Here is an 84,835-nt window from a genome sequence, read left to right as displayed (position 1 = left end):
CAGGTGCGCCGGCACCATATAGTCCGGCAGGCGGGCCTTCAGCGCCCGGCGCAGGGTTTCGCGGCAAGTCGCCTGGGCGGCGCTATCCGCGGCCACTGTCGGGTCCAGGGCAACGATGTAACCCACCAACTGCTTGCCGCTCGGCCCATCCTGGGCCACCACCACGGCTTCGCGTACCGCATCCTGCTCGCGCAGGCGCGCTTCGATCTCGCCCAGTTCGATACGGAAACCGCGGATCTTCACCTGATGGTCGACCCGACCCAGGTAATCCACCACACCGTCCGGACGGCCACGGGTCAGGTCGCCGCTGCGGTACACACGGCTGCCTGGAGCACCGAACGGGTCCGGGACAAAACGCTCGGCAGTCAGCGCCGGACGCTCCAGGTAACCGCGGGCCACGCCTTCACCACCGAGGTACAGCTCACCGGCGACACCGATCGGTTGCAGGTTCAATTGGGCGTCCAGCACATAACCGCTGCGGTTGCCCAGCAGTTCGCCAATCGGTGCATAGGCCGCGCCACATGGGTCGCCTTTGCGGGCTTTCCACAGCAGTGGCGTGACCACGGTTTCGGTCGGACCGTAACCGTTGAACAGGTAGGTCGGACGCAAGGCACGCCAGGCCAGGTCATAGCTGGACTGCGCCACGGCGTCGCCACCGAAACAATACACCCGTACCGCCGGTGGGTTGCCGTCACGTTCGGCATGCTCGGCCAGTTGTTGCAGGTACACCGGTGGGAACACACCGACGGTGACGCCATGGCGATGCATCTGCGCATAGGTGTGCTCCGGCAGCCACAGGCTGTCGTCGCGGATCAGTACCCGGGCACCGTTGATCAGTGGGTGCATCCAGCCTTCGTGGGAACCATCGAAGGCAAACGACATGAAGTGCAGCTCGCAATCCGCCGGAGTCATTTCATAACGTTCGCCGGTGGCGATGATGTGCGCCACCAGCGGACCGTGGGATACCGCCACGCCTTTCGGCATGCCGGTGGAGCCGGAGGTGTAGATCACGTAGGCGAGGTTGTCGCCGTCCAGGGCCACGTTCGGTGCGCTGTCGTCCTCCCCTGCCCAGTCCTGGGTGCGGTCCACCGCCAGACTGTCCAGCCCGTCCGGAATCGGCAGCTGTTGCTGCACCGCGGTATGGGTCAGCAGCAATTTGGCGCGGCTGTCCTGCATCATGTACAGCAGGCGATCGCGCGGGTATTCCACATCCAGCGGCACATAGACGCCGCCGGCCTTGAGTACCGCGAGGAAGGCCACCATGATTTCCGCGCTGCGCGGCATGGCAATCGCCACCCGCACCTCCGGGCCGACGCCACGGGCGATCAGGGCTCGGGCCAGGCGGTTGGCGCTGCGCTCCAGCTCGCCGTAAGTCAGCTGCTGCTCGCCAAAGATCACCGCCACCGCTTCCGGGTTTTCCCGGGCGCGATCAGACACCAGCTCATGCACCAGGCGCTTGGCCGAGAAGCCGGAGTCCGTGCGATCCCACAGGCTCAGGATCTGCTGCTGTTCGCTATCGTCGAGCAGCACCACTTGAGCAACACTCTGCTGTCGGTCGGCGACCATGCCTTGCAACAGGTTCTGCCAATGCCGGGCCATGCGCTCGATGGTCGCGGCCGCGAACAGGTCAGTGGCATAACTCAGGGATGCGCGCAACTCGGCCGGCGACTCCTCGATATCCAGGGCCAGGTCGAACTGGGCCACGCCTTCGTCCCAGGTCACCACCTCGATTTCCAGTTGCGCTATGGACTGCAATTGGCTGTCGGCCGAGGTCACGCGGTGGTTGAACATCACTTGGAACAACGGGCTGAGGCTCAGGCTGCGCTCGGGTTGCAGCGCCTCCACCAGTTGCTCGAACGGCAGGTCCTGGTGGGCCTGGGCTTGCAGCGCACGCTGCTTGACCTGTTGCAACAGCTGGGCAACCGTCATCTGTCCGTCGACATCGGCCTTGAGCACCTGGGTGTTGACGAAGAAGCCGATCAGCTGCTCGGTCTCCACCCGGTTGCGGTTGGCGATCGGCACGCCGACGCGGATGTCTTCCTGGCCGCTGTAGCGATGCAGCAGGGCCTGGAACGAAGCCAGCAACAGCATGAACAGGGTCACGCCCTCGCCCTGGGCCAGGATCTGCAGGTCCGCCAGCAGCTGCGCCTCCAGCCGCAGGTCCAGGCGCGCGCCACGGTGGCTCTGGATCGCCGGACGCGGGTAATCGAACGGCAATTCCAGCACCGGCTGTTCGCCGCCCAGCTGTTTCATCCAGTAGTCCAGCTGGCGCTGTTTCTCGCCGGCTTCCATCCACTGGCGTTGCCATACGGCGTAGTCCGCGTACTGGATCGGCAGCGCCAGCAATTGCAGATCCTGGCCTTGGCTGTAGGCGTCGTACAGGCGCACCAACTCTTCCACCATGACTTGCATCGACCAGCCATCGGAGACGATGTGGTGCTGGACCAGCACCAGCACATGCTCATCCTCGGCCAGGCGTAGCAGCTTGACCCGCAACAGCGGCCCCTGCTGCAAATCGAACGGCCGGGAAATCTCTTCCACCACCAAGGCCTTGAGGCTGGCCTCGTCAGTGGTCGCCAGGGCGATGTTGATAGTCGCCTCGGCGCGAATCACCTGCACCGTGCGCTGGCCATCCTGCTGCAGATGGGTGCGCAGGCTTTCATGGCGCGCCACCAGGGTGTCGAAGCTGCGCTGCAGCGCGGCCTGGTCCAGGCGGCCCTTCAGGCGCAGGGCGCTGGGGATATGGTAGGCCGCGCTCTGCGGCTCCAGCTGCCAGAGGAACCACTGGCGTTCCTGGGCGTAGGACAGCGGCAGCGGTTGCTCGCGACTGACTTCAAGGATCGCCGGAACCTCGCTGGCCACGCTGCCCAGTGCGTTGACGAAATCCCCCAGCAGCGGCTGTTCGAACAGGGTCTTCAGCGCGACCTCGATGCCCAGCGCCTGGCGCACCCGCGACACCACCCGGGTGGCCAGCAGCGAATGGCCGCCCAACTCGAAGAAATGGTCTTCCAGGCCGACCTGCTGTGCGCCCAGGACATCGGCCCAGATCGCCGCCACCTGTTGTTCTTTCTCGCTGACCGCCGGTACATGGCGCTTCTGCAGCAGGCTGGCGTCCGGTTTTGGCAGGGCCTTGCGGTCCAGCTTGCCGTTCGGCGTCAGCGGCATGCGCTCGAGGAACAGCAAATAGGCCGGCACCATGTAGTCCGGCAACGATTCGCGCAGGGCAGCCTTGAACCGCTCGCGCAGCGCCGCCTGGTCCGCTTGCGCGGTCACGCCATGAGTCACCAGATAGGCGATCAGTCGATCGTTCTCGGCCAGCACCGCCGCTTCGCGGATCTCGGCCTGGTCACGCAGGCAGCTTTCGATTTCACCCAGCTCGATACGGAAACCGCGCACCTTCACCTGGTGGTCGACCCGGCCGATGTACTCGACCACGCCGTCGGCGCGATAACGCGCCAGGTCGCCGGTGCGGTATACACGTTCACCCGCCGCGCCGAACGGATCGGGCACAAAGCGCTCGGCGGTCAGCGCTGCCCGGCCGTGGTAACCGCGGGCCAGGCCGACACCGCCGATCAGCAGCTCGCCAGCGGCACCCACCGGGCACGGCGCCAGGTCGGCATTGAGGATAAACAGCGAGGTATTGGCGATCGGCCGGCCGACAAAGGGCTGGGCGTCGAACAGACGATAGGCGGCCGACCAGATGGTGGTCTCGGTCGGGCCATAGAGGTTCCACACCGTGCCTTGCAGGTCGAGCATGCGCTGGGCCAGGTCGCTCGGCAGCGCCTCGCCGCCGCACAGGCACTTGATGCCGCGCAGCAGGGAACGACGCTCGCTGTCGAGCAGCATGCGCCAGGTCGATGGCGTGGCCTGGACCACGCTGGCCGCCTGGGCCTGCAGCAGGTCGAGGATCGCTTCCGGGTCCAGCGCCAGTTCCTTGTCACCCAGCACCAGGGTCGCGCCCACGCTCAGCGGTACATAAAGCTCCAGGGCGAAGATGTCGAAGGAGAAGGTGGTCAGCGACAGCATCCGCTCGTCACGGCCGATACTCAGGGTGTCGGCCATGCCGCTGGTGAAACTGCTCAGCGCCTGATGCCGGATCATCACGCCCTTGGGTTTGCCGGTGGAGCCCGAGGTGTAGATCACATACGCCAGATGCTCCGGCGACAGCACCAGGTTCGGGTTCTCGTCGCTGAACCCGGCGTCGGCAAGCGGCCCGTCCACCAGCAGCACCCGTGGGCCGCTCGGCAGTTGCAGGCGTTCAAGCAAAGGCTGCTGGGTCAGCAGCACCTGGGCGCGGCTGTCTTCGAGCATGAAGGCCAGGCGCTCGGCCGGGTATTGCGGATCGAGCGGCACATAGGCGCCGCCGGCCTTGAGGGTGGCCAGCAGGCCGACCACCATCTCCACCGAGCGCTCCAGCGCCACCGCCACCAGCACGTCCGGACCGACCCCGGCGTCCATCAGGCGATGGGCCAGGCGGTTGGCGCGGCGGTTCAGCTCGGCATAGGTCAGCGCCTCGCCGTTGCAGTGCAGGGCAATGGCCTGCGGCTGCGCCAGCACCTGGGCTTCGAACAGCTGATGCACGCCCTGGTCCTGTGGATAAGCGGTCGCCGTGGCGTTCCAGTGATGCACGATCTGCTGCCACTGCGGTTCGCTGAGCAGCGGTAAATCATCCAGGCGCGCCGAGGCCTGGGTGGTCACGGCCTGCAGCAGGTTCTGCCAGTGCTGCATCAGGCGTTTCGCGGTGGCCGCCTCGAACAGGTCGCTGGCATAGGTCAGCGAGGCCCAGAGCCCTTCGGCGGTCTCCTCGGTGTCCAGGTTGAGGTCGAACTGCGCGGTGTGGCTGTTCCATTGCAGGCCTTCCATCAGCAGGCCAGGCAGTTGCCGGGCGTTACGCGCGTCGCTCTGATGGTTGAACATCACCTGGAACAGCGGGTTGTGGCTCAGGCTGCGCTCGGGTTGCAGCGCCTCTACCAGTTGCTCGAACGGCAGATCCTGGTGGGCCTGGGCCTCCAGCGCGCGTTGCTTGACCTGCCGCAACAGCCCGGCAAAGGTCATCTGCGCGTCGATATCGGCCTTGAGCACCTGGGTGTTGACGAAGAAGCCGAGCAGATGTTCGGTCTCCACCCGGTTGCGGTTGGCGATCGGCACGCCGATACGAATATCCGCCTGGCCGCTGTAGCGGTACAGCAGGGTCTGGAACGCAGCCAGCAACAGCATGAACATCGTCACGCCTTCGCGCTGGGCCAGAGCCTTGAGCTGCTGTACCAGTTCCGGCTCCAGCGCCAGATCCAGGCGCGCGCCACGATGGCTCTGCAGCGCCGGGCGTGGACGGTCCAGGGGCAATTCCAGCACCGGCTGCTCGCCACCCAACAAGGTTTGCCAGTAATCCAGCTGGCGCGCCTTCTCCCCCGCTTCCATCCAGTTGCGCTGCCACAGCGCGTAGTCGGCGTACTGGATCGGCAGCGCCGGCAATTGCAGGTCCCGGCCCTCACTGTAAGCGGCGTACAACTGCACCAGCTCACCGACCATGATCTGCATCGACCAGCCATCGGAGACGATATGGTGCTGGACCAGCACCAGCACGTGCTCCTCCTCGCTCAAGCGCAGCAGGGTGACCCGCAGCAGCGGGCCCTGCTCCAGGTCGAACGGCCGGGCGATTTCCTCGTCCACCAGGCTTTCCAACCGGGCTTCGTCGGCATCGACCCGGCGGATCGCGACGGCCCCTTCGGCGTCGATCACCTGCACCGTGCGCTCGCCGTCCTGCAACAGGCGGGTGCGCAGGCTTTCGTGACGCGCCACCAGGCTGTCGAAACTGCGCTGCAAGGCGTCCTGGTCCAGGCGGCCCTTCAAGCGCAAGGCGCTGGGCACATGGTAGGCCGCGCTCTGCGGGTCCAGCTGCCAGAGGAACCATTGCCGTTCCTGGGCATAGGACAGTGCCAGCGGCTGTTGGCGATCCACCGGCGAAATCGCCGGCGCCGAGGCCCCGACGGAGCCCAGGGCACGGACGAAATCAGCCAGTACCGGCTGCTCGAACAGGGTCTTGAGTGCCACCTCGATGCCCAGCCCATGGCGCACCCGGGAAACCATCTGCGTGGCCAGCAGCGAGTGGCCGCCCATCTCGAAGAACTGATCGTTGAGGCCGACCCGCTCGGCCCCCAGCACCTCGGACCAGATGGCCGCGACCTGCTGCTCCCGCTCGCTAACCGGGGCGACCCAGTCGGCCAGGGACTGGCTGGCATCGGGCTTGGGCAGCGCCGAGCGGTCCAGCTTGCCGTTGGGGCTCAGGGGCAGATGGTCGAGGAACAGGATATGCGCCGGCACCATGTAGTCCGGCAACTCCTCGCGCAGGGTCGCCTTGAGCTGCTCGCGCAGCCCGCCCTGCTCCGCCTCCGGCAGCGGCTGGCTGGCCACCACATAGCTCACCAGCTGGTTGTCGGCGGCGATCACCAGGGCTTCGCGGACGCTGGCCTGGGCCAGCAGGCGCGCTTCGATTTCCCCCAGCTCGATGCGGAAGCCACGGACCTTGACCTGATGGTCGATCCGCCCGATGTACTCGATCACCCCGTCGGCGCGATAACGCGCCAGGTCGCCGGTGCGGTACAGGCGCCCGGCGCCGTCGGCGGCAAAGGGGTCGGGAATGAAACGGTGCGCGGTGAGGTCGGGACGGTTGAAGTACCCCCGGGCCAGCAGCGGCCCGCCGATCACCAGTTCGCCGGCTACGCCCACCGGCACCGGATTGAGGTTGGCATCCAGCAGGTAGATGGCGCGCCCGTCCAATACCCGGCCGATCGGCATCACCGGCGGCAACGGCTCGCTGCCGTCGACGTAACCGGCGCAGTCCAGCGCGGTGGCGGTGACGGTGGTCTCGGTGGGGCCATAGGTATTGAGCAGGCGCACATGGCCCAGGCCGGCGTCGCGCCAGGCGTTGAGGCCTTCCGGCGGCATGGCTTCGCCACCGATGTGCACCTGGCGCAGGCGCCCGTAGTCCCGCGGGCCACGGTCGGCGAAGTCGCGCACCAGCAGGTACCAGTAGGCGGTGGTCAGGTCGAGCACCGAGATCTGGTGCTCGATCAGTTGCTGGTAGAAGGTGTCGCTGTCCCACAGCTCGCCGCCGCGCACCACCACCCCGGCGCCACAGCACAGGGCCGGGTACAGCTGTTCGACAAAACCGTCGAAGTTGAAGGTGCCGAACTGCAACGCCCGGTCATGGGCCTTGAGTTCGAACAGCTCGATCACCACCTCGACATGCCGCGCCAGGGAAGCCTGGTCGATGCCGACGCCCTTTGGACGGCCGGTGGAACCGGAGGTGAACATCACATAGGCCAGGTTGCCCGGCTGTGCGCGGGGCGCCGGGTTCTGCCCGCTGTAGTCGGCCAGCCAGTGCGGATCCTGCTCCAGGCACACCAGGCTCAGGTCCTGGCTGATCGGCAGCTGCTCCAGCAGCGCCTGTTGGGTCAGCAGCAGTCGCAGGCCGCTGTCTTCGATCATGCATTGCAGGCGCTCGCGGGGGTATTGCGGGTCCAGCGGCACATAGGCGCCGCCGGCCTTGAGCACCGCCAGCAGGCCGACGATCATTTCCAGCGAGCGGTCCACCGCCACCCCCACCAGGGTGTCCGGGCCGACGCCCAGCTCGATCAGGCGATGGGCCAGGCGGTTGGCCCGCAGGTTGAGTTCGGCGTAGCTCATGCGCCGCTGATCGAGGATCAGGGCAATGTTCTCCGGCTGGGCCGCGGCCTGCTGCTCGAAGCGCTGCAAGACGCTGGCCTGGGCCGTCTGCGAGGCATGGGCCGGGTTCCAGTCTGCGAGCATGCGCTGCTGTTCGTGTTCCAGCAGCAGCGGCAATGCGCCCAGGGCCTGCTCCGGCGCTTCGACGAAACGCTGCAGCAGCGCCAGCAGATAAGCCGCCAGCCGCTGCACCGCGGCTTCGTCGAAGTCCGCCCGCAGGTATTCCAGGTTCAGGCTCAGGCGCTGCCCGCCGTGCACGGTGAGGGTCAGCGGGTAGTTGGTGCGTTCCTGGCTGCTGACCCCGCTGAAGCGCAGGCCGGCTTCGCTGGCCTGTTCCAGGCTCTTGGCCACCGGGAAGTTCTCGAACACCACCAGGGTGTCGAACAGCGCCTCGCCGGCGGAGCCCGCCCAGCGCTGGATATCGAACAGCGGCGTGTGTTCGTGTTCGCGCATTTCCAGGTTCAGGGCCTGCACCGTCCGCACCCAGGCACTGACGCTCTGGGACGGCGGGGCACTGACGATCAGCGGCAAGGTGTTGATGAACAGGCCGACCTGTTGCTCGACGTCCGCCAGTTCCGCCGGACGCCCGGACACCGTGACCCCGCAGGCCACGCTGGCCTGGCCGGTGTAGCGTTGCAGCAGCAGGAGCCACGCCGATTGCACCAGGCTGTTGAGCGTCACTTGATGGGCACGGGCAAAGGCGTTGAGGCGAGCGGTCTGGGCTTCATCCAGTTCGCAGAGCCACTCGCCGTGCTCACCCAGCGCCGGCTGCGCGGGCCCCTTGGCCACGCTGCGGGCCAGGTGCGACGGCTCGTCCAGCTGCGCCAGGCGCCCGCGCCAGAAGGCCTCGCCCACGGCTGGGTCCTGCCGTTGCAGCCAGGCGATATGCTGGGAAAAGCCCGCCCCCACCGGCGGCAATGCCTGGCCCTTGCAGGCTTGCAGCACCTCGTTGAGCACCAGGGCGTTGCTCCAGCCATCCATCAGGATGTGATGGCTGGTGTACAGCAGGTGCCAGCGGTCCTCGGCGGTGCGCACCAGCACCACCCGCAGCAACGGCGGGCGCGCCAGCTCGAAGCCCTGCCGATGCTGCTCGACCGCCAGGGCATCGAGGGCCGCCTCCAGGTCCTGGCGTTCACGCCAGTCGTACTCGATGAAAGGCAGCGTCACCTGGCGGTGGACCACCTGCAGGGCCTGGCCCTGGTCGTCCTGCCAGACAAAGCCGGTGCGCAGCATGTCATGCCGCGCCAGCACCTGTTCCCAGGCGCGCTGGAACTGCGCTACGTCCAGGCCCTGGACATCGGCGCGCAACTGGCTGACGTAAACGTCGCCCTGATCCTGTTGGTACAGGCTGTGGAACAGCATGCCCTGCTGCATCGGCGACAGCGGGTACAGGTCCTGCACCTCGCGGGACGGCAGCGCCAGATCGTCCAGCTGCTGCTGGGTCAGGCGCGCCAGGCTGACATCGGCCGGGGTCAGGCCGCCATGGCGCGGGTCGAGGCAGTGCTCGATCAGCGCCAGCAGTTCCTGGCGGTAGTCGTCCACCAGGCGCTGGATGGTCGCCGTCTCGAACATCTCGCGGCTGAAGCCCCAGCTCAGGCTCAATTGGCCGCCGTAGACCTGCCCTTCGATCACCAGCCAGTTGGCCAGTGGCGCCAGGGGGTCCTGGGTCTGCCCGGCCTTCTCGGTCGCCGGCACCAGCAAGGCCTCGGCATCGAACTGACGGTCGAACTGCCCCAGGTAGTTGAAGGTGACGCGCGGCTGCGCCAGTTGCGCCATGGCCTCACGACTGGCGTCAGCACCAAGGTAACGCAGCAGGCCGAAGCCCAGGCCCTTGTCCGGCACCGCGCGCAGTTGTTCCTTGATCGCCTTGATCGCCGCGCCGGGTTCTGTAGCCGGGCGCAGGTAAACCGGAAACAGGCTGGTGAACCAGCCGACGCTGCGGCTCAGGTCGAGGTCGCTGCCCAGGGTTTCGCGGCCGTGGCCTTCCAGTTGCACCAGCGTGCCTTCGGCGCCGGTCCAGCGCCCCAGGGTACGGGCCAGCGCGGTGAGCAGCAGGTCGTTGATCTGGGTGCGGTAGGCGGCTGGAGCCTGTTGCAGCAACTGCCCGGTGCGCTCGGCATCCAGGGTCAGGGTGATTTTCTGCTCGTGACGGTTTTCCAGGGCAGCGCCTGGGCGGTCGGCGGGCAGCTCGGCGACCTGGGTCGGGATCTGCGCCTGCCAGTAATCCAGTTCGGCGCCGCGCTCGGCAGCGGCGTCATGCAGGTGCGCGGACCAGGCCTGGTAGGAACTGGTGCGCGGGGCCAGCGCCTGCTCGGGCTGGGTGTACAGCTGCTGCAGGTCTTCCAGCAGCACGCGCCAGGACACGCCATCCACCGCCCAGTGATGGATCACCAGCAACAGGCGCTGGCTGCCGTCGGCCAGGTTGACCAGCAAGCCGCGCAGCAGCGGGCCCTGTTCCAGGTCCAGGCTGCGTTGCGCGGCTTCGCAGAGCTCGCTCAGTTGCTCCGCATTGGCCGCTTCGCGCTGCCACAGCAGATCGTCCACCGCCTCGGCATAAGCCTGTTGCCAGCCGTTCCCTGTCTGCCGCACCCGCAGGCGCAAGGCGTCGTGATGGGTCGCCAGACGCGTCAGCGCCTCGGCCAGGCGTTCGCCATCCAGCGGCTGGCGGGCCTGCAGCAACAGCGACTGGTTCCAGTGATGCCGCTGGGGCACCGGTTGCTCCATGAACCAGTGCTGCACCGGGGTCAACGCCAGCTCGCCGCTGGCCGGGCCCTGGTCGATCACGCTCTGGCTCTCGAACACCGCCGCCAGCGCCAGGCTGCGCACCGTCTGGTACTGGAACAGGTCCCGCGGGCTGAGGCGGATGCCGGCCTGGCGGGCGCGGCTGACCACCTGGATCGAGATGATCGAATCGCCGCCCAGTTCGAAGAAGTTGTCTTCCAGGCCGACCTGCTCCAGGCCCAGGACGTCGCACCAGATCGCCGCCAGGGCTTTCTGCGTCGCATCTTCGGGAGCGATGAAGGCTTGCTGCGATGCAGCTTCGGGCAGCGGCAGCGCCTTGCGATCGAGCTTGCCGTTGGCGGTGACCGGCAGTTTCGCCAAGGGCATCAGGTACGCCGGCACCATGTATTCCGGCAGGCTGCCCAGCAGCCAGGCCTTGAGCTCCTGCTGCCAGGTGGCGGCCGGCGCGGCATCTTCCAGCACCAGATAGCCCACCAACTGCTTGCCGCCCTGCACCAGCACCACGGCTTCGCGCACCAGCGGGTGCTGCATCAGCCGGGTCTCGATTTCGCCCAGTTCGATGCGCAGCCCACGCAACTTGACCTGGTGATCGAGGCGGCCGAGGTATTCGATGACCCCGTCGGCGCGCTGGCGCACCCGGTCGCCGGTGCGATACAGGCGCGTGCCGGCCTCGAACGGGCTGGTGACGAAACGCTCGGCCGTCAGCCCCGGCCGGCGATGGTAACTGCGGGCCAGGCCGGCGCCACCGAGGTACAGCTCGCCGGCGACACCGGCCGGCACCGGCGACAGCTCGGCGTCCAGCACATAGGTGCGCAGGTTGGCGATCGGACGGCCGATGGGCACGCTCTGGGCGCCCTCGTCGACACAGGTCCAGTGGGTCACGTCGATGGCCGCTTCGGTCGGGCCATAGAGGTTGTACAGGCAGGCAGCAGGCAGCTTGGCGAACACCTGCTGCTGGGCGTCCAGGGGCAAGGCTTCGCCGCTGCAGACAATGCGCTTGAGGCTGGCGCAGGCCTGCACGCCCGGCTCGTGGATGAATGCCTGGAGCATCGACGGCACAAAGTGCAGGGTGCTGATGCCGTGCTTGACGATGGTTTCGATCAGCAGCGCCGGCTCGCGATGGGCGCCCGGCGCGGCCACCACCAGGCGCGCGCCGGTCAGCAGCGGCCAGAAGAACTCCCAGACCGACACGTCGAAGCTGAACGGGGTCTTTTGCAGCACCGAGTCGCTGCCGTTAAGCCCATAGGCGTCCTGCATCCAGCACAGGCGGTTGACCAGCGCGGCGTGGCTGTTGCCGGCGCCTTTGGGCTTGCCGGTGGAGCCCGAGGTGTAGATCACGTAGGCCAGGTTCAACGGCCCGGTGATCGGAGCCAGCGGCGCTTCGCTGTAGCCGTCCAGCCAGTCCTGGTCCTGATCGAGGATCATGACCTTGACCGCCTCGGTCGGCAGCACCGGCAGCAACGCGCTTTGCGTGAGCAACAGGGCGATGCCGCTGTCTTCGATCATGTAGGCCAGGCGGTCCAGCGGGTATTCCGGGTCCAGCGGCACATAGGCGCCGCCGGCCTTGAGGATCGCCAGCAGGCCGACCACCATGTCGATCGAACGCTCGACACAGATACCCACCAGCACATCCGGGCCCACGCCCTGCTCGCGCAGCAGGTGCGCCAGTTGGTTGGCGCGGGCGTCGAGCTGGGCGTAGCTCAGTTCGCGCTCGGCGAACACCAGGGCCGGTGCCTGCGGCGTGCGTTGCACCTGCGCTTCGATCAACTGGTGAAGGCAGTGCTCGACCGGGTAACGAACCTCGGTCTGGTTCCATTCCAGCAGCAGTTGCTGTTGTTCGGCGGCGGCCAGCATCGGCAGCTCGCCGACCCGTTGCGCGGTATCGGCGACCATCGCCTGCAACAGGCGGGTCCAGTGCTGCGCCATACGCTCGATGGTGGCGGCGTCGAACAGGTCGTTGGCGTAGGTCAGCGCGGCCTGCAGCTTGCCGGACTTCTCGAAGGTGTCCAGGGTGAGGTCGAACTGGGTGGTGCGGCTCTGCCACTCCACCAGGCCCAGTTCCAGGCCCGAGGCGGTACTGACCGCGCTGATGTCGGCGACTTGCGGCTGGTGGTTGTACATCACCTGGAACAGTGGGGTATGGCTCAGGCTGCGCTCCAGTTTGAGCGCCTCCACCAGTTGCTCGAACGGCAGGTCCTGATGGGCCTGGGCGCCGAGGGCCGCTTCCTTGACCTGTTGCAGCAACTCGCTGACCGGTGTCTGCCCGTCCAGCTGGGTACGCAGCACCTGGGTGTTGACGAAGAAGCCGATCAGCCCTTCGACTTCCGCGCGGTTGCGGTTGGCGATCGGCACGCCGACGCGGATGTCGCCCTGCCCGGTATAGCGGTGCAGCAGCACGTTGAAGGCCCCGAGCAGCAGCATGAACAGGGTCACGTTGTGCTGCCTGGCGGTGGCGCGCAGTTGCTCGGCCAGGGCCGGCTCGATGGCGAAGTCATAGCGGGTGCCGCGATAGCTGGGCAGCGCCGGGCGCGGATGGTCGGTGGGCAATTCCAGCACCGGGTGCTCGTCGCCCAATTGCGCCTGCCAGTACTCCAGCTGCCGCGCCTGCTCCCCGGCTTCCAGCCAGCGGCGCTGCCACAGGGCGTAGTCGCTGTACTGGATTGGCAAGGCCGGCAATTGCGGCGCTTCCTGCCGCTCATGGGCGTCGTAGAAACGGATGAACTCGTCGATCAGCACATTCATCGACCAGCCGTCGGAAACGATGTGGTGCAAGGTCAACAGCAGCACATGTTCCTCGGCCGCCAGCTTCAGCAGCTTGACCCGCAGCAGCGGCCCGCTGCCCAGGTCGAAGGGCAGCAGCGACTGGCGCTGCGCCTCGTCCGCGACCGCCCGCTCGCGCGCGTCGGGCGCCAGGACACTCAGGTCCACCGATTCCACGGGCACCGCGGTCTCGACCGCCACTTGCTCCAGGCGCTCGTCGGCATGGCGTTTGAACACCGTGCGCAGGGTTTCGTGGCGCGCCACCAGGCTGGCGAACGCCTGCTCCAGGGCCGCCAGGCTCAGGGCGCCACGCAGGCGCACCGCGCCCGGCAGGTTATAGGCGCCGCTATGGGGGTCCATCTGCCAGAGGAACCACATGCGGCGCTGGGCATAGGACAGCGCCTGGCGATCCTCGGCGGCGATCCCGGCCGGAATCGGAAACAACGAAAAGTCGATGTTTTCCGCCCGCAGACCATCGAGGAACAACCGCCGCTTTTCCAGCGGCAGCTCGATAAATCGACTGGCGAGTTTCAGGGACTTTTCAGCATTCATCAGGCTTCATCCGTACATGTTGGGTATCGAGCATTGGCTCGGCTATCCCTACGGAACGGATGGGCCGGGGGAAAAATTAACCCCCGCGGCAGCGCGCCAGACCGCGGCCCGCCGTTAAATTCCCCGGATGGCGACTCGTCAAAAGAGGACCATCACTTTCCACACAAGGTCGCGATCATGTCCTCTGCAACCTCACTGGCCAGCTCGCTGGCAAACGGCTTGCGCAAACTGGTCGGCGCGGGCAGCAACCAGCCGCGCGCCTACCGCCTGATCAATGTCCAGCTCAAGCAACGGATCAATCTCAGCCCCTGCATGGCGCGCTTCGTGTTTAGCGGCGAGGACGTCGCCCACACCCGCACCCTGGCGCCGGACCAGCGCATCAAGCTGCTGTTTCCCGCCGCCGACGGCCTGCCGCCCGAATTGCCGCGCATCGGTGACTGGCACGCGGCCCGGCGCAAGCTGCCGGCGGCACAACAGCCGCCGATGCGCACCTACACCATCCGCGCCCTGCGCGCCGAACCCGCCGAGCTGGAAGTGGACTTCGTGCTGCACGGGGTCAGCGGCCCGGCGTCGCGCTGGGCGACTCACGCCAAGGTCGGCGACCGCCTGCAAATGGCCGTGCCCAATAAAGCCTTCAGCGGCGACCCCGGCGGCTATGAATGGCAGCCACCGGCCGACATCCGCAAGGTCCTGCTGATCGGCGACGAAACCGCGCTGCCGGCCATCGCCGGGATTCTCGAAGACTTGATGGAGTACCCGACGCCGCCCGACGTCCAGGCATTCATCGAAGTGCCCCACGAAAGCGATTGCCTGGCGCTGCGCCACAACCACCAGACCCGCCTGAGCTGGCTGCCCCGCGACGTGCTGGGCGCCAGCCATGGCGAGGCACTGCTGCACGCCGCCCGGGAACTGGCCGAGCTGCCCGCGCCGAGCAAACACCAGCGCGCCCTGAAACCCCAGGAAAACAGCGATGACCTGCGCCCCTGGGATTCGGCCACACCGGCGGACAACAGCTTTTATGCCTGGATCGCCGGCGAATCGGGCACGGTCATGAAGATCCGCCGGCACCTGATCAACGAGCGCGGCCTGGAACGCCGCAACCTGGCGCTGATGGGCTACTGGCGCCTGGGCCGTTCGCTGGAATAAGCGCCTCTACACACGCAAAGACCCAACGCCAGGCGTTGGGTCTCGATGGTCGCGATACCGCCCTTTCAACCCGTCAGCGCCACCCGCTGGGCATGCCGACGCCGATGGGGCTCGAGGTGATCCTTGATCATGCGCAGCACCTTGGCTTCGTGCTCATGAATGAAGAAGTGCCCACCGGACAGCATGTCCACGGAGAAGCTGCCGCTGGTTTCCCGACGCCAGGCCATCAACTGCTCGGTGCTGGCCCGGTCGTCCTTGCCGCCCAGCACATGCACCGGGCACTTGAGCGGGGCGCGCTGCTGCGGACGGAAACTGCCGCACAGCAGGAAGTCGGCGCGCAGCACCGGCAGGGTCAGGCTCATCAACTCCTGGTTGGCCAGCACCTCTTCACTGGTGCCATTGAAGGTGCGCAACTGTTCGATCAGTTGGGCATCGGTTTTCGGCTCGGCCAGGTCGCGGTCGTATTCGCTGCGCATGCTCGGCGCCGCGGTGCCCGAGGCGAACAGCGCCACCGGCTCCGGGCCTCCCAGCTGGCGCAGGGCATAGGCCATCTCACACGCCAGCAACGCCCCCAGGCTGTGGCCGAACAAGGCGTAAGGCGCCTGCAATGTGGGCAAGTGTTCCCTGGCCAGCTGCCGCGCCAATCCCGCCAGATCGGTCTGCAAGGCTTCGCCAAAACGCGCGCCCCGCCCCGGCAGTTCCACCGGCTGCAACTTCAGCCAGTCGGGCAGTTTGTGCCGCCAGCGGCTATAGACCATGGCGCTGGCGCCGGAATACGGCAGGCACAGCAGCGTCAGCTGGGTCACTGTGTTCCCCTTGAAAAAAGTGATGGTAAAGACTGGACGAGCCACCTGGCCGGCAAATTAGTAGCCACACCACCACCGACCTGTAGGAGCGAAGCTTGCTCGCGATAAACCTGAGAGCGCCGCGTTTANATCCAGCCAATACATCGGTATCGTTAACGACCATCGCGAGCAAGCTTCGCTCCTACAGAGGATCACGCCACCCGTCCCCATAAATTTCCCGGCACAACCTTCGTTCCATTGGCAGATCAAACCAACCAACAAGAGAGATCGCCGTGGACGTGCAGAGCATTCTGTGTCCACCTGGCTGTCGGTGAATTTCCGGATCAACTCCGGGCGCGGCCGGTAAGGCTCAGGCGACCGCCGGCTGGCCGCGGGTCAGCCGGCGGCAACTCTGCACCGCCGCCCCCAGCACCACCACTCCCGCCGCCAGCGCCACCCAGAAGCCGCTGCGCGCGCCAAAGGCATCCACCAGCCAGCCGGAACTGGCCGCGCCGATGGCCACGCCGATGCTCACCCCGGTGACCAGCCAGGTCAGGCCCTCGGTGAGCTTGGCCGGCGGAACTATGCTCTCGACCAGGGCCATGGCGACGATCAGGGTCGGGGCGAAGAACAGGCCGGAGACGAACACCGCCAGGGACAGGCCAAGGATATTGCTCGCCATCAGCAATGGCAGGGTGGTCACGGCGGTGGCGATGCCGCCGTACATGAACAGTCGCGGCAGCGGGATATTCAGTTTCAGCGCGCCGAAGGCGATACCCGCCAGGCAGGAACCGATGGCGTACACCGACAGCACGATGCTCGCCGCCGCGGGTTGCCCCTGCTGCTGGGCGAAGGCCACGCTGACCACGTCCACCACGCCGACGATCATGCCCATGGCGATCATCAGCAACACCAGCAGCTGCAACTCCAGCGAACGGATGATCGACGCGTCGTGCCGGGCCTCATGGGGATGCACCGGTGGCTCGGTGGCCCGTTGCGCCACCAGCGCGGTGACGCCGATCGCCAGCATCAACAGCGCCGCCAGCGGCCCGGCCTCGGGGAAGGCTGCCACGCACAGCCCCACCGACAACGGCGGGCCGAGGATAAAGCACACCTCATCGAGCACCGATTCCAAGGCATAGGCGGTCTGCAACTGTGGCTGGCCGCGGTACAGCTCGGTCCAGCGGGCACGGACCATGGCCGGTATGCTCGGCATGCAGCCGGCCAGGGCAGCGAACAGGAACAGCGTCCAGTGCGGCGCCTGCAAACGGGTGCACAGCAGCAACGCCAGCAGCGCCCCGCCGCCCAGGCCGGCGGCGATCGGCAGCACCCGGCCCTGGCCGAAACGGTCGACCATGCGCGACACCTGGGGCGCGCAGAAGGCCGTGGCCAGGGCGAAGGTCGCCGCCACCGCACCGGCCAGGGCGTAACCGCCCTTGAGCTGGGCCAGCATGGTGATCAGGCCGATGCCGGTCATCGACATCGGCATCCGCGCAATCATCCCCGCCACCACGAAAGCGCGACTGCCGGGGGCTTTGAACAGTTCGCGGTAAGGGTTTGCCATCGTCATTACACCTTGTTTGAGGCTTGCCAGAAATGCACCATGGAGGAAAAATACATACGGCGCGTATGTGAGAAAGCATGAGAACATACGCGGCGTATGTCAATCCATGTATCAGCTGTGTGAGTGCCCGCCATGAGCCCGCGTCAACGCGCCGAGATGATCGAAGAAACCCGCAGCAAACTCATCGCCAGTGCCCGCCAGGCCTTTGGCAGCCTGGGTTATGCCAACACCTCGATGGACGACCTGACGGCCGAGGCGGGCCTGACCCGTGGTGCCTTGTATCACCATTTTGGCGACAAGAAAGGCCTGCTGGCAGCGGTGGTGGAACAGCTCGACGCGGAAATGGACCAGCGCCTGGAGGCGATCTCGCGCGGCACCGACGACCTCTGGGGCGCCTTCGTCCAGCGCTGCCGCACCTACCTGGAAATGGCCCAGGAAGCGGAGATCCAGCGCATCGTCCTGCAGGATGCGCGCGCGGTACTCGGGGACCTGACCAACGCCAGCGAGGAGCAGTGCGTACTGTCCTTGAGCGGCCTGCTGGATGAATTGATGCAGGCCGGCCTGGTGGTCAACGCCCCCAGCGAAGCCCTGGCGCGCCTGATCAACGGCAGCCTGCTCGATGCCTCGCTGTGGATCGCCCGGGACGAGCATCCGGGGCAACGATTGCAGCAGGCGCTGGCCGGGCTGGAGGTGCTGCTGCAGGGCTTACGGGTGCGCTGAGCTTGCCCCCGTAGGAGCGAGGCTTGCCCGCGATAGAGGCGACGCGGAATGTCAGGCGCACCGCGTCATCCTTCATCGCGCGCAAGCTGCGCTCCTACAGAAGCCCACGCAAGCACCCCACCATCCCGTAGGAGCGAGGCTTGCCCGCGATAGGGGCGACGCGGAATGTCTGGTGCATTGCNGCGTCATAGGTCATCGCGGGCAAGCCTCGCTCCTACAGAAGACGAGCCGTTCGCGGCAACGGCGGTTTGCGGGCAGAATAGGCCGCCCGGCCCCTCAAGGATTCCCATGCGCCAGGTACTGCTGATCATCGATGTACAACCCTCGTTCAACCCGCCGGAGTGGCTGGTGAACGACATCAACGCCCTGCTCGGCCAGCTGCCCTCGGTGGCCACCGTCGAGCGCCATGACGAAAGCCAGACCCCCTTCTTCCGCCAGCTCGGCTGGCACCCCGCCGCCGATGACCACAGCCTGGTCGCCGCCGACCGCATCTTCATCAAGCACGGTTACGCCCCCACGCCGGAAACCATCGCCTACCTGCGCAGCCTGGCCCCCGAACGCGTGCTGGTCTGTGGCATCCAGACCGACACCTGCGTGCTCGCCGCCGGCTTCGCCCTGTTCGACGCCGGCCTGCAACCGACGCTGATCACCGACCTGACGGTGGGCTCGTCGCTGGACCGCAGCGGCCAGCTCGGTGGGCGGCTGTGGCAGCATCATTTCAAGCACATCACTACCAGCGCCGAGCTCACCTTCCTGTAGCCCCAGACTGAGATGTGAAGCATTCGTCAGCGCTTGATGCCGTCAGGGATGAAGTCCTGGCGCGACACTGGCCAGGCACGCAGATTGAGCTAAGGTTGCTGCTTTCCCTGTCGCCGGGTCCGTCATGAACAGCTCGCTCTCTGTCCAGTACATCCAGACACCTCGCCTGCATATCGCCTACGAACACCACGGCCCCGCCGACGGCGCGCCGGTGATCCTGCTGCATGGCTTTCCCTACGACCCTCGCGGCTACGACGAGATCGCCCCCGAGCTGGCGGCGCGCGGTTACCGAGTGATAGTGCCGTACCTGCGCGGCTACGGGCCGACCCGTTTCGTCAGCCCGGACATCCCGCGTTCCGGGCAACAGGCGGCGCTGGCCCAGGACCTGCTGGACCTGATGGATGCCCTGGAGATCCCCCAGGCCGCCCTCGCCGGTTTCGACTGGGGCGGTCGCGCCGCTTGCATAGTCGCGGCCCTGTGGCCGGAGCGGGTGCGTTGCCTGATGAGCGCCGACGGCTACAACATCCAGGACATCGCCCGCTCGACCCAGCCGCGGCCGCCCGAGACCGAGCACCGGCTCTGGTATCAGTATTATTTCCACACCCAGCGCGGGGTGGACGGCCTGACCGCCAACCGCCGTGAACTGTGCGAACTGCTGTGGCAACTCTGGTCGCCGACCTGGGATCGCGGCCGCGAACTCTACGGCCTGAGCGCGCCATCGTTCGACAACCCGGACTTCGTCGCGGTGGTGATCCACTCCTACCGGCATCGCTTCATGTACGCCCCGGGCGACCCGAGCCTGGAACACATCGAGCGGGCCCTCGCGCAGCAACCGCCGATCCGCGTGCCGACCATCTCGCTGTGCGGCGGCGCTGACGGGGTCGGCCCGGCGAGCGAAGAGGATGAAGACATCGGCCTGTTCACCGGCCCTTACCAGCGCCGGATCTTGCCCGGGGTCGGCCACAACGTGCCGCAGGAAGCGCCGCACGCCACCTTGCAGGCGTTGCTGGAACTACTGGAAGCCTGACTCCGCCTCGGGCGAAAAACGCTCCCGATACGCCTGCGGCGTCACACCCACGAGCCGCAGGAAGCTGCGGCGCAGGGTTTCTTCGCTGCCGAAGCCGCACTGCACGGCGATGCGCTTGATCGGTACGCCGCTGTCGCCGAGCAGGCGCCGGGCGCTTTCCACACGGATCTGTTCGATGGCCCGGGCCGGGGTCTGGCCGGTGTCGGCGCGGTAGTGGCGGACAAAGCTGCGTTCGCTCATGCCGGCCTGTTCGGCCAGTGTCGGGATATTCAGGTCGCGACCGAGGTTTTCGGCGATCCAGGCGTGCAGGTCGTCGAAACGGCTGCCCTGTTTTTGCAGGGCCAGGGTCGCGCTGAATTGCGACTGGCCACCCGGGCGTTTGAGGAACACCACCAGTTGTCGGGCCACGTCCAGCGCCATGGCGTGCCCCAGATCTGCCTCCACCAGCGCCAGGGCCAGGTCGATCCCGGCGGTGACGCCGGCCGAGGTCCAGACCGGCCCCTCGTTGATGAAGATCGGGTTGGCCTCCACCCGCAAGCGCGGATATTGCCGCGCCAGTTGCTCGCAGCGGGTCCAGTGGGTGACCACCCGACGGCCGTCGAGCCAGCCGCTGGCGGCCAGCAGGAACGCCCCGGTGCACACCGACGCCACCCGCCGTGCCAGCGCTGCCTGCTGGCGGACCCAGGCCACCAGCGCCGGGTCTTCGGCCGCGGCGTACACGCCCCAGCCGCCGGCGATGATCAGGGTGTCGCAGGGCGTGCCCGGCGCCGGCAAGGGCTCGGCCAGCAGCACCAGCCCGGCCGAGGTGGTCACCGGCCCGTCGCCCGCGGCGATCACGCTCACCGCGTAGGGCAGCGGCAGGCCTTTATGCCGCGCCAGGTCGTTGGCCGAAGCAAACACCTGCAGCGGGCCCGTGACGTCGAGCACCTGGGCGTTGGCGAAAGTCAGTACATGAACGGTTCTGGCAGTCTGGGGCATGGTTGGCGTAAATCGTGGGCAGGTTGGCGTATTCGCCAAAGCCTAGGGCGCTAGAGTCGAACCGTCCAGCCGCATGAGCGCGGACACCTTCGAACTTCTCCAGGGAGATACCCCATGACGCTGCAGATCGGTTTCCTGTTGTTCCCCAACGTCCAGCAACTCGACCTGACCGGCCCCTACGATGTGCTCGCGTCGCTGCCGGACGTGCAGGTGCATCTGGTCTGGAAGGCACGCGGGCCGGTCACCGCCAGCACCGGCCTGGTGCTGCAGGCGACCACCAGCTTCGCCGATTGCCCGCCGCTGGATGTGATCTGCATTCCCGGTGGCGCCGGTGTCGGGCCCTTGATGGAAGACCCGCAGACCCTCGACTTCATCCGCCAGCAGGCGGCACAGGCGCGTTACGTCACCTCGGTGTGCACCGGTTCCCTGGTGCTCGGCGCCGCCGGGCTGCTGCGCGGCAAGCGCGCCACCACCCATTGGGCCTACCACCATTTGCTGGAGGCGCTGGGGGCGATTGCGGTGCAGGAACGTGTGGTGCGCGACGGCAATCTGTTAAGCGGTGGCGGGATTACCGCCGGGATCGACTTTGCCCTGACCCTGGCCGGCGAACTGTTCGGCGAGGCGACGGCGCAGCGGGTGCAGTTGCAACTGGAGTACGCCCCGGCTCCGCCTTTCGCGGCCGGTAGCCCACGGACAGCGCCCAAAGCGGTGGTGGAGGAAGCCCAGCGGCTCGCGGCCAATTCCATCAAGCAGCGCGGCGAGATAGTCGACCGGGTCGTGGCGCAGTGGCAGCAGGCCTGAAAGACAGATGCGGACTAGGGCAACCTTATCGGCCAGCTGAGCCCTGGCCGCCTCTTCGACAAACCGACGTCAGGCCGGGACTGCTTGCCCACTGGCCTGCCGGACATAGTCGATCACCGGCATCGGCTTCGTCGTCCGGGATCTTGACGCGAAACTCGGCTTCCATGGCTGCAGTCTTCGGTCTTTTCCGCATCGCCGTACATTTCCCGCCCGGCCGACAGAGTGTTCCGGTAGCTTCTACACTCTGGCCTAGCCTTCCCTCAGGAGCCTTGCAATGCACAAGACCTACACCGGCAGTTGTCATTGCGGTGCCGTGCGCTATGAAGCCGAGATCGACTTGAGCCAGGGCACCAACAAGTGCAATTGCTCGATCTGCAGCAAGACCCGCAACTGGAACGCAATCATCGCTCCCAAGGCCTTTCGCCTGCTCAGCGGCGAACAGGCGCTGAGCGACTATCAGTTCAACAGCGGCAATACCCATCACCTGTTCTGCAAGCATTGCGGCGTGCGCCCCTTCGGCCGTGGCCATGTGCAGGAAATCGGCGGCGACTATGTCGCGGTGCAAGTGATGACCCTGGACGACATCGACCTGCAGGAGCTGCTGGCGGCCCCGGTGCATTACGCCGACGGCCGCCATGACAACTGGGGGAATGTGCCGGAGGAAATCCGTCACCTCTAGCTTTTCCACAGGCGAAAAAAAACCCGCCGAAGCGGGTTTTTTTCAAGACCATTACGACATCCTGTCGCTGCATCCTTGCACATGGTCGGTCATCCATGACCCTGAGCGCGTCCTGCGCTGCAGTTGGTGAATGAAGATTAAGCCTGTCGCCCAATCGGCAACAGACGAGAAAGCTGGCAGTGCATGTAAGCCTTTCGCCATAAGCCGACTTACCAAAACCCCTAGGCCGCGCCTTCCAGGGCCTGGATGGCCAACTCCGCCACCTGCAGTTCGTGTTCCGCGCTGGCTACGTCGCCATCCTCCAGGAACCAGGCGGCGGACAACCCGGTATAGGCCAGCACCCATTGCAGCAGGCGCTTGCGCTCCAGCCCCGCAGCTTGGGCGATGACCTCGACCTGGCGGGTGAAGCGCTGCGGATCGCTGCTGGTCGGCAGGTCCGGGTTGCAGATCAGGTTGGCGAAATCGAAGCCGCGCTCGCCCATGACCCGCTTGGGATCGATCGCCAGCCAGCCGCGCGCCTCGAAATCCAACACATTGTCGTGATGGATATCGCCGTGCAGCACCACCTGTTCCCGAGGGGCCGCCAACAGTTCATCGGCGGTGGCCAGGCAGCGCAGGAAAATCCCGCCCTCGCGCCGGGCGGCCGGGCGCAGGGCCTTGAACCATTCCGGCAGGGTCAACAGCGGCGGCAAGGGTGTCGAGCGTGGCGCATGCAGGCGGGCCAGGCTGGCGCAGACGATCCGGCTGACCTCGTCGTCTTCGCCGGCCAGGGCCATCTGCATCAGCGAGCGCTGGCCCATGGCCCGCTCCATCAACAAGGCATCGCCGTGGTGCGCGTAGACCCGGGCGGCGCCCTCCCCGGCCCACCAGACCATCAGGCGGTTGCCGTATTTTTCCTCGTCGTCGAGGGCGATCTTCAGCATGGCCGGCGCGTCGTCCAGGCGCACCGGCAACAAGTGGCTGCCAGGCGTAACGATGGGCGCGCCATCGACCTGCAGGTTCCAGCGTTTCAGGTAAAACTCGAACATCCGTGACTCTTTCCGTTATGACTCGACAAAGGCCTGCAATTGACCCAGGGCATGATCCCACTGCTGGCTGATCACCTCCAGCGAACGCCGGGCTTCGGCCAGCCGGCCCGGCTCGAAGGCCCACAGGCGCTCGCGCCCCAGCTTGGCGTCGCGCACCAGCCCGGCCTGCGCCAGCACCTGCAGATGCTTGGTCACCGCCTGGCGGCTGATGGCGGTGCCGAGGGTCAACTGGGTGATCGACAGGGCGCCGCCGCCACACAGGATGGCGACGAGCCGCAGGCGGGTCTCGTCGCCCAGTGCCGCGAAGATCATGGCCGAGCCGTCCAGCGATGCCGCCACCGGCAACAGGGATGTGGAAGAAGTATCAGGGGCCAAGGTAGGTCTCGATATTGCTCATCTGCTCGTCCCAGCCGCGGCTATTCATGCGAAACGCCTTGAGCCGCCGCTCGGGCGGAATGCGGTCGAACCCCGACTCGACCACCCGCAGCAAGGTGCCGCCGTCCAGGTCTTCGAGTTCGAATTGCACCAGGGTGCTGGGCTCGGCGGAATAGTCGACTTCAGGCTCCACCGCATAAGGGTGCCAGCTGAAGGCGAACAGGTGCTCGGGCTCCAGCCGTTCCACCAGTACATCCCAGACCAGGTGTTCATACCCGGGGTAGGTAATCTGCCCCCGGGTGCGTTGCCCGACGACAAAACGCTGGCCCGCGAGCGCCACACCGAACCAGCTGCCGAAGGCCTCGGCATCGGCCAGCGCGGCCCAGACACGGGAACGGGTTGCCTTGAGCAGGATCTTTCTTTCGATGCGATCTGATGAGTTCATGGGTCACCTCCAGTGATCAAACCCTAGCTCGCTCTCGCAGAAGAGCAACCTTTAAGTTGCATTTTTCCACAAAGACGGATATGCGGTCGTCACCGGGGCTAGGATGCAAGCCAAAGACCAGTCGCCTGCCGGAACCCGGCGGCCCGCAAAACGGCCTTGATGCCCCATTAATTACCCCTCGCGAGAATCACCATGAACCCACGCTTGCTCCTGGCCCTGATGCCGCTTCTGCTGACCCCGCTGGCACAGGCCGTCGACTGTGCCAATGCCACTACCCAGACCGCCATGAACCAGTGCGCCGCCCAGCAGCACCAGGCCGCCGACAAGGAATTGAATACGCTTTACCAACGCATCACCCAGCGCCTGAAGGACAACCCGGAGGGCAAGCAGCTGCTGGTCAGCGCCCAGCGCGCCTGGGTGGCCTTTCGGGATGCGGAGTGCGGGTTCGCCGCCTCCGGGGTTGCCGGTGGCAGCGTCTATCCGTTGATCTACAGCAACTGCACCACCGACCTGACCAAGGCGCGGGTCGAGGCGTTCAAGACCTACCTCAAGTGCCAGGAAGGCGACCTGAGCTGTCCGGTGCCGGGGAATTAAATCGACGGCGATCTTGAGATTTTTCGCGAGCAAGCTTCGCTCCTACAAGGGACCGCATGCATTTGGAGTGCGGTGTCGGGGATGACATATCCCCCTGTAGGAGCGAGCTTGCTCGCGATGGCGGTATCAGCGACTAGCGCACGAACACCTGGGCCGTGGTGATCGCCATGTCCCCGCCCGGCAGCTTGATGCTGCCGATCTGCTTCAGGCTGTCGGCATCGAAGATCGCCACGTCGTTGAAGGTCCCGGCCAGGTAGATCTTGCTGCCCGCCTTGTTGAACGAAATGCAGTAGTAGGAATGCTCCAGGGTGGCGGCCTGGAGCAGTTTTTTCTGCTTGATGTCGTACTTGGCCAGGCGGTTGAGCACGCCGAACATCAGGTTCGGGTCCTTCGGCGAGCGCATGCCGCTGAAGTAGATCTCCGTCAGCGGGCCGAAGTCGGTGGTTTCGCTCTTGCCGGTTTTCAAGTCAATGCTGAACAAGCCGTACAGGTACTCGGCGGTGGCCGGGTCCTGTTTCTTGTCCTTGAACTTGGCGGCGGTGTAGAGCAGCGAGAAATCATGGCGGTAGGTCTGCTGGTTCCACACGTAGAGCACGTCCGGCGCGCTGTAGTTCGGGCGCTTCCAGTGGCGGCTGGGGATCAGCACATCGAACTTGCCGGTCTTGACATCGACCTTGTACACGTCCGGCCCAGCCACATAGAGCGTGCCGTCGTCACCGCTCTGCATGATGGTCAGTTGCCGCGGCGCCGGGAAGCTGCGCACCGGCTTGGCCTTGAGCCCGGCGTCGGTGGCATAGACGTCCAGCCGCGGCGGCTTGACCTCATAACGGTCGTTGAGCATCAGCGTCGGGTTGGCCACGGTATACAGCTCCTTGCCGTCGTGGCTGACAGTGAAGGCGAACATCGAGCGCGCCTTCTCCCCCGGTTGCTGGGTGATGCTGGCGTGGAACACCTGCTTGCAGCTGTCCAGCTCGACGCCGTAGATATCGGCGTAATGGTTGTTCAGCAGGTAGGCGACCTTGCGGTCCGGCGCCAGCTGCACGGTGCCGGGGCCGAAGGCGTCGGGCATCTTGCAGGTCTTGTACAGCGTGTCGCTGGCCAGGTCGATCACGTGCAGGTTGTTCGGGTAGTTGCTGGTGACCATGTATTCATGGCCAGCGTTGAGGGCCTTGTTGTCGGTGTTGTCGTCGGCCAGAACACCGAGGGAACAAGCCCCCAGGACGGCGGAAGCGGCCAGGCCGCAGGCATTTTTGCGAAGCATGCTGGAATCCTTCTGCTGTCCGGTCATTTGTCTTTTGGGAACACGGTGCCAAGGTTGCGCCAGTTCTCGTTGGAGGCCTGGGCGTCCTTGTTCCAGTCGGGGTAGGTGCTCATCATGTCCGGCACCTGGGCCGGCCACCAGCACGGGTCGGAGCAACCATAGAGGTCGGCCTCCATCGGCTGGCACAAGGACGACACGCCACCGAAGGCATCGATTTCCCAACCCGGGTCGGTGGTCGAGGCACAACCGGCCACCGAACTCATGGCGACCACCTCTTCGATACGGTTCTCGTCGGCGGCCTGTTCCAGCTTCTGGGCTTTGTTATTGATCGGCTTGAGATGTTTCATGTCAGTGAGCCTTGCGCGGAGTGATGTAGCTGCTGATGAACCCAGGGTTGTGGGCCATGATCCGGCTGTAGACCTCGATGCCGAAATCCACCCAGTCACGCATCAGTTCGCAATAGTGATAGGTCGGGTGCGCCGGATCGCCGTAGCGGGCATAGCTCTCGTGGTAGCAGCCGCCGGAACACAGGTTGCGGATGCGGCAGCTGTCGCAGCCGGTGTTGGTACGGTCCAGGCGCTGGGACAGGAAGTCGTTGAGCTCCACCTGCTTGACCCCGCCGTCGCGCACATTGCCGAAGGTCGGCAGCGCTGAGCCGGTAAAGCGGTGGCACAGGTTCAGCTCGCCCTTGTGGTCCACCGCCAGCATCTTCAGCCCGGCGCCACAGGGCAGCGCCTTCTTGTGGCCTTCGTGGATATCGGTGATCAGCTGGTGCAGGTTGGAGAAGCCGATATTGCGATGTTCCAGGGCTGCCTCCAGGTAACGCCGGCCCAGGCGCTTCATGCTGGCGAAGACTTCGATCAGTTCCTCGCCGGTGAGGTTGAAGCTGCTGATATCGCCCGAGGTCACCGGGGCAAAGCCGACCTCGGCGAACCCCAGCTCGTTGAACAGGTGATCCCAGATGGTTTCCACGTCGGTGACGCCAGTGGTCAAGGTCACCCGCGCGCCGACTGGGCGGCTGTCGTAGCGCGCCAGCAGCATCTGCGCCTTGCGCCGCACCACGTCGTAGGTGCCCTGCCCGCCCACGGTGATGCGGTTGCGGTCGTGCACGGTCTTCGGCCCGTCGATGCTCACCGACAAACCAAAGCGGTGGGCATTCAGGTAGTCCACCGTCTCCTCGGTGAGCAAGGTGGCGTTGGTGGTCATGACGAACTCGACGAACTTGCCCGCCTCGCGAAAACGCTTCTCGCAATAGTCGACCATGTACTCGATCAGCTTGCGGTTGCTCAGCGGCTCGCCACCAAAAAACACCACGGTGAAACGCTGTTCATCGGGGGATTCCTTGAGCAGCATTTCCACCGAGGCGATGGCTGTCTCGACGTCCATCTTCTTGCCCGCCGAGGGCTTGTCCAGGTCTTCCTTGTAGCAGTAGGTGCAACTCAGGTTGCAGCCGGTGTTGACGTTGAGCACCACAGTGTTGATCGCCGTGCGCTCGACCCGCTTGAGGGCGATCTCCGGGGTCAATGGCGAGCCGTCGCTGACCAGCTCCAGGGCAATCAGCTCGCGCAGGGTTTCGTTGATTTCCTCGCCGTTGAACCGTGCGCCGAGGCGCTGGACCAGGTCCTCCGGGGTGCAGCCGGGGCCGCGCAAGGTGTCGATGATGGTGCCGGTCAACTCGTCGCTGGCGAACAGCGAACTGCTGGGGATATGGAACAGCATGCGGTCGGCATCGACCTGCACTTCGTGCAGGTTGCGTTCGACCAGATTCAAGATAGCGCCCATTGCAAACCTCCTGTGCCGGCCCTCTTTTCGCGGGGGCCTGCGGTCATTCCGAAAGGGTGTCTCAAGCCGCGGACCGCGCCTTACGGGATGGGTGGATTGTTCCAGCGTTGCACGGTGACGATCAGATGGCCTGCGCCGGTCAGGGACTTTCCTGCGTCGTCGACGGCGGCGATCACCTTGAGGTTGCCGGCGTTGTTGGTGGACATCTTGCGTTGCGGGTTCGGCCCGGCATCGCCGGGAATGAACACGCCGCTGTCGGCCTGCATGGTGCCGGCAAACTTGACGTCTTCGTCCTCCTTGGCGCGCTCGTCGAAGGCCTCGACCTTCCACTGCGCCGGGAACACGCCGATGCGGTACGGCTTGCCATCGGCGCCCTTGCCCCAGGCTTCGGCATCGAAGCGGCCCTGGACCTTGGGCGTCGAGCCACCGCCCTCGCCGATGCGCGCCACCGAGAACTCAGGCACGACCTTGACTTCGGCGATCGTGCTGTAGACCGACAGCGTCGGGCCTTTCAGCGTGCCGAGGGTGACGTTGCGCAGGCCAGGTTGGGCATTGGCCGCCGCCTTGAGTTTGAGCTTGATCCGCTGCGGGCTCTGCTCGATGACTTCGACCACCTCCACGCCTTTGCCAAAGCTCGGCTTGCCAGTGAGGCCGCTGCCGATCAGGGTGACTTCGGTTTCACTGCCGGCCTTCAGATAACCCGGCTGCACCGCCAGCAAACGGCTGCTGCCCTGCTTGGCGGCGATAAAGTCCAGGCCGCGTTCGTCGTGCTCGGCCTCGAACATCCGGCCCTGCAATGCATTGCCTTGGGCAGCGAACACCTGGCGCATGCTCACGCCGTCGATGCTGACATTGCCGCGCCATTCGTAGCCGCTGTAGAGGATCGCGCTGCCCTCGCCGTTGAACGGGCTGCCGTCGGCGTACTGGCCCTTGACGCTGACCTTGAAGCTGTCATTGCCCTCGGCGCTGACGCTCATCACCCCGGCCAGTTCGCCCTTGCCCGGCAGGTGGCCGCTGAAGCTCCAGTCGCCCACCAGGGTCTCGGCCTTGGGCGCAGTGCTCAGCCATTTTGCCCAGGCCGGGTTGTCCAGCGGATACCGCTTGGCCAGCAGCGGCACCATCTCCTTGCGCGCCAGGTCGAACCAGTCGCGATCGCGGGACAGCGCCTGGTATTCCAGGGACGGCCATTGGCCGAGGTGGAAGTTCACCAGGCGTTCCCACTCCTGGGCCGGACGCCGTTGCAGGGCAACCCGCGCGCCGGAGTGGCAGCGGCCGCACATCTGGCTGGTTTGTTCGTCGAACTTCTCCACCGTGTTCAGGCGCCGCTCCAGGGCATAACGCACGCCATCGGTTTCGCTCGGCGCCAGGCCCTGGGTGTCGGCCAGGTACTTGACCAGGGTGCGACGATCGTCGTCGCTGATCTGCAAGCCATGCATGATCTGCATGCGGGCGATGCTCATCAGCCAGCCTTCCGGGGTCTTGCGCTGGTGGCTGATCCGGCTCAGGCCTCCCCCCGCTTCCGGGGTGTGACAGCCCTGGCAGGTTTCCTTGAGGATGGCCTGGGCATCGCGCGCCGCAAGGCTGGGAGGGGCATGCAAGGCGGCGCAGACCGCCAGCGCCAGCAGGCCGCTGGACATGCCTGCTCGGAGTGTTCTCTTGATCAAGGTCGGACCTCCACGGAGCTTTCTTATTGTTGTGCGTCGTTTTTATGGTTTCTGCCATGCCCGTCGCGCCGGGCATGGAGGCAAGAGAAACGTCTGCGGTCAGCAATACACAGAGCGTGCCAGCTTATAAATGATTTGCTTTATCAAGGGCTTGCTGGAGCTCCAGCAAGCCTCCCCCAGGCAATCGCCGGCCTGCCGCGTTTAATTTCGCGACAACTGTTCCACTCTGAGACATACACGGCGATGAGGGAACCAATCAGCCATCGCAGCGATGGCGCCAGCACGTTTCAGAATCATCCTAAAGCCTTGCCTTGGTGCGCCTGGATAGGCTCGCGAAGCTCTACAACGAGCCATAGCCCCACGGATCAGTCAACGCACAAGGATGATGTACCCCCATGCTTTCTTCCGCTCGCCTGGGCGACAAACATGTCTGCCCTCTTCCCGGTCACGGCACCACCCCGATTGCTTCCGCTTCCGGCGACATAAACATCAACTCCATGGGCGCAGCCCGAGTCGGCGACACGTGCGGCTGTGGCGCGGTCATTACCACAGGTTTTCCTTCCATTCTTCTGAACGGTCGTCCCATGGCTCACCTGGGCAGCCCTACCAGCCACGGCGGGACGATCATCAGTGGATCACCCGATACCTTCGGAGGATTCGTCTTTGGACCCACTCCAGGGGCCGCAATCATCAACTTTGCAATGCTTGGGGTGTTTCGGCCTGATGGTTCTGTCGATGATGAAAAGATGGCAACCTTGTTGGCCGACCCAAGGCTGATCGAAAAGGCCACTGCCGCGAATGCCTTGGTCGATTCGAGCGCGGCCTCCAAGGCGCCTGAAGAAAAGGTCTGTAATGATCCCGATAGGATGGAGGAGCTGGCGGCCTATATTGCGGGCGAGATGAATACCAACATCAACAGCCCGTCTGTACGCCAAATGAAAGATTTGAATAGCTTTGACCTGGCAGAGGAAGCCCGCAAATACGCCGCATTGCCTTTCTACATGAGGCTCGGCCAGCCTCCTGACTTCTATAGCTTGGCGCTAGGGAAGAAAGCGAAAGCTTTTGCTATCTGGACCGAGCGAGTCGGACAGAATCGACCCTGGGACCACAAGCCAAAGTTATTAAAACTATTTGACGGAGAGGTACGGCATAAGCAAGGGGACTATGACTATTACTACGACATTTGGTCGAACATCCACTATGGCTATGTGGGGTTGGCGGGTGGGTTTTCAGAGAGCGCCCTACTAGATGGGGCCGGAGCTGAGCAAATCGTTTCAGATTCACTGCGAAAGATCCAGAAGTGGAATGAACGCAGGGGGCCGCAGCGATCCGCAGGCATTGATGGGCTTCGGGCTTGGGACGATGTCCCCGACCGTATATCAATCAACATAGGGATGAAGCTTTATCGCCAACACCCTAGTGGAGGCATCACGGCAAAGATGATCATGGATGAAGTTCTTGCAATTACACCAGAGGAATGGGGGGATGGTGCCATTGTCCACAAATGTAAAGAAATCTAGAACTCGGTATGTCAGGCGAATGCTTTTACTTCTCCTGCTTGCCCCTGTCGCATTTTGGTACGTGGCAACCCCCACAGTGTCCGTCTATTACTCCCAAGACGGAAAAGAGGAGCTTCGATACATCTGGAATACACAGCACAGGATATATAGGGGGGGCATCCATCCAGGGGAGTCCACTGGAGATAACGGATTCATTTTTCCTGATGATGAGTTTTTTATGATGTTTTACTGGCGGAGCAAGACGGGTAGAGACCACTGCGTAGGAATCACGCCCAAGTGGCCAAACACAAAGATTTACCTCGACCTGAACGGCAACATTGACACAAGCAAAGGAAGTGGCACGGATACTGAGCGCTTGGGGCAGTGTAAGCACGACAGGGCCAAACCTTAAGCTGCGCCAGTACCGTTATGTGGTCACCTGCCACTACCTCCAGCGCAGCCCAAAAGTAGCACGCAGACGACATCCCCAAGGCCTTTGTACCTGTTTGCAACCCCAAGCTCAGGTGCATTAGGAATAAATCCCACACCACGAACCGCCCTGTTCTCGATCAAGGCGTCTTCGCCCTGCTACGATGCCTGGCTTAACCGCTTCAGCCATCGGCCCTGACAGGAATCGCGCCATGCTCAATGCCCTGCTTTTCGATCTCGACGGCACCCTGACCGACACCGACCAACTGCACCTGCTGGCGTTGCAGCAGTTGTTGCTGGAGGAAGATGGCCGGGTGTTCACCCATCAGGAGTTCGAGGCCCATGTCAGTGGCCAGGCCAACGCCAATATGTGCCGCTATCTGTTTCCGCAGCGCTCGGTGGCCGAGCATGAGGCCTTTGCCGACCGCAAGGAGGCGCGCTTTCGCCAGTTGTCGCCGCAGCTGACGCCGATGCCGGGCCTGTTGCGCCTGCTGGATTTCGCCCGGGAACGCGACATCGGCGTGTGCGTGGTGACCAATGCGCCACGGGCCAACGCCGAGCACATGCTGGACGTGCTGGGGCTGAGCGATCGCTTCGACACCGTGCTGGTGGCCGAGGAGCTGCCGCGGGCCAAGCCCGACCCGCTGCCCTACCTCACCGGCCTGGAATGCCTGGGTGCCTGCGCCGAGGCCGGGATTGCCTTCGAGGACTCGATCCCCGGCCTGACTGCCGCGGTCGGGGCCGGGATCTTCACCGTCGGCCTGGCCACCAGCCAGAGCCCCGAGGCCCTGCTGGCCGCCGGCGCCCATCTGGTGGTCGAGGATTTCAACGACCCGCAACTGTGGGCGGTGATCGAGCGGATGCTCGGCTCGCGCTGAGACCGAGTTAAGCCCGGTCTGACCGAGCAACTCAGAAATAACCTAAGGCTTTTTCAGTTGTGTCTGATGGTCCGGCGCGCGTTGGCTCTTGAAGATAGCGCCCCGCACGCCTGTCGTATCAAGGACCTTCATGAACGCCCTCACCTCCCTCCCCCTGCTGGCCCTGCTTGGCCTTGCAGCCAGCACGGGCCACGCCCAGGAAGCCCCCGAACCGGCCCCGCCGGAAGCCACCAGCAGTTGCCTGACCCGCGGCGAGGCCATCAAGGGCAGCCTGGAAAAACTCCTGCCCGACCCTGAATACCGCCAGCTGGCCGGCCTGCAACGGGCGCTGGAACCCCTCAGCCGCTATTGCGACGGCCTGCACTTCGAGCACAACCCGCCCCTGCGCCAGGCCGAGTACCAGGTGATATTGCGCCAGATGGAACTGGACGCCGCGCAGCGTTATGGCGACCCGCGCATCATCGACAAGCGCAAGGCCCGGCTCACCCACGCCCTGCAAGTCCTGCAATACGCCCTCGGCGCCCACGACAACTGAAGCGGGTTCATGCCCGATGAGCGTCGTCACCGGCTCGCTTCGACGAGCCTGCTCCAGCGCCAGACTTTTTCCCAACAGATTCAACGATCTGCAAAATCCGCTCGGGAGCATCCAGAATTTCTCGCAGACGGGAATGCAACCAATTGTTATGCAAGGAATTTTCTAACATTTAGCTAAGATTGTTCTGACTCGTGCCGATGGGTTTTGTAGGACACAGGGAGCAATCTGGAAATGAGAAACAATCAGCCCGTTACACAACGTGAAGTGGCTCTGGGGTCGAACCAGAAACTCATCTCCACCACCGACGCCCGTGGCGTCATCAGCTACTGCAACGATGCCTTCGTGGATATCAGCGGTTTCCACCGCGATGACCTGATCGGCGCTCCACAGAACATCGTCCGTCACCCCGATGTCCCCCCCGCGGTATTTGCCCATATGTGGGCGGCGCTGAAACAGGGCCAGCCGTGGATGGGCATCGTCAAGAACCGCTCGAAAAACGGCGACCACTACTGGGTCAACGCCTACGTCACGCCGATTTTCGAGGGCAGCCGGATCCTCGGCTACGAATCGGTCCGGGTCAAACCCAGCGCCGAACAGATCCGCCGCGCGCAAGACCTCTACCAGCGCCTCAACCGCCAGCAGCCAGCCATCCCCCGCCGGCATCGCTGGCAACCGGCCCTGCTGGGCTGGGCGCCCTTCCTGGCCACGGGCCTGGCCGGTGGCCTGAGCGGCCTCTGGCTGGCGCCGCCTTTGGCGCTGGCGGTGGCCGCCGGGCTCTCCGTACCCCTGGCGCTGCTGGCGATACAGCGCCAGAACAACGCCGCCCGGCGCCTGCTGCAACTGGTCGACTCGTCCACCTGCGACCCGTTGATCGCGCAGATGTACAGCGACGCCCACGGCCCCCAGGCCTGCCTGGAAACCGCCTTCGTCAGCCAGGATGCGCGGCTGAAAACCTGCCTCACCCGCCTGCAGGACAGCGCCGAACACCTCAATGCTCTGGCCAGCCGCTCCGACACCCTGGCCAGCGACAGCTCCCGTGGCTTGGACCGCCAGCGCGTGGAAACCGAGCAGGTGTCCGCCGCGGTCAACCAGATGGCCGCCACCACCCAGGAAGTGGCCAGCCATGTGCAGCGCACCGCCGACGCCACCCAGGCCGCCAACCAGTTGACCGGGCGCGGGCGCGAAGTGGCCCGCGATACCCGTGAAGCCATCGAACGGCTGTCCCAGGTGGTTGGCGAAACCGGGCAGAACGTGGCGCAACTGGCCAGGGACAGCGACGAGATCGGCACCGTGGTCGATGTGATCAAGGGCATCGCCGACCAGACCAACCTGCTGGCGCTCAACGCCGCCATCGAAGCGGCCCGCGCCGGCGACATGGGCCGCGGTTTCGCCGTGGTGGCCGACGAGGTGCGCCAGCTGGCCCAGCGCACCGCGCAATCCACCCAGCAGATCCATGAGCTGATCACCCAGTTGCAGAGCTCCTCGCAAAACGCCGTGCAGAGCATGCAAAGCGGCCAGCGCCAGGCCGAGGAAGGTGTGGCCCGGGTACTGGAGGCGGACCAGGCGCTGCTGGGCATCAGCGAGGCGGTGGCCAACATCACCGACATGACCACCCAGATCGCCGCCGCCACCGAAGAGCAAAGCGCTGTGGCCGAGGAAATCAGCCGCAATATCAGCACCATCGCCCAACTGGCCGACCAGACCTCGGAGCAGGCCCATCACTCGGCCGAACTGAGCAAGGAACTGACCCAGACCGCCACCACCCAGTACTCGCTGGTGGAGCGGTTCAACCCTTAGGTTCGGGGCGGTTTGTGCCAGGTTAGAAAAATGCAGTTCACCTGAGTCACCAGCCGAAGGCCTGGGATGCTCAAGGCGGCGCTCAGGCCCAATAAAACGGCGCTTTCCCATCTCGGGTAAGCGCCGTTTCTCCTTGAGTGAACGGCATCATGCCAATCGACGTGGAGCCTTTATCCAGGCCGTTTGGTACCCCGGCGTATCTTGGCGGGATGACGCGTCCATCCCCTGGGGCGAGGTTCAATTCCGGGGAATGAAACCGACGCCTGTGAATGACCTCTGGGGATTTCCGCGCTCGACGCCATGATGGAAATCACGGCGTTGCAGGCGCATGTCCATTCGCGCCGCCTGCTCGATGGCGGCAATGCGCTGATTGATCAGCAAAATCGCCATGCGCCGGTTGTCGTGCTGGCTGCGTTCAGACTGCACCTTCACGCTGATGCCGGTTGCCAGGTGGGTCGCGCGTACCGCCGAATCGGTCTTGTTGACATGCTGCCCGCCGGGACCAGAGGCGCGCATGGTTTCAAAACGAATCTGGCTTTCCTGGTGTTGCTCCGGCGCCGTAAAAACCTGGCCGGCGAAGAACCAGTTCTTGCGTTTGTGCCCAGGCCGGTAAGGGCTCTTGCAGACCCAGAGCAACGTACCGCTCCAGCGCCTGGCAACGCTTGCCGCCTGATCGCCGCTGAGGCCGATCAACACCGATTTGTACGTGCCCTGGCCGGCCCCGGGCTCGCTTTCAACGATGCTGATCCTGACCTGCTCCGCCTCGGCTTCAGTATCGAGGCGTTGCAAGGCCTTGGCCACGGCCAGTTCACACTCCGCCGGTCCTTGCGCCGAGGATAGCTGTAACAAAATCATCAGCAGCATCCCCGGCGCTTGTAGGTCAGTATCGGTTTGAGGCGAGCGATGATCCTGATCAGGCCGGCCTCAAGCAGGCTGCCGACCACACTGTCGATGCTCTTGTAGGCCTCGGGTGCCTCCTCGTACATGAGCCCACGGTCTTCGCAGATCACCCGGCTACCGAGTGCCGTGCGCTTGAGCTGGTCGAAGCTGAACCGTGAAGCCAGGCGCCCCTTGCAATCGCCACGAATCCACTTTCGACCGGCGCCATGGGCCAGTGAATACAAGCTGGCGGCTTGTGGTACAGGCTGCACCAGATAGCTGTAGTCGCCCCGAGAGCCGGGGATGACGACCACGCCTTGATCGGAAGGGGTCGCCCCTTTGCGGTGGATCCAGCCCGAGACACCTTCGACTGTCGCGGGCGAAACCAGGTTGTGGTTGATGTCCAGGGCCGAGCGGCCTCGAGCCCGCAGATTCACCAGGATGCGTTCGGCGATCAGGCGCCTGTTAGCTTGTGCAAAGCGCAGGGCTTCGTCATGACGTTGCAGATAGTCGATCCCGGCTTCACTGTCGACCGCAATGCCGTCATGACCGTGCCGATCGATGTGTAGACGCAGAATGGCCTCACCCAGCCCACGGGAGCCACTGTGAACCAGCAGCAGGAGCGACTTGGGGTCCAGCTCCAGCGCCTCCATGAGCTCGCTGGAGTGAACTTCGTCGATTTGTTGCAGCTCGGCGAAGTGATTGCCGCCACCAATGGTTCCCAAGGCATGTTCATGGCCGGTGGCAAAGAATCCCAGTTGTGCCAGGTCCTCTTGCCAATGTTCATCCAGCACAGTGTCGATGTTGCCGATTTTCTTTTCGAGCTTGTCGAGGTTCAGCCTGGTACTGGAAATATCCGTCTGCCATAGCGCCATGCCGCAGCCGATATCGTTTCCCACCAGCGCGGGGTAAAGGATCCCGGTAGAGAAGAATGCCGCGCCCACCGGATAACCCCGGCCCGGGTGCAGATCTGGCATGCCGACCACGCGTTGCATGCCCTGGAGTTTTGCAGTTGTTTGAAGTTGCTGGATCGCTTGATCTTCGATCCAGGTGCTGTCGGAGGCGACAAGTGATACGCCGGCCGACAAATTGCGGATGCAATTGTCCATGTCCAATTCCTGATTGGCGAAAAAATAGAGTCAGGGAGTGGCAGGTCGAATCCGGGTTAAGCGAGGTGCTAAGTATTAGCGGGTACAGCGTTTAAACCAGGCACGTCCTGCAAAGATCGATCAGGTATTTCATGGTGGATCTCCTTTGCTGAAGTGTGGGAAGGGGCGCGAAGATTAATCCGCGCGTAGCCATTCTGACAATGGGCAATGATAGTTTTTTTATCTGGCAGGGCCTGAGGCTGGTGAGCCAGCCCAGGCCTGAATGGACCAGGTACTGGGCGGACAACGGCAGCTCAGCTGCAAACGGGAGGTGCTGATCGAGGGAGGAAATACGCTGGAATAACGGCGCGAGCACATGGCAGGCAAGAAGCCCGCCCGACACCCCGGATGCGCCGAGGTGCCCCTTATACGGGCGAGCGCGGGAACTATAAATCCAGTGACCGGCAGCCTCTATCAGGCAAGTCTTAAAATGCCGCCTGCGGGCTCATCTCCCTTGCCTCACTGCTCCTCGGCCTTCTGCTCCTTGCAGTCCTTGAGCAACTGCTGTTCCTTGGCGGTGTGGTCGGCTTCCAGGAAGCTCAACAGGCCGCTGTCGCCCTTGGTGTGCCAGCGGTAGCTGTTCTGCTCGTCGTCGGCGACATACAGCGCGCCGGAGCCGGAACGGGCGATATGCATCGGGATCAGCTGGCCCTTGTAATACAAGGTGGCGAACGAGGCGCCGTTTTCGATATTCAGGTACGCCGCCTGCACCTCTACCCCACCCTCGCAGCGGTAGCTGGCCAGGCTGCTCTGGTGCGCCGGCAGTTCCGGCTCGGCCGGGGTCGCCGCGGCCTGGGCGAAAAACGGCGCCAGCAGCAAGGTGGTTCCCAGAATCGTTGAAGTCTTCATGCACATCTCCTTGTTCAATGCCCTTTTACGACGAATCCGCGCCCCATAAGTTCAGGCCGGATTGAACGAGGAACTGACCCGGAGCACGACGGCCCGGTACTCGCGGGGCGCCGTTTGCCATGAAGGCCGCCCTGGGCCAATACCGCCCACACGATTCGCGCCCGTTTGTTCGCCAGTGCGCCTGACACGGCATTGGCGTGTCGGCGTTTTGGCAGTTCCCGGAACCATGGCCCAAAAGCCTCTTCCCGCCTATCGCGATGCCGCCTGATGGCCCGCGCACCCTGGGTGGGTCAGTAGCGTTTTGAGATTCGTCTGATCCCTCAGAAAATCCAAAATCACTAGTATGATCAGGCAATTACATGCGGCGAAAACCATACCACCACCTGCACTGATTTATTAACACTCTACAAGGAGAAGAGGCACCTCCATGTCTCTTTCATTGCTTTCGAGAAACGTCATGAAAAACCACCTTGCCATGAGTGTGACGCTTGCCGGGTGTCTATCGTTGTTTTCCGCGCACTCCCATGCCGGTATCTCATTGGATAGCACCCGAGCGGTACTGGCCGGGCCGAAGAAGGAAGCGTCCATTCTGGCGCTGAACTTCGCCATCGAGGGGGCGGCCTCCTTGGTTCCAGGCGGAACAACAAGGATCGAGTTCGAGAGCATCGACAACAAAGGAATGCCTGTTCAGCACTCGAGCAACATTTCCATCTGAGCCTATATGCAAGCCCAGAACCCTTCGCTTATCGCTTAACCCAGCATCGTGTCATCGGCTGAATATCACTTCTTGGTAACCCACACACACTTCGCCAATGATCTGCATCCAACAAAAGAATCATTTCCGAACGAATGGAGCCAAGGATGCGGGAGAACGATTCATCCACGAACTCCATTCAAGGTCGATCAGAGAGAAACAGGCAATGAAGACCGCAGCAAGAGAAATAGTCAGCGCCCTACTCATCGCACCGCAACTTTTCGTAATAGTCCTTATGGCCATCGCCGTGTCACCGTCCGCAAGCGCTCTGGATGCATTTGGGCAGGAGCTGTCGGTCCCGAGGAACGTGGCCATAGGAACCATACTGGCTCGAGAGTACTTCACTCCGCAGCAGATATGCGGCCAATCGAAGTGCCCTACCGCGCATCTTTACACCTACCCAAATGGAGGCGCATCAACCTCATATTTGACAGAAATCACCACGAATGTCTCGGGCATATCGACCCGTTTGTTGGTCAATGGCAAAGCCCACGCAACTGGACCGATCCGGGACGGGATCAGCCAGCCAATCGAAATACAGTTACTCAGCGATAATCGACCCAATCTAGGAGGCTCCCTTGGTGGTGCCCGCTACTACAACATCGCCTATGCTGCAGGCTCTACCGGGTTCCACATCCCAGTCTACCTGAAGGGCACTGTCACCCCTATCGACGGCACCTGCTCGGTGCCGAGCCAGACGGTGAAGCTCCCCACGACCGTGCTGAACCACCTGGACCGCATCGGCTCGACAACCGGCACCCAGAGCTTCCAGCTCAGGATCAACGATTGCCCGAAGGGCTATAACCGGATTGGCTATACCCTTGACCCGGTTGGCGGCGCGATCGCGAACTCGCCAGGGGTGTTGCCGCTTGCCAGCGGTTCGACCGCGAGCGGTGTGAAGATCCGGGTCGAAAACGCCCAGGGTGCTCCAGCAACCATGGGTACTTCGATAAAGGTCGATGGATACAACAAGGCGGAAGGTGGTTCGTTTGCAATTCCGATGCAGGCGTCCTACATCCGAACCGACGCGGTCGCCAAAGCGGGAACGGTAAAGGGGGCGATGACCGTGTATCTGGATTACCGATGACCCTTCCTGCTCGCAAGCACAATACAGCCCAGTGCCCGAGCCGCAAACAGGCGCCCAAGGCCATCACCTACGACGCGGCCTGGCAGTGCCACGCCGAACAAAGGCGGGCGCAAGGTCTATGTCAATCCCGATCCTGACAAACCGCCAGACTCCGCGAAACCGTCTCAGGCACGTCTCAGATTGCGACAGCCACTCCCCCGCGTCGTCCCCCTCCCGCCAACGTCTGCCCCCGAGATAGCGGCCCTGCAGCCCTCCCGGGCAGACTGGCACAGCCATTGCGAAAGCCCTCGCCTCACGCATAACAAGAGGTTCTGTCATGGCTATTGCAACCCTGCTCCCCGCCACCACCGCGTTTATCCAGCGCGCCCCGCGCATGCTGATCGGCGCCGAATGGGTCGAGGCCGCCGACGGCCAGACCATGCCCCTGCGCAACCCGGCCACCGGCGAGCAACTGTGCGTGGTGCCGCGCGCCACAGTGGACGATGTCGATCGCGCGGTGCTCGCCGCGCGCCAGGCCTTCGACGATTCGTCCTGGAGCCGCACCCGCCCGCGGGAACGGCAGAACCTGCTGTGGAAACTTGCCGACCTGATGCAGCGCGACACCGAGCTGCTGGCGCAACTGGAATGCCTGAACAACGGCAAGAGCGCCGCGGTGGCCCAGGTCATGGACGTGCAACTGGCCATCGACTTCCTGCGCTACATGGCCGGCTGGGCGACCAAGATCGAAGGCAGCAGCGTCGAGGTCTCAGTGCCGCTGATGCCCGACCAGCAGTTCCACAGTTTCATCCGCCGCGAGGCGGTCGGCGTGGTCGGCGCCATCGTCGCCTGGAACTTCCCGCTGCTGCTGGCCTGCTGGAAGCTCGGCCCAGCCCTGGCCACCGGCTGCACGGTGGTGCTCAAGCCGGCCGACGAAACCCCGCTGACCGCGCTGAAGCTCGCCGAGCTGGTGCAGGAAGCCGGCTACCCCGACGGCGTGTTCAATGTGATCACCGGCACCGGCATCACCGCGGGCGCGGCCCTGACCCGCAACCCGCTGGTGGACAAGCTGACCTTCACCGGCTCCACCGCGGTGGGCAAGGAAATCGGCAAGATCGCCATGGATTCCATGACCCGGGTCACCCTGGAACTGGGCGGCAAGTCGCCGACCATCGTCATGGCCGATGCCGACCTGGGCAGCGCCGCGGCCGGCGCCGCCAGCGCGATCTTCTTCAACCAGGGCCAGGTCTGCTGCGCCGGCTCCAGGCTGTATGTGCAGCGTAAGCACTTCGACAAGGTGGTGGCCGATATCGCCGGCATCGCCAACGCCATGAAGCTCGGCAGCGGCCTGGACGCCAGCGTCGACATCGGTCCGCTGATCTCCGCCCGGCAGCAGGAACGTGTCTCTCGCTACATCGAAATGGGTCGGGAAAGCGGCGCCACCATCGCCTGCGGCGGCGAGCAGTTCGGCCCTGGTTATTTCGTCAAGCCGACGGTGATAGTCGACGTCGACCAAAAGCACTCGCTGGTACAGGAAGAGATCTTCGGCCCGGTGCTGGTGGCCATTCCTTTCGACGACGAAGCCGATGCCCTGCGCATGGCCAACGACAGCCCCTACGGCCTGGGCGCGAGCATCTGGTCCAACGACCTGGCGGCGGTGCACCGGATGATCCCGCGGATCAAGTCCGGCTCGGTCTGGGTCAACTGCCACAGCGCCCTGGACCCGGCGCTGCCGTTCGGTGGCTACAAGATGTCCGGCGTGGGCCGGGAAATGGGGTATGCGGCGATCGAGCATTACACCGAGCTGAAGTCGGTGTTGATCAAGCTCTGATCCGCGACAACCCATAGCGCCTTGCCCTCGCGCAAGCGCTTCTCCACCGGGGCGCCGGGGTTTGTCCGGCGTCTCCCGACGACTGGTCCGGGGTCGACGACCTGCTGCCCGGCCCATGCCCCGAACGGCTGCTACGCTGAGCCCGAGCCGGCTCGACAGCTGCCCTGCGAGCCTGGCTCAGCCACCTTCACCCCACACCTCATCACCACCGAAAACCTGAGGAAAGCATCATGGGATCAAATGGACATGATCACGACGGCGTCCAATGCGGATGCCACAACCCGATCTGGAACGCACTGAAGGACACTCTCGACCCGGCCAGCCACACCGCCAGCCAGCCACAGGACGCCAATGAACTGGCCAGGGAACCGGCCGGCGAGTCCATCATCTTTACCAACGGCACCATCTACCCCTTGCGCGACGGCAACATGGACGAACGGGTCGAGGCCCTGGGCATCCACGCCGGCGATGTGGTCGCATCCGGCACCCTGGCCGACGTCGAAGCGCGCATGAACACCCTGGGCATCAGCTACAAGAAGCAGTCCCTGAACGGCAAGACCCTGTTGCCCGGCCTGATCGAGCCCCACGCCCATATCGTGCAGAGCTGCGCCATGGAAGGCTGGCTGAACCTGGGGGCCATCGATAGCGACAACCCGGATGAGCACAAGAACCAGCGGCTACGGCCTACCTATGACTGGCCCTGGTTGAAAAGCACCATCCAAGGCAACCTGCCCAAGGACAACTCGACCTGGATCCTCGGCCATCAGGTCGATCCGGCGCTGATGCCCTTCCAGGTCGTCCCCCACGGCCTGAACAGACTCATCACCTTTCACTGTGGCCCCGGCGATGACATCGGCAACCTGGACACCATCGACAAGCAGCATCCGATTCTGCTGATCAGCGCGTCCATGCACACCGCCTACCTGAACACCGCGGCGAGCGACGCGGTGTTCAAGAAGACCGGCGTCAGGGCCGACAACGGCGTCCTGCAGGAAGCCGAGGTGCTGGCCGCCATCAAGAGCATTCCCCTCCGGCAGCAGCTGGAAATACTGAATATCTTCAAGCACCTCGAAGACTACTTCGACAAGGCCTCGCGCCGCGGGATCACCCTGCTCTACGACGCGATGATGGACACTCAATCGAAGCTGGTACTGGGCGCCTACTTCCTGACCCACCCCCGCAAGCTGCGGATCGGCTACGCCGCCGCCTGCGATGGCACGCCCGAGGCCATCGGCAAGCTGCCGCGCTACCAGCCGGTCAGCCGGGAACAGGCCAAGCGCTTCTATCAGGGCTCGGTCAAGCTGGTGTCCGATGGTTCCAACCAGGGGCTGACGGGTTATCAGGCGCAGCCTTACTGCTGCGAGACAGACCGGCCGGTGGGCAACTTCAATTTCTGCGACCAGGACCACACCCCGGTCACCACACCCGATGCCTACAAGACCGTGGTGCGCAATGCCGTCGAAACCGGCTGGCCGCTGATGATCCACGCCAACGGCGACCGGGCCATCGACTTCACCCTGCAAGCCTATGAGGCGGCCTTGCAGGGCGGCAGCGCCCTGGAGAAACGCCACCGCATCGAGCACTGCTCGCTGCTGACCGCGAACACCCTGCAGACCCTGCAGCGCCTGGGCCTGTCACCGAGCTTCCTGATCGGTCATGTCGGCTACTGGGGCTATTCCTTCAAACAGGCGATCTTCGAAGGCAAGGCCGAACAGATGCTCGACCTGTGCCAGTCGGCCCTGGACCACAACCTGAGAATGACCCTGCACAGCGACTGTTCGGTAACGCCCCTGGGGCCGCTGCGCTCCATGGAGCAGGCGGTGACCCGCAAGATGGAAGGCATTCGTGATGCCCAGGGGCAGTTCGTCCGCGACCCAAGGCTGCAACCCATCCTCAATGAAGCCGAGTGCCTGACGCGCAAGCAGGCCTTGAAAGCCATCACCTATGACGCGGCCTGGCAGTGCCACGCCGAAGGCTGGACCGGGTCCTTGCAGGACGGCAATTTCGCGGACCTGGTGATTCTCGAGCAGGATCCCCTCGACGAAAAAGTGCCGGCCACCAGCATCAGGGACATCAAGGTCTGCGAAACCTGGAAAGGTGGCCACCGGGTGTACGTCAATCCCGCTAGCTGATCGTTAGCCATGGCAAGCCGGGGGGCTGTCCGGACCCCGGCTTGTTAGTGCTTCGTCAGGGACGACGGGTTTGGATGGTCGCTGCGCGGATCGNAGCGAGGCTTGCCCGCGATCATTCGCCCAGGCGCCGCCATCGCCCAAGCCTTACGCCGGCTGCGCCGTCGATCGCAGCCTGCGGCAGCGGCTACAGAAAAGCCTCTTCACCTCAAGGCTTGTACCCCTGCCCCAGCAACCAGCCACGCACGGCCCTGTCCTGTTCCTCGCTCAACCCCGCCAGCACTTGTTGCGCCGGTTCGTTGGACAAGCGGCGCAACAGCGGCGCCAGCTCCACCCCTTGCACATGCCAGATGCCCAGCGGCTGGTCCGGGGTGATCACCACCTCGGCTTGGTCCACCAGGCCATCGCGCAATACCGGAGCGCGCTCGATGCGCAGGGCGGAAAAGTCCGGCTCAGGGTGCGCCGGCTCACGGTCCGGCCACCGCCGTCGGGCCTGCCAGAACGGCCGTTCGGCCCAGCGCTGCTCGTCGGCGTAGAAGTCGCGGCCGATGCGGGCGAAGCGCAGGAACAGTTGCTCCACCCGCTGAGCATGGAAGCGCTGCGCCAGGGCCGCCCGTTCGAGCCGTTGCAGCAGCGTGTTGATCACCGCCGGCGCCTGCAACGCCGAGGACAGCGACTGGAAGATACCGTTGCCCGACAGCGGGTCCACGGCCATGGCCGCATCGCCCACACGAATCCAGTTATCGCCACACACCTGCGGGCAGAGAATCGCCGTGCTGCTGCGCGCGTGCAGTTGCAAATCGTGCTCCGGCCCGTCAGCGAAAAACTCCCGCGCCAGGGCCGAACCCTGGCGGCGCTGGCGGCAGTAATCCAATAGCTGCGCCTTGCCCGGCAGTGCAGCGCTGGCCACGTCCACCGTCAGTTGCCAGTAACACTGGCCGTCGGCCTGTCGTGCCATCCAGGCCCAGCCGTCTTCAAGGCTGTGCACGGCGCTGGCGGTGGTGCCCGGCGCGCCCTGCCAGCGGTTGAGCAGGCTGAGGGTTTCCGGCCCGCGCAAGCCTTTGCCCAGTTCTTTACTCAATGCCGGCGCCTGGCGCCCGCGGGCCTCCACCAGAAAATCCGCGAAGCGCTCGGCCTGCCCCTCGATCCGTAGCCGATGCCCGCTCAAGGACGACTGTACCTCCAGCACCCGGCCTTCAATCAACTCGACCCCGGCCTCGCGCAAATCCTCGCGCAGGCCGCGATCGAAGCGCGGGCGATCCAGCAGGTATTCGACGTTCTGCCCATGGCTCTGGCCGTTCCATGCCACCTGACGCTGGGATGCCTGCAACCCCGCCTCCAGCGCACGTCCCAGACCGGCGCCGCGCAGGGCTTCGAGCACCCGCAGCGACACCCCTTCCAGCGCCGGGAAACGCCGCCACTCGCTGACCAGCGCTACCTCATAGCCCAGGCGCCGCAAGCCCAGGGCCACCGCGGCACCCGTCGGACCGGCGCCGAGAATCAGCAGCGGCCTCATGTCCAGCCGCGCCGTTCGGGGCCGTGATAGCGGGCATGGGTCTGCAGCCACTGGACCACCTGCGGGTTGCCGGCGTCGCGGTGTTCGCCGAGGTAACGGGCGATATGCCCGCTCAAGGCCGCGCAGCCCAGGCTGGCGCCGGACTGGCCGGGATGGCTGCCCTGCACACAGGCGGCGAAATCGGCCTGCTGGCTGTCGAGCCACGACCATTCGCCGGGGGTGCAACGGGCATCGCCGGTCACCCGCAGCACGCCGGGGTAACGGGCCGGGAACACGCCTTCGCCCTGGGCCGGGGTGGAGGCGCACAACAGCACGCCATGGGCCAGGGCCGCGGCGCAGGCTTCGCGCAACAGGCTGCGGTCCTGGCGCAATCCCAGGCTGAGGTTGATCAGCCGCACTTGCTGGCTCACCAGCCAGTCCAGGGCGCTGGCGATCTGCAAAGCGCTGGTCACCCCGCGCTGATCGAACACCTGGGCCACACAGAAGCGCGCCTTGGGCGCCCGCTCGCCGATCGCCTCGATAATCGCGCTGCCATGGCCGAGGGGGTCTTCGCGCAAGTCGCCCTCGCCCACCCCGTCCTCCACCAGATAGAAACGCCGCCCGGCCAGCACCCGTTGGCGTTGTGCAGCCGAATGTCCGCTGTCGACCACGCCGATCCGCAGCTCAGGCTTCATGGGCCACCTTCACCGACTGCAAGACGCCGTCCACCAGTTCGAAGCGCAGGTCGGCGTCGGCCAGGGTCGAGGGCCGATGGCTGATCAGGATCCGCGTGCGCCCGGCGAACAGCCGGTCGATGGCCTCTATCACTTCGCGCTCGGTGCTTTCGTCCACCGCCGAGGTGGCCTCGTCCAGCACCAGGATCAAAGGGTCCTGCAGCAGTGCGCGGGCAATCGCAATCCGTTGTTTCTGCCCGCCGGACAGCTGCTGGCCGCGCTCGCCCAAGGGGCTGTCCAAACCTTCGGGCAGCGACTCGATCAGGCTGTCCAATTGCGCCAGCCGCGCCACCTCGGCCACCGCCGCGCGCGGTGCGTCGGGCACGCTGTAGGCCAGGTTGTCGGCCAGGCTGCCGCGGAACAGCACGATGTCCTGGCTGACCACGGCAATGCGCCGCCGCAGCTCGAACAGGTCGAGCTGGCGCAGGTCGACACCGTCCAGCAGCACCTGCCCGGACTGCGGGTCGTGGTGGCGTTGCAGCAGGTCGATCAGGGTCGACTTGCCGACCCCGGAGCCGCCGCCCAGGGCCACTTTCAAGCCATAGGGAATGCGCGCCTCAATGCCGCGCAGGGTGCTCGGCCGCCCCGGGTGGCTGAAGTGCAGATCACGGAAATACAGCTCGCCGCCGCTGGGCATCGGCAGCGGTTGCAGCGGCGTGGTCACGCTCGGTTGTTCGCCGCGCAGCTCCATGACCCGGCCCAGGCTGACGGTCATGCGCTGGATCGCCACGTACAGCCCCAGCAGGCTCTGCACCGGCCCCACGGCCATGCCCAGGTAAGTGGAAAAGGCGATCAGCGCGCCCAGTTGCCAGGTGCCTTGCACCACCCAATAACCACCGATCAAAAACGCACAGGCCCGCGACAGCGAGGTCAGGGTGCCGGGCACCGCCTGGGTGAAAAACTCGCTGACCTGCAGGCGCAGCAACTGGCTCATGTAGCCCTGCCCCAGGCGCTCCAGGCGCTGCGCTTCGCGCTGCTGCTGGCCGGCGCTCTGGATGAACTTCATCACCGGCAGGGTCTCGACCATGAACGACGACATGTCCGCCGAACGCTCGCGCAGTTGCCGCACATCGCGCTCGACCTTGCGCCGCATCCAGCGCAGCCAGAGCAGGTCCAGGGGGATCAGCAACAGCGCCAGCAGCGACAGCTGCCAGGACAGGGTCACCAGCAGCGCCAGCGCCACCACCAGGCCGATCACGCTGGACACCGCGGAGAACAGCGAATCGACGGCAAAACGCTGGATCTCCGCGACGTCGCCATCGAGCCGCGACATCAGGTCGCCGATCCGCCGCTGCCCATAGAAGCCCGGCGACAGACGCTGCAAATGGCGGTACAGGTCATCGCGCAGGGCGAACAGAATCCGCCCCGACAGGCGCGTATGCAGGTAGCGGTTGATGCCCGACAGCGCGGTGCCCAGCAGCCCGGCGAGGATCATCAGCCCGGCGATCCACACCAGCATGGAGAAGTTGCGCGCCAGCAGGCCGTCGTCGATCAGCAGCTTGGTCAGCCAGGGCTGCACCAGCACCAGCAACGAGGCGCAGACCGACAGCGCCAGCAGCCCGGCGATGGCCAGGCGCTGCGGGCGGACAAACCCATACAGCCAGCGCAAGGCGGCTTGCAGGGCCACAGGGTCGGGGCTGTCCACCAGCCGGCTGAGCAGGCGCGACATCAGCTGCGCAACTGCTTGAGCTTGCGATACAGGGTCGCGCGACTGATGCCCAGGGCATCGGCGGCGGCGGAAACATTACCCTGGTGACTGTCCAGCGCCTGGCGGATCAGTTCCAGCTGGTTCTCGCGGATGCTGCCGGTGACCGGCCGCTCGCTGGCGTTGAGATCGTCGAGCATGCTGTCAGGCAGGTGCTCCAGGCCCAGGGCCGCTTCGCCCTCCTCGCGCATCGCCAGCGCCGTGCGCAGCACCATCTCCAGCTGGCGGATGTTGCCCGGCCAGTGATAACCGGCCAGCAACTGGCGCAGGTCCTCGGCCAGCGGCACCCCGGGGCTGCCGAGCTTGGCCAGCAGGACCTCCAGCAGCGCGTCGAAGTCCTCGCGTTCGCGCAGCGCCGGGAGCATCACGCTGATGCCGTTGACCCGGTAGAACAGGTCCTCGCGGAACTGCTTGTCGGCCACCTGTTGCTTGAGGTCGCGGTGGGTGGCGCAGATCAACGCGATGTCGATGTCCTGCTCTTCGCCGGCGCCCAGCGGCGCCACCTTGCGGTCCTGCAACACCCGCAGCAGGCGCGCCTGCAAGGCCAGCGGCATATCGCCGATTTCATCGAGGAACAGGGTGCCGCCGTGGGCCTGTTGCAGGCGGCCGATCATGCCGCCACGGCGCGAACCGGTGAAGGCGCCCTCGCGATAACCGAACAGCTCCGACTCGATCAGGCCCTCGGGGATCGCCGCGCAGTTCACCGCGATAAAGGGTTTGTCGGCGCGGCTGCCGGCCAGGTGCAGGGCGCGGGCAACCACCTCCTTGCCGGTGCCGGTTTCCCCCAGCAGCAACACCGGCAAGGCATTGGCCAGGCCCTGGCGGGCCATGCGCAGGGCCCGGGCATAACGGCTGTTGTTGCCGGCCAGATTGTCGAGTTGCGGATGGCTGGCGGTATCTTTCGGCGCACTGCGCGGCACGCTGCTGACATTGATCGAGCGTTGCGGCGCGCGCAGGGTCTTGTAGAAGAACTCGCCCTTGGCGGTCTGCAGGCTGCCGATGCCGCCCTGTTGCAGGCGCGCCAGCAATTGCAGGCCGTCGACGCCGAGAAACTCTTCGCAACGCCGCCCCACCAGCGCCGAGCGCGGCGCATCGAGCAACTGGCAGGCCTGGCTGCTGACCGCGAGGATCTGCCCGCCCAGGCTCAGGGCCAGCAGGCCTTGCCAGGGGGACTCCAGGTACTGCCGGCGGCTGTGGAACGCCAGGACGATCTGCTCAGGATAAGAGGCGTTGAACACCCGGCTCTCGATCTGGCTGACCGCCATGGCCAGCAGCGCCGAGCTGTCCTGGAAGCGCCCCAGCGGACCTTCGCGGGTCAGGTCGAGCACGCCGAGGATCTCGCCCTGGGGGCAACGGATGGGCACCGAGGTGCAGGAAAAATGGCTCAGGCGATCCAGGTAGTGTTCGCCGCAATCGATCATGGTGGTGCGTGCTTCCACCAGCGCCGTGCCCAGGGCATTGGTGCCGCGGGTGGCTTCGCTCCAGCAGGCGCCGAGGGTGATGTCTTGCACGCCGCTGCCCTTGAGCCGGTCGGCCCGGCCTTCGATCGACAGAATGGTGGCGTCGGCATTGGCCAGGATGATCAGGCCGTCCTGGCCCTGGCGCTCGGCCAGGTAGTCGATGGCGGGGATCGCCGCGTCGAGCAGCAGGCGATTGCTCGCCAGCAGCACCTCGAGGCTGGCGCCGGATTCCAGGCTCAGCTCCGGCTGGCCATTGAAGTGCACGCCATGGCTGAGGCTGCGCCGCCATGAGGCGTCGATTTCCGCACGCAATACGCCATCGGGGACTTCGCCTTCCAGATGGAGTTTTGCCCGGGCCAGTCCGGCCTGGTGCTGCAGCTCGCCCGTTGTTGTTTTTATGAGAGTCATCAAGCGCTCCGAATCGGTCCGCCCGGCCCTCCCCGGTCCATTCCCTTGGATTGCGAGGAGCACGCAAGCCAAGGCCAATGTCTACACCCGGTTCAGATGGCAGTAAAGGGAAGTTTGGCCCGTGGCCAGCCTTGCCTTTACAGAAGCAAAACCTGCGCCACGGGAAAAACCGCGCCGGAGCATCTTGACGTTGACGTAAAGCGGATGGCAAGTGCCGTATGGCGCCTGCAACAGCCGCCCCGACCTCTATCTGTAGGAGCGGAGCTTGCCCGCGATAGCGATCGCATGGGCAATGAAAATCCCGAACCACCCCGCCCTAACCGACCCGCCCCCGGGAAAGCCCGCGTAACCACGGCAAAACCTGCAACCCATGGCATTGTGGAGGGGGATCGATCATCGCCATCAGGCGCTTGAGCAACTCGCTCCCCGGCGCGCCCGACAGGCTGACCTGCACCACTGGCGGTAGAGGCTCGGACATGGATGGCAGCTGCGCCTGCTGGCTGTCGTAGATCAGGGCGTGGCGAATCAGCGGGTTGTCGCGGCAGAAGGCTTCAAGGTCGATATCCAGGGCAGCGACCAGTGCAGTGCTGATGAGCAACAGATCGAACGGCTTGCAGGAACCGCAGGTCAGGGTTTCGATTTCGTCGAACGAGTGCACCGGGGCAATGCGGAAATACCCCAGCTGGTTGAGGATCCTTTCAATTTTCAGGCGCTGGAAATGCTGATCGTCAGCGATCAGTATCCGCAGGGTTTTATTGATCATCGTGGGAAACCGCCATTGGGATGTGCCGTTGATTCCTTATGAACATCAGCTGAGGCGCCGCCAGCTTATCGAGCGCGATAAACCCGGTATGTAGGAGTTTTCCCAAGCTGGGGATGTTGCTCCCTGATGCCGGGCGGGGCTGGTCCAGCCACTTTCGGTATCGCCCATGTCGACGTAGCAATAGCCGAGGTCCAGGGCCAGGCGATCCGTCACGTCGTAGGCAACGCCCGCGCCGAGGGACCAGGCCAGGTTGGTCTGGGTCGCGGAGCCGTACTGGCGAGACTCGTTACCCTGCCAGCCCTTCGACTCGAGCTGGGCCAGGCCTTTGCATCAAGGCCAACGCCTGCTCGCCACTGCTGGCCTGCACAATGTCGTAAACACCCAGTTCAGGCATTAAAAAAGCCCCTGGATCTTTTGATTCAGGGGCATGCAGAGGCGACGCGTTATCGTTGAGGTTTATCGCGGGCAAGCCTCGCTCCTACAGGACGGTGGCGTTTTGATAATCATCCCGACACCCAGGCTTCTGTAGGAGCGAGGCTTGCCCGCGATACGATCTGACAGCCACCGCGATCAAGGCCCCGGCCTCGGCCCATTCAACCCGATGCTATTGCGGCTGTGCCAGCTTCGAAGCCAATGGATAAACCAACCAGGACTCTCCATCGATCTCTTGCCAAGATGCACCTTTGGCCATCAATACATTCGCCAGTCGCTCGCGAACCTGATTGATTTTCGAGTTGGCAACACTGTCGATGAATCGTCCTCGCACCGAATAAAGCTCTTTGACATAGCGCTCGATACGGTGAATCAGAAAGATGAATTGGGAAACCGCTCCGCTCGTTCCCTTGGCCCCTTCGATGGCCGTGAAGTTGCACACCGTCAGCGTGTTGTCTTCAAACCGGTAAACCAGTTCGAAATCTCCCAAGTGAACCTGCCACCCCACGACAAAATCGCTTTTTTCAAAGTAGGCGACTTCTGGCTGCAAACCCTGCAACTTGAGAAACAGTGTGACCGGATCAATAGACTGGAGAACAGGCATCTCACTTCGCTCTCATCTGCACGGCGTTGGCCATCCGCTCATAGAGGCCGACCAGTTCACGGGTTGCATCGCGTAATTGCCGGGAAGCCTCGGCGGCACGATCGGCGGTAGCCGCCACGTTTTTCGCAAAGTTTTCCGCGGCATTGGCCTGGAACTCTCCCAGCAATTGAGCCTGTTGCGCATCACGACTGACGCCCGCCGCGGCTACCCCGCCAAGCCCCTCAGTGGCTTTGCCCAGGCCAGCGGTCGCCGATGACGCCAGTTGGCTGCCGGTCAACGCCCCGCCAAAACCCACGACGCCGGACACAATTTGGCCAATCGCCCCGGTCATTGCCGCCTTGAATGTCGACTCAATGGCGTCTTGCTTGGTCGCCAGCGCTGTGAGCTGCTTGTCGAACGCATTCTTCTGCATCTCATCGTGGAATCCGCGCAACGTATCGCGCATGTCGATGTTCATTTTCCTCATCAACATAATAATTTCGTTGATGCGGGTGAAGGCGTTTTCACCTGTGTCGAACGTCCGGGTATCCCCTGCATCCTGCACGGGCAAAGAAGCGGCCAAGGGTTGGGTATTCACTGTAGTGGTCATTTTCTTCTCCTGGTATCAAACCATTGCCGAGGCAATCTGCACTTGCACCGCACCCGCTTGTGCGATGGCCTTACTGCCGTCTTGAACGACCTGGGACTGCCCTTCGACCAGTTCGCCAATCCGCTTCATGGCGGCGTCCTTTTCGTCTTTATAGAAAGTGAAAAGCGACTGCAGCCATTGCTGATCGAGGATGAGTTGACTGATCTCTTTTTGCAGTTTGGCGCGGTCCGCTGCCAGTGCTCCGGCGGTGATCTGGCTGGCGCCGGCCACCGCACCTCGTGTGACGTTGACTGCGGTGTAGGTCGAAGCCTTTAGCGCAACCTGCAGCACTTCGCGATTGATCTCCTTGGTCACCGCCTTGGTCACTTCCTTGGCAGTCATCTCTACCCCTTTGTCGATCGCACCGTGCCCGACCTTCTTCACTGCGTTGGTCACCAACTGTTCGATGGCTTCCTGAGAGAACTTTTCCAACATCCGGTTTACACCGAGCTGTTGCACGATTTTCTGGGCGGCCTCCTTGCCAGCCGTCTTGGACGCCTCCATTGCGACCTTGCCCAGGTTCTGGGCAATCTGGGCGGAAACCTGCGATGCCACTTCCTTGCCCACCATCTTCGCCGTCTGGTCGATTGCGCTTTTGCTCCCGGCCTTGATACCGGCCACCAGGGCCTGTTCGGCACCTTCCTTGAGAACCGTACCGGCAACTTTCGGAATGACCTTGGTCATCAACATATTGCGTGCGGCGCTGGTGATATCGATCACCGCCCCGGCAATTTCAAAACCCAGCTGGACCTTGCCGGCCACGTCGGCGATCGCCCGGTACTTTTCAGCATTGTCGGGATCGATCAGGGCCATGGTGTTGGCCGCCGCCTTGACGACACCGGCGAGCCCCGCCATCAAGTCCATCGCCCCGCCGGCAGCCGTCATGACATTGCCGGTCAGCGCCCCGCCGATGATTTTTGCCACCCCTGTGACAATTTCAACGGCCGCGATAATCCAATCGAAGATCACACCGAAGATGCCTGCCTTTTTGGCCTTCTCCTGCTGCTCGATGGCTTTGTCCATCTGCTCGCGGAAGTCGGCAACCTCTTGCTGACGCACCCTCTCCTGCTTGTCCGTCATGATCGCCAGGGCTTTGGACTTGGCCATGGCCGTACTGCCCAGAATCTCACTGGACAGGAGTGTCGAGGCCAACATGATCGAGTCCATCGGAATCTTCTCGAGATCCTTCAGGCTGATCGGAGTACCACTTTCGTTTTTGGCCGGGACATTGGCAAAGATCCGCTCCAGGGCCTTCATGGCCTCAAGTTGCGACACCTGGAGTTTGGGGGGCGGTGGGGTATTTACCCGCGAATGTTGCTGGCTGATATCGCCGAACACAGTCGAAGGGCCGCGCGAAGCATTGGCCCCGGTTTGCGCCTCTGCGGATATTTTCGGGTTGTCCGGGATGAGCATCTGCTCGGTTGGCGGCGCCGTCAGCGGCCGCGGATTCAATGTGATGCTCATGCCGATACCTCCACCGCACAATGAGCCAGCAATTGCGCGGCACTGTGCTGAATAGCCTCATGTTCAGGCTGTTGGTTGCACCATTTGATCGCGGCATTGAAGGCTTTGCGGGCACACTCGATCTGTCCCAGAAGGCTATGGCTGATGCCTGCGAAATAGGCGGAACGTGGATCATCCACGTTAATCATCCCGGACCGGCCGAAACTGATGACGGCCTCTTCATGCAGGCCAAGGCGCTGATTGCACAGCCCCAGGGCCAACCAGCACTCGAAGCTCCAGTGGTCGATACGCACCAGCAAGGAGTAGACATTGCGCGCTGCTTGAATGTCTCCGCTGTTGAACAGCTGCGTCGCGTAGGCATACAGCTTGTCGATATCGGCTTGCGTGATATCAGCCAACATACGAATCGAGCCACCGCGTGCAAAGAAATGCTGAAGCACTTCGTGGTCGTCCTGACCGGCACTGCAAATAGGTTGTGTCATGATGACTCCTTGGCTGGCCACACCGGAAAACCCGGGCGGCCAGCACGTTATCCAATCAACGGATAGCCGAGGCGGTGCCCTTGGTCATTTCAGCGAGCATGCTTTGCATGCTCTGCGTCAGTTGGTTGGAGGTGCTGTAGTTCTGCATCACCTGCTGCAACTTCAACTGGCTTTGCTGGTTGAAGTCGGTGGCACGACCCGCCACGGTTTCCAGCGAAGACTTGACCATCATCAGGTCGCCCTTATCGAGCTTGCCGCCCTTGCCTTCCATGAACTCATCGATGGTCTTGCCGTCGACCAGAATGTTGTTGGCCTTCATGTAGTCAATGACACTCGGCGGCAGTTCGCCCTTGCTTTCCGGCTTGTCCAGCTTGGCCATCACCCCTTCCACCAGGTTGGCTTTCTCCTGTGCGTCACGGGCGATCTCGGACTTCTTGTTCATCTGCGCGAACAGGTCATTACCCGATTGAGTCAACTGCAACATGATGTTCTGCATGGTCTGCAGACCATTGCTGAACATCGATTGCGAATTCACGATCGACTGCGGGGTTGGCGGCACGGAGCCCAGGGAGTTGACCGGAGTAAATTTATTGACAATAGGATCCATCGTGTTTTCTCCAAAGGATTCAAGCAAAGTTTCGACTGAGTTTTTTCAGTGCAGTGTTGTTTACCGCGGGTACTTCCTTTCCTGACGAGCCTTGTTGCAGAACAGACAACGAGTTCAGTTGCTCTCCAACTTTTTTCAGGCTTGTTTCAGATTTCGCCATTTTTTCCGCAAATCGGCGCTGCGCGTCATTTCCCTCTCGGCTCATATAGTCGTTCAACTTGTCCAGCTTGCTCCTGGCGGCCGGATCAAAGTTCGCCCGTTGTTGAAGCTCGGCGATTTCCGACTGCAGCTTTTCGAATTCCAGTATCTGGCGGGTAAATGTCGACTTGTTCTTACCCAGCTCGACCACCATGGCTTTCAGTTTTTCCATGTCGTCCATTCGGCACTCTATCCCTAGGGCAAAACCAGATTATCCCGTCATCCTTACCCACACTTATGGAAGTCGATGACGTCTTACTTTTTTGCCTGTTAATCGTTAAAAGAGTTATTGCGGACCTGCGGTTAACGAATCGCCGACGCGGTGCCTTTGGTCATCTCGGCCAACATGCTTTGCATGCTTTGCGTCAACTGATTGGAGGTACTGAAGTTCTGCATGACTTGTTGCAACTTCAACTGGCTTTGCTGGTTGAAGTCCGTTGCCCGCCCAGCCACCGACTCGAGGGAAGACTTGACCATCATCAAGTCGCCCTTGTCGAAGGCCATGGAGTCTTCAAGCGCCTGGCGAATGGTGTTCATGTGCTCCAGGCTGACTTTCTTGCCGCTCTGGAAATTGACTTCCGGCAGTCCCCAGACATAGTCGGACGCCTTCTTGCCATCAACGGTGATGCCGTTCGCATCCATGTAGGTGATGACTTCCTGCCATGAACGGGTTTCCATGCCCTCGGGACCGGATGCGGCAATCTTGGCCATCAGCGTTTCCAGGCTGGCCTGAGCGCCCGAGCGTTCGCCCATGAACTCGTCAATGGTCTTGCCGTCCACCAGAATGTTGTTGGCGCGCATATAAGCCACGGTACTTTCCGGCAGCGCCAACTTGTCCCCTGGCTTTACCAACCTGGACATGACGGCCTCAACCTGATTGGCCATCTCTTGTGCATCACGGGCAATTTCGGACTTCTTGTTCATCTGTGCGAACAGATCGTTACCCGACTGAGTGAGTTGCAACATGATGTTTTGCATGCTCATCAAGCCATTACTGAACATCGATTGAGGATTGGCAACGGACTGTGGCGTTGGCCGCACGTCCTCCAGGGAGCTTTTCGGGGTGGTTGCTGTTATCGCCATATTCATACATGTATTCCCAATGGTATTAAGTTCAACCATGGCAAATATAGGGGTGCCCCGCCGACTGAATGACGACGCACTGGCATATCACCAGGCTTCATTTATCACCACGAATAGAAATCATGGACCCTGGACTTCTTTTCACAGTGACCCGCCGAGAATACAACTCACCCAATCCGACTCTTCTGAATTCCCGTCAAACATTCCAATTTTTACCGAGGTCTCGACGCCTTACATATTTAGTCAATCCCTGATGAAAATGGCGGCTCCTGCACCTTATCTTTCAGGTAATCACCTGATGCATATTTTTCAGTACTCGCGTGACCATGGCGCTCACTCAGACAGTGATCCAGGAAGGGAGGACCGATGCAGGCAGTACGACTTCTATTCGGAAAGTACGGCGGCAAGGTGCATGTTGACGGCGCAGTGCAACTCATACCGCCAAACTCTGTCGTCGTGGCGAGTAACGAAGCAGCGCCTTGTAGTGCAAACAACGACCTTCAGTACTTCGACTTCTACCCTGCCGACTTCAAGCACCTGTACGCCGATGTCGTGGATTTGCTCGCTATCACCCATGGCACGCTGTTTTGGCGAGCGCCGATCAGGATGGTGAAGGCGCAGGATGACGTGATCAGCGTGCTTGAACTCTTGGCCAAGGGAGCCCCCGATACCTTGCTGCGCTTTGCCTATATCTACTGCCTGGGAGTGGACCGGCGTTATTTCTCCGCGTTGCTGCAACACATCATGACCGGAGACGAACCCTTCTTTGAGTTCATCGAAACACACGCTCTGAATCAGTGGTCGGTGGCTCGCTATGCGCTGGAATTCAATATGCCGTTGCGCAAGTTCAATCTGTTGTTCCAGGAAAAATACGGCCTGTCCGCAAAGCGCTGGCTGCTGGAACGTCGACTGACACGGGCCCGGGAATTGCTGCTGTCCACCTCGATGCGGGTGCTGGACATCGCCCTTGAATGCGGCTTCTCCAATCACGGGCATTTCACCGAAAGCTTTCGCAAACGTTACCTCTGCAACCCCACCCAGTATCGCCTGCGTGCCCAGGCAGCCCTCACTCCAGCCATCAGCCATGCGGGATAACGGATCATGGACATCGAAACCGTCAATAACCAGCTTTCGCAAATGGTCGAAAAGGCTGGCAACGAGGTCCAGTCGAAGCTGACTGCCGCCGACATGAACGACCCGGCGCGGATGCTCCAGGCGCAGTTTGCGATTCAGCAGTATTCAACCTTTGTCACTTATCAGAGCGCGGTGATGAAAGCGGTCAAGGACATGCTTTCAGGGATCATCCAGAAGATATGAACATCCTTGAGCGCGATGTCTGCCGCATTGTCTGTGAGACCGGCCTGGCGGCGGTCAATCACGGTTTTGTCGAACAGGCCGAAACCATTCGCAGCGCCCTGCCTCACCTGGTGAACGAACCTGCGGACCTGCGGATTCTGCAAGCGACCTTGCTGATCGGTCTATCGCGCAGGCATGAAGCGCTGGCGTTGTTGGCCGGCGACGCCTCGGACGAAGCCAACACGCTTCGGCGCTTGATCGAAAGCGCTTCCCTGGAGGCGCCAACCCTCCCTGCGCAGCCCTCCCACCCCCCTCAACTTGCCTGAGACCTCCCCTATGGAAATCGAAGCTGTCCGCATGGCCGCACTCCACGCGCCGAAAGATCCCGCGCCCTCGCCCCCCACAGCGACCGATATTGCCGCCTTCAACCAGGCGTTGTTCGGTCAGGCGCAGAACCCTCCCGAGATATCGGCCATCAGCCAATTGCAGAGTCAATCCAGCACCTTCAGTAACACCGTGGCAACGGCCCGTGAAAGCGTGCTCGACAGTCCGTTGAAAATGCTCTCTGCCCAGTCGAACATGTTGCACGCCATCGTCGAAGTCGACCTGATCGCCAAAACCGCCGGCTCTCTTGCCCAAGGGGTGAACAAGCTGGTGAGCATGCAATGACCGGGGGCTGGTTGCGCCTGGGCTGCATCGGCGTGCTGATGCTGATGCTCAGTGGCTGCAAGGTCGAGTTGTACAGTGAGTTGTCCGAGGCCGACGCCAACCAGATGCTGGCGCTGTTGTTACTCCGCAATATCGATGCCAGCAAGGAAATCGCCAAGGGTGGACTTGTCACGATCAAGGTCGACAAGACGCAGTTCATCAATGCCGTCGAACTGTTGCGCCAGGAAGGACTGCCACGTGAAAAGGTCGCGACCCTGGAGAACCTGTTTCCCTCCGGCCAACTGGTGACTTCACCGGTTCAGGAACACGCGAAGATCCTCTACCTGAAAGAACAGCAGCTGGAAAAAATGCTCCAGGCCATGGATGGCGTGATCAGCGCCCATGTGTCGATTGGCGAAGGGATCAGCCAGAACCCGCGCGAGCCCGCAAAGCCTTCGGCCTCGGTCTTCATCAAATACAGCCCCGAGCGCAATCTGCTCAATAGCGAAACCGCGATCAAGAGCCTGATCTTCAACAGCGTGCCCAACCTGCAGACCGAGAACATCAGCATCGTCCTGCAGGCCGCCGACTACCGCTATCAGCCACTCCCCGAGCAGCCCGGGCCAGGCACTGCGCCGCTCACCTGGCTCGAGCGCAATCGTCTGCCGCTCATGCTCCTGCTGGCTGCGTTGGCGGTACTGATCCTGGCGATCACGCTTGGCAAATGGCTGCGGTCCAGACGCCAATGACCCTGCTAGCCATCGACCAGAGCGTGCAGCACTTGCATCAATGGGGCTGGAAACCAGGCAAGTGGATGCATGAAGGCTGGTGGTCCCACCTGGGGCTCGCGCCCTGGCGCGCGGTCTACCACAGTCGCCCGGCCTGTCGCCCGAGTATCGACCGCTTGATCCTGCGGCACCGCGGCATCACCTGGACCTCGTTGCCCGCCGGCCTCGACGCCAGGCAGCAGGCCATGCTCGCCCTGGAGCCGCGCTTGCCCCAGCTAGTCATCGCCCTCGGGGTCGTGGCCCTGAACTGTCCCGATCACTTGCTGCTCAAAGACCATCGCCAGGCACTTGAACCCTACCTGGATGAACGACACTGCGAGCATCTGCTGGCCTTGCACCGAGGCTGGAGTCACACCGAGCCGGCCCTGCCCGCAGAAACCCTGGGCCAGGCTGCCTTGCACGCCGGTACCCGCTGGTGGTTACGCGATGTCGAACCAGCCCCGCTCAGTGATCTGCTCAGCCTGCGTTTGCCGCCGGTTGCCGATGCCCTGCTATCGGTCCGGGAAAACGCGATCCACTGGCTGATCAAGCTCGGTCGTTTTTTATGAACCCACTCAATATCCCCTGTATTGCCCTGCAGGGCAGTACACCCCACGCCCTGGTCATTCCTGGCGCAGAGCTGGCGCAATATTTCAACGCCACCTCGTTGCTTGCCCAGGCCCGCGCAGAAGCCGAAGCGCTGCAACGGCAGGCCCGTGAATGCCTGGCCCAGGCCGAGGAACAAGCCCGGCAGATTCGCATTCAGGCCCGGGATCAAGGCATTGCCGAGGCGGCCAACGAACGTGAGGCTTTGCGCCAGCGCCTCATCGAGGAAACCCTGGACTGGCATGTCGCTGAAACCGCTCTGGAAGCCACCCTGGCCCAACACCTCGACACCCGGCTACGCGCCCTCGTCGCCCAGGTCCTGGAGGAGTTCATCGGTGAGCAGGATGCTGTCGAGCTGATGGTTCGACGCGTGCGCCAGCGGCTCCTGGCGTTTCTTGCCCAGGGCGCTCTGACTGTCCGGGTCAGCGCCGATTGCGAGCAGCACGTCCGACACACCCTGGCCGACTACCCTCAGGTCCAGGTACTCGGCAGCCCTTCGCTGGCGAGGACTCAGGCCTTGCTGGAAACGCAGCTGTTCACCCTGCGCATCGATCTCGACGCCCACCTTCAATCGCTCCTGTCGCGTTTGCGGCAGGTCCCGCATGAGCCCCCAGCCGATGATTACCAAGACCGACTCCGCCGGCATCAAGCCGACAACGCTGATTCAGAACCCGGCGCCTCTCCCCCTGCCCGGCGCCACACAAGTCTTCCCAGCGCAATCAGCCCTTGAACTGGCGCGCACCGAATTCGATATGCAGGCCACGGGTCTTGATTTCATGCCCACCGAGGTACCCGGCGATGCATTGTCCGAGACCCTGGAGAACATGGGGTTTGCCCTTGGCTCCTATCGGCAGGCCACAGGTCGCGGGACAAGCGATGGCAAGTCTGAGCGCCCGCGTACCCGCGCCATGCTCCAGCAACTGGTCAAGCACGTCACGGCAACCGCCCCGGCGCAAATGGAAGACCTGCAGAAACACACAGCGGCCATCGATGAAGCCTCGGACCTCCTGGCATGCATGGGCGATAAAGGGCTCGATGCGGGAGAAATGGCCCTGCTGCTGGGGTCGGCGCTCGGGCGGAAAAACCTCGGTGGAGCACAGCGTAAACGCCTGGAAGAGGCTCTGTCCGCGGTGATGGAGGATGACGAATGGACCTTGAGGCTCTTCAATCGCCTGGAGTTCGGCAGCACCGGCAAAAACAGTTTTCTCGCCCTCAAGCAGCTCTACCAGCGTGCCACTTCACGTCGTACGCGCCTGGTGCAATGGTTCGAAGAGTTCCGCCAACTGCACGATCGCCGGCGCAAACTGAAAACGCTGATCCGTACCCTGGCTTTCGAACTCTCGGCTGAAGGTCCGGCCATGGATGCCCAATTGGGCGCGGTGATCACCGACCTGAAACGCATCATGCTGTTTTTCGGCATGGAAGATCATTGTCACCGCGTTGCCCGCACACTGGCTATCGACGGCCTGGATGGCGATGGGGTCATCGGCACATTACTGGAAATCGTCCAGCAGTCCTGGATGCATGTGGACTGGCTCGAACAACAGACTTCACGCCAGGTGCCCGACGCACGCGGGCAATACGCTTATGTGCGGCAAATGGGCGAGCTGGTGAAGTTAATGACGGATGAGTGCTTCGAGGATGATGAGCAACGCAAGATGATTACCGAGGTGTTTTTCGAGTATCAGGAAAAACTCTCGGACGAAGGCCTGTGACAACCGGCCGGGCCCGGAGCCATTTGGCCTTCTATGGCCTGGTTCAGCGATGCCAGGCTGGCACCGCTGGGTTGGATATGACTGAGCGGCAAACCCTTCATGCCCATACTCCCGAAATTGAAGAATTACCCACGCAAGTGTTCTCCAGGGGCACTTTTTCAGGTCATGAAAAAGTCCCCGTCGTCCCCATTAAAACAAGCGGAAATGCCCCGCCGTCATGCCGGACGAGTCCAGATGAATATCGGCAGTCACGCTCTCTCCAAGTTGGTTCATCGCCTGCTGGAAGGTCTCATACTGGCGTTTATCCTCGGCGATCCTGACCTCTGCCGGAATCGATGTGTCATGTCCACGACCGGCCCGGCGCTTGACGGTCTCGTCAAATTCGCAATCCAGGCGCACCAGAACATGGGTGGCATCCTTGACCAGATGGGGGGTGGAAATGCCTTCGATCAGATAGGTTTCGCTCACCGGCACCTGGACCTGTTTGTGTGGGCCGCTGGCGTCGCGCTCTCCCCGTGGAAAGCCGCCAATCATCACCCCTTCGCGATAGCTGCTCGGCAACGGATAGCTGAACTCGCGCCCTGCCGAGAGGGCCTCTAGAAGCTGCTCTGTCAGTTGACGATTGAACGAGTCGGCATGGCCGTGAACGACAGGCCACTCCGCCACTGGCAACCCCCGGTTGGCGGGTATGGCACTCAGTTCCGAGAAGGATTTCAGGAAGTGGTCGGTCTTGACCGACTCGAACTGCAATGCCTTTTCCTGTAGCGCGCCCGTCAACACCGACTTGCCGGATGCCGAAGGGCCGGCGATGAAGATGATCATGGGTTTGCCGGGCTGCTGCTTCTCGTTGATTTTTTCCAGAATGAGCGCTGCGACTTTTTCGGTGCTTACCACCGTACCTGGACGCAGAGGCGCGCCAATCCCGGCCGCGCCTTCAGACTTTTTTACAGTCGTGCCCTCAAGGGCTGCGGAGGCTGTTGACGGTGCGACGCCCCCCATGGCTTTGGTCGCACTTTTTTGTTGCTCTTCGGTTTCGAAGTTCACGTAATCGTCCGGGAACTTGAAGTGCGATTCCATCGAGGACCAGAAGTCCTGGTTCTGCTGCTGGCCCTTGTCCCAGATCCGCTCTGAAAGCGACAACACATCGTTGCGCATCAAATGCGGCTGTTCCTGAGCCTGGCGCACCACGGTATCGACATGCCCGCGCAATCCGTTGGGGCCGGTCGCTTCGATCGTGCTCTTGTTCGGGCGGCTGAAATAGCGATCACCCCGGAACTCGTTGCCCTTCAGCGTCTGGTAGTCCTCACCGATCTTGTCGATAAAGTCGGCGAGCATCTGGCTGCCCGGGTGGCTGGCCAGCAGCGCGTTGGCAAAATATGGCGTCGCACTGCCACTGGCTTCGTTCTTGCCTTCGGCCAGCCCCACCAGCATCAGGTTCGGATGCGCCTGCAGTACGCCATTGAGTGGCTGCATGCATTCCAGGTCGATGTCTGCGTATACGCCACCGTGTTCGTGCAGGATCTCATAGCGGGCAATGTCGGATGCGGCCGGGTAGGCGCCATTGCGGCCGATGATTTCATGCTGGTAGGCGTCCTTGTTCTTGAGCTGGATATCACTGCGATTGCTCAGGTCACGGATCTCGATGTTTTTGACATCACCGAATTTTTCCTGCAACGCGCTCAGTTTCGCGGTATCGCGTTGCGGATTGCTCGCACAGCGGTCCCAGGATTTGACGGTCTGGTCCAGGATCACACATTCGGCTTGCAGGAATTTGTCGTCATTGCCGCGCGTGAGCTGCTGAAATGCCGCCAGCACTTGACCCGCATTCTGTGGGGTCACCTTGGCGGCGCCCGGCAACAACTTCTCTTTCCAGGACTCGTTACCCTTGGCCGACAGCTCTTTGTTCAGTTCGCTCAGTGCCTGCTTTTGTGCCCCCAGGTTCAGCAGCGCATCGGTGTTGCCCAGGGTGGTCTTGAGCTGGCTGAACAAGCCGCGCAAAGGTTTCTCGGCCTGATAGTCCGGAAACACCTTCTCGGCCTCTTGTCGGGCGGTCTTGTTGATGGCGTAAGCATCGAACTGTTGCGAGTCCACCCATAACATGACCGTACTGCCCGGGTTTTTCTCCGCCCATTGCCTCAGGTATTTTTCCTGGTCGCCGCCCGGTTGGGAGCCAACCCAAACCATATGGATATTGGACGGGACCGTCTTGAATTCACTCTTTGGATAAACTTCGGAAAAAGCCTTTGGGGCCTGGGCGGCATCGACACCGGAAGTAGAGGCTACCGACTGTTGCGACAGCACAGGGGCGTTATGGATATGCATAGGAACTCCTTGGCAACAAGATTGAGCACGCAAAAGAGATGAAGAGATGCGGAACGACCCAGGCTCGGAAGTTATTCAATAACGACCCACGATGAGTGGTTACCGAGGTTCAGGTCAGAGGATCAGAGTCTTCCGTTTTCATGCACTTTCGCAGCAAGTATCAGTGTCACCAGATTGCCCCCCGACAACTTACGACTTTATCGGTTTTATACCGGTTTTCACCGCGCGCCCCCGATGCCTTGCATGGGCGAGTGATACCGCCCCCACAAGATCTCGATAACCTGCGCGGCACTGGCGCAGGCATTGGCGCATTGTTCCAGCGCCTGGAACCGCGCAGCAGGTTGTGGCTGACGCAATTGTCCGCGCACCCGGTGTTCGGCCTGTCGCAGGCTGTCGAGCAAGTGCCGGCGCAATATGCCCTGGCTATCGGCGAACAAGGCATCTTCCAGATAGGTGATACGGGCCATTCAACTTCCTTTTTCAATCGGCTGATTCAGAGTGTCAGTGGCAGCGATATCAGCTCTTGATCCTTGAGCAAGGCCATCGACAAGCGATCGAGCGCATAAATGCGGTAGCCGCTTGGCAACACACTGCCTTGCTGCAAGCGCATGCCATTGGCCAGTTGGACATAGGGGGAATCCACATTGCCGCCAATGCCGACAATCGATGAGGGCAAGTAGCGTTCGGCCGAGGCCATTCCCGGAATGTTCTGGAAAACCGCCGGCAAGCGTGGGGCACCGTCGCGATTGAAGGCCTCGAGCACTTCGGTCACGGCGGCCAGGCGCTGGGCATCCAGTTGACCGCTGACCCGCAAGGCCTTGTCGGACACCCTGACACTCAAGCCGCCCAACACTTGGCGCGCCGTCAGCCGGGACAACAAGTCATCGAACAGCAGCGCCTGGTCATTGACCACCCGCCACCCCTCCAGCGCCTGAATCGCCCGCAGCTGGGCGCTGGTGCGCTGCCATGTGGTGTCCGCGACGATATTGCCGAAAATCACCACGCGATCCAGTCGCTCCCCGCTCTTGACCTCGACATCCCGATAACCGTTCAAACTCAGCACCGAGCGCACACTGTCTAACAGGCTGTCGGCGCAAACGCTCTCGTCATACACCAGCAGCCCCCTTGCGCGCAGCTTGGCGCGCAAGCCGGCGACGCTGGACGAGGAATGGCACAGGCCCTTAAGGACGAAGCTACCCTGGTTACCCCGCTGGACACTCAAGCCGGCGAGCTGCGGATCCTTCAATTGCGTGGCCAGCCATTCATCCTGGTCCGGGACCGGCACCCTGAGGGTCGGTTGCCAGGCCAGCAGCCCCATGGCCAACCCCAGCCCACAGACCGCGGCCAGGGCTCCCCAGTGCCACACCGACGCTCGCGCCGGGCCAGGCCGCGTCAGGCGCGCAGGCACCCCCGGCGTGGACAGCTCATCGCCGGACCGGCCCAGTACAAAAGCCTGTCCGGCAAGATCGATCACCCGGCCCAGCGGCAGTGCCTGTTCCAGGTCCCAGGGCTGCCCTTCGACCCAGGCAGGCGTCGCGCAGGCCAGCCGGATGGCCTCCTCCTCGATCGACAAGGTCGCCTGGGCATCCTGCTCAAGGCACAGGGCAATGTCCGAGTCCGGGCCGCCGATCCGTAGTTCGCCCACGGGCAATGCCAGCTCACGGCCAGTTAACGGCCCGTTCAGCCACTTGAGTTTGTAGGTACGGTCCATCACTGGCCCATCAGGGTTGACGCCAAGGATCAGCTTGGATCAGAAACAGACGGACCGTCTGGCGGTTGATCTTCTGCGTCGATCTGAAGAGCCGGCCAATGAAGGGAATGTCCCCCAGCAATGGGATCTTGCGCACGCTTTCGCTTTCCTCATCCTGGACGAAACCACCCAGCAACAAGGCTTGGCCGGCCTTGAGCAAGGCATGGGTGGAAATTTCCGAATTCAACGTCTGGGGCAAAGGCTCTCTCTGGCTGATCGGGTCGGTTTGTCGCCCGTCCTGGATAATCAGGGTCAGCATGACTTCCTGTTGGCTCCCTTCACCCACCACTCGCGGGGTCACGCGCAGTAGCGATCCGGCCGATATGGACTCCAGCTTGGCGACATTTTCCGCCACCAGCTTGGTGTAGAAGGTGATGTTGCGATCAAGCACGGCCTGCATGTTGTTCAACGTGACCACCGAAGGGCGCGACAAAATGCGCGCCTTGGCGTTCTGCTCCAGGGCATTGAGGCGGATCATGAAGTTGCCGGTATTGGCGATCACCGTAGAAAAATTGCCGGCATCAAAGCCTTCCCCCGTGTTCAAGCTGACCCCTACCCCACCGATGCGCGCGCCCCCCGACCAATCGATCCCCAGGGCGCCGAGGTCCTGGGAGTTGACGTCGATGATCGCCACCGAAATCTCGACCAGCGATGGCTTGTGATCAAGCTGGGTAATCAGGTCGGCATACAGCGGCAGGTTGAGCTGGCGATCGCGCACCAGTACCGCATTCTGTCGCGGGTCGGCGGAAAACATGGGCAGGCTCCGGTCATCCGATGAGGGTTCACCCTGATTTTCCTTGAGCGGCAAGGTTCGTCCCTGCGCCATGTCCTTGAGCACCGACACAACCCCCGGCACCACTACCTGCTGGTTGCGATAGGTGTATTGGGTGTCGGCGGCGGCGGCGTACTTCAAGGCAAACAGCTCGATGCCCTCCTGGTTACGCTCGCGATTGAATTTCTGCTGATCGAGCCCTTCGGCCAGTCGCGCCACCCGCTCCATGCAGGCGGGGACACCCTGCACTTCCAGGGCATTGGAGCTCGGGACACTGCGTACCCGGCAGTAACGCTTATCCAGGATGCCGGTGGACTGCAACTGGGCCATCAAGGTCTGTACCGGCAGATACGCCGGTGTCAGCAATCGGCTGCCCACCTCCTGCGCCTTGTAGACATGAATCGTTTGCCCGTCGTAGTACCAGGCAAGCTGATAGAGCTGCGCCAGGTGTTCGAGCGTCTGTTCGGGCGTGCCGCCGTCCAGACGGCCAATAAAGGATTCGCCTATCTGCGGGCTGACGATCACCGGAACCCGATAGTTGGCCCCCAAGTCGCGCAAGACATCGGCCAGCTTGGCGCCACGGGTGTTCAAGAAGAAAGCGGGGGCGTCCTGGGGCGCAATCGCGCCGTTGGCACCCGGGGTTACGCACAAGACCGCCATTCCCGCCAGGCAGCCTTTCAGCCACCTCATGCCAGGCGCCCCAGGGTGCGGGTCTCGGTGGGCGCGGGGGGGGACGCGCCCTGGGTGGCGAACCAGCAGGCGATGGACAACTGCTGTTGCAGGCGCGCCTCCAGTTCCCAGGGTGGGCACTGGCTGTCATGGCGGCGAATCAGGAAAACTTCCTCACCGTCCAGTAACAGACTGTCGTCCAGGCTCTCTGGTATCGATGCCAGCCACAAACTGGTGCGAACCAGCCACTCGTCATCGATGGATGGGCATTCGATCGCCAAGGCAACGCACAGCCCCAAAGGGTATTCCCAGCACCATCCGCGGACACCGGACAGGGTCATGTGCCAACGCTGCCCCACTCTCGACTGCATGCGAATGGTTTCAAGTCCAGCCAGGGAAGATGGAAAATTCATAGCGTTATCGATGAAGGGAATTGCACGATTTTGTCAGTTTTGGAAAATTTCTGAATCCGGTAATGACCTGAACCCTATAGCCTTCGCGCCCCAGCCCCTAAAAAAGTCAGGTTTTTGATCATGCTGTCCTATCTGCAAACTACGCCTGCCCCACAACGGATCCTGATCGTCGAAGATCATTACTTGCTCATCTACGGCATCAAGATTCTGCTTTCAGCGATGCCCTGCTACGAGGTCGTCGGTGAAATCGTCGACGGCCTGAACGTGTACGCGGCCTGCCAGGAGCTCAAGCCCGACGTGGTACTGCTCGACCTCGGCCTGCCCGGCATGGACGGCATCGATGTCATCCGCCAGTTGAAACGACGCCGACCCGAGCTGACCATAGTGGTGGTCACCGCTGACGCCTCCGAGCACCGCGCCNGGCCGCGGGCGCACTCGCCTACATCTTGAAGAAGAGCTCCCAACAGGTACTGTTGGCCGGCTTGCAAACCGCCATCGCCGGCCAGGTCTTCCTCGATCCCGCGCTCAACCTGGCGCACGTCACCAGTGCCCCGAATGTCGGCGGGCAGGGCAACCTGACCACCCGGGAACGCCAGATACTCAAGCTCATCGCCGAAGGCGACCGTAACCGGGACATTTCCGAAAAACTCTCGATTACCATCAAGACGGTCGAAACCCACCGCCTGAACCTCATGCGCAAGCTCGATGCGCATAACATTGCGGACCTGGTCAACTGGGCGTGCCGCCTGGGTATCCACTGAAGGTGTGTGACGGGCCTAATGGGTCTTCGGCAAAATCAACCCGCGCAGGTAGCCGATGTCTTCACAGCTCAGCCACTCGCCGTGGCTGACCCGGGTCTCCTGGTCCTGCGCCCATGTGTGCACCCGATCAAGTCCGCCCTGGCCGGCACACCCCTTGAGCGTGTGCAGCAGTATCAGCAGGCCTGCGCGATCCTGTTTGCGGCACGCGGCTTCGATATCCCGGTGCACGATCTCCAGCGTTTCATAGAACCTGGCGCGCAGCGAGGTGTCCGCAAGGTTGAACAGCGGTTGCTGCAACTTGCGGTTCGGTGCCAGGTCGATGCCCCGCGCCAACTGCAGCGAAACGACCTGTTCGACCCCGCTCGCCAGTTGCTCCAGGCTGACGGGTTTGGCCAGGTAGCCATTCATCCCTGCGGCCCGGGCTCGATAGCGCTCGTCGGGCAGTGCATTCGCCGTGAGCGCCATGATGGGGGTGTCCGGGTCAAGCATCCCGCTGGCCATGTCGCGCCAGAGCCGGGTGACTTGCAGGCCGTCCATGTCCGGCATGCGGATATCCATCAGCACCCAATCGAAGACATGGGTTCTGCCGCAGTGCAACGCTTCTTCCCCCGAGGAGGCCGAATAGGCCAGGTGCCCGAGCTCCTGGAGCATCTTGCCGACGATATCGCGATTGACTTGCATGTCATCGACCACCAGGACCTTGAGCGCCCACGCACAGGGGGCAATCGAGGCCGGTTCATCGCCCGGCAGCTTCTCCTCGAACAGAATGGCGCTGACCTTCTGCCACAAGCGGCCGGGCAGATAGACCAGCTCGGGCATATCGAGCAAGGGCGAGTCTCCCGGCTGGGCTTCGATGCCCCAAATGGCCAACTGCGTCTGCAATGCCGCCGGGGCCGGCAGCCGGGCTGAAAAAGCCAATGGGGGTTCACTGGGATCGCATATCGGTAGCAACAGGGTGAAGGTCGATCCTGCGCCAACCTGGCTGTCGAGCAGGATTTCCCCGCCCATCAGGTTCGCCAGCCGCGATGCAATGGCCAGTCCCAGGCCGCTGCCGTTGTCATGGGCGCGCACCTGGATGAAAGGCATGAAGATATCGAGCTGATTCTCTTCCGGTATGCCTTTGCCGGTATCCCGCACCGCGATGACCAGCATCTCCGCCCGCCGTTCAAGCCGGACGCAGATCTCGCCCTGCGCGGTGAACTTTACGGCGTTGGCCAGGAGGTTGATCAGGATCTGTTGCACGCGCACGCCGTCGAGGGACATCGAGCGAGGCACATTGGCCGCCACCAGGGTTCGCAGCGACAAGCGTTTTTCCTGTGCCCGCAAATTGATCGTCAGCAACACCTGATCGAGCATCGGCAGGATCGCCGTCTGCTCGTAGGACAACTCCAGCTGTCCGGCTTCGATTCGAGAGAAATCCAGCAGGTTGTTGATGATGCTCAACAAAAAGCCGGAGGACTGGCGCGCGGTGCCGATCAGTTCCTGCTGTTGCTCGGACAAGCCACTGCGCTCGAGCAGGCTGAGCGCGCCGACAATGCCATTGAGCGGCGTGCGTATCTCATGGCTGATGCTCGTCAGGTGTTCGCTCTTGCGGTGACTGGCCCGCTCGGCGATACGCTTGGCCACGTCCAGTTCGCGGGTTCGACTCCTGACCTTGTCTTCCAGTGTCTGGTGATAGGCATTGAGGGTCTTGAGCAGCGTGTTATAGGCGCTGGCAATGCGGCCCAGCTCATCCTTGCGCCCTTCCGGCAATCGATAGCTCAGGTCGGTGAGCTGTTTCTGGCGATGGATGAGCTCGACGATATGACTCAGGGGCCGGCCCAGCTGACCCTGGAGAATCAAGGCGATAAACACCAGTAACAACAACTGGGCCAGCAGCGTCCAGGGCGCTGTCGACCCCAGCAACGGCAGTACCCGGTCCATCACCACATCACCGCGGGCGATGGCGGACAACTGCCAGGGCGGCCCCTTGAGCAGCGTACAGTCGACAATGAAACCGGCCATTTCCATGGCCTTGCGCTGGCAGTCCGGTTGCACGCCCTGGGCGGCAAGCAAGGCGCTCTCCTCCCTGTTGTCGCTCCATAACAGTCTGCCGCCGGCATCGCGCAGGATGTACGAAAAGTCATATTTGCGCGCGTTCAGGTCGTCGATCCGCAACAACTGCCCGGCGGTGATCCCCGAACGCGCGTCAATCGCGGTCACAGCGCTGCGCAGGTGCCCCTGGCCATCCTCGAACACACTGCCCCAGCAGTTGTCGCTGGTGGTCGATCGGTACTGACGCGACAGCAGCGCATGCATCTTGGCCTGCATGTCGGCAGCCGTCTGGCCCTCGGGGCGGTAGAAAAGCACGCCCTGTCCCGGCACCAACAGAAAGGTTTCCGTCCGGTTGACCGAGTCCGAGTTGCCAAAGATCTCAATGACCTGGCCAGCAACGGCAATGCGTTCCTGGTCCACCTCGACCCCGTCGAAGGGGACGAACACCGTATGTTTCAGTTCGTTGGTCTGGGTACCCGGCAGGCTCGCATTCCTGAGCAGCTCGCTCCACAGGCGCAACAGGGTGTTAACCCTGACCTGGGCCAGCTCATAACGACGATTCTCTTCCTCGGCCACCCCGTTCAGCTCCCAGTCCAGGTCTTCCCTGACTTCGACCTCGGCCTTGCTGTAGCGGTAGTAGAAACTGATGGTCTCGGACAACAGCCAGAATGCGCTCATGGCGCAGGTCAGGGTGACGATGACACTACGGGTCAGTGAGGCTTGCCAAAGTTTATGCATGTGGATAACGGTCTCGACAGGCTGCACAACGCGCAGCACACAAAACGATACGCCACGAGACAGGCTTGATAAATCAGGTGAAGGCCCGATAGCTCGAAGGTCCGCCGACTCGGGATCATTGCCGCCGGATGACGCAGCCACCGCAGGCCCGCCCCATAAGGCCATGGACCGGAGCGCCCGGTAGCCCATTGTGTAAAAAATAAGGATGCAGATGGACCTACAAACGCAACGCAGCCTTGAAGAGTTCCTGCGTTTGTCGGACCTTTGCCCTGGCCGTGTCGAGGCGCGGATGGAGTTCTCCCTGCCGCCCTTTCGGTTATACATCGAATACACCCAGGGCCGGGTGCTGCTTTCACTGGCGCGCCAGGTCGAAGCCTGTCGGCGTTTCAGCACGCTCAAGGCCCTGCTGGGGCACTGCCACCCGGCATCCACCCAGGGGGTCGCGCTGCGCGCCTATGTCGTGGGCGACCGGCAAATGCTCAGTGGCGCACTGGTACCCGGCAGTAGCGTCACGCAATGGATCGAGTGCCTGAAATGCATGCGGCGGCTGCTCGAACGCCACGCCGGGGACCGTCAATGAACCGCCTCGGCCACTGGCTTTCGCTGGCCGCGGGCCGCCAGGACATCGTGCTGGCGGTACTGCTGTTGCTTGCGGTGTTCATGATGATAGTTCCGTTGCCCACGGGACTGGTGGACCTGCTGATTGCCATCAACCTCACGATTTCCATCGTGCTGTTGATGATGGCCCTGTACATCCGCGAGCCGCTGGAATTCTCCACCTTCCCGGCCGTCTTGCTGATCACCACCCTGTTTCGCCTGGCGCTGACCATCAGCACCACCCGCTTGATTCTGCTGCAGGCGGACGCCGGTGAAATCGTCTACACCTTTGGCAACTTCGCCGTCGGGGGCAACCTCGGCGTCGGCCTGATTGTGTTCATGATCATCACCATCGTGCAGTTCATCGTGATCACCAAAGGCTCCGAACGGGTCGCCGAAGTGGGCGCGCGCTTTTCCCTCGATGCCATGCCAGGCAAGCAGATGAGTATCGATGGCGACATGCGCGCCGGGATCATCGACGCCAATGAAGCCCGCCGCCAACGCGGCCTGGTGCAGAAGGAAAGCCAGCTGTACGGCGCGATGGACGGGGCGATGAAGTTCGTCAAGGGCGATGCGATTGCGGGCATCATCATTATCCTGGTCAACATCCTCGGAGGCACCGCGGTCGGCGTGTTCATCCATGGCATGAGCGCGGGCACCGCCATGTCCACCTACGCCATTCTGTCCATCGGCGATGGCCTGATCAGCCAGATTCCGGCGCTGCTGATCTCCATCACCGCCGGTATTATCGTGACCCGCGTCCCGGGGGAGCAGCGCAAGAACCTGGCCAGCGACCTGAGCGAGCAAATCACCCGACAACCCCAGGCCTTGACGCTGGCCGCCGGGGTGTTGCTGGTATTCGCCCTGATCCCCGGTTTCCCGGTCATCTACTTCGTCGGCCTGGCCGGGGCGGTCTACGGCGGCGCCTGGTGGATCAGGAAACGTCAACCCCGTGCCGCCTCGAACAGCACCTCGGCCGATGCGCCGCCAGGCTCGATCGGCGATGACAGTCAGCCGGCGATGACGCCGGGGGCGATTCCGCTGATGGTGCTCATGGCCAGCGACCTCGGGCGCTCAAGGGGGCTCGACGAGGCTTTCCAGCAGCTTCGGCAGAAGAAATTCGAACAGCTGGGCATTCCGCTGCCTGACATTCACCAGCAGATCGATGCCTCGCTCGAAGCCGGGACCTTGCGCATTCTTTTGTACCAGGAGCCCGTCCTGACCCTGAAGGTGCCGGAGGGGTTGCTGCTGGCCGATGCGCACTCGATGCCCCTGGCGCAAGCACGCCACACAGACAAGTTGCCCTTTGGCGGCCATACCCTGCAATGGCTCGACCCCGAGCAGCATGAGACGCTGGCCGCCCTCGGCGTGGTGCTGCATCGGGACCAGGCCCGCGTCACTCATTGCCTGTCCCTGGTCATGGACCGTTATGCCGCCGACTTCATCGGTGTCCAGGAGACCCGTTTCCTCATGGACTCCATGGAAAACAGCCATGCCGAACTGGTCAAGGAAGTGCAGCGGCAAATGCCCATCGGGCGCATTGCCGATGTATTGCAACGCCTGGTAGGCGAAGGCGTTTCCATCCGCGACCTGCGCAGTATTCTCGAGGCCCTGACGGAATGGTCTCCGCGAGAAAAAGACCCGATCATGCTCACTGAATACGTACGGGTGGCCCTGCGTCGCCACATTGCCACGCGCTACCGTGGCAACCAGGCGTGGATCAGTGGCTGGATGATCGGCGACGGCATCGAGGGGCTGGTGCGTGAATCGATCCGGCAGACAGCCGCCGGCTCTTACTCGACGCTGGAAGCCACCCAGAACCAAGCCATTATCGAAGGCATCCGCGAGCGCGTCGGCGACGGCGACCCTCGTCGCGCCGTGCTGATCACCGCCATCGATGTCCGGCGGTTTGTGCGCAAGATTGTCGAGCGTGAATACTCGGGCCTGCACGTCCTGTCGTTCCAGGAACTGGGCGATGAAGTCGAGTTGCGGGTCATTGGCAACATCGACCTGATCGAGCAGGCTTGATATGCGCGCGCCGAACCTCACCACCCTGCGCGACCTGCTCGAGCAAAGGCCCTGCTTCCAGCGGGCGGGGGCCACGACGGCCGAGGTCGGCGAGTACTTCAACGGCCGCATCAGCGAAGTCGGCCCGACCCTGTTGCGCGCATCCCTGCCTGGCGTCGGGCTCGGCGAACGGTGTCGGCTGGAACCCTCCGGGATCGAGGCCGAGGTCGTCGCCGTGGAGGGTGATTACGCGGTGTTGTCACCCTTCAGCGACCCCCTCGGCGTGACCACCGGCAGCCAGGTGCACGCGCTGGGCAAACCCCATGAAATCGCCCTGGGGGCCTTCCTGCTTGGCGGCGTCGTCGATGGCCTGGGGCGCCCGCTGGACGGCAGCGATGCCCCGGCCGGTTGCCTGTGGCGCGGCGTCGAGCGCGAGGCCCCCGAAGCCCTCACCCGCCCGATCATCGACACGCCTCTGCCGCTGGGCGTGCGGGCGATCGATGCCCTGCTGACCTGCGGGGTCGGCCAGCGGGTCGGCATCTTTGCAGCGGCGGGAGGCGGTAAAAGCACGCTGCTGGGGATGGTGTGCGATGGCAGCCTGGCTGACGTGATCGTGCTTGCCCTGATTGGCGAACGGGGACGCGAAGTCCGTGAGTTTCTTGAACATACGCTGTCCCCGGCCGCGCGCGCGCGCACCATTGTGGTGGTGTCGACCTCCGACCGCCCGGCGCTCGAACGGCTGAAAGCCGCCTACACGGCGACCACCATTGCCGAGTATTTTCGCGACCAGGGCAAGACCGTCCTGCTGATGATGGACTCATTGACCCGGTTTGCCCGCGCCGCCCGGGAAATTGGCCTGGCCGCCGGAGAAGTGTGCGCTGCCGGCGGTTATCCGCCCAGTTTCTTCGCCCGCCTGCCCCGCTTGCTCGAACGCGCGGGCCCCGCCGCCATCGGCAGCATCACGGGGATCTACACGGTGCTGGTCGAGGGCGACAACATGAATGAGCCGGTGGCCGATGAAGTGCGCTCGATTCTCGACGGCCATATCGTGCTGTCGCGCAAGCTCGCCGAAGCCAACCATTATCCGGCCATCGATATCGGCGCCAGCGTCAGTCGGGTGATGAGCCAGATCGTCGATCCCGAGCATCGGCACATGGCCGGCAAAGTGCGGCGCCTGATGGCGGCCTACAAGGACATCGAGTTGTTGGTCAGGGTCGGTGAATACCAGGCCGGCCAAGACGACGAAGCCGATGAGGCCCTCGCCCGTCGTGACGCGATCCGGGGATTGCTGTGCCAATCCACCACGCAGAAGAACAGCTTCCAGGAAACCATCCAGCACCTATGCCAGACACTGACAGCCTGACCCTGCGGCGCCTGCTATCGCTCAAGCAGCGGCGCGAACAAAGCCTGCGTGCCGCGCTGAGCGCGCTGGCCCGGCAGGAAAACCAACTGCAGGACAGCATCGCCGGGGCACTGCAGCAGCGCCTCCAACTGCAGCGCCAGTGGCGCGAATGCTGCGAGGTTTCACAAGTCCTCGATCACCGGGCGCTGCGGGACCTGAAGATCGAACTCGCCCAATACCACCAGCAAGACCATGCCATGACCGAACGGCTGGAAGCGTTGCACGCCGAACAGCAGCGGATCCGCGGTGAACAGGCGCAGGGGCAGATACAACTGCGCAAGCTGCTGGTGGAACAAGAAAAACTGAACTGGCTTCTGGAGTGACCCATGCCTTGCCTGAAAGCACTCTCCAACCCATCGAGGCGCGACACCTCGCACATTGCATGCGACCCGCGCCCGGACCACGAACAGCAACGAGACTTCGACGCGCTGTTGAACCCGGCGCCTCCCAGGCGCCTTGCTTCGACAGCGCCGGCCCTCGAGGCTGCCTGGCCACGACACCCGCATTCGGCCCTGGCGCAAGCCTTCACGCCTGAGATCGCCCAGTTGCGCGGCCTGGGCCGGCGCAATCCCGGTAGCCTCGACCTGCGGCTGACCAACGGCCCGCTGGCAGGACTGGAGATACAGGCCAGCGCCCAGGCCAGCCTGTTGTGCCTGAACATCAAGGTCGCCGACCGCGACACCTTTGAACGCATCGTCGGCAGCCGCGGGCTACTCGAAAACCAATTGGCGGCGATCCTCAATCGTCCGGTGGCACTGACGCTGCAACAGCTGAACGGAGAACCCTGGTGAAATTGCCGAAACTGAGTCAGGCCGAGGGCCGATTGCTGCGCAAACTCGGTCGTGGACGGCGCCTGGAACTGCTCGAGGGGGGCATGACCCTCACCTACGGCCTGGCAGGGGGCGATGGACTGATCCTGCACGCCCAGGTATTGAACCAACCGGTTCGTCTCTGGGTCGCCGCCCCTGCCTGGTGCCGCTGGATCCGCCCGCAGCTCGATGTACCGGACTGGTCGGCAGTCCCGACTGAACTGCACGAGGTCCTGGCGAGCTGGACCCTCGCCTCGGCAGGAGCCGGGCTGGCGGACAGTATGGTTGCCTGGCCCACGGCCAGCCGCCTGGAGGCGGCAACGGTCGAGACAAGCCCCAACTGGTGCCTGTGCTTCGAGCATGAGGAGCGGTCGCTGGTCGCCTCGGTCCTGGAAGCCCCCGTGCAATGGCTCGATAGCCTCAGTGAACTGTTCCAGCCGATGGATACCCAGGACGACAGCGACCATCGAACGCTCCCCGCGGCCCTGATCGTCGGCTGGAGCCATGTCGATCGAGACAGCCTGAAACGCTTGCGGCCCGGTGACGGCTTGCTGCTACACCACGCCTACCGGGCGACCGAGGGCCAGTTGGGGCTGTTCCTGTCTCGCCCGCTGGCCACCCTTTCGACCCACGATGCCGCGCCACTTGCCCTGGAGACTGTCTTGCACGATTTCAATGACTGGATGGACATCGCCCCGGGGCCCGGCGCCCCCGGTTCCCCCTCCGGCAGCGAGCTGCTGGTGACCGTTGTCGCTCAAGTCGGCTCGCTCGAAGTACCGCTGCACCAACTGGCCCATCTACAGGAGGGAGAGGTACTGCAAGGTCCGGCCTGTATCGACGACTTCGTCACCCTGAAGGTCGCCGGCAAAACCATTGCCCATGGCCTGCTGCTGGAGATCGATGGAAGGCTGGCGGTGCGGATCGACCGGCTTTTCTGACCCGGCGGAAAATCTCAGGTATGCGCCGGATGGGCGCTGTGCGGTCCTCGCCCGATAATGGAAAAACAGCCCCCGGAGCGAATCGATGAACCTGCTGGACCAGCCGCTGCACCTGATCCTTCTGCTGTCCGCTGTCTCCATATTGCCGTTGCTGCTGATCCTTGGAACCTCTTTCCTGAAACTGGCGGTGGTGTTCTCGCTCCTGCGCAACGCCCTGGGCATCCAGCAGATTCCACCGAACATTGCCCTGTACGGCCTGGCATTGATCCTGACGATGTTCATCATGGCGCCCATCGGCCTGGAGATTCAGGACAACCTGGCGGCCAATCCCATTCAAAGCGAGTCCGACGATTTCATCAGGCAGGTCGACAGTGGAATACTGGCGCCGTATCGGGTGTTTCTTGAACGCAATACCGCGCCGGACCAGGCGCACTTCTTCTCAAGCATCGGCCGCGACATCTGGCCACAGAAGTACCACGACCGTCTCCCCGACAGCTCCTTGCTGGTGCTGATGCCCGCCTTCACCGTCAGCCAGTTGATCGAAGCGTTCAAGATCGGCCTGCTGCTGTACCTGCCCTTTATCGCGATCGACCTGATCGTCTCCAACGTCCTGCTCGCCATGGGCATGATGATGGTCTCGCCGATGACCATCTCGATGCCCCTCAAGCTGCTGGTGTTCGTCTTGATGAATGGCTGGGAAAAGCTGCTCGGCCAGCTGATGTTGTCGTTCAACTGAGGGAATGGCGGATGAGTGAAGCGCTGATTACTCAACTGGCCATGCAGATGATGTGGTTGGTCCTGCTGCTGTCGTTGCCGGTGGTGGTGGTCGCCTCCGTGGTCGGGGTGCTGGTCAGCCTGGTGCAGGCCCTGACCCAGGTGCAGGACCAGACCATTCAGTTCCTGATCAAGCTGGTGGCTGTCGCCATTACCCTGGCAATGACCTTCAACTGGATGGGCGACATCCTGCTGGCCTACGCCAACCGGTCGTTCGAGCTGATCAACCAGATGAGGGCCTGAACGTGGACATCCTGGCTCAATGGCTACCCGTGATCGGCCTGTGCATGCTGCGCCCCCTGGGGCTGATGCTGATGGTGCCGCTGTTCAACCAGGCCACCCTCGGCGGCACGCTGGTGCGCAATGCCCTGGTGCTGATGATTGCCCTGCCACTGATTCCCCTTCATGACACCTGGCCAACCCTGGAAAGCGTCCGCCAGGACGCCACGGCCGGACGTTACCTGATGCTGATCTGCGGTGAGTTGAGCATCGGCCTGATGATGGGTTTTTGCGCGGCCATCCCGTTCTGGGCCATGGACATGGCCGGGTTCCTGATCGACACCCTGCGGGGCGCTTCCATGGCCAGCGTGCTCAACCCCCTGCTGGGCCAGCAATCGTCGCTGTTCGGCATCCTGTTTACCCAGGTATTTGGCGTGTTGTTCCTGGTGACCGGCGGTTTCAACCAGTTGATCGCGGGGATCTATCACTCCTACAGCGTCTTGCCCCCTGGCGAAGTCTTTCATTTCGGCCCGGGTTTTCTGGCGTTCCTGTCCCGGCAGTGGCAACTGGCCTATGAGTTGTGCCTGCGTTTCTCGATGCCGGCGATTGTCGCCATTCTTCTGGTGGATATGGCCCTTGGCCTGGTCAATCGCTCGGCCCAGCAACTGAACGTGTTTTTTCTGTCGATGCCGATCAAAAGCGCCTTCGCCCTGCTGATGCTGGTCATGAGCCTGGGCTTCGCGTTCAAGGCGCCCCTTGAACAGAGCAGCCAATGGGTGCAGCACGTACTCACCTTGATGGACCACCTGCGATGAGCGAAAAAACCGAGCAACCCACGGCGAAAAAAATCCGCGAAGCTCGCGCCAAGGGCCAGGTTGCCAAAAGCATGGAGGTCACCAGCGGCGTGCAACTGGCGGTGATGCTCGGCTATTTCATGTTCGAAGGCGACTACCTGCTCGACAGCTTCACGGCACTGCTCGACACCACGATCAACGCCATCAACCTGGACCTGGCCTCGGCGCTCAAACAGTTGGGCGAACTGTTCTCAGCGATCGTTGTGCGAGTGGCGGGAGGTATCGCCGCCATGCTCATCCTCACCACCCTGGTGGCCATCGTTGCCCAGACCGGACCCTTGCTCGCGCCCGAGGCGATCCAGCCCTCCCTGGAAAAACTCAACCCGCTGGCCAACGCCAAGCAGATGTTTTCCATGCACAGCCTGTTCGAGTTCGGCAAATCCCTGGCCAAGGTCGGGGTCCTGTCACTGATATTTTTCTACCTGATCCGACAGTACGCGCCGTCCATCCAGTTCCTGCCCCTGTGCAGCGTGGCGTGCGGCCTGGAGGTCAGCACACAATTGCTGTACTGGATGTGGGCGGTGCTGATCGGGTTCTACGTGATGGTCGGCATCGCCGATTTCGCCTTCCAACGCTACAACACCAACCAGCAATTGATGATGTCGCTGGAGGACATCAAGCAGGAGTACAAGAACGCCGAAGGCGATCCGCACATGAAGCAGAAACGCAAGGAAGCGCACCGGGAAGTGCAAAGCGGCAGCCTGGCGGCGAATGTCGCCAAATCCACAGCGGTGGTGCGCAACCCCACCCACATTGCGGTCTGCCTGTACTTCAAGCCCGGTGAAACCCCCTTGCCACGGGTGATCGAAATCGGCCACGACCATGTGGCCTTGAACATCGTCGCCCTTGCCGAAAAGGCGGGGATTCCGGTGGTCGAGAACATCGCCACCGCCCGCGCCCTGGCGGCCCAGTGCGACGTGGGTCGCTACATTCCCGCCGAGCTGTTCGAACCGGTGGCGCATATTCTGCGAATCGCCATGCAGCTGGACTACGAGCAGCAAGCGCCATGATCCGCTGGCGAAGGTCAGTGGTCGGCATGGGGCTGCTCCTGGCCTGTGGCCCGGTTGCCCTGGTCTGCGCCCAGGACAGCGGGTTGGACGCGCCCCTGACCTGGACCCGAGGCGACCTTGAAAGCGACATTTCTCCTGCGCCGGCCCCCCTTGTGCCGCCCCCTTCGCCTCCTGCTTCTGCGGCCAGCGTGGTGCCATCCCGCCCCCTCCTCCCCTATGGTCCACTGATTGACAGCGTGGCCAGGGAGTACCACCTCGACCCGCGTTTGCTGCACGCCATGATTCACGTGGAGTCCCGCTACCAACAGGGCGCTGTTTCAAATAAAGGCGCGGTCGGCCTGATGCAAGTCATGCCCCTCACAGGCGCGCGATTTGGCTACACCGACCTGAGCAACGCACCCGACAACCTGCGCGCCGGCGCGGCCTACCTGAGATGGCTGCTCGATCATTTCGATCACAACCTGGAACTGTCCATCGCCGCCTACAACGCAGGAGAAGGCGCGATAAAAAAGTACGGCCGGGAAATTCCGCCTTACCCCGAAACCCAGACTTATGTCACTCGCGTCATGGCCCGCTACCGGGAAAACACCATGGGGTTTGCTGCTCCTGACCAGACGCGCCAACCCGAAGTCCGCGCAACGGAAAATCCATCGACAGCCCTGCGCAGTGCCGCGGTGTTCTTACACACCCTGGGCTCACTGCTGCTGGCTTCGCCGGAACACGAGGATGGATAAACGCAGCAAACAACCTGGCTGGCATTGAGCTGGGAGCAGCGCCCCGCGCCATAGTGAAACTGCATGACCAGCCTCCACGAGCAGTCGAAAGCAACAACTAACGCAAGAGGAAATCCCCATGCTGACTCCGAGTCATTCGCTACCCAACCTACACGCCGCCAGTCGTCCCCATGAATTGTCCGAGAACGAAAACCCCTCTGGAAAAAAATCCAACTCAGCCAACTCCGGCATATTTGCCTACAACACATCAGCAGCAATGCTGTGCAAGGTCGATGATGCCTCCCATCGACTTGCCCAAGACGCGCCTTGTTCGCTGAACGGCAGCACCTTGGAGTTATTAAGTTTGACGCTGGTCAAGAACAAGGACTGGCCCGTCGATGTGCCCCTGGTCTGGAAACATGATGCTGATACCCGGCCCTATACGGCATTTGTCCCTGGGGAGGGAAAATGCTGGGTGGATGTCGGGATGTTATCCGCGGATCAACAAAAACAGAGTATCGAGATATGCCATGACGGCAAGGATAACTACTCGGCAAGCAAATCCGGAGAGGTCTGGGCAGCCTGCGGCGAAGATGCTTTTTTCAAAACGATGCTGGCCGTCAGAGGGGATGTCTCCGTAGATGCGATCAGTGACAAACAAGCCGCCGAGTTTCGCAAGCAGTTGGCTGGCAATGCCCTTGAACAGCGCACCGTGCTGGGAGCGCTGTGGCAAGAGGGACTCCAGGACCCTGTGAAGCTGGAGGGTGCAGGCGCTGTCACTGCTGCAAACGACATCAAGAACCCTGTGAATGCCGTGCCTATCAATCTGGAGCGCAATCCGCGCTGGATCAATCCCGAGACCAGGCCGGCGTGTAAATACTCCCCGGTCAAAGTAGGCGATCTGCCGCATAAAGACGCCATCAAAGGCACTCGGGAAGACGCCATTAAAAGTATGCAGGCGGTTCTTGATAAGCGGATTGATACCTGCAGGGAACTTGCCATGGACCGCGCAATACCCAGTGCTGGCAGTTGGTTTTCATTTGTCAGGGGCCCGCAGTTGCATGAGCCGCATCTGAACAAGGGCACTGTTCCGGCACTGGTCATCAGTGGCGGAAGTGCCAACAAGCTGAGTGCAGATCTCAGTAAGGACTACAGCCTGGCATGGCACCCGAAAAACATGACGAATGAGCGTGGCACGCATGCCGAGCCTGTCTATCTGCTTGTCCACAGGCTCGATTACCCGACCTACGCCTCGACGCTGAAAGAGCTGCTTGAACAGTACCCGAACCTGCATCTGGTCGGTTGGGATGGAGGAAAGCTGACAGGGTTTGGTGCCGCGCGAGCATCGGCCCTGGCCTTTGCCGATTCCCTTTCGTATCGCCCTGAAAGAGTCATGATGATCGATCAGGATGTTGTAAAGACGGAACAGACCAGACATACCAACCCAAGGGTGCGAACTGCGGTAGAAGGTCTGCACCAGACAAGCCAGCAGCCGATTGTCGGCTACGGTATCGGTTACCCGGCACGACAGTCGCCTCCCACACCTTTCGGAGAAACACTCCCACCCACGCCAGCGGATCTGAACGGGCCAGCGGAACAGTTCGTTTCGATCAAGGCGCCGTTTCGCAAGCAATGGGAGGATGGCATTTACCCTCCTTATATGGTTGCAGGTGGCGAAGACATGTTGATGAGCAAGGAACTCGGCCTGAGCAAAGATGGGCGCAACAGGGTTTTGCCAGAAGAAAGAATCATCAAGAAGGAGCTGAAGGGGCCAGCGGACACCCCGAATGTCTACTGGAACGAAGGCCGCACCCAGACCCTCAAGGCGCTCTTCGAAGCGGAGAAGAATACCTGGGTGGAATTCGAAGAGCAGAAAATGAGCCTGGATGATCTGCTGCATAAGTTCAAAGACAATGGATGGATCGCTTCACACCCGAGTGTTGAGTCTTACAACGTTTCGGCCTGTGTGATTGAACGTATTATTTTGCGGCTGAACAATGAATTGACTAAGGAGGCGCAGCAAAAGTAATCAATCGCTCCCAATGCCAATCAAGCGCAACCCACACAGGAACGGGCCTGTTTGCGGTATATCGGTAATCATTGATAGCCACCGGTACTCCCTCTTCGCGAGCAGGCTCGCTTGTATGGCAGGCGTTACAGGACGAAGGGTCACAAAACTCTATTCAGACTCTCCCTCATACTTTTGAGCACTTTGATTGAAACTCCACACATGCGATCTAGTCAACGCATCCTTACCCTTATAGATAACGCCACCTTCCCTATCTCTCTGATAGGAATACACTTCAATATCTTTATATCTATTTTCACCACCAGAAGCAACATCTAAAACCTTAACACCTGCAAAATAATCCCCACCAACAAACTTCAAATACCCTCGACACTGGATAAAAAAACCATAAACCTTATCCTTACTTGACCCTTCACTACCGGAAGAAGAAAAAACAAAGTCTTTCACCCCATCACCATTAAGATCATCATTATAGACAACCCTACCCTCTTGAACAGAGAACTTTACCCCATCAACTCTTGAGAGCGTATAAACAGGATCGCCATCTTCTGCCCACTGCGAAATAAAATGTTTAGGACCATTGGCATCACAAACTTCTACTGTCGCTGCTTGAGCAATCGGAGAAAACAGCAGAAATGCTAGGGCATACTTCATATTCACTCATCCAAAATAAATGTATTACTACCAGTTCGGACTGCTCCCTGGGGCTGGGTAGAGCCAAAAATTATACTAGCCGTTATAGTGGAATTTACAACTGCGGCCGCAGACAAAAGCCTTCTAGACAAGGCAACCTCATGTGTATCACCCCAACTTGACACTGGTAACTGCCAGTTCACTGTGGTTACTTCATTTATTGCCTGCTGTATGACTGGCACGATTCTTTGATAATCATCATGAACAACATGAGATGGTCGATATACGTGCCATCTCAAAAGTATTGCCACACTCTTCTCTGAAGTAAAAACACCACCCAAGGTACTAGTTACATTCGCAGTACCAACACGAAACCGAACCTCTTTACCCAAAATATCCCTGAGCCTAACTTTGGCCATTGACCACATCGCATCCCTATATCCCGACAAGGTTCGACCTGCCATACTCAACCGATAGAACCAATGCCACGTTTTTAAGTAATGGGCTTCTTCTTTAGTCCTCGGTAGATCGTCAAACTCACTCTCATCATGAATTTGCTGAGCAGGGACATATGTATCATTTGTTAACCTCACCCATCCAGAATAAGTTTTTAGGTCCTCGACGTATAACCTCGAATCTCCCCAATCATATTTAGGATAAAGTCCAAAACCACCAAAGACCTTCCTAAACACCTCATTATCCCTTTCTTTCAGGTAAGAAATAAAACCAACAAACTCACCCTTCCCGTACTTATCATTGTCGAACAAGCCCATAGTCCAGTGGCACGCCCCCGCAGATACCAGCGCGTTATCCCACGCATTAAGCACATCAAAACGTCCAAAACACTCTGCCTCAGCAACCACTCGAATAGTACGATAAGTTGAAAGTGCCGGACTATTAAGCTGTGCCGGATTTACTGCTGATCCGATTATATTTTGCACTGTCATTTCAGCCTCTGGCGACCAACTATGCCCTTTAGTTGCATTAGGTCCCCCGAAACCTCGAGACTCGTAATAACCTACAGCATGGTAATCGTTTTGCGCCCGTCCAACCAGAAAATCAAAATAACTTGAGAAGTCCCTCACCAGAACCCTCGGTGCTCCCTCAGTGAAGCTATCATGCGCCCAAATATTACACCCAGAAACAGCAATATCGCTCCTGACCCCACGAACCATTTTCCAAGCTTCAAACACTACCGGACATCTATAATCATTATCCAGCCAGTGATCTATCGTTGATCTAGTCTGTGCATTCAGAACCCCACTTATAGGACCAGAGTATCGTGCTGAATTGGCGACTGATTGTAGACTGTCTACGTAACAACTAACCGGACCGAGAGTTGATCCACCCACGACAGATGCTTTCCCAGCTTTTACCAAAATGACTGCTGAGCTATCAAAATATACATCTGAATTTTCCACCTTTACAGGAGAACCTGCTTGATCTAATAGGAGTTGGCCTTTTTTATTTTGTCTAACACATGCCACTTGAGCCATGGATGCGTAAATTTGAAACTCTCTAACAGCCCAGCCAGTACGAACTCCAAACCCGCCATCTGGCTTTCCAACTATGGAGAACCCTAAAAAAGCCAAATCCTCCTGAAGTTTTCTTACATACTCTAAAACAGCTAAAGCCGCACTATTACCTGAAGACGCAATAGCTGTTTCAGCAGAAATAACGGAAAGACTCGGATTTTCGACACCACCCCATCGTGGAGGTAAGTTCTGTGCTGGCTTACCATCATGATCTCCAAGACGAAGATCGAAACCTCCATAAATCATGATTCACTTCCTTATGCAATATGTTGCTCTTTTAATCGTTTAACATCACTGGCAGATAGATAATCTTTATCTGTCAACTCACATGAACGATTGAAGCAGCGGGTGGCGTACTTTGTTTTCGGGCCATTTTCACCGTCAATTTTTCCGTGATAGAAGCCAAGATTTTTCAGTCGTGATTGAAGCCCCTTAACATCCGAAGCAGCTGATTGCGAACTTAGATCAAGTTCCCATACCCAAGGTTGCGCCTCTAGCCCAAATGCATAGAAGGTTAACTTTCCTTTTTTAGCACTTAGCGAAACCGGTTGATCTACAAACCCATCAGTAGATGTTGTGCCCTTATAAATCACACCATCGGCTTCCAATATATAGGGCTGTCCTGAAATCCCTTTCTTGTCATAGGGACGTTTCATTTGAATACGAAAGCTTTTGCGGAAGCTTTCCGATGGAGGGGATTGCAGCGAGTTCACCAACGCCTCCTCCATCAGGCTGCCAGCCTTGTCCGCATCGGCCGCCCCCGGCAGGCCCGGCATCAGAATGCCGATCCCAGTCCCACTCCCCGGCGATCCCCCCGCATTGATCTTCACCACCGGCCCCACCACCGTAACTCCACCGGCATCGAGCTTGATAAAGCTGCCTCCGGCCTTGATGGTCAGTTCGCTGCCGGCTTCGATGACCATCTTGGCCCCGGCCTTGAGGTGGATTTCCTGGCCGGCTTTGGTCAGTTGGGCGGTGCCGAGTTTGATGTGCTGGTTTTCGCCCACGGTCAGGTGGTCGTCGACGCGGGCTTCGATCTTGCGGTCGGCGTGGGTGATGCGGTGTTCTTCGGCCTTGAGTTCGGTGTAGGTGTTCTTCACCACGGTGTCGTGGCGTTCGTGGCCGATGCGGATTTTCTGGTCGTGCTCGATGTTTTCGTCCCAGTCGCGCTGGGCGTGGATGAAGATCTGTTCGGCGCCTTTTTTGTCTTCGATGCGCAGCTCGTTGTAGCCCGCGCCGCCCGGTGAGCTCATGGACTTGAATACGGTGCGGGTCTTGTTCGCCGGCAGGGCGTAGGGCACCGGGTGTTCCTTGTGGTACAGGCAGCCGGTGATCAGCGGTTGATCCGGGTCGCCTTCGAGGAAGGTCACCAGCACTTCCATGCCGATGCGCGGGATGACGATGGCGCCGTAGCGGTCGCCGGCCCAGCTGGAGGACACGCGCAGCCAGCAGCTGGTCTTGTCGTCGGCTTTGCCTTCGCGGTCCCAGTGGAATTGCACCTTCACCCGGCCGTACTGGTCGCAGTGGATTTCTTCGCCCTTGGGCCCGGTGACCACCGCGGTCTGGCTGCCCAGCACCCGCGG

At 62.3% G+C, this 84,835-nt stretch carries 73 protein-coding genes and 1 pseudogene; 39 read left to right on the top strand and 35 right to left on the bottom strand.

What is annotated here, in order from left to right; all coding sequences use genetic code 11:
- On the bottom strand, nucleotides 1-13,779 hold a 13,779-nt coding region (locus tag ACTJKT_RS28580), incomplete at its 3' end, for a non-ribosomal peptide synthase/polyketide synthase (RefSeq protein ID WP_440789710.1).
- 177 nt (nucleotides 13,780-13,956) lie between these two features.
- On the opposite strand from ACTJKT_RS28580, the gene ACTJKT_RS28575 reads away from it, so the two are divergent.
- A complete protein-coding gene (locus ACTJKT_RS28575) occupies nucleotides 13,957-14,925 on the top strand; it encodes a siderophore-interacting protein (RefSeq protein ID WP_440789708.1) in 969 nt (322 codons plus the stop codon).
- Nucleotides 14,926-14,990: 65 nt separating this feature from the next.
- Here the strand turns inward: ACTJKT_RS28575 and ACTJKT_RS28570 are convergent, their stop codons facing one another.
- On the bottom strand, nucleotides 14,991-15,731 hold the full coding sequence (locus tag ACTJKT_RS28570) for a thioesterase II family protein (RefSeq protein WP_440789706.1): 741 nt from the start codon (nucleotides 15,729-15,731) through the stop codon (nucleotides 14,991-14,993).
- A 349-nt stretch (nucleotides 15,732-16,080) separates the two neighbouring features.
- A complete protein-coding gene (locus ACTJKT_RS28565) occupies nucleotides 16,081-17,274 on the bottom strand; it encodes an MFS transporter (RefSeq protein ID WP_440789704.1) in 1,194 nt (397 codons plus the stop codon).
- A gap of 132 nt (nucleotides 17,275-17,406) precedes the next feature.
- Between ACTJKT_RS28565 and ACTJKT_RS28560 the strand changes: the two genes are divergently transcribed.
- The 3 genes from ACTJKT_RS28560 (at nucleotide 17,407) to ACTJKT_RS28550 (ending at nucleotide 19,780) form a co-directional block, all read left to right on the top strand.
- Nucleotides 17,407-17,994 (top strand): TetR/AcrR family transcriptional regulator, encoded by a 588-nt coding sequence (locus ACTJKT_RS28560; RefSeq protein WP_440789702.1) that lies wholly within the window; start codon nucleotides 17,407-17,409, stop codon nucleotides 17,992-17,994.
- Nucleotides 17,995-18,282: 288 nt separating this feature from the next.
- Complete coding sequence (locus ACTJKT_RS28555; RefSeq protein ID WP_440789700.1) at nucleotides 18,283-18,753, top strand: cysteine hydrolase family protein; 471 nt, start codon at nucleotides 18,283-18,285, stop codon at nucleotides 18,751-18,753.
- A 124-nt stretch (nucleotides 18,754-18,877) separates the two neighbouring features.
- Nucleotides 18,878-19,780, top strand: coding sequence for an alpha/beta fold hydrolase (locus ACTJKT_RS28550; protein WP_440789698.1), 903 nt, complete (start codon nucleotides 18,878-18,880; stop codon nucleotides 19,778-19,780).
- On the opposite strand, the gene ACTJKT_RS28545 is transcribed toward ACTJKT_RS28550, so the two are convergent.
- Entirely contained in the window at nucleotides 19,766-20,758 is a 993-nt protein-coding gene (locus ACTJKT_RS28545; RefSeq protein WP_440789696.1) for a GlxA family transcriptional regulator, read from the bottom strand. The two genes, ACTJKT_RS28550 and ACTJKT_RS28545, sit on opposite strands and share 15 nt — an antisense overlap.
- Before the next feature lie 114 nt (nucleotides 20,759-20,872).
- Here ACTJKT_RS28545 and inhA point away from each other — a divergent pair, with 114 nt between their 5' ends.
- Both inhA and ACTJKT_RS28535 read left to right on the top strand, forming a co-directional pair.
- Complete coding sequence (gene inhA / locus ACTJKT_RS28540) at nucleotides 20,873-21,559, top strand: isonitrile hydratase (RefSeq protein ID WP_053280149.1); 687 nt, start codon at nucleotides 20,873-20,875, stop codon at nucleotides 21,557-21,559.
- A 274-nt stretch (nucleotides 21,560-21,833) separates the two neighbouring features.
- On the top strand, nucleotides 21,834-22,238 hold the full coding sequence (locus ACTJKT_RS28535) for a GFA family protein (protein WP_440789694.1): 405 nt from the start codon (nucleotides 21,834-21,836) through the stop codon (nucleotides 22,236-22,238).
- A 221-nt stretch (nucleotides 22,239-22,459) separates the two neighbouring features.
- Here the strand turns inward: ACTJKT_RS28535 and ACTJKT_RS28530 are convergent, their stop codons facing one another.
- Genes ACTJKT_RS28530 through ACTJKT_RS28520 form a run of 3 tightly spaced genes read right to left on the bottom strand, consistent with a single transcriptional unit; the run spans nucleotide 22,460 to nucleotide 24,086 of the window.
- Nucleotides 22,460-23,266 carry an aminoglycoside phosphotransferase family protein gene (locus tag ACTJKT_RS28530; protein ID WP_440789692.1) on the bottom strand — a complete coding sequence of 269 codons (807 nt, stop codon included), beginning with the start codon at nucleotides 23,264-23,266 and terminating at the stop codon, nucleotides 22,460-22,462.
- A 15-nt stretch (nucleotides 23,267-23,281) separates the two neighbouring features.
- On the bottom strand, nucleotides 23,282-23,641 hold the full coding sequence (locus ACTJKT_RS28525) for an ArsR/SmtB family transcription factor (RefSeq protein WP_440789690.1): 360 nt from the start codon (nucleotides 23,639-23,641) through the stop codon (nucleotides 23,282-23,284).
- The gene (locus ACTJKT_RS28520) at nucleotides 23,631-24,086 is read right to left on the bottom strand and encodes an SRPBCC family protein (RefSeq protein ID WP_440789688.1); all 456 of its coding nucleotides are present in this window, start codon (nucleotides 24,084-24,086) and stop codon (nucleotides 23,631-23,633) included. The genes ACTJKT_RS28525 and ACTJKT_RS28520 overlap by 11 nt, the downstream gene beginning before the upstream one ends.
- 192 nt (nucleotides 24,087-24,278) lie before the next feature.
- Between ACTJKT_RS28520 and ACTJKT_RS28515 the strand changes: the two genes are divergently transcribed.
- Nucleotides 24,279-24,680 carry a lysozyme inhibitor LprI family protein gene (locus ACTJKT_RS28515; protein WP_440789686.1) on the top strand — a complete coding sequence of 134 codons (402 nt, stop codon included), beginning with the start codon at nucleotides 24,279-24,281 and terminating at the stop codon, nucleotides 24,678-24,680.
- Between the two features lie 133 nt (nucleotides 24,681-24,813).
- Here ACTJKT_RS28515 and peaD read toward each other — a convergent pair whose 3' ends face one another.
- The 4 genes from peaD to peaA all read right to left on the bottom strand — a co-directional run bounded on the left by peaD (nucleotide 24,814) and on the right by peaA (nucleotide 29,384).
- Nucleotides 24,814-25,941: a quinohemoprotein amine dehydrogenase subunit beta gene (peaD, locus tag ACTJKT_RS28510; protein WP_440789684.1), complete on the bottom strand. Its 1,128-nt coding sequence runs from the start codon at nucleotides 25,939-25,941 to the stop codon at nucleotides 24,814-24,816.
- 23 nt (nucleotides 25,942-25,964) lie between these two features.
- Nucleotides 25,965-26,288 carry a quinohemoprotein amine dehydrogenase subunit gamma gene (gene qhpC, locus ACTJKT_RS28505; protein WP_007921889.1) on the bottom strand — a complete coding sequence of 108 codons (324 nt, stop codon included), beginning with the start codon at nucleotides 26,286-26,288 and terminating at the stop codon, nucleotides 25,965-25,967.
- A 1-nt stretch (nucleotide 26,289) separates the two neighbouring features.
- Nucleotides 26,290-27,723, bottom strand: a complete 1,434-nt coding sequence (peaB, locus tag ACTJKT_RS28500) for a quinohemoprotein amine dehydrogenase maturation protein (protein ID WP_440789682.1) — start codon at nucleotides 27,721-27,723, stop codon at nucleotides 26,290-26,292.
- 80 nt (nucleotides 27,724-27,803) lie between these two features.
- On the bottom strand, nucleotides 27,804-29,384 hold the full coding sequence (gene peaA, locus ACTJKT_RS28495) for a quinohemoprotein amine dehydrogenase subunit alpha (RefSeq protein ID WP_440789716.1): 1,581 nt from the start codon (nucleotides 29,382-29,384) through the stop codon (nucleotides 27,804-27,806).
- Between the two features lie 398 nt (nucleotides 29,385-29,782).
- Between peaA and ACTJKT_RS28490 the strand changes: the two genes are divergently transcribed.
- From ACTJKT_RS28490 to ACTJKT_RS28465, 6 genes and pseudogenes are all read left to right on the top strand, one after another.
- On the top strand, nucleotides 29,783-30,907 hold the full coding sequence (locus ACTJKT_RS28490) for a polymorphic toxin type 44 domain-containing protein (protein WP_440789680.1): 1,125 nt from the start codon (nucleotides 29,783-29,785) through the stop codon (nucleotides 30,905-30,907).
- A gap of 19 nt (nucleotides 30,908-30,926) precedes the next feature.
- The gene (locus ACTJKT_RS28485) at nucleotides 30,927-31,298 is read left to right on the top strand and encodes a hypothetical protein (RefSeq protein WP_440789678.1); all 372 of its coding nucleotides are present in this window, start codon (nucleotides 30,927-30,929) and stop codon (nucleotides 31,296-31,298) included.
- Nucleotides 31,299-31,527: 229 nt separating this feature from the next.
- On the top strand, nucleotides 31,528-32,193 hold the full coding sequence (locus ACTJKT_RS28480; protein WP_440789676.1) for an HAD family hydrolase: 666 nt from the start codon (nucleotides 31,528-31,530) through the stop codon (nucleotides 32,191-32,193).
- Nucleotides 32,194-32,323: 130 nt separating this feature from the next.
- Complete coding sequence (locus ACTJKT_RS28475) at nucleotides 32,324-32,728, top strand: DUF1090 family protein (protein WP_440789674.1); 405 nt, start codon at nucleotides 32,324-32,326, stop codon at nucleotides 32,726-32,728.
- Nucleotides 32,729-32,959: 231 nt separating this feature from the next.
- Nucleotides 32,960-33,271: pseudogene (locus ACTJKT_RS28470) on the top strand (PAS domain-containing protein); the annotation flags it as partial.
- A gap of 336 nt (nucleotides 33,272-33,607) precedes the next feature.
- The gene (locus ACTJKT_RS28465; RefSeq protein ID WP_440789714.1) at nucleotides 33,608-34,525 is read left to right on the top strand and encodes a methyl-accepting chemotaxis protein; all 918 of its coding nucleotides are present in this window, start codon (nucleotides 33,608-33,610) and stop codon (nucleotides 34,523-34,525) included.
- Nucleotides 34,526-34,762: 237 nt separating this feature from the next.
- Here ACTJKT_RS28465 and prfH read toward each other — a convergent pair whose 3' ends face one another.
- The 3 genes from prfH to ACTJKT_RS28450 form a co-directional block, all read right to left on the bottom strand.
- Nucleotides 34,763-35,380 (bottom strand): peptide chain release factor H, encoded by a 618-nt coding sequence (gene prfH / locus ACTJKT_RS28460; protein ID WP_440789712.1) that lies wholly within the window; start codon nucleotides 35,378-35,380, stop codon nucleotides 34,763-34,765.
- Nucleotides 35,380-36,513, bottom strand: a complete 1,134-nt coding sequence (locus tag ACTJKT_RS28455; RefSeq protein WP_440789672.1) for an RNA ligase RtcB family protein — start codon at nucleotides 36,511-36,513, stop codon at nucleotides 35,380-35,382. Before ACTJKT_RS28455 ends, prfH begins: the two co-directional genes overlap by 1 nt.
- Nucleotides 36,514-37,011: 498 nt before the next feature.
- A complete protein-coding gene (locus ACTJKT_RS28450; protein WP_440789670.1) occupies nucleotides 37,012-37,401 on the bottom strand; it encodes an MliC family protein in 390 nt (129 codons plus the stop codon).
- Between the two features lie 427 nt (nucleotides 37,402-37,828).
- Between ACTJKT_RS28450 and ACTJKT_RS28445 the strand changes: the two genes are divergently transcribed.
- The 4 genes from ACTJKT_RS28445 to ACTJKT_RS28430 all read left to right on the top strand — a co-directional run bounded on the left by ACTJKT_RS28445 (nucleotide 37,829) and on the right by ACTJKT_RS28430 (nucleotide 43,181).
- Complete coding sequence (locus tag ACTJKT_RS28445; RefSeq protein WP_440789668.1) at nucleotides 37,829-38,116, top strand: hypothetical protein; 288 nt, start codon at nucleotides 37,829-37,831, stop codon at nucleotides 38,114-38,116.
- 205 nt (nucleotides 38,117-38,321) lie between these two features.
- Complete coding sequence (locus ACTJKT_RS28440) at nucleotides 38,322-39,242, top strand: fimbrial protein (RefSeq protein WP_440789666.1); 921 nt, start codon at nucleotides 38,322-38,324, stop codon at nucleotides 39,240-39,242.
- Nucleotides 39,243-39,558: 316 nt separating this feature from the next.
- Nucleotides 39,559-41,049, top strand: a complete 1,491-nt coding sequence (locus tag ACTJKT_RS28435) for an aldehyde dehydrogenase family protein (RefSeq protein WP_440789664.1) — start codon at nucleotides 39,559-39,561, stop codon at nucleotides 41,047-41,049.
- A 230-nt stretch (nucleotides 41,050-41,279) separates the two neighbouring features.
- Complete coding sequence (locus ACTJKT_RS28430; protein WP_440789662.1) at nucleotides 41,280-43,181, top strand: amidohydrolase; 1,902 nt, start codon at nucleotides 41,280-41,282, stop codon at nucleotides 43,179-43,181.
- A gap of 205 nt (nucleotides 43,182-43,386) precedes the next feature.
- On the opposite strand, the gene qhpG is transcribed toward ACTJKT_RS28430, so the two are convergent.
- The 12 genes from qhpG to ACTJKT_RS28370 form a co-directional block, all read right to left on the bottom strand.
- On the bottom strand, nucleotides 43,387-44,694 hold the full coding sequence (qhpG, locus tag ACTJKT_RS28425; protein WP_440789660.1) for a flavin-dependent monooxygenase QhpG: 1,308 nt from the start codon (nucleotides 44,692-44,694) through the stop codon (nucleotides 43,387-43,389).
- Complete coding sequence (gene qhpE / locus ACTJKT_RS28420; RefSeq protein ID WP_440789658.1) at nucleotides 44,691-45,368, bottom strand: subtilisin-like serine protease QhpE; 678 nt, start codon at nucleotides 45,366-45,368, stop codon at nucleotides 44,691-44,693. The genes qhpG and qhpE overlap by 4 nt, the downstream gene beginning before the upstream one ends.
- The gene (locus ACTJKT_RS28415) at nucleotides 45,358-47,076 is read right to left on the bottom strand and encodes an ABC transporter ATP-binding protein (protein ID WP_440789657.1); all 1,719 of its coding nucleotides are present in this window, start codon (nucleotides 47,074-47,076) and stop codon (nucleotides 45,358-45,360) included. Before ACTJKT_RS28415 ends, qhpE begins: the two co-directional genes overlap by 11 nt.
- On the bottom strand, nucleotides 47,076-48,980 hold the full coding sequence (locus ACTJKT_RS28410; RefSeq protein WP_440789655.1) for a sigma-54-dependent Fis family transcriptional regulator: 1,905 nt from the start codon (nucleotides 48,978-48,980) through the stop codon (nucleotides 47,076-47,078). Before ACTJKT_RS28410 ends, ACTJKT_RS28415 begins: the two co-directional genes overlap by 1 nt.
- Nucleotides 48,981-49,296: 316 nt before the next feature.
- A complete protein-coding gene (locus ACTJKT_RS28405; RefSeq protein WP_440789653.1) occupies nucleotides 49,297-49,743 on the bottom strand; it encodes a hypothetical protein in 447 nt (148 codons plus the stop codon).
- Between the two features lie 604 nt (nucleotides 49,744-50,347).
- Nucleotides 50,348-50,779, bottom strand: coding sequence for a hypothetical protein (locus ACTJKT_RS28400; protein ID WP_210477294.1), 432 nt, complete (start codon nucleotides 50,777-50,779; stop codon nucleotides 50,348-50,350).
- Between the two features lies 1 nt (nucleotide 50,780).
- Nucleotides 50,781-51,368 (bottom strand): hypothetical protein, encoded by a 588-nt coding sequence (locus ACTJKT_RS28395; RefSeq protein ID WP_210691413.1) that lies wholly within the window; start codon nucleotides 51,366-51,368, stop codon nucleotides 50,781-50,783.
- Between the two features lie 15 nt (nucleotides 51,369-51,383).
- Complete coding sequence (gene sctE, locus ACTJKT_RS28390; RefSeq protein ID WP_440789650.1) at nucleotides 51,384-52,871, bottom strand: type III secretion system translocon subunit SctE; 1,488 nt, start codon at nucleotides 52,869-52,871, stop codon at nucleotides 51,384-51,386.
- The gene (locus tag ACTJKT_RS28385; protein ID WP_440789648.1) at nucleotides 52,868-53,353 is read right to left on the bottom strand and encodes a SycD/LcrH family type III secretion system chaperone; all 486 of its coding nucleotides are present in this window, start codon (nucleotides 53,351-53,353) and stop codon (nucleotides 52,868-52,870) included. Before ACTJKT_RS28385 ends, sctE begins: the two co-directional genes overlap by 4 nt.
- 55 nt (nucleotides 53,354-53,408) lie before the next feature.
- Nucleotides 53,409-53,960: a secretion protein EspA gene (locus ACTJKT_RS28380; protein WP_097304463.1), complete on the bottom strand. Its 552-nt coding sequence runs from the start codon at nucleotides 53,958-53,960 to the stop codon at nucleotides 53,409-53,411.
- Nucleotides 53,961-53,979: 19 nt separating this feature from the next.
- The gene (locus tag ACTJKT_RS28375; RefSeq protein ID WP_440789646.1) at nucleotides 53,980-54,339 is read right to left on the bottom strand and encodes a hypothetical protein; all 360 of its coding nucleotides are present in this window, start codon (nucleotides 54,337-54,339) and stop codon (nucleotides 53,980-53,982) included.
- 122 nt (nucleotides 54,340-54,461) lie between these two features.
- On the bottom strand, nucleotides 54,462-55,247 hold the full coding sequence (locus tag ACTJKT_RS28370; protein ID WP_053280184.1) for a hypothetical protein: 786 nt from the start codon (nucleotides 55,245-55,247) through the stop codon (nucleotides 54,462-54,464).
- A 360-nt stretch (nucleotides 55,248-55,607) separates the two neighbouring features.
- On the opposite strand from ACTJKT_RS28370, the gene ACTJKT_RS28365 reads away from it, so the two are divergent.
- Genes ACTJKT_RS28365 through sctW form a run of 8 tightly spaced genes read left to right on the top strand, consistent with a single transcriptional unit; the run spans nucleotide 55,608 to nucleotide 60,273 of the window.
- On the top strand, nucleotides 55,608-56,336 hold the full coding sequence (locus ACTJKT_RS28365; RefSeq protein WP_440789644.1) for a helix-turn-helix transcriptional regulator: 729 nt from the start codon (nucleotides 55,608-55,610) through the stop codon (nucleotides 56,334-56,336).
- 6 nt (nucleotides 56,337-56,342) lie between these two features.
- Nucleotides 56,343-56,558, top strand: a complete 216-nt coding sequence (sctF, locus tag ACTJKT_RS28360; RefSeq protein WP_053280186.1) for a type III secretion system needle filament subunit SctF — start codon at nucleotides 56,343-56,345, stop codon at nucleotides 56,556-56,558.
- Entirely contained in the window at nucleotides 56,555-56,863 is a 309-nt protein-coding gene (locus tag ACTJKT_RS28355) for an EscG/YscG/SsaH family type III secretion system needle protein co-chaperone (RefSeq protein WP_440789642.1), read from the top strand. The genes sctF and ACTJKT_RS28355 overlap by 4 nt, the downstream gene beginning before the upstream one ends.
- Nucleotides 56,864-56,873: 10 nt before the next feature.
- Entirely contained in the window at nucleotides 56,874-57,206 is a 333-nt protein-coding gene (gene sctI, locus ACTJKT_RS28350; RefSeq protein WP_440789640.1) for a type III secretion system inner rod subunit SctI, read from the top strand.
- Complete coding sequence (sctJ, locus tag ACTJKT_RS28345; RefSeq protein ID WP_440789638.1) at nucleotides 57,203-57,934, top strand: type III secretion system inner membrane ring lipoprotein SctJ; 732 nt, start codon at nucleotides 57,203-57,205, stop codon at nucleotides 57,932-57,934. The genes sctI and sctJ overlap by 4 nt, the downstream gene beginning before the upstream one ends.
- A complete protein-coding gene (locus tag ACTJKT_RS28340) occupies nucleotides 57,931-58,521 on the top strand; it encodes a type III secretion system domain-containing protein (protein WP_440789636.1) in 591 nt (196 codons plus the stop codon). Before sctJ ends, ACTJKT_RS28340 begins: the two co-directional genes overlap by 4 nt.
- A complete protein-coding gene (locus ACTJKT_RS28335; RefSeq protein WP_440789634.1) occupies nucleotides 58,518-59,288 on the top strand; it encodes a hypothetical protein in 771 nt (256 codons plus the stop codon). The genes ACTJKT_RS28340 and ACTJKT_RS28335 overlap by 4 nt, the downstream gene beginning before the upstream one ends.
- 46 nt (nucleotides 59,289-59,334) lie before the next feature.
- Nucleotides 59,335-60,273, top strand: coding sequence for a type III secretion system gatekeeper subunit SctW (gene sctW, locus ACTJKT_RS28330; protein ID WP_440789632.1), 939 nt, complete (start codon nucleotides 59,335-59,337; stop codon nucleotides 60,271-60,273).
- A 189-nt stretch (nucleotides 60,274-60,462) separates the two neighbouring features.
- On the opposite strand, the gene ACTJKT_RS28325 is transcribed toward sctW, so the two are convergent.
- From ACTJKT_RS28325 to ACTJKT_RS28305, 5 genes are all read right to left on the bottom strand, one after another.
- Nucleotides 60,463-62,595 (bottom strand): TcdA/TcdB catalytic glycosyltransferase domain-containing protein, encoded by a 2,133-nt coding sequence (locus tag ACTJKT_RS28325; RefSeq protein WP_440789630.1) that lies wholly within the window; start codon nucleotides 62,593-62,595, stop codon nucleotides 60,463-60,465.
- Between the two features lie 218 nt (nucleotides 62,596-62,813).
- Nucleotides 62,814-63,062, bottom strand: a complete 249-nt coding sequence (locus tag ACTJKT_RS28320) for an EscE/YscE/SsaE family type III secretion system needle protein co-chaperone (protein ID WP_440789628.1) — start codon at nucleotides 63,060-63,062, stop codon at nucleotides 62,814-62,816.
- A gap of 26 nt (nucleotides 63,063-63,088) precedes the next feature.
- Nucleotides 63,089-64,306, bottom strand: a complete 1,218-nt coding sequence (sctD, locus tag ACTJKT_RS28315; protein WP_440789626.1) for a type III secretion system inner membrane ring subunit SctD — start codon at nucleotides 64,304-64,306, stop codon at nucleotides 63,089-63,091.
- A 10-nt stretch (nucleotides 64,307-64,316) separates the two neighbouring features.
- Complete coding sequence (locus ACTJKT_RS28310) at nucleotides 64,317-65,807, bottom strand: EscC/YscC/HrcC family type III secretion system outer membrane ring protein (protein WP_440789625.1); 1,491 nt, start codon at nucleotides 65,805-65,807, stop codon at nucleotides 64,317-64,319.
- Nucleotides 65,804-66,157 (bottom strand): hypothetical protein, encoded by a 354-nt coding sequence (locus ACTJKT_RS28305; RefSeq protein ID WP_440789623.1) that lies wholly within the window; start codon nucleotides 66,155-66,157, stop codon nucleotides 65,804-65,806. The genes ACTJKT_RS28310 and ACTJKT_RS28305 overlap by 4 nt, the downstream gene beginning before the upstream one ends.
- A gap of 162 nt (nucleotides 66,158-66,319) precedes the next feature.
- Here ACTJKT_RS28305 and ACTJKT_RS28300 point away from each other — a divergent pair, with 162 nt between their 5' ends.
- A complete protein-coding gene (locus ACTJKT_RS28300; RefSeq protein WP_440789621.1) occupies nucleotides 66,320-66,649 on the top strand; it encodes a response regulator in 330 nt (109 codons plus the stop codon).
- The gene (locus ACTJKT_RS28295; protein ID WP_440789619.1) at nucleotides 66,646-66,960 is read left to right on the top strand and encodes a LuxR C-terminal-related transcriptional regulator; all 315 of its coding nucleotides are present in this window, start codon (nucleotides 66,646-66,648) and stop codon (nucleotides 66,958-66,960) included. Before ACTJKT_RS28300 ends, ACTJKT_RS28295 begins: the two co-directional genes overlap by 4 nt.
- A 15-nt stretch (nucleotides 66,961-66,975) precedes the next feature.
- Here the strand turns inward: ACTJKT_RS28295 and ACTJKT_RS28290 are convergent, their stop codons facing one another.
- On the bottom strand, nucleotides 66,976-69,732 hold the full coding sequence (locus ACTJKT_RS28290; RefSeq protein ID WP_440789617.1) for a two component system sensor kinase: 2,757 nt from the start codon (nucleotides 69,730-69,732) through the stop codon (nucleotides 66,976-66,978).
- A 211-nt stretch (nucleotides 69,733-69,943) separates the two neighbouring features.
- Between ACTJKT_RS28290 and ACTJKT_RS28285 the strand changes: the two genes are divergently transcribed.
- From ACTJKT_RS28285 to ACTJKT_RS28230, 12 genes are all read left to right on the top strand, one after another.
- Entirely contained in the window at nucleotides 69,944-70,312 is a 369-nt protein-coding gene (locus ACTJKT_RS28285) for a type III secretion chaperone SycN (protein ID WP_106698188.1), read from the top strand.
- A complete protein-coding gene (locus ACTJKT_RS28280; protein WP_440789615.1) occupies nucleotides 70,309-72,357 on the top strand; it encodes an EscV/YscV/HrcV family type III secretion system export apparatus protein in 2,049 nt (682 codons plus the stop codon). The genes ACTJKT_RS28285 and ACTJKT_RS28280 overlap by 4 nt, the downstream gene beginning before the upstream one ends.
- Nucleotide 72,358: 1 nt before the next feature.
- A complete protein-coding gene (locus ACTJKT_RS28275; protein WP_440789613.1) occupies nucleotides 72,359-73,699 on the top strand; it encodes an EscN/YscN/HrcN family type III secretion system ATPase in 1,341 nt (446 codons plus the stop codon).
- Nucleotides 73,678-74,061 carry a hypothetical protein gene (locus ACTJKT_RS28270; RefSeq protein ID WP_440789611.1) on the top strand — a complete coding sequence of 128 codons (384 nt, stop codon included), beginning with the start codon at nucleotides 73,678-73,680 and terminating at the stop codon, nucleotides 74,059-74,061. Before ACTJKT_RS28275 ends, ACTJKT_RS28270 begins: the two co-directional genes overlap by 22 nt.
- 3 nt (nucleotides 74,062-74,064) lie before the next feature.
- On the top strand, nucleotides 74,065-74,529 hold the full coding sequence (locus ACTJKT_RS28265) for a hypothetical protein (protein ID WP_440789609.1): 465 nt from the start codon (nucleotides 74,065-74,067) through the stop codon (nucleotides 74,527-74,529).
- Nucleotides 74,526-75,485 carry a type III secretion system cytoplasmic ring protein SctQ gene (sctQ, locus tag ACTJKT_RS28260; RefSeq protein ID WP_440789607.1) on the top strand — a complete coding sequence of 320 codons (960 nt, stop codon included), beginning with the start codon at nucleotides 74,526-74,528 and terminating at the stop codon, nucleotides 75,483-75,485. Before ACTJKT_RS28265 ends, sctQ begins: the two co-directional genes overlap by 4 nt.
- An 85-nt stretch (nucleotides 75,486-75,570) precedes the next feature.
- Nucleotides 75,571-76,221 carry a type III secretion system export apparatus subunit SctR gene (sctR, locus tag ACTJKT_RS28255; RefSeq protein ID WP_053280203.1) on the top strand — a complete coding sequence of 217 codons (651 nt, stop codon included), beginning with the start codon at nucleotides 75,571-75,573 and terminating at the stop codon, nucleotides 76,219-76,221.
- A gap of 11 nt (nucleotides 76,222-76,232) precedes the next feature.
- Nucleotides 76,233-76,502 (top strand): type III secretion system export apparatus subunit SctS, encoded by a 270-nt coding sequence (gene sctS, locus ACTJKT_RS28250; protein ID WP_053280204.1) that lies wholly within the window; start codon nucleotides 76,233-76,235, stop codon nucleotides 76,500-76,502.
- Nucleotides 76,503-76,504: 2 nt separating this feature from the next.
- Nucleotides 76,505-77,293: a type III secretion system export apparatus subunit SctT gene (gene sctT / locus ACTJKT_RS28245; protein WP_440789606.1), complete on the top strand. Its 789-nt coding sequence runs from the start codon at nucleotides 76,505-76,507 to the stop codon at nucleotides 77,291-77,293.
- Nucleotides 77,290-78,342, top strand: coding sequence for an EscU/YscU/HrcU family type III secretion system export apparatus switch protein (locus tag ACTJKT_RS28240; RefSeq protein ID WP_440789604.1), 1,053 nt, complete (start codon nucleotides 77,290-77,292; stop codon nucleotides 78,340-78,342). Before sctT ends, ACTJKT_RS28240 begins: the two co-directional genes overlap by 4 nt.
- 26 nt (nucleotides 78,343-78,368) lie before the next feature.
- On the top strand, nucleotides 78,369-79,076 hold the full coding sequence (locus tag ACTJKT_RS28235) for a lytic transglycosylase domain-containing protein (protein WP_440789602.1): 708 nt from the start codon (nucleotides 78,369-78,371) through the stop codon (nucleotides 79,074-79,076).
- A gap of 118 nt (nucleotides 79,077-79,194) precedes the next feature.
- Nucleotides 79,195-81,084: a hypothetical protein gene (locus tag ACTJKT_RS28230; RefSeq protein ID WP_440789601.1), complete on the top strand. Its 1,890-nt coding sequence runs from the start codon at nucleotides 79,195-79,197 to the stop codon at nucleotides 81,082-81,084.
- Between the two features lie 150 nt (nucleotides 81,085-81,234).
- On the opposite strand, the gene ACTJKT_RS28225 is transcribed toward ACTJKT_RS28230, so the two are convergent.
- From ACTJKT_RS28225 to tssI, 3 genes are all read right to left on the bottom strand, one after another.
- Nucleotides 81,235-81,738: a hypothetical protein gene (locus tag ACTJKT_RS28225; protein ID WP_440789599.1), complete on the bottom strand. Its 504-nt coding sequence runs from the start codon at nucleotides 81,736-81,738 to the stop codon at nucleotides 81,235-81,237.
- 2 nt (nucleotides 81,739-81,740) lie between these two features.
- A complete protein-coding gene (locus tag ACTJKT_RS28220) occupies nucleotides 81,741-83,498 on the bottom strand; it encodes a peptidoglycan-binding domain-containing protein (RefSeq protein WP_440789597.1) in 1,758 nt (585 codons plus the stop codon).
- Nucleotides 83,499-83,509: 11 nt separating this feature from the next.
- On the bottom strand, nucleotides 83,510-84,835 hold a 1,326-nt coding region (gene tssI / locus ACTJKT_RS28215; protein ID WP_440789595.1), incomplete at its 5' end, for a type VI secretion system tip protein TssI/VgrG.

The sequence above is a fragment of the Pseudomonas sp. 22526 genome (genome assembly GCF_052044735.1).
GTDB classification, from domain to species: domain Bacteria; phylum Pseudomonadota; class Gammaproteobacteria; order Pseudomonadales; family Pseudomonadaceae; genus Aquipseudomonas; species Aquipseudomonas piscium.
The sequence above is the reverse complement of the archived record's forward strand: the minus strand, read 5'-3'. Positions and strand labels throughout refer to the sequence as shown.

Coding starts and splice junctions, on each gene's coding strand:
- ACTJKT_RS28575 (WP_440789708.1), top strand. CDS start 13,957: ATGTCCTCTGCAACCTCACTGGCCAGCTCGCTGGCAAACGGCTTGCGC.
- ACTJKT_RS28565 (WP_440789704.1), bottom strand. CDS start 17,274: ATGGCAAACCCTTACCGCGAACTGTTCAAAGCCCCCGGCAGTCGCGCT.
- ACTJKT_RS28560 (WP_440789702.1), top strand. CDS start 17,407: ATGAGCCCGCGTCAACGCGCCGAGATGATCGAAGAAACCCGCAGCAAA.
- ACTJKT_RS28555 (WP_440789700.1), top strand. CDS start 18,283: ATGCGCCAGGTACTGCTGATCATCGATGTACAACCCTCGTTCAACCCG.
- ACTJKT_RS28550 (WP_440789698.1), top strand. CDS start 18,878: ATGAACAGCTCGCTCTCTGTCCAGTACATCCAGACACCTCGCCTGCAT.
- ACTJKT_RS28545 (WP_440789696.1), bottom strand. CDS start 20,758: ATGCCCCAGACTGCCAGAACCGTTCATGTACTGACTTTCGCCAACGCC.
- inhA (WP_053280149.1), top strand. CDS start 20,873: ATGACGCTGCAGATCGGTTTCCTGTTGTTCCCCAACGTCCAGCAACTC.
- ACTJKT_RS28535 (WP_440789694.1), top strand. CDS start 21,834: ATGCACAAGACCTACACCGGCAGTTGTCATTGCGGTGCCGTGCGCTAT.
- ACTJKT_RS28530 (WP_440789692.1), bottom strand. CDS start 23,266: ATGTTCGAGTTTTACCTGAAACGCTGGAACCTGCAGGTCGATGGCGCG.
- ACTJKT_RS28520 (WP_440789688.1), bottom strand. CDS start 24,086: ATGAACTCATCAGATCGCATCGAAAGAAAGATCCTGCTCAAGGCAACC.
- ACTJKT_RS28515 (WP_440789686.1), top strand. CDS start 24,279: ATGAACCCACGCTTGCTCCTGGCCCTGATGCCGCTTCTGCTGACCCCG.
- peaD (WP_440789684.1), bottom strand. CDS start 25,941: ATGCTTCGCAAAAATGCCTGCGGCCTGGCCGCTTCCGCCGTCCTGGGG.
- qhpC (WP_007921889.1), bottom strand. CDS start 26,288: ATGAAACATCTCAAGCCGATCAATAACAAAGCCCAGAAGCTGGAACAG.
- peaB (WP_440789682.1), bottom strand. CDS start 27,723: ATGGGCGCTATCTTGAATCTGGTCGAACGCAACCTGCACGAAGTGCAG.
- ACTJKT_RS28490 (WP_440789680.1), top strand. CDS start 29,783: ATGCTTTCTTCCGCTCGCCTGGGCGACAAACATGTCTGCCCTCTTCCC.
- ACTJKT_RS28485 (WP_440789678.1), top strand. CDS start 30,927: ATGCTTTTACTTCTCCTGCTTGCCCCTGTCGCATTTTGGTACGTGGCA.
- ACTJKT_RS28480 (WP_440789676.1), top strand. CDS start 31,528: ATGCTCAATGCCCTGCTTTTCGATCTCGACGGCACCCTGACCGACACC.
- ACTJKT_RS28475 (WP_440789674.1), top strand. CDS start 32,324: ATGAACGCCCTCACCTCCCTCCCCCTGCTGGCCCTGCTTGGCCTTGCA.
- ACTJKT_RS28465 (WP_440789714.1), top strand. CDS start 33,608: ATGTACAGCGACGCCCACGGCCCCCAGGCCTGCCTGGAAACCGCCTTC.
- prfH (WP_440789712.1), bottom strand. CDS start 35,380: ATGATTTTGTTACAGCTATCCTCGGCGCAAGGACCGGCGGAGTGTGAA.
- ACTJKT_RS28455 (WP_440789672.1), bottom strand. CDS start 36,513: ATGGACAATTGCATCCGCAATTTGTCGGCCGGCGTATCACTTGTCGCC.
- ACTJKT_RS28450 (WP_440789670.1), bottom strand. CDS start 37,401: ATGAAGACTTCAACGATTCTGGGAACCACCTTGCTGCTGGCGCCGTTT.
- ACTJKT_RS28445 (WP_440789668.1), top strand. CDS start 37,829: ATGTCTCTTTCATTGCTTTCGAGAAACGTCATGAAAAACCACCTTGCC.
- ACTJKT_RS28440 (WP_440789666.1), top strand. CDS start 38,322: ATGAAGACCGCAGCAAGAGAAATAGTCAGCGCCCTACTCATCGCACCG.
- ACTJKT_RS28435 (WP_440789664.1), top strand. CDS start 39,559: ATGGCTATTGCAACCCTGCTCCCCGCCACCACCGCGTTTATCCAGCGC.
- ACTJKT_RS28430 (WP_440789662.1), top strand. CDS start 41,280: ATGGGATCAAATGGACATGATCACGACGGCGTCCAATGCGGATGCCAC.
- qhpG (WP_440789660.1), bottom strand. CDS start 44,694: ATGAGGCCGCTGCTGATTCTCGGCGCCGGTCCGACGGGTGCCGCGGTG.
- qhpE (WP_440789658.1), bottom strand. CDS start 45,368: ATGAAGCCTGAGCTGCGGATCGGCGTGGTCGACAGCGGACATTCGGCT.
- ACTJKT_RS28415 (WP_440789657.1), bottom strand. CDS start 47,076: ATGTCGCGCCTGCTCAGCCGGCTGGTGGACAGCCCCGACCCTGTGGCC.
- ACTJKT_RS28410 (WP_440789655.1), bottom strand. CDS start 48,980: ATGACTCTCATAAAAACAACAACGGGCGAGCTGCAGCACCAGGCCGGA.
- ACTJKT_RS28405 (WP_440789653.1), bottom strand. CDS start 49,743: ATGATCAATAAAACCCTGCGGATACTGATCGCTGACGATCAGCATTTC.
- ACTJKT_RS28400 (WP_210477294.1), bottom strand. CDS start 50,779: ATGCCTGTTCTCCAGTCTATTGATCCGGTCACACTGTTTCTCAAGTTG.
- ACTJKT_RS28395 (WP_210691413.1), bottom strand. CDS start 51,368: ATGACCACTACAGTGAATACCCAACCCTTGGCCGCTTCTTTGCCCGTG.
- sctE (WP_440789650.1), bottom strand. CDS start 52,871: ATGAGCATCACATTGAATCCGCGGCCGCTGACGGCGCCGCCAACCGAG.
- ACTJKT_RS28385 (WP_440789648.1), bottom strand. CDS start 53,353: ATGACACAACCTATTTGCAGTGCCGGTCAGGACGACCACGAAGTGCTT.
- ACTJKT_RS28380 (WP_097304463.1), bottom strand. CDS start 53,960: ATGGATCCTATTGTCAATAAATTTACTCCGGTCAACTCCCTGGGCTCC.
- ACTJKT_RS28375 (WP_440789646.1), bottom strand. CDS start 54,339: ATGGACGACATGGAAAAACTGAAAGCCATGGTGGTCGAGCTGGGTAAG.
- ACTJKT_RS28370 (WP_053280184.1), bottom strand. CDS start 55,247: ATGAATATGGCGATAACAGCAACCACCCCGAAAAGCTCCCTGGAGGAC.
- ACTJKT_RS28365 (WP_440789644.1), top strand. CDS start 55,608: ATGCAGGCAGTACGACTTCTATTCGGAAAGTACGGCGGCAAGGTGCAT.
- sctF (WP_053280186.1), top strand. CDS start 56,343: ATGGACATCGAAACCGTCAATAACCAGCTTTCGCAAATGGTCGAAAAG.
- ACTJKT_RS28355 (WP_440789642.1), top strand. CDS start 56,555: ATGAACATCCTTGAGCGCGATGTCTGCCGCATTGTCTGTGAGACCGGC.
- sctI (WP_440789640.1), top strand. CDS start 56,874: ATGGAAATCGAAGCTGTCCGCATGGCCGCACTCCACGCGCCGAAAGAT.
- sctJ (WP_440789638.1), top strand. CDS start 57,203: ATGACCGGGGGCTGGTTGCGCCTGGGCTGCATCGGCGTGCTGATGCTG.
- ACTJKT_RS28340 (WP_440789636.1), top strand. CDS start 57,931: ATGACCCTGCTAGCCATCGACCAGAGCGTGCAGCACTTGCATCAATGG.
- ACTJKT_RS28335 (WP_440789634.1), top strand. CDS start 58,518: ATGAACCCACTCAATATCCCCTGTATTGCCCTGCAGGGCAGTACACCC.
- sctW (WP_440789632.1), top strand. CDS start 59,335: ATGCCCACCGAGGTACCCGGCGATGCATTGTCCGAGACCCTGGAGAAC.
- ACTJKT_RS28325 (WP_440789630.1), bottom strand. CDS start 62,595: ATGCATATCCATAACGCCCCTGTGCTGTCGCAACAGTCGGTAGCCTCT.
- ACTJKT_RS28320 (WP_440789628.1), bottom strand. CDS start 63,062: ATGGCCCGTATCACCTATCTGGAAGATGCCTTGTTCGCCGATAGCCAG.
- sctD (WP_440789626.1), bottom strand. CDS start 64,306: ATGGACCGTACCTACAAACTCAAGTGGCTGAACGGGCCGTTAACTGGC.
- ACTJKT_RS28310 (WP_440789625.1), bottom strand. CDS start 65,807: ATGAGGTGGCTGAAAGGCTGCCTGGCGGGAATGGCGGTCTTGTGCGTA.
- ACTJKT_RS28305 (WP_440789623.1), bottom strand. CDS start 66,157: ATGCAGTCGAGAGTGGGGCAGCGTTGGCACATGACCCTGTCCGGTGTC.
- ACTJKT_RS28290 (WP_440789617.1), bottom strand. CDS start 69,732: ATGCATAAACTTTGGCAAGCCTCACTGACCCGTAGTGTCATCGTCACC.
- ACTJKT_RS28285 (WP_106698188.1), top strand. CDS start 69,944: ATGGACCTACAAACGCAACGCAGCCTTGAAGAGTTCCTGCGTTTGTCG.
- ACTJKT_RS28280 (WP_440789615.1), top strand. CDS start 70,309: ATGAACCGCCTCGGCCACTGGCTTTCGCTGGCCGCGGGCCGCCAGGAC.
- ACTJKT_RS28275 (WP_440789613.1), top strand. CDS start 72,359: ATGCGCGCGCCGAACCTCACCACCCTGCGCGACCTGCTCGAGCAAAGG.
- ACTJKT_RS28270 (WP_440789611.1), top strand. CDS start 73,678: ATGCCAGACACTGACAGCCTGACCCTGCGGCGCCTGCTATCGCTCAAG.
- ACTJKT_RS28265 (WP_440789609.1), top strand. CDS start 74,065: ATGCCTTGCCTGAAAGCACTCTCCAACCCATCGAGGCGCGACACCTCG.
- sctR (WP_053280203.1), top strand. CDS start 75,571: ATGAACCTGCTGGACCAGCCGCTGCACCTGATCCTTCTGCTGTCCGCT.
- sctS (WP_053280204.1), top strand. CDS start 76,233: ATGAGTGAAGCGCTGATTACTCAACTGGCCATGCAGATGATGTGGTTG.
- ACTJKT_RS28240 (WP_440789604.1), top strand. CDS start 77,290: ATGAGCGAAAAAACCGAGCAACCCACGGCGAAAAAAATCCGCGAAGCT.
- ACTJKT_RS28235 (WP_440789602.1), top strand. CDS start 78,369: ATGGGGCTGCTCCTGGCCTGTGGCCCGGTTGCCCTGGTCTGCGCCCAG.
- ACTJKT_RS28230 (WP_440789601.1), top strand. CDS start 79,195: ATGCTGACTCCGAGTCATTCGCTACCCAACCTACACGCCGCCAGTCGT.
- ACTJKT_RS28225 (WP_440789599.1), bottom strand. CDS start 81,738: ATGAAGTATGCCCTAGCATTTCTGCTGTTTTCTCCGATTGCTCAAGCA.
- ACTJKT_RS28220 (WP_440789597.1), bottom strand. CDS start 83,498: ATGATTTATGGAGGTTTCGATCTTCGTCTTGGAGATCATGATGGTAAG.